We start from the raw sequence: 103,425 nt of genomic DNA, 5'->3' as shown, positions 1-103,425 counted from the left end.
GAACCCGGAAGCTAAGCCTGCCAGCGCCGATGATACTACCCACACGGGTGGAAAAGTAGGACACCGCCGAACACAAATTAGACCTGAGCCCCCCAATTCCGATTGGGGGGCTCAGGCATTTGTGCGCTCAACGCGTTTTCAGTTGAAGAGCGCCGGCCTCATGCGGCTTCTCTCCAATTCCAGTAATGCTCTTTTGCGCTCCAGGCCGCCGCCGTAACCGGTGAGACTGCCGTTCGCGCCGATGACTCGATGGCAGGGCACGATTATGCCGATCGGATTATGACCGTTGGCCAAGCCGACTGCCCGAAATGCCCCGGGCGATCCAATTTCGCGTGCGATATCGCCATAGGTACACGTCTCGCCGTAAGGAATGCTCTGCAGCGCATTCCAGACCCGGCGCTGAAATGGCGTCCCGAGCATTTCGAGCTCGAGGACGAATTTCGTCCGTTCGCCAGCGAAGTAGGCGGCTAACTGTTCGACCACCTCGGGAAAAGCGGACTTGTCGGGTGCCCAGCCGTCGCGGCTGGGTTCGTAGGTTTGATCGACCATTCGCAGGTGCATCAACCGTCCGTCCCGGCCGGCCAAGGTCAACGGTCCGACTGGGCTGTCCACCGTGCGGTACTGCATCGTTGTCATCATTCTCCTTCTACCGGTTCGCATTCGGTGGCCAGTGGTTGACCGCGTGGTCCAGCGTCGTCCACAGGTGTTGCGTGGCGTATGCGCGCCACGGCCGCCACCGGGTGCTGTGCGCGATCAATGCGCCAGGTTCGGTCGGCAGGCCAAGCTGTTCCGCGGCCAGCTTGACCCCGAGATCGGTCGCCGGGAAGGCGTCGGGGTCACCCAACCCGCGCAGGGCGATCACTTCCGCGGTCCACGGGCCCACACCCGGTAATGCCAGAAGCTGTTCGCGCGCACGATGCCAGTCGCATCCCGGATCGAGGACGAGTGCGTCCTCGGCCAGCGCGCTCACCATGGCGCGAACCGTCCGCTTCCGCGACTCCGGCATCGCCAGGTGACTCGGGTCGACCTCGGCCAGATCCGCGACGCTGGGAAATACGTGCGTCAGGCCGCCCTGTTCATCGCGGACGGCAGACCCGTAGGCGGCGGCCAGCCGCCCAGCGTGAGTGCGGGCGGCTTTGATCGATACCTGCTGACCGATCACGACCCGAAGGGCGAGCTCGGCTTCGTCGACGGTCCGCGGGATACGTTGCCCTGGCGCCTTGGCGACCACGGCGCTGAGATCGGTGTCGGCTCCGAGCGCGTCGACGACGGCTTCGGGGTCGGCATCCAGGTCGAGCAGCCGCCGGCAGCGCGCGATCGCGGCAGACAAATCGCGAAAGTCGTCGAGCACGAGCTGGCAGCGGACATGGTCGGGCTGCGGCTCCAGCCCGACGATGCCGTTGCCGTGGGGTAGGCGCAACGTGCGGCGGTAGATACCGTCGCGGACCTCCTCTACGCCGGGCACGGCGCTGGCAGCCAAATGACCGAACAGGCCTTCGTAAGCGAACGGGCTACGAACCGGCAACCGCAGCGACAGCATGCCCGGGGACGCGGCGTCGTCCATGGCGATCCGGGTTCGCGCGCGGCGACGCAGCTCTGACGGCGTCATATCGCACACAGCTCGGATGGTGTCGTTGAACTGGCGGATCGAGGCGAAGCCCGCGGCGAAAGCCACGTCGCTGAACGGCAATTCGGTGGTCTCGATCAACACGCGCGCGGTTTGGCTGCGCTGGGCCCGGGCCAGCGCGAGCGGGTTGGCACCCAGCTCGGCCTGCAAGATCCGCTGCAGCTGGCGGGTGGTGTATCCCACCCGGGCGGCCAGGCCGGTGACGCCTTCGCGGTCGACCGTGCCGTCGGCGATCAGGCGCATGCACCGGGCGACGACATCGCCGCGCATATTCCATTCGGGAGATCCAGGCGATGCGTCGGGTCGGCATCGCTTGCAGGCCCGGAAACCCGCCGCCTGCGCGGCCGCGGCCGTCGGATAGAACCGCATGTTCTTCGCGAACGGCGGCCGTACCGGGCAGCTGGGCCGGCAGTAGATGCCGGTGGTGAGCACGGCGGTCACAAACCAGCCGTCGAACCGCGCGTCCTTCGACTGGACGGCGCGGTAACAGCGGTCGAAATCCTCGTGCATGCGTCCACGTTTACACGGATGCACCGACATCACTGGCGGAAAACCGACATCGTCGTCGCAGGACCAGCCCGGGCTACACTGCAGACCGTGGCCGACCTGGTGCAGCGGTACCTGGATCAGATCTGTGCCGAGCACGTGGCCCTGCGCGAGGGTGCGCTTGCGGACTATATCCCCGAACTCGCCACCGTCGATCCGGATGGTTTCGGTGTGACGTTGTCGTCGTCAGACGGTTTCGTCTACGAATCCGGCGACACCGCAGCCGAATTCACCATCCAGTCGATATCCAAGCCGTTCACCTATGCGCTTGCGCTCGACCAGATCGGCGAGCGGGCGGTCGATGCCCGAATCGGCGTCGAACCGACGGGGGAGGCCTTCAACGAGATCAGCGTCGACAAGACCACCAAGACGCCCAAGAACCCGATGATCAACGCGGGAGCCATCGCCGCGGTGTCGCTGGTGCCCGGTGCCACGCCCGACGAACGGTTCAACCGAATCCACGAGTTCTACTCGGCATGTGCCGGGCGGCGGCTCGACGTCGACTTCGACGTGTATGCCTCCGAGAAGGCGACCGGCAACCGCAATCGGGCGATCGCGTACATGCTGACCAGCTTCGGCGCACTTCAGGGCGATCCCGACGAGGTGCTCGACGTGTACTTCCGGCAGTGCTCGATCAAGGTCACCAGTACGGACCTGGCCCGGATGGCCGCCACGCTGGCCCGTGGCGGGCTGAACCCGTTGACGGGGCGGCGAGTCACCGACGGGCAGGTGGTACGGCGCACGCTCAGCGTGATGGTCACGTGTGGCATGTACGACGCGGCAGGAGACTGGGTCAGTGCCGTCGGTATGCCCGCCAAGAGCGGGGTGGGCGGCGGTATCGCCGCGGTGCTGCCGGGGCAACTCGGAATCGGTGTCTACTCACCGCGTCTGGACGCCAAGGGCAACAGCGTGCGCGGGGTCGAGGTATGCCGCAGCCTGTCGACGAGGCTGGGGCTGCATTTCCTCACGGTCGGCCGCGAGACCTCGGCGACGCTGCGAGCGGTCTACGACGCAGGCCCACGCATCCGCGTGTACGAGATCCAAGGCGACCTGTTGTTCGCGGGCGCCGAGCAGGTGCTGCGCACGGCCGCACGCGAAAGCGCGGGCTTCGACGTCGCGATCCTGGACGGCACCAGGGTTGACGACATCAACGACACGGCCCGCGACATGCTCACCGGCATGCGGGCCGGCCTCGCCGAGGACGGCAAGGAGGGCTACCTCGTCGACCCCGACGGACGGGTGGTGCCCGCCGAACGACGCGGCGACTACGACGCCGTCGTGTTCCGGACGGTCGACGATGCCGTCGCCGCCGCGCGGCAGTTGCTCAGCGGCTAGACCGGCACCGCGATGCGGGTCGGCTCATCGAGCCCGCGGAGCGTCACCGTTTCACCGAATGTCCAATGGGTGCTTTCGGTTTCGGTGGCATGGGCAATGGTGTCCGACGAGGCGACCAGATGGCCCGGCACCGATTTGGCGAACTCGCACAGTCTGGCCGCCTCGTTGACGGGCTCGCCGATCACGGTGTATTCGAAGCGCTGCTTGGCGCCGACATTGCCGGCCACCACCTGACCGGCCGCCACCCCGATGCCCGCGTCGAGTTCAGGCACCTCGGTGCGCAGCCGCGCGGCGATCGCCCTGGCCGCCGCAAGCGCCTCGTCCTCGGCGTTCTCCAGCGAAGCCGGCGCGCCGAACACCGCCAGCACGGCGTCGCCCTCGAATTTGTTGACCAGCCCGCGGTGGCGGTCGACCTCGTCGACGATCACGGCGAAGAACCGGTTGAGCAGCGCGACCACCTCGACCGCGGGCCGGCTCGTCACCAGTTGGGTCGAACCGATGACGTCGACGAAAATGACTGCCGCATGGCGTTCTTCGCCGCCGAGCACGGGCCTTTCCTTCTCTGCCAGCGCGGCGACCTCACGGCCGACATGGCGGCCGAACAGATCGCGTACCCGCTCGCGCTCGCGCAGCCCGTGCACCATGGAGTTGAACCCACGCTGCAGCTGGCCGAGTTCGGTGCCGTCGAACACCACCAGATTGGTGTTCAGATCGCCCTGCTCGACTCGGTTGAGCGCCGCACGCACGACTCGGATCGGGGTGGCCGTCAGCCACGACAGAATCCACATCAGGATGAACCCGAACACCAGCGCGAACACCGCCAAGGTGATCACCGCGAACGCGAACTGGGTGGGGGTGAGGTTCTCCAGGGTCAACGCGAAGATGGCGGCCAACAGGATTCCGAGCACCGGCACACCAGAACCGAGCGCCCACACCATCATCGTGCGGCCCATGATTCCCGGCGCGAACCGCATCGGTGGCGGGCCCGCCTCCAGCGCCTGTGCGGCCACCGGTCGCAGGGCGAACTCGGTGAACAGGAAGCAGCTCGTTGACACGACGATTCCCGGAAAGCTGATGCCCAACAGGAACTTCGGAATGTAGTTGGTGTCGACCAGACCGTAGAGCGTGGTGAGCAGAGCCGTGCCGATCGCCCACAGCACGAGCAACACCCGGGTGAGCCGCAACGGAGCAAAGAACGTGTTGCGCTGATCCTCCTGAGTCGGCGTGCGCTCCTCGATGGCCCAGCGCACGCTGTTGATCACCCTGCTGGTGGCCCAGAAGACGCCGACGATCAGCGCCAGCACGATGTAGGCGGGCGCGACGCCGAAGGTGATCCAGAGGGCGCCCGGCGCGAACACCTCGGGCGAGGGGAAGGTCAGCGTGACCACGAGCAACGACACACCGATGCCGAGCAGATTGGCGACGATCACGAACGTCGTCAGGATCAGCTGAATGCGGATCCGCCGTCTGGGCTGGCTTTCGGAAACCCGCCCCAGCACCCATGAGCCGTATTCCGGGGTCGTGGACGGAAGCTTGCTGCTCTGCCGGGTGACGGTCTCCAGCACCCGGCCCAGCCGCCGCGCGACCGATTTATCGGCGTTCATTGTCGCCTCAGCCTAGTTCGTCGGTGGTGCCCTTAAGGTGGATCGGGTGCGCCTTGTCATAGCCCAGTGCACCGTCGACTACGTCGGGCGGTTGACCGCCCACCTTCCGTCGGCTCGCCGGCTGCTGTTGTTCAAAGCTGACGGATCGGTCAGCGTGCATGCCGATGACCGCGCCTACAAGCCGCTGAACTGGATGAGTCCGCCGTGCTGGGTCACCGAGCAGGAGACCGATGCAGGAGATCCGCTCTGGGTCGTGGAGAACAAGACGGGCGAGCAACTGCGCATCACCGTCGAGGACGTCGAACACGACTCCAGCCACGAGCTCGGTGTCGACCCCGGGCTGGTGAAGGACGGCGTCGAGGCGCACCTGCAGGCGCTGTTGGCCGAGCACGTCGAATTGCTCGGTGCCGGTTACACGTTGGTGCGTCGCGAGTATCCGACCGCGATCGGGCCCGTGGATCTGTTGTGCCGTGACGAGCTGGGCCGCTCGGTGGCCGTCGAGATCAAGCGCCGCGGCGAGATCGACGGTGTCGAACAGCTGACCCGCTACCTGGAGCTGCTCAACCGCGACACCGTGCTGGCCCCGGTCGCAGGCGTCTTCGCCGCCCAGCAGATCAAGCCGCAGGCCCGCACATTGGCCACCGATCGCGGAATCCGTTGCGTCACCTTGGATTATGACCAGATGCGCGGCATGGACAGCGACGAGTATCGGCTGTTCTGATGTCTCGTCGGCGCAGGGAACCTCGGCGGCTGCCGCCGTTACCGCCGCCGCGCCGTATCGAGATCGGGCCCGACGGCTACGAATACGAGGTGCGCATCGTCACCGCGGCGCGGGCGGTCAAGAACTATCGCTGCCCGGGCTGCGATCACGAAATCCGTTCGGGCGTCGCGCATGTGGTGGTCTTGCCGGTGGAACTCGGCGATGTCGACGACCGCAGGCACTGGCACACGTCGTGCTGGACGAATCGGGTCAACCGCAGCCCGACGCGCCGGTGGTCCTAGTGGGCCTTAGTGGTCTGAATCGGTAGCCGGCTCGACGAGCTCGACCAGCACGCCGCCGGTGTCCTTGGGGTGGATGAAGTTGATCCGCGAGTTCGCGGTGCCCTTGCGGGGGGCGTCGTAGAGCAGGCGCACACCGTCGGCGCGCAACCGCTCTGACAGGGCATCGATGTCGCTCGTGCGGTAGGCGAGCTGCTGCAGGCCCGGGCCACGCTTGTCGATGAACTTGGCGATCGTCGAGGTTTCGTCCAGCGGCGACATCAGCTGGATCTGAGCGCTGCCCTTCGGGGCGCCCCGCACGGAAAGCATGGCCTCGCGCACGCCCTGCTCCTCGTTGACCTCTTCATGCAGCACGATCATGCCGAGATGATCGTGGTACCACTTGATCGCGACGTCGAGATCGGGCACGGCGATGCCGACATGGTCGATCGCGGTCACCAGCGCGCTGGCGAGCGCTGGACGGGCATCAACGTGCTCGGTGGTCATAACGTAAAGGTAACCTGATACCGCGATTTTTATGCATGTGTGATCGGCCACACTGGCCGTTACAGAACTGTTGGAGGATGGAAATGACGACCTCGGTAATCGTTGCCGGAGCCCGCACCCCGGTCGGCAAGTTGATGGGTTCGCTCAAGGACTTCTCCGGCAGTGACCTGGGCGCGATCGCGATCAAGGGCGCTCTGGAGAAGGGCAATGTCGATCCCTCGCTCGTCGAGTACGTGATCATGGGCCAGGTGCTGACGGCGGGCGCCGGCCAGATGCCGGCCCGGCAGGCCGCGGTGGCCGCGGGTATCGGCTGGGACGTCCCGTCGCTGACCATCAACAAGATGTGCCTGTCCGGCATCGACGCCATCGCGCTGGCGGATCAGCTCATCCGCGCCGGCGAATTCGACGTTGTCGTGGCCGGTGGTCAGGAGTCGATGACCCAGGCTCCGCATCTGCTGCCGAAGAGCCGCGAGGGCTACAAGTACGGCGATGTCACGGTGCTCGACCACATGGCCTACGACGGGCTGCACGACGTCTTCACCGACCAGCCCATGGGTGCGCTCACCGAGCAGCGCAACGACGTCGACAAGTTCACCCGCGCGCAGCAGGATGAGTTCGCTGCACAGTCACACCAGAAGGCCGCCGCGGCATGGAAGGACGGCGTGTACGCCGACGAGGTCGTGCCGGTCTCCATTCCGCAGCGCAAGGGCGATCCGATCGAGTTCGCCGAGGACGAGGGCATACGCGCCAACACCACCGCTGAGTCCCTGGCCGGCCTGCGGCCCGCGTTCCGCAAGGACGGCACCATCACGGCCGGGTCGGCATCGCAGATCTCCGACGGTGCCGCCGCGGTCGTGGTGATGAACAAGGCCAAGGCCGAGGAGCTGGGCCTGACCTGGCTGTGCGAGATCGGGGCCCACGGGGTGGTGGCAGGTCCCGATTCCACGCTGCAGTCGCAGCCCGCCAACGCGATCAAGAAGGCGATCGCGCGGGAAGGCATCACGACCGATCAGCTCGACGTCATCGAGATCAACGAGGCGTTCGCCGCGGTTTCGCTGGCATCGACGCAGGAGCTCGGTGTGGATCCCGCGAAGGTCAACATCAACGGCGGTGCGATAGCGATCGGCCACCCGATCGGCATGTCGGGCGCCCGCATCACCCTGCACGCCGCGCTGGAACTCGCCCGCCGGGGCTCGGGCTACGCGGTCGCGGCACTCTGCGGTGCCGGTGGCCAGGGTGACGCACTGGTCCTGCGTCGCTGACAGCTAAGCCCCGTCATTTACGACAGCCTGTAGTAGCTGGCCGGCGGGTCGGGCACAATGGCGCCCATGACAAGCTCTTTTGACCTGCGCTCGATCCCCGGCTGGTTCCGGCTCATCGGCCTGGCCGAGGCCGTCAGCTGGGCCGGCCTGCTGGTCGGCATGTATTTCAAATACCTGGGCACACCGCGTACCGAGATCGGCGTGAAGATCTTCGGACCGATCCACGGCGGCGTCTTCATCGCATTCGTAGTGGCAGCCTTGCTCGTCGGAATCGCCCACAAGTGGGGCATCGGCACCTGGATCCTGGCGTTGCTGGCGAGCATCGTGCCATTGGGCAGTGTGATCTTCATCATATGGGCTGATCGGACGGCCCGAATGGGGTCGTCGTCGGGTTCGGCAGGTGCCGCTTCGTTGACCGCGCAACCGGGACGGGCCGCACCCGAAACGACGTGACAGACTTGACTGCGTGACGCGTCCACGACCTTCCATCGGCCCGGCGCTGGCCGGCGCGGTTGACCTCTCGGCACTCAAGCAGCGGCCCGCCGCGGGCGGCGACAGTCCGGCACCGGCCGGGCCGGGCGGAGTCGAGGTCACCGAAGCCAACTTCGAAGCCGAGGTGCTTGTTCGGTCCAGCCAAGTGCCCGTGGTGGTGCTGCTGTGGTCGCCGCGCAGCGACGCCAGCGTCCAGCTCGGCGATACGCTGGCCGGCTTCGCCGCGGCCGACGGCGGCAAGTGGTCGCTCGCCGTCGTCAACGTCGACACCACCCCGCGGGTGGCCCAGATGTTCGGCATCCAAGGCGTGCCGACCGTGGTCGCGCTCGCAGCGGGCCAGCCGATCGCGAGCTTCCAGGGCGCCCAGCCGGCCGAGCAGCTGCGGCGCTGGGTCGATTCACTGCTCGAGGCCACCGCCGGCAAGCTGACCGGATCCGGTGAGGCCGAGACCGAGGAAGTCGACCCCGCGGTCGCGCAGGCACGGGCCTACCTGGACGAGGGCAATTTCGCGGCCGCACTCGACGCGTACCAGGCGATCCTGGATGCCCAGCCCAATCACACCGAGGCACAGGGCGCGGTGCGCCAGATCGCCTTCCTGCAGCGCGCGAGCGCGCAGCGGCCCGACGCGGTCGCGGTCGCCGACGCCGCGCCGGGCGACATCGAGGCCGCGTTCGCGGCCGCCGACGTCGAGATTCTGCAGCAGCAGGTCAGTGCTGCGTTCGACCGGCTCATCGCCTTGGTCAAGCGGACGGCAGGCGACGAGCGGACCGCGGTGCGGACCCGGCTCATCGAGCTGTTCGAGCTGTTCGACCCCACCGACCCCGAGGTGGTCGCAGGCCGGCGCAATCTCGCCAACGCGCTGTACTGATTTCCCGCCGAGCAGACGCAGAGTCGCACCAAACGGCGTTCGGTAACGCGATTCTCCGCCTGCTCGGCGAGGAAACTACGCGGGCTCGAACCACAGCATCGCCAGCGGCGGCAGAACCATCACGGCCGACGCCGGGCGGCCGTGCCACGGTTCGTCGGTGGCCTCCACCGCGCCCAGGTTGCCGATCCCCGAGCCGTTGTAGAGCGTGGCATCGGTGTTGAGCACTTCGCGCCAGGTCCCGGCATGGGGGAGTCCGAGCCGGTACTGGCTGTGCTCGCTTCCGGCGAAGTTGACGACGCACGCGAGCATTGACCCGTCGCTGCCGAACCGCAGGAAGCTCAGCACGTTGTTGGCCGAATCGTTGGCGTCGATCCACGAGTACCCCTCCGGGCTCGTGTCGCGGCTCCACAACGCCGGGTGGCTGCGGTAGATCTCGTTGAGGTCGCGCACCAGCCGCTGCACGCCGCCGGAGAAGCCCTGCTCGTCGAGCTGGAACCAGTCCAGCCCACGTTCCTCGGACCACTCGGCGCGCTGTCCGAACTCCTGGCCCATGAACAGCAGCTGCTTGCCCGGATGCGCCCATTGATAGGCGAGCAGGCTGCGCAGGCCGGCCGCCTTCTCGTGATCTCCGCCGGGCATCCGGCCCCACAGCGTGCCCTTGCCGTGCACGACCTCGTCATGGCTGATCGGCAGCACGTAGTTCTCGCTGAACGCGTAGAGCATCGAGAACGTCATCTCGTGGTGGTGATAGTTGCGGTACACGGGATCGCGGCTGATGTAGTCGAGCGTGTCGTTCATCCAGCCCATGTTCCACTTCATCGAGAAGCCAAGGCCGCCAAGGTTTGTCGGGCGAGTGACGCCTGGCCACGAGGTGGATTCCTCGGCCACGGTGACGATGCCCGGTGCGACCTTGTGTACGGTCGCGTTCATCTCCTGCAGGAACTGCACGGCTTCGAGGTTCTCGCGGCCGCCGTGGATGTTGGGTGTCCACCCGCCTTCGGGGCGGGAGTAGTCGAGGTAGAGCATGGAGGCGACGGCGTCCACGCGCAGTCCGTCGACGTGGTATTCCTGCAACCAGTAGAGCGCGTTGGCGACGAGGAAATTGCGCACCTCGGGGCGGCCGAAGTCGAAAACGTAGGTGCCCCAGTCGAGTTGTTCACCGCGGCGTGGGTCGGAGTGCTCGTAGAGCGCCGTCCCCTCGAATCGGCCCAATGCCCAGGCATCCTTCGGGAAGTGGGCGGGCACCCAGTCGACGATCACCCCGATGCCGGCCTGGTGCAGCTGATCGACCAGATAGCGGAAGTCGTCGGGACTGCCCAACCGCGACGTCGGTGCGTAGTACGACGTGACCTGGTAGCCCCACGACCCGCCGAACGGGTGCTCGGCCACCGGCAGCAATTCGACGTGGGTGAAGCCTTGCTCCACAACGTATTCGGTGAGCTCGGTGGCCAGCTGCCGGTAGCTCAGCCCCGGCCGCCACGACATGAGGTGCACCTCGTAGGTGCTCATCGGCTCGAACACCGGGTTGAGCCCGGCCCGGCGGGTCATCCAGTCGTCGTCGTTCCAGGTGTAGGCACTGCTGGTGACCCGCGACGCGGTCTGCGGCGGCACCTCGGTGGCGAAGGCCATCGGGTCGGCGCGGTCGCTGACCGCCCCGTCGGCGCCGTGGACGCGGAACTTGTAGAGGCCGTCGACGGGAAAGCCCGGCCAGAACAGCTCCCAGACCCCCGACGAGCCCAGCACCCGCATCTGCGCCTCGTTGCCGTCCCAGTGGTTGAAATCACCGATCAGGCTGACGCCCTTGGCATTCGGGGCCCACACCGCGAACGACACGCCTTCGACCACGCCGTCGGGCGTCGTGAACGTACGTGGGTGCGCGCCCAGGATCTCCCAGAGCCGCTCGTGGCGGCCCTCGGCGAACAGGTGCAGATCCAGTTCGCCGAGCGTCGGCAGGAACCGGTAGGCGTCGGCCGTCGTATGGGTGTGGATCGTGTCCTCCGCACCGGGATAACCGACTTCGAGACGGTAGTCGACGAGGTTGGTGAACGGTACGGCCACCGCGAACAGTCCGGATTCGACGTGCTGCAACGGATAGCGTTCTCCGCCGATCACGGCCTCGACCTTGGCCGCATGCGGCCGGTAGGCGCGGATGACGGTGTGGTCGCCGTATTCGTGCGCGCCGAGCACCGAATGGGGATCGTGGTGCTCGCCGGCCACCAGCCGGTGGATATCCGACGGGTCGGGCCGCAGTCGTGCGTTGGTGAGCTGATTGGTTCTCGTCATCTCGCCCTCATTCCCTGCGTAGCAAGCCGAGTCGTTTCTCGTACGGTACGAGCGGCATGTTCAACACGTGCGCGACCGCTTTGGCCGGGTCGATGCGGACGTAGTTGGACTGCCCCCACTGGTATTCCTCGCCGGTGATCTCGTCACGCACCCAGAACCGGTCATATGACTCCATACCCAGTGCGGCCATGTCCAACCACAACGTCGCCTCTTCCGGGGCGAACGCGTTGAGGGTCACGACCACGAGCACGGTGTCGCCGGTGATCGGATCGAACTTGCTGTAAGCCAGCAGGGCGTCGTTGTCGAGGTGGTGGAACTTGATGGTCCGCAGTTGGCGAAGCGCGGGATGCAGCCGTCGGATCTCGTTGAGCCGGGCCAGAAACGGCTCCAGCGACTCACCGGCGGCCAGGGCGCCCTCGAAATCGCGTGGCCGCAACTCGTACTTCTCGGAGTCCAGATACTCCTCGCTGCCTTCGCGCACCGGGCGGTGCTCGAACAGCTCGTATCCCGAGTACACCCCCCATGACGAGCTCATCGTCGCCGCGAGGACCGCTCTGATCGCGAACATGCCGGGGCCGCCGTGCTGCAGGCTCTCGTGCAGGATGTCGGGCGTGTTGACCCACAGGCTCGGGCGCGCGCAGTCGGCGTACTTCGCGATCTCCTCACCGAACTCGGTGAGCTCCCACTTCGCGGTGCGCCAGGTGAAGTACGTGTAGGACTGCGTGAAGCCGAGCTTGGCCAGGCCGTAGAGCCGGGCCGGCCGGGTGAACGCCTCGGACAGGAACAGGACGTCGGGGTCCTCGTTCTTGACCTCCGCGATCAGCCAGGCCCAGAAGTTCGGCGGTTTGGTGTGCGGGTTGTCGACCCGAAACACCTTGACCCCGTGCGAGATCCAGTATCGCACCACGCGGAGCACCTCGTGATAGAGGCCGGCCGGGTCGTTGTCGAAGTTCAGCGGGTAGATGTCCTGGTACTTTTTGGGCGGGTTCTCGGCATAGGCGATGGTGCCGTCGGGCAGCACCGTGAACCACTCGCGGTGCTCTTTGGCCCATGGGTGATCCGGCGCGCACTGCAGCGCGAGGTCCAGTGCCACCTCGAGACCGGTGTCCCTGGCCGCGGCGACGAACGCGTCGAAATCGTCGATGGTGCCCAACGCGGGGTGCACCGCATCGTGCCCGCCTTCGTCGCTGCCGATCGCCCACGGCGACCCGACATCACCGGGGGCGGCGGTCACCGAGTTGTTGCGCCCCTTGCGATGTACCTTGCCGATCGGATGGATGGGCGGCAGGTAGACGATGTTGAATCCCATGCGCGCGATGCGGGGCAGCGCGGCCGCCGCGGTGGTGAATGTGCCGTGCACCGGGTGGCCGTCGTCGTCCCAGCCGCCGGTGGACCGCGGGAACATCTCGTACCACGAGCTGAACCGGGCCAGCGGCCGGTCCACCCACACGCCGTATTGGTCGCCGCGCGTTACCAATTCGCGCAACGGGTACTGCATGAGCAACTCGGACACCTCGGCCGACAGCGCCGCGCCCGCGCGCGTGAACGGGTCGCCGGGCGTGCGGAGCAAGGCCGCCGCCTCGAGCAGCGGATCCCGTAGTTTGCGCGGCATCCCGGCCGCGGCACGTTCCAGCAGGCGCGCGCCGACGAGCAGGTCGTTGGACAGCTCGCCCTCACTCTGCCCGGCTTCGAGTTTCGTCTCGACCGCGTGTCGCCAGGTGGCCAGCGGATCGCCCCAGCCGTCGACCCGATACGTCCACAAACCGACGCTGTCCGGTGTGAACTCGCCGTGGAACACATCCGGGGTGCGGCCTTTCGACATCCGCAGGGCCTGCGGTTTTATCCGCTGGCCGGGCCGGACGACCGACTCGATGGGGACCGCGGGACTCGCCGTACCCGGACCGGTCGCCAGTCGCGGAAAGTCCGTGCCGAGATAGCGCACCACCAGCGTGGCGGCGACGGCGTCGTGGCCTTCGCGCCACACCGTGGCCCGCACCGGCACCACCTCGCCCACGACGGCCTTGGCAGGGAAGCGTCCGCCGGAAACCACAGGCGCGACGTCGTCGATTCCGATACGACCGGCCACCCATCCACTCCTCACGTCAACGCGGCGCCGTCGCTGCACTGGCCGCTGTCCCGTTTCACTGTCGTTTTCACTGCCCGTGTCGCGTCTCATACCCACCGTAGTGGGCTGGCCAATCACGCGCGGGTGAAGCGCATGCGTGCCGGGTCACAGCACCATCGCCGTCTGCTGCGAGTACAGGATTTGTCAGTAAGGTTGTGTCGCGTGAAAGCCCTTCGCAGGTTCACCGTCCGCGCTCACCTCCCGGAGCGACTGGCCGCGCTCGAACGACTGTCGATCAACCTGCGCTGGTCCTGGCACAAACCCACGCAGGACCTGTTCGCGGTGATCGATCCCGATCTGTGGCGCCAGACCGATGGAGATCCGGTCGCGCTGCTCGGCGCCGTCAACCCCAAGCGGCTCGACGAACTCGCCGGCGACGACTCGTTCGTCGCGCGCCTGGGTGAGCTGGCCGCAGATCTGGACAACTATCTGACCCGTCCGCTGTGGTACCAGCAGCAAGCCGACAGCGGCGTCGAGATGCCCAAGGGCATCGCCTACTTCTCGATGGAGTTCGGCGTGGCCAAGGTGCTGCCGAACTACTCGGGCGGTCTGGGCATCCTCGCCGGGGATCACCTGAAGTCCGCGTCGGATTTGGGACTGCCGCTCATCGCGGTCGGCCTGTACTACCGCTCCGGTTACTTCCGGCAGTCGCTGACGGCCGACGGCTGGCAGCACGAGAACTATCCGTCCCTCGATCCGCAGGGTTTGCCGCTGCGCCTGCTCACCGACAAGGCAGGCGATCCGGTGTTGGTCGAGTTGGCATTGCCCGACTCGACAGATCTGCGGGCGCGTGTCTGGATCGCACAGGTCGGCCGTATTCCGTTGCTGCTGCTCGATTCCGACATACCGGAGAACGAACACGATCTGCGCAGTGTCACCGACCGGCTCTACGGCGGTGACCAGGAACACCGGATCAAGCAGGAGATCCTCGCCGGCATCGGCGGGGTGCGCGCGATCCGTGCGTTCATCGAGGCCGAGGACATCCCGGCGCCCGAGGTGTTCCACATGAACGAGGGACATGCCGGTTTCCTCGGGGTCGAGCGCATCCGCGAACTCGTCTCGGCCGGGCTGGACTTCGACACCGCATTGACGGTCGTGCGGTCCTCGACGGTGTTCACCACGCACACGCCGGTGCCGGCCGGTATCGACCGGTTCCCGGTCGAGATGGTGAAGCGATACTTCGGCAGCCCGGCCGGTGGTCCCGCGGACTCCCGGCTGCTGCCCGGTGTTCCGTTGGAACGCGTTGTCGCGTTCGGCGCCGAGGACGATCCGTCGAAGTTCAACATGGCCCACATGGGTCTGCGGCTCGCGCAGCGGGCCAACGGGGTGTCACTGCTGCACGGCCGGGTCAGCCGGTCGATGTTCAACGAATTGTGGCCCGGGTTCGATCCGAACGAGGTGCCGATCGGCTCGATCACCAATGGTGTGCACGCCCCGACCTGGGCCGCGCCGCAGTGGCTGGAACTCGGGCGTGGGCTGCTGGGCGCAGAGGTCGCCGAGACTGCGGCCGAGACGACGGTGTGGGAGAAACTGCAGCAGGTCGATCCCGGTCACCTGTGGTGGATCCGGTCCCAGCTGCGCGAGACGCTGATCGCCGATGTGCGGGACCGGCTACGCCGCTCCTGGTTGGAGCGCGGCGCCTCCGATGCCGAATTGGGATGGATCGCAACGGCTTTCGACCCTTCGGTGCTCACCATCGGATTCGCCCGCCGGGTGCCGACCTACAAGCGCCTGACCCTGATGCTGCGCGATCCGGAACGCCTGGAGAAGCTGCTGCTCGATGAGAAGCGGCCCGTGCAGTTGATCGTCGCGGGCAAGTCGCATCCGGCCGACGACGGCGGCAAGGCACTGATCCAGCAGGTGGTGCGCTTTGCCGACCGGCCGGAAGTCCGCCACCGCATCGCGTTCCTGCCGGACTACGACATGTCCATGGCCCGGCTGCTGTACTGGGGCTGCGACGTGTGGTTGAACAACCCGCTGCGGCCGCTGGAGGCGTGCGGCACGTCGGGCATGAAGAGTGCGCTCAACGGCGGGCTGAACCTGTCGATCCGCGACGGCTGGTGGGACGAGTGGTACGACGGTGAGAACGGCTGGGAGATTCCCACGGCCGACGGTCTCGCCGACGAGACGCGCCGCGACGACCTGGAGGCCGCCGCACTGTACGACCTCCTCGAGAGCACGGTGGCGCCCAAGTTCTACGAGCGCGACGAGCACGGCGTGCCGACCCGCTGGGTCGAGATGGTGCGCCACACGCTGCGGGTGCTCGGCCCGAAGGTGCTGGCCTCGCGCATGGTGCGCGACTACACCGAGAAGTACTACCTGCCCGCCGCGCAGTCGCTGCGCAGGACCGTCGAGGCGGCCTCCGGCGAACCGTTCGGCGCGGCACGCGAGCTGGCCGAATACCGCAACCGCGCCGAGGAGGCGTGGCCCAAGATCGAGATCACCGATGTGGACAGCTACGGGTTGCCGGACACGCCGCTGCTCGGCTCGGAGTTGACGCTCACCGCGACCGTTCAGCTGGCCGGGCTGCGGCCTGACGAGGTCGTGGTGCAGGCCGTCCTGGGCCGCGTCGATGCCGGGGACTCGATCGTCGACCCCGTGACGGTGCCGATGAACCACACCGGATCCGGCGACGGCGGCACCGAAGTGTTCTCGACCACTACGCCGCTTCCGGTGGCCGGGCCGGTTGGGTACACCGTGCGGGTGCTGCCGCATCACCCCCTGCTGGCCGCCGACACCGAGCTCGGTCTGGTGACGCTGGCTTGAGCAATTCACTCAAGGTCTCGATCGACGGTGGGCCGTACGCGCTGACGGCCGGGCCGGACGGCGCCATGTGGGTGACGCTCGTGCACGCGGGTGCGATCGCGCGAGTCTCGCCCGACGGTGAGGTCACGACGTATCCGGTCGGCGCCGGGGCACGGCCGTCGATCATCACCGCCGGGCCCGACGGCGCGTTGTGGTTCACCCGTGCCGGTGACGACCGGATCGGCCGGATCACCACGGCGGGGGAGTTGAGCGCCTACGAGTTGCCGGAGGACAGTGCGCCGTTCGGCATCACGGCCGGCACGGACGGCGCGTTGTGGTTCACCGCGATGACGTCCGGAGCGATCGGCCGGATCACCACCGACGGCGAGATCACGAGCGAGATCGTGGTGGGCGGAATGCCGTCGATGATCACCACCGGTCCTGACGGCGCGCTGTGGTTCACCATCAACCAGGGCAACGCCATCGGCAGGCTCGACACCGACGGCAGCCTCAGCGTACGTGAATTGCCCACTGCCGCAGCAGGTCCGGTGGGTATCGCGGCAACACACGACGATGCGGTGTGGTTCACCGAGATCCAGGCCGACAAGGTCGGCCGCATCCCGATGGACGACGCCATCCAGGAACTCGACCTGCCCGGTAAGCCGCATGCCGTCGTCGCCGACCCGGCCGACGGTGTGTGGGTGAGTCTGTGGGGCGCCGACCAGCTCGCCCGGATCAGCGGTGACGGTGAGGTCGTGACGATCGACCTACCCAGCGGCAGCGAGCCGCACGGCCTGGCCATCGGTCCCGACGGTGCCGCCTGGGTGGCGCTCGAAGCGGGGTTCGTGCTGCGAATGCCGACCTGACCTTCCGCGGAAATCGACGGTCGGGTAATCACATAGGCGATACGTTTCCGTGGGGAACTGTAACGAGAGGCCGCCTGTGTTGATTCGTCCGTTGGCACTGTTGACCGTCGTCGTCGCCTACGCGGTCTGCGCACCGCAGGCGTCGGCCGATCCGGAAGCCGACGTCGCACCCCCGCAGGCCGAACCGGCGATCGTCGTGGGGCTCGTGGAATCGACCCCGCCCGCCACCACGAAGACGCCGGACGGCTGGGAGCTCACCGTATCGGCACGCGACGAGACCCAGGCCGTCGTAGCTCCGCTGACCACCGCGGTGTCGTCGCGCGAATACGTCGTCGGCGGCACCTACACCGGGAAGATGTCCGGGCCCGACATCGGCGAAGAGTCGCGTGGCGCGTTGGAGGCCGGCTATCAGATCGGCTGCGGTATCGACATGAGCACATCCAACGGCGTCTCGCTGACGGGGACCGCAGGCATCAACCCGTCCATCGGTGTCATCGGCACCGACGTGATCTCCCCGCTGCCGGAGGGCATCCTCCCCGGCATCGGCGGCAACATCGGCGGCGGCATCACCGTCGGTCTCAAACCCGGCATCATCAACGTCGTCCCGGTCGCGGAAAAGCAGTTCGAAGGAACCGATCCGTGGGTGATGATCAGCAATTTCCGGGTGAAGATCGACGGCTGCGTCGGCCAGTCGTTCATCCGCTCCTACGCGATACTCACCCGGTCGACCGACGAGTCCGAGGCTGTCTTGGCCTGGTACGGCGTGACGAAGGTGGTCTGACACCGGTGCATCTCACGCGAAGCGTTTGAGGCAGCGCTCCTCGTCGCCGAGGATGCCGACGCGGAACGCGTCGATCCTGGAGAATCCCGACGGCACCGACTCGCCGTTGACGTCGCTGGCCACCATGCCGTTGGTGAGGATGCCCGAGACCGCCTCGTCGAGATCGCCCGCCGTCAGGACGATGGTGTTGCCGTCGGGCGTGGTGACGGGCTGGGTGATCTTGGCGGTCGCCACCCCCGCCAGGCATGCCGTGCGCAGCGCCGCCTCCGCGTTGTTGAGCACCAGGCCGCGTTCGTGCTGCAACGCGAGCATGTACCGCGATATCAGCACCGAGTAGGCGGTGTTGTCACCGGCCGCAAGGCCGCCGGCCTCCTGCTCTTCGGGACGCAGGCCGAGCACCTCGAGCTCGTCGAGGTCGACGACGATCGTGTTGGTGTCGGGGCAGTACGAGACCGGCGGACTGGGCCGCGCGCTCGGGCAGTCCTCGGCCGCGGCGGTGTCGAAGCTCAGCTCGGGCCGAACGCGCGGTTTGAACAGGACGTTGAGCGCGTCGATCATGGACCGCACCGACTGCTCGGTGATGGGCAGCTCCCCGGTCTGGTCTTCGGGAAGGAGCACCGGGAGGTCGCCGCGGCGCTGATTGATCTCCTTGACGTCGATGGTCGCGCACGCCGACGCCCCGTCGGTGAATCCGAACTGGAAAGCCGAAATCCGTTCGAACGCCGAACCGTGTTCGTCGACCCCGACTTCGACGTCGGCCTCGCTGAGCAACGGGTCGCGGAACCCGATGACCGACGCGAGCAGATTGTTGAGACCGTCGCCGGTGCTGAGCGTGAAGCGCGGCGAATTGCCCTCGGCCACCCAGCGCATGTACGTGCCGGCCAGGCAGTCGGCCTGCTGTTCGGCCACCAGCGTGGGTGTGTTGCGCCGAACCAGCTTGGCCTGCTGCTGGATCGCGTGCCCGTACTCGTGGGCCAGCACCATCACGACACCCATGTCGCCGTTGAGCTGGCGCAGCGCCGGTAACAGCACACCGCGGTCCCAGCCGATGGTCCGGTCGGGTTTGCAGAACGCGGCGTTGACCAGTCCGTAGGTCTCCAGCCCGCAGAATTCGCCGTCGAAATTCTCGGCGTCCCACGAGATCAGCTCTTCGACCGGTTCGAACTCACCCTCGAACGTCTCGCCGTACGCGGTCGACCAGAACTCCTCGACGTCGCTGACCGCGCTGACGGCCAGATTGTCGATCTTGCCGCCGTCGGTGTCGGTGGCATCCCGGGACGGCTCCGAGGCATCCGGGCGCAAACCGCTCGGACCGTCGGTCGCGGGCATCCCGGCAACCGAGAACGGGTCGTCGAACACCGAGACGGCGGTGCCTTCGACCAGCGTCGAGCAAGCGGCCAGCGGCAGTACCACACACGTTGCTATCACAGCGCCGAACAGGTGCCGTCGGCTCATGGGTGCCGCCTTCCGGTGCACTCGAGCGGCCAGGATGGCTCGCGGACGTTGCCGTCAGAATAGTGAATACCCGGACGGCGGGCCGTGTTATCAGCTCGCGCGGCGCAGCCGCAGCAGGGCCTGCCGCACTCGGTCCGGGTCGGTCGTGGCCCAGAACGGCGGCAGTGAGGCGCGCAGATAACCGCCGTAACGCGCGGTCGCGAGCCGCGAATCCAGCACCGCCACCACACCACGGTCGTCGGTGTGCCGCAGCAACCGACCGGCCCCCTGCGCCAGCAACAGCGCGGCGTGGTTGGCGGCAATGGCCATGAACCCGTTGCCGCCACGTGCGCTGATGGCCCGTTGTCGTGCGGTCAGCAGCGGATCGTCGGGGCGCGGGAAGGGAATCCGGTCGATGATGACCAGTGACAGTGATGGCCCTGGCACGTCGACGCCCTGCCACAGCGAGAGGGTGCCGAACAACGATGTCTCCGGATCGGCCGAAAAGCGTTGCACCAAAGCCGAAGTGGTGTCTTCGCCCTGACACAGCACCGGTGTGGTGAGCCGTTCGCGCATCACCTCGGCAGCCGCCTTGGCCGCGCGCATCGACGAGAACAGGCCGAGCGTGCGGCCGCCGGCCGCCGTGATCAGACCCGCGATCTCATCGAGCGCCTCGGCGCCGGTGCCGTCGCGGCCCGGTGCGGGTAAGTGCTTGGCGACGTAGAGAATCGCCGACTTCGCATGCTCGAACGGCGACCCGACGTCAAGGCCGCGCCAGCCCGGTTCGGCGTTCTCCTCGAAACCGGCCAAACCCCAATTGCGCGCCATCGCGTCGAAGTTGCCACCCAATGTCAGCGTTGCCGACGTCAGCACCGCGGTGGTGTGGGCGAACAGCCTCGTTCGCAGCAGGCCCGACACCGACATCGGCGCCACGCGGAGGATGGATCGCGTTGTCCCACGCGATTCTTCGTGGTCGACCCACACGACGTCGGTGCGGTCCGGGATCGCGGGGACGAACGACGTCAGGACACGGGTGGCGGTGTCGCTGACGTCGTTGAGGGCGGTGACCGCCTCGGTGCGCGCCGACGCGGCCTTCGGGTCGCTCGGCGACGTGTCGATCGCGGTCCTGGCGGCGTTCGCCGCATCACGCAGTGCGGTCAGATACGTCGCAAATTCCTCGTCGAGAACGTCGATGCGGCCGGCGGGAATGTCGAAGAGCATCGAGGACAGCGTTGCGGTCGCGGCTTCGAAGCGCTGGGCCAGTTCGGCATCGACGAGCCGGGCCATGCGCCGGTGCGCGACGCCCATCGACGTCGGGGACAGTTCCCCGGTGGCCACGCCGGTGACCCGGTCGGCCAGTTCGTGCGCCTCGTCGACCACGAGCAGTTCGTATTCCGGCAGGACCGCGAAGTCCGAGAGCGCGTCGATGGCCAGCAGGGCGTGATTGGTGACGACAACATCTGCCGCGCCGGCGGTTGCCCTGGCTCGCTCGGCGAAGCAGTCGGTGCCGAATGGGCAGCGCGACACCCCGATGCACTCGCGCGCCGACACGCTGACCTGACCCCATGACCGGTCGGGCACACCGGGAACCAACTCGTCGCGGTCGCCGGTCTCGGTGTCCGACGACCATTCGATGAGCCGCTGGACATCGCGCCCCAGTGCGCTGACCGCCATCGGCGAGAACAGCTCGTCCTGCGGGCGATCGTCCGGTTCGGTCGCGGCCCCGTTGTGAACCTTGTTGAGGCACAAGTAATTTCCGCGACCCTTCAGCAACGCGAACCGGGGGCGGCGAGGCAGCACGTCGGTGAGCGAATCCGCGAGCCGGGGGAGGTCACGGTCGACGAGCTGGCGCTGCAGGGCGATGGTCGCCGTCGACACCACGACCGGCTGCTCGGTCTGCAGGGACCGCGCGATCGCCGGTACCAGGTACGCCAGCGACTTGCCGGTCCCGGTGCCGGCCTGCACGGCAAGGTGCTCACCCGATTCGAAGGCGTGGGCGACGGCCTCGGCCATCTGGATCTGGCCGGTGCGGCTGGTGCCGCCAAGGCCCTCGACGGCGACGGCGAGCAGTTTGGTGACGAGATTGGTGGTGACAGAGTCGGGCGTGGTCAGCTCCTAACGGTCTGCGCCGCGGTGTTCGACGACGCTCGGCACCATGCGCGTCGGAATGGCGGCCTCACCGCGGGAGAGCTTGAGGCCGTCCCACGGCAGGCTGTGCAGGCCGGCCGCCACGCGGTCGCGGGCGGCGGCCAGCTTGTCGGCCGCGTCGGTGTCGTCGACGGGCCTGCCGCCCTTCACGAGAGGCACGCTGAGTTGCCGCGCCGTCAGGCCGGGCTGCGGCTCCGGCGGTTGCCCATGCGGATACACCACTTCTTCGACGATGGTGCCCGAGGCTTTGGCCAGCCGCAGCGCCTGCTTGCGGCCGCCATGGGATTCCTTGTGGCTGCTGCGTTTGGCCACGGGCATGCCGTCGACCTCGACGAGTTTGTAGACCATGCTCGCGGTCGGGGCGCCCGACCCGGTCACCACCGACGTGCCGACGCCGTAACTGTCGACGGGCTCGGCGCGCAGCGCGGCGATCGCGAACTCGTCGAGGTCGCCGGAGACCACGATGCGGGTCTTGGTCGCGCCGAGCTCGTCGAGCTGCTGGCGCACCTGGCGGGCCAGCACACCCAGATCGCCGGAGTCGATGCGTACCGCCCCGAGCTCGGGGCCGGCCGCGGCGATCGCGTTCTCCACGCCCCTGGTGATGTCATAGGTGTCGACGAGCAGTGTCGTGTCGACGCCGAGCGCAGCGACCTGCCCGCGGAACGCGGCCTGTTCGTCGGGCCCCGCTGCCGTGGTGTGCAGCAGCGTGTAGGCGTGCGCCGCGGTACCCATGGCCGGTACCCCGTAGCGGCGCTGGGCCTCCAGATTCGACGACCCGGCGAAGCCGGCCAGGTAGGCGGCACGCGCGGCGGCCACCGCAGCCTGCTCGTGCGTGCGCCGCGAGCCCATCTCGATCATCGGCCTGCCCTGCGCGGCGCTGGCCATGCGGGCCGCCGCCGAGGCGATCGCCGTGTCGTGGTTGAAGATTGACAGCACCAGCGTCTCCAGCACCACACACTCGGCGAATGTGCCGTGCACGCTCAGCACGGGGGAGCCGGGGAAGTAGAGCTCGCCCTCGGCGTAGCCCTCGACGTCGCCGGTGAACCGGTAGCCGGCCAGATAGTCCAGGCTCTCGGCGTCCAGGAAGTCCGCGAGCGCCGCAAGCGAGGGCTGATCGAACCTGAACTCTGCCAACGCTTCCACGAAGCGGTCGGTGCCCGCGACCACGCCGTAGCGCCGGCCCTCGGGTAACCGGCGCGCGAACACTTCGAACGTCGTCTGCCGGTGTGCGGTGCCGTCGCGCAGCGCAGCGGCAAGCATGGTCAGCTCGTATTTGTCGGTGAGCAGCGCGACCGTCACATGTGCAACCGTAGAGCAACGACGGCTGATTTAAGATCACCGGATCGCGCCGGTATTGTGGGCGCATGGTTACACCGGCGAAGGCCCGACCGGGAACCCGTGAGGAATCCGATGTCGCCACCGTTGAGTCCACCGAAAACCCGTGGGTGACCATCGTCTGGGACGATCCGGTCAATCTGATGAACTACGTCACCTACGTCTTCCAGAAGCTGTTCGGCTACAGCGAGCCGCATGCCACCAAGCTCATGCTGCAGGTGCACAACGAGGGCAAGGCCGTGGTGTCCGCGGGTAGCAGGGAGTCGATGGAAACCGACGTCTCCAAACTTCACGCGGCAGGTCTGTGGGCGACCATGCAGCAGGACCGCTGATCACCGGTGCGGAAATGGAAGCGGGTCGAGACCGCTAACGGCCCGCGGTTCCGGTCGGCGCTCGCAGCGCACGAGGCCGCGCTGCTGTCGAGCCTGGTCGGGTCATTGGTGGGCATGCTCGACGAGCGCGAATCATCCGGCCCCACAGACGAACTCGAAGCGATCACCGGGATGAAGACCGGTAATCCGCAGCCGCCGCAGGACGCCACGATGAAGCGCCTGCTGCCAGACTTCTACCGGCCGCAGACCGAGCACCCGGCCGGCTCGGGTACCGCCGAAAGCCTCAACAGCGCGCTGCGCGGCCTGCACGAGCCCGCGATCATCGACGCCAAACGCGAAGCGGCCCAACGCCTGCTCGACACCGTGCCGGACGGCGGCGGCAAGTTCGAGCTGAGTGAGGACGACGCGCAGGCCTGGGCGAGCGCGGTCAACGACGTTCGTCTCGCGCTCGGCACCATGCTCGACATCGGACCCGACGGGCCGGACCGGCTGTCGCCGGAGCATCCGATGGCCGGGCATCTCGACGTTTACCAGTGGCTCACGGTTCTGCAGGAGTACCTGGTGCTCGGCCTGATGGGGAAGTAATGAGCGCTTGCGCGAAGAACGGACAGTGCTGATGGGTTCGATCACCGACGTCGGCGGCATCCAGGTCGGCCACCATCACCGGCTCGACCCGGACGCGGCACTCGGCTCGGGATGGGCATCGGGCACGACGGTCGTGCTGGCCCCGCCCGGCACCGTCGGCGCGGTCGACGGCCGCGGCGGCGCGCCGGGGACGCGGGAAACCGATCTGCTCGACCCGATCAACACCGTCCGCCACGTGGACGCGGTGGTTCTCACCGGCGGCAGTGCCTACGGCCTTGCCGCCGCCGACGGCGTAATGACGTGGCTCGAGGAACAGGGCCGCGGTGTCGCGATGGACGGCGGCGTCGTGCCGATCGTCCCGTCCGCGGTGATCTTCGACCTTCCGGTGGGCGGCTGGGGTTGCCGGCCGACCGCGGAGTTCGGGCGGGCGGCGGCGGAGGCGGCGGGCACCGCGTTCGCCCTCGGCACCGTCGGCGCCGGTGTCGGAGCGCGGGTGGGCGTACTCAAGGGCGGGGTCGGCACCGCGTCCGTGACGCTGGAATCCGGCGTGACCGTCGGCGCGCTCGTGGTGGTCAACGCGGCAGGCGACGCGGTCGACCCGGCGACCGGCCTGCCGTGGATGAGCGAGTACGTCGAGGAGTTCGGGCTCATCGCGCCGCCGGCCGACCAACTGGCCGGATACGCCGATCTGCGCTCCGAGCTCAGTCCCCTCAACACCACCATCGCGGTGGTGGCCACCGATGCCGCGCTCAGCCCGGCCGCGTGCCGGCGCGTCGCCGTGGCCGCGCACGATGGGCTCGCGCGCACCATCCGGCCGTGTCACACCCCGCTGGATGGGGATACGGTGTTCGCGCTGGCCACGGGCGCGATCACGGTGCCGCCGGATCCGAGGACGCCGGTCGCGATGTCGCCCGAGACGGTGCTGGTCACGCAGGTCGGCGCGGCCGCGGCGGACTGTCTGGCGCGAGCGGTCGTGGTCGGGCTGCTGGCCGCCGAGTCGGTAGCCGGAATACCGACCTACCGTGACATGTTGCCCGGAGCGTTCGAATGAAAGGTGCAAAACAGGTGCTGGTGATACGCCGCGACCTCGTCGAGGCCATGGTGGCGCACGCCCGGGCCGACCACCCCGATGAAGCCTGCGGGGTCATCGCAGGCGCCGACGGCTCCGACCGGCCCGAGCGGTTCATCGCGATGGCCAACGCCGAACGATCGCCGACGTTCTACCGGTTCGATTCCGGTGAACAGCTCAAGGTGTGGCGCTCGATGGACGATGCCGACGAGGTGCCCGTCGTCATCTATCACTCACACACCGCGACCGAGGCGTACCCGAGCCGCACCGACATCTCCCTGGCGCAAGAGCCCGACGCGCATTACGTGCTGATCTCCACGCGTGACCCCGACGAGCATGAGCTGCGCAGCTACCGCATCGTCGACGGTGTCGTCACCGAAGAACCCGTCGATATCGTTGAGCAGTACCAATAAGGAGCAACCCGTGACAGTTACCGTCTCGATCCCCACGATCCTCCGCCCGCACACCGGTGGGCAGAAGCGCGTGAGCGCCTCCGGCGACACCCTGCAGGCCGTGATCACCGACCTGGAGAACAACTACTCCGGCATCTCCGACCGCCTCGTCGATAACGGCAAGCTGCACCGCTTCGTCAACATCTACGTCAACGACGAGGACGTGAGGTTCTCCGGCGGCCTCGACACCGCGATCTCCGACGGCGACTCGGTGACGATCCTGCCCGCCGTCGCCGGTGGATAGCTGATGGCGCGTTACGACTCGCTGCTGCAGGCCCTCGGCGACACCCCGCTGGTGGGGCTGCAGAACCTGTCGCCGCGGTGGGACGACGGCGACGACGGCACGCCGCACGTCCGGCTGTGGGCCAAGCTCGAGGACCGCAACCCAACCGGGTCGATCAAGGACCGGCCCGCACTGCGGATGATCGAGCAGGCCGAACGCGACGGCCTGCTGGCACCGGGCGCCACCATCCTGGAACCCACGAGCGGCAACACCGGCATCTCGCTCGCGATGGCGGCCCTGCTCAAGGGCTACAACATGATCTGCGTGATGCCCGAGAACACCTCGATCGAGCGGCGCCAGCTCCTCGAGCTCTACGGCGCCCGGATCATCTTCAGCCCGGCCGAGGGCGGATCCAACACCGCCGTCGCGACCGCGAAAGAGCTTGCCGCAGAAAACCCTTCGTGGGTGATGCTCTACCAGTACGGCAATCCCGCCAACACCGACGCGCATTACTACGGCACCGGCCCGGAACTCTTCGCCGATCTGCCCGAGATCACCCACTTCGTCGCGGGCCTCGGCACCACCGGAACCCTGATGGGCACCGGCCGGTTCTTGCGCGAGCACGTGCCCGGCGTGCAGATCGTGGCCGCCGAACCGCGCTACGGCGAGGGCGTTTACGCGCTCCGCAACATCGACGAGGGGTTCATCCCCGAGCTGTACGACGCGGACGTGCTCACCACCCGGTTCTCGGTGGGGTCGTTCGACGCGGTGCGGCGCACGCGGGAACTGGTGACACGCGAAGGCATCTTCGCCGGTATCTCCACCGGAGCCGTGCTGCACGCCGCGTTGGGGATGGCCGCCAAGGCGGTCAAGGCCGGTGAACGGGCCGACATCGCGTTCGTGGTGGCCGACGCCGGTTGGAAGTATCTGTCGACCGGCGCATACGCCGGTAGCCTGGATGACGCCGAGGACGCGTTGGAAGGGCAGCTATGGGCTTGAGTGGCTCCGCCGGATTCCCCGCCGCCCCCACGCCGAAGAACAAGAAGCCGCCGGCGTGGAAGGTGGGCGGAGCCACCATCCTGACTTTCGTCGCCCTGCTGTACGTCATCGAACTCGCCGACCAGCTGTCCGGGGGACGCCTGGACCGCAACGGGATTCGCCCTCTGGAGACCGACGGGTTGTGGGGCATCCTGTTCGCCCCGCTGCTGCACGCCAACTGGCAGCATCTCGTCGCCAACACCGTGCCCGCGCTGGTGCTCGGATTTCTCGTCACCCTCGCCGGGATGTCGCGGTTCGTCTGGGCGACGGCGATCATCTGGATTTTCGGCGGGATCGGCACCTGGCTGATCGGCGACGTCGGTGGCTGCCCGCTGCCCACCAACCACATCGGTGCCTCGGGCCTGATCTTCGGCTGGCTGACCTTCCTGCTGGTGTTCGGGTGGTTCACCCGCCACGTCTGGCAGATCGTCGTCGGCATCGTGGTGCTGTTCGTCTACGGCGGCATCCTGTGGGGTGCGGTGCCGGTACTCAACACGTGCGGCGGAGTGTCCTGGCAGGGGCATCTGTGCGGAGCCATCGCAGGCGTCGTCGCGGCCTACCTCCTGGCCGGGCCGGAACGCAAGGCGCGCGAAGCACGCAAACGGAGCCAGCCGTATCTGAACTCATGACCGACCAACTCGCGCCGATCGGCATCTTCGATTCCGGAGTCGGCGGGCTCACCGTGGCCCGCGCCATCATCGACCAACTACCCGACGAGGACATCGTCTACGTCGGCGACACCGGCAACGGGCCCTACGGCCCGCTCACCATCCCGGAAATCCGCGCCCATTCGCTCGCGATCGGCGACGATCTGGTGTCGCGTGGCGTCAAGGCCTTGGTGATCGCCTGCAACACCGCGTCGTCGGCATGCCTGCGGGACGCGCGTGAGCGCTACTCGCCCGTCCCGGTGATCGAGGTGATCCTGCCCGCGGTGCGCCGGGCCGTGGCCGCAACCCGCAATGGGCGCATCGGCGTCATCGGCACCGCCGCGACCATCGCGTCGGGCGCATACCAAGACGCGTTCACCGCGGCGCGCGACACCGAGGTGATCGGGGTGGCCTGTCCGCGGTTCGTCGACTTCGTCGAGCGCGGGGTCACGAGCGGGCGCCAGGTCCTCGGGCTCGCGGAGGGCTATCTGGAGCCGTTGCAGCGGGCCGAGGTCGACACGCTGGTGCTGGGCTGCACGCACTACCCGATGCTGTCGGGGCTCATCCAATTGGCCATGGGCGACAACGTCACTCTGGTGTCGTCAGCCGAGGAGACCGCGAAGGATCTGCTGCGGGTATTGACCGAGCTGGATCTGCTGCGGCCACACGAGACCGGGCCCGCGCGGCGCGTGTTCGAGGCGACGGGCGATCCCGAGGCTTTCACCGCGTTGGCGGCCCGGTTCCTTGGCCCGAGCCTGGACGGAGTACGCCCGGTGCGGCGTCACGCCGGCGCCCGAAGATGATCTCTGTCGCCAAACCGGGCATGTCTTGGCCAGGTGCATAGCAAGCATGGCAAGCTAGACACTGTGCGATTGACCGTACTGGGATGCTCCGGCAGCGTTGTCGGCCCAGATTCGCCAGCTTCTGGCTACCTCGTCACCGCACCGGACACGATCCCGATGGTTATCGACTTCGGCGGCGGTGTGCTCGGTGCGCTGCAGCGCTATGCCGATCCCAATTCGGTCAACGTCCTGCTGTCGCATCTGCATGCCGACCACTGCCTGGATCTGCCCGGCTTGTTCGTGTGGCGGCGGTATCACCCGATGCCGGCGACCGAGCGCGGGTTGATGTACGGGCCTGCACACACCTGGTCTCGGCTGGGCGCCGCATCCTCGCCCGAGGGCAACGAAATCGACGATTTCTCCGACATCTTCGAAGTTCGCCACTGGGAAGACGGCAAAACCGTCGAGCTCGGCACACTGAGCGTGACGCCGCGGCTGGTGTGTCACCCCACCGAGTCCTACGGCATGCGCTTCACCGATCCGTCCGGGGCCACCCTGGTCTACAGCGGTGACACCGGGTACTGCGATGCGCTCGTCGACCTGGCGCGCGGCGCCGACCTGTTCCTGTGCGAAGCGTCGTGGACGCACGACCCATCGCGACCACCCAAGCTTCACCTTTCCGGTACCGAGGCCGGCCGCGCGGCCGCCGCTGCCGGGGTAGGTGAGTTGCTGCTCACCCACATTCCGCCGTGGACCTCACGCGAGGACGTCATCAGCGAAGCCAAGGCGGAGTTCGACGGCCCGGTGCACGCGGTGGTGTGCGGCGAGGTCTTCGATGTCACTCGGGGCGGTGTCTGAGAGGGAACGTCGTACCGACCCGATAGGGTTGGCGCGTGTCCAGACGAGAAGATGGGCGGCTCGATGACGAGCTGCGTCCGGTGGTCATCACCCGCGGCTTCACCACACATCCGGCCGGGTCGGTATTGGTCGAGTTCGGCCAGACCCGGGTGATGTGCACGGCATCGGTCACCGAGGGGGTACCGCGCTGGCGCAAGGGGTCGGGGCAGGGCTGGCTCACCGCCGAATACGCCATGTTGCCCGCCGCCACCCACGACCGCTCGGACCGCGAATCGGTCAAAGGTCGCGTGGGCGGGCGCACCCAGGAGATCAGCCGGCTGATCGGGCGGTCCCTGCGCGCATGCATCGACCTTGGGGCGTTGGGGGAGAACACCATTGCCGTCGACTGTGATGTGTTGCAGGCCGACGGCGGTACCCGCACCGCGTCGATCACCGGCGCCTACGTCGCGCTCGCCGATGCGGTGACCTACCTGTCGGCGGCCGGGCGGCTGTCGGACCCGCGGCCGCTGTCGTGTGCCATCGCGGCGGTGTCCGTCGGCGTGGTCGACGGGCGCGTACGCGTCGACCTGCCCTACACCGAGGACTCCCGCGCCGAGGTGGACATGAACGTCGTCGCCACCGACACCGGCACGCTCGTGGAGATCCAGGGCACCGGCGAGGGTGCGACGTTCCCGCGCTCGACGCTCGACAAGCTGCTGGATGCCGCGCTCGGTGCCTGCGAGCAGCTCTTCGTGCTTCAGCGCGAGGCGCTCGAGCAGCCGTATCCGGGCGTGCTGCCTGAAGGCCCGGCGCCGAAGAAGGCCTTCGGAAGCTGATATCGCGGTGACTCAGCTACTGGTCGCCAGCCGCAATCCCAAGAAGCTGGCCGAGCTGCGACGCGTGCTCGACGCCGCCGGGGTGTCCGGGCTTGAGCTCCTGTCGTTGGCCGACGTGGCGGCGTTCGACGAGGCGCCCGAAACCGGCGCCACGTTCGAGCAGAACGCGGAGGCAAAGGCGCGCGACGGGTATGCCGCAACCGGAATAGCCTGTGTCGCAGACGATTCCGGCATTTCGGTCGACGCGTTGAACGGTATGCCCGGCGTGCTGTCGGCACGGTGGTCCGGCGTACACGGGGATGATGCGGCGAACACTCGGCTACTGCTCGCGCAGCTGTCCGATGTGCCTTCCGAGCGGCGGGGCGCGGCATTTGTGTCGGCATGCGCGCTGGTGTCCGCGGCCGGCTCCACGGTGGTGCGGGGGGAGTGGCCCGGGACGGTCACCCGCGAGCCCCGCGGTGACGGCGGCTTCGGCTACGACCCAGTGTTCCTGCCGGAAGGGTCGACACGTACCGCGGCCGAGCTCACGCCCGCCGAGAAGGACGCGGCCTCACATCGTGGACGTGCGCTCGCCTTGCTGGTGCCCGCGCTGCGGGAGTTGGCTGCCCGTCGAGTGTGAGGTTGTGATCGACTTTTCGGCCGAATCTTGAACACAAGCCAACCTTCGGCGGGTTACAGACCGAAGCGCTGCTTGATGTCTCGGGTGTTGAAATGCTCGACGATGATGCCGAGGAACGGGATCGTGCCCGACAACAGGACGCCGATCGTCTTACCGATGGGCCAGCGGATCTTGACTGCGAGGTTGGCCGTGAACATCAGGTAGATGAAGTACACCCAGCCGTGCACCACGCCGATCCAGCCCGGCGGATTGTCGACCTGCACGATGTATTTGAGCACCATCTCGTAGCAGAGCGCGATGAGCCACAGGCCAGTCGCCCAGGCGAACACGCGGTAGCCGAGCAGCGCCTTGCGGATGGTCTCCTTGGGGGTCGAGACCTCGCCTTCGGCTTCGGCGGGGGATTCGGGTGACGTCATCTATCGGTCCCTGTCTTTCTTCTCGGGCATGGCATCCGACTTCGCCAGCTCGGCAAGGTATGCGTTGTACTCGGAGAGAGTCCGGTCGCTCTCGTCGCGGGTCGCGGGCTTGGGCCGTTCGGGCAGCAGGCCGGCGGGAATCTCGGTGACCTCGTTCTTGGGCCGCTCAGGCGGAGCCTCTTCATACCGGACGAACTTGTAATACGCATAGAAGCAGAAGCCCGCGAACATCGGCCACTGCAGGGCATAGCCGAGATTCTGGAACGTGCCCGACGCCGACTCATAACGGGTCCACTGCCACCACGCCAACCCCAGGCAGCCGGCGGCGCCAAGGATCACCAGCAGGATGAGCGCTGGTCTCCTACGGCGTGTAGTGGACATTCGTCCATGGTACGGCGAGGTGCTTGGGTTGCTCCCGTGCGCTCAGACTTTGGGACCGATGAACTCGTCGAGGCGAGCGGTCGCTGCCTTGCGATACACGGCGACGTCGTACCTGCTGGGGCGGGTCCACGGAATTCCAAGCTCATCGAGTGCCTCGCAATACAGGCCGCGGATGTCGTCGGATCGATTGGAGAAGTGATAGCGAATGCTCTTGACGCCCCGATCGTCGGCGACCACACGGCAACCGTCACTGTGGATCAATCCGCGGACAAACTCCTCGGTGGCTTCTTTGACAAGGGCTTTCTGCCAAGGTTCAAGCCGTATTGGTCTCGTGTGCTTTTTGCCTGGACCGTGCTGCGGAAGCAAGCACGGCCAGTGCTTGCTATAAAGCGAGACTACGACGCATGCGGTCGGTTGCCGCTCAACTGACGCACGTTGACCGGGCATCAGGGTCTCGATGGCCGCGCGGCAGCTATCGATGATTCCTGGGTACTTCTGGTCGAGTGTGACCCTGAGTCGATATGCCCGTGGATGTTGCGAGACACACCCGTCGCCCAAATACAGGCCAAGCAGGTAGGCATATTCACGCCGCGGGAGCACAGCTGGATCATGGTCGACGCCGCAGGGAGACGCCGCACTCGGTAGTCGTAGTCGGTTCGGCGGGCGTCGGCGCCAATACTGCACAGTTGGACGCGGTATTCCAGTACGTCGAGCAATCGCAGAGTCGTTCATTCCGGCTTCGATCAGTCGCTGGACTTCCTGGAACTCGCCGGCAGACCGCATAACGCCTCCTTTCGGCGGATGCTGGTGTGCTGACGTTAACCAGAGACACCGACAGGTCAGGCAGCGCGGTGGGACGCTAAGCTTGACGGGCTTGCGCGCGAGTGTCGGAACTGGCAGACGAGATGGATTTAGGTTCCATTGCCCTAGGGCGTGGGGGTTCGAGTCCCCCCTCGCGCACTCAAGTCGCATGTGCCTCGCAAACGCGATATCGCATGCGATATCAGGTTTTCAAGACCGGTACTGGTGTCCGGAGCCGTCGATGACCGGCGCGCCCCGCAATTCCTCCCGCAGTGACGCGATCTCGGCTCGGAGCTGATTGATGTGGGCGGCTGTGGCCGCGGCGGTGGCGGTTTCGTCGACCGTGACACTCTGCACGATCCACGACGCGATCGTCGCGGTGATCGAGCCGACCAGGCTGATCCCACCGATCATCAACAGCGCCGCGATGACTCGACCCGTCGTCGTGACCGGATACATGTCGCCGTAGCCGACCGTCGTGATCGTCGTGATCGCCCACCAGACCGCGTCACCGAAGTCGGTGATGTGGGCGTCGGGTGCCCCGCGCTCGGCCTGCAGGACGGCCAGCGATGCAACGTACACAAGTAGGACCGCGCCCGAGATCGTGTACAGGACGACCTTGCCGCGGATGGCGTTGCCGACGGCTTTCTGCAGCACGCTGATGAGCACGATGAGACGCAACAGCCGCAGCGGCCGCAGCAACGGCAACAGGACGATCATGAGGTCGAACAGGTGCGTCACGAACCATTGCTTGCGGTCGGGCGCCAGGTAGAGCCTGGCGACGTAGTCGGCGGTGAACACCGCCCACGTGAGGAGAGTCGCCATGTTGATGGCACGAGCGGCCAGCCCGTGGGGCTGAACGAGGACCTCGATCGTGTACGCCGCCAAGAACACCGCGGCCACCGCCGCAAGCGGCCACTCGGCGCGGTGTTCCCAATTGTCGAGGCGCCGTTGCTGCATCGTCACGTCAAGGAGTGTGCGGCACGAATGCGGCATCGGTCGCGGCAACCCGGTGTTTTCCCGATCGGCCGAGTCGGGATGGCCGTCGACCCGGCCCAAAAACCTACCGGTCGAACTCGCCGGCCAGATACTCGTTCCGGCACGCGTTGCGCGCGAGTTTCCCGCTCGTGGTGCGCGGGATGACACCGGCCGCGACCATCCGCACGTCGGCGACCCGTACCTGGTGTTGACGCGACACCGCGGACCGGATCGCGTCGACGATCGGCCCGGGCTCGGCGCGGCCCGCGCCCGCCGCGCGCTCGGCGACGACCACTAGTTGCTCACCGCGCTCGCCGGGTACCGAGAAGGCCGCGACGTATCCCGAGCGCACCGCACGCGATGACAGGCTGACCGTGGTCTCGATGTCGGTGGGGTAGTGGTTGCGGCCGTCGATGATGATCATGTCTTTGATCCGGCCGGTCACGTACAGGTCGCCGTCGACGTAGACACCCAGATCGCCGGTGGCCAACCACAATCCGTCGTCGCCGACGCCTTCGGCGTGGCTGCCCGTCTCGAGGCGGGTCTGCAGCTTGTTACCGAACACTCGCTGTGACTCATCGGGGCGGCCGAAGTAGCCGCGGCCGACGTTGTTGCCGTGCAGCCAGATCTCTCCGACCGTGCCGTCGGCCATCTCGTCGCCATCGGGCCCGGCGATCACGACCCATTGGTTGGGGATCGCGCGGCCGCACGACACGTGCGCGACCGCACCCTCGGCGCTCGCGTCGACGATGATGGCCTGCCCGGCGTTGAGCTGCTCGCGATCCAGGTAGATGACGCTGGCGGTCTCGTGCGGGGCGATGCTGGCCACCGACAGCGTGGCCTCGGCCATGCCGTAGGACGGTTTGACGGTCGTCGCGGGCAGCCCGTATGGGGCGAACGCGGTCGTGAACTCCTCGATCGAGGACATGGTCACCGGTTCGGACCCGTTGAGCAGCGTGACGACATTGCTCAAGTCGATCGACTCGCCCTTCGGGGGCAGCCCGCGTTGTGCGCACAGTTCGAATGCGAAGTTCGGCGCCGCGGCCAGGGTCGGCCCGGTCGCGGCCTCCTCGGCGAGGCGTTTGATCCAGCGGTAGGGCCTGCGCACGAACGCCATGGGGTCCATCAGGGTGATGTGGTTGCCGCACAGTGCCGGGAACATGATCATGATCAAGCCCATGTCGTGATACAGCGGCAGCCAGCTCACGCCGCGGATGCCCATCTCGAGGTCGCCGGCGAGAATCATCTGGATCACGTTGGTGCACACATTGCGGTGGGTGATCTCCACGCCGGCCGGGGTACGGGTCGAACCCGATGTGTACTGCAGATAGGCGATGTCGTCGGTGTCGCGGGCGACCTCGGTGAACATCGGTGCGAGTGAATCCGGAACCGCGTCCACCGCGATCATGCGTGGCCGCTCCGCAGCGGGCAGGGTGCGCAGGAAATTGCGGACCGACTCCGACGCGGCGGTCGTCGTCAACACCACGGTCGGCTTGGCGTCGGCGAGCACGGCGGCCAGCCGTTCGGCATGGCCGGCAAGGCTCGGCGCGAACAGCGGGACGGCGACGTTTCCGGCGTGCACGGCGGCGAAGAACGCCGACACGTAATCGACGCCCTGCGGCGCGAGAATCGCCACCCGGTCGCCGGGAGAGGTGACCTGCTGCAGGCGTGCACCCACCGAGCACACCTGCGACCACAGTCCGTTCCAGCTGAGCTCGATCACGCGCCCGTCGGGATCGGTCGAGTAATCCACGAAGCGGTACGACGGTGCATCGCCGAACCTCGCGCGATTCCGATCCAGGAACGACGTCAGCGTCACGCCGTCGGGCACCACGATGGTGCCGTCGGCATTGACATAGTCCTCAATGCTGGACTCAACGGCAGTGTTACCCAAGGCATCCCGACCCATAGCACAGACACTAGTAGTGGTGCTAAGTATCCAAGGAACCGGAGCGGCATGACAGTTGTCACTGCCTCGGCGTATTTGTGATCTTGATTACAGATTGAGGCGCTATCGCGGCCCGTCAACGGCATAGGTGCCGCTGTCGTCGGTGAATTCGACGGTCACCTGCCGCACGGTGGCGTTGATGTCCACCGCGCACGTGAAGGTGGCGCCGACCTTCACTTCCGGGTTGCGGCCGTTGTTGCACGCGACGGCTGCCACGTCGTTGGCCCCGTACCCGTGGATCGGGTTCGACAGGATCTCGGCGACGCCGGCTTCCGCTTGTCGGACGTCGAGGCGCGTACCGCTCGACTCGCCCAACTGCCAGACCGCCAGCCCGACGGCGACGAGCACGACTGCGCCTACCGCGGCCCCGGCGATGAGCCAGCGACGCGAACGGCCGCGCGGCGGCGTGCGAACCGGGTGCTGCGGTGGGGGAGGGACCGGCGCAGGCGGCCGAGGGGCGGGCCGCGGTGCGGCGTGCTGCGGTCGGTGGCCGGCTGGTCGCGGCGGTTGCCACGCCGGCGGGCGATCCGCCGGGGCGCCTGGCGGCGGTGCGCCGCCCGGCCTGACCCACCAGGGCTGCTCGGGACCGCTCATCGTTTCTCCTCCGCCGCGCTCACGGGAACCGCTGGTAGCACTGGGCGTCGTCACCTTGCAGGCCGGACCGATACGCGAGGATCCGGCTGAACCCGGCACCCAGGAGCGCGCCGTTGACATCACTGGCGGCCAGCCCATTGGTGAGCAGGCCGCTGATCGCCTCGTCGGTGTCGCCGGCGGACAGCCGGATCGCCTGGTCGGGTTCGGCCATCCTGGCCTGCGCCACGCCCGTCAGACATCCGGTGCGCATGGCCGACACCGGCGTATCGATCGCGAGCCCTTTCTGGTGCTGTACGGCGAGCGCATAGCGCGACGTCAGCACCGATATCGCGGTGTTGTCACCCTGCAGCAGTTCCTGTTCGTCGTTTTCGTTCTTGGCCTCGCCGAGGGCTTTCAGGCCAGGCGGATCCACCGTGATGGTGTTGGTCGACGGGCAGTACGACGCCGGCGGCGAGGGTTTGGCGTCGGGGCATTCGGCGGGTTCGGTGCTCAGCTTCGGCGGAGTGGCCGGAGCATAGATCTGCCCGAGCACCTCCATCAGATCGGTGAGCAGGTCGGTGGTGATCGTGGTGTTGCCGGACTGCGTCTGGCCGAAGAACTCCGAGTCGAGGAACTTCGGGAGGTCTCCGCGCCGCTTCTTGATCTCGGTCATGTCGATCGCCGCGCATTGGTCGACGTTGCCGCTGAACCCGATCTGGAACGCGCTGACGCGGTCGAGTGCCGACCCGTGTTCGTTGCCGGTCATGACCGCGTTGAGTTGCGTCATCAACGGGTCGCGGATGTAGATCAGGCCCGCGAGCACGTGGTTGAGTCCGTCGCCGGTGCTCAACTCGAAGCGCGGTGAGTTCCCCGCCGCGACCCAGCGCAGATACACCCCCGCGAAGCAGTCGGCCTGCTGCTCGGACACCAGCACGGGCGTCGAGGGGTCGACGAGTCTGGCCTGGTGCTGAACGGCGTGGCCGTACTCGTGGGCCATCACGCCGACGACGCCCATCTGGCCGAAATACTGTGCCGCGACCGGGATGGCCACACCGCGGTCCCACGCCATCACGTCGGCGTTCGTGCAATAGAACGCATTCGTCAGCCCCAACGTGTTCTGGCCGCAGATCTCCAGCCCCGGCTCTTGATCGGAGTTGAACGACACCAGGCGCTCGACGGGCGTGAACTCGCCGAACAGCGAGCCGCCTCCGTAGTTCTGCGACCAGAAGTCTTCGATGTCGTCGATCGCGAGCAGAGCCAGATTGTCGATCTGGCCCCCGTCGGTGTTCTCGGCGCTACGGGCCGGCGCCGGCGCAGCGGGACGGACCCCGCTGTGGCCCTCGGTCACCGGCAATCCGCCGACACGGTTGGGATCGAACAACATCGAGGTCGCTTTACCCTGAACCACTGTGCCGCTGCCGCACCCCGCCAGCAGGACCGCACAACACGCCAGGCTGACCCACCAGCAAAGCCGCCCCAACTGATCCGCCTTCCCTGCGTTCACCCATGCCAGTTCTACCCGCTCGCGCCGGTGTCCGGCATTCGACAGCGGCGACAATGACACCGGTATGAACATTTTCGACGAGCTTGTGTCCCGGCTCGCTCCCTGATCTCGTCGTCTCCGGCGACATCACGGTTCGCGTCGTGACGCCGAGCGCACGCTGATCGGTTTGTGCGGACAATCACGGCTCTATTCGGTTGCCACAACCGCCCTTCACCAGCCAGAATCAAGATCGTAAATTCTGGAATGATTCCAGAAAATCGAGACGATGGGATATGTTGCGATGGCAATTTTGTCGATTGGTGCTCAGTTTCCGGAATATGACCTGACCGCCGTCATCGGTGGGGATCTCTCCGAGGTCGACGCCAAGCAGCCCGACGACTACTTCACCCGCGTGACCGACAAGGACCACGACGGCAAGTGGCGCATCATCTTCTTCTGGCCCAAGGACTTCACGTTCGTGTGCCCGACGGAGATCGCCGCGTTCGGCAAGCTGAACGACGACTTCGAGGACCGCGACGCCAAGGTCATCGGTGTGTCGATCGACAACGAGTTCGTGCATTTCCAGTGGCGCGCTCAGCATGGGGACCTCAAGAAGCTGCCCTTCCCGATGGCTTCGGATCTCAAGCGTGAACTCGCGCTTGCGACCGGCGTTCTCAATGCCGACGGCGTCGCCGACCGGGCGACCTTCATCGTCGACCCCAACAACGAGGTGCAGTTCGTGTCCGTGACGGCCGGTTCGGTGGGCCGCAACGTCGACGAGGTGCTGCGTGTACTCGACGCTCTGCAGTCCGACGAGCTGTGCGCGTGCAACTGGAAGAAGGGCGATCCGACGATCAAGGCCGGCGAGCTTCTGGCCGAGGCGGTCTGACGATGAGCATCGACAACATCAAAGAAGCGCTCCCGGAGTACGCGAAGGATCTCAAGCTCAACTTCGGCAGCATCGTCAAGTCGACCGAGCTGACCGAACAGCAGCTGTGGGGTGCGTTGGTGGCGACGGCCGCCGCGACCAAGTCCCAGCAGTTGCTGCGCGAGATCTCCGAGGACGCACTCGACGTGCTCAGCGCGGAGGCCTACCACGCCGCACTCGGCGCGGCCTCGATCATGGGGATGAACAACGTCTTCTACCGCACCAAGGGCCAGTTGGACGGTCGCTACGACGATCTGCGGGCCGGTCTGCGGATGAACATCATCGCCAATCCCGGCGTCGAGAAGGCCGATTTCGAGCTGTGGTCGCTCGCGGTGTCGGCGATCAACGGCTGCGGGCATTGCCTGGCCGCACACGAGACCGTGCTGCGCGACGCCGAGGTGTCCCGATCGACGATCTTCGAGGCCATTCGCCTGGCGTCGATCGTCTCGGGTGTCGCCCAGGCGCTCCTCACCGCGGAGACGCTCGCGGCGGTCTGACCGGCGCCCGCGCCCAGGATTGCCCACGTTTGTCACGCTGGAGTGGCTGTCGAAGCCGAATGCCACTCCAGCGTGACAGTGGCGCCACAAGTCAACCGCCCGAAGCCGCTTACGCGCATAACCAAACCGGTAAACTCCCTTCTCGCATCACGAGAGGCGGGTTTCTGTGACAGCCACCGGGAACGAGGCCGCGGTCCGCAAGGCCATCACGGGCGCATCCATCGGCAACGCCGTGGAATGGTTCGACTTCGCCATCTACGGCTTTCTGGCGACGTACATCGCCGCCAACTTCTTCCCGACCGGCAACGAGACGGCCGCTCTGCTGAACACGTTCGCGATCTTCGCCGCGGCGTTCTTCATGCGCCCGCTCGGCGGATTCGTGTTCGGCCCGCTCGGCGATCGCCTGGGCCGCCAGCGCGTGCTGGCCGTGGTCATCCTGCTGATGTCGGCGGCCACGCTCGGCATCGGCCTGCTGCCCAGCTACGCCACGATCGGTGTCGCCGCGCCACTGCTGCTGTTGCTGCTGCGCTGCCTGCAGGGATTCTCGGCCGGCGGTGAATATGGCGGTGGCGCAGTCTATCTCGCCGAGTACGCCACGGAACGCCGACGCGGCCTCACGGTCACGTTCATCGCATGGTCGGGTGTGCTCGGTTTCCTGCTCGGCTCGATCACCGTCACGCTGCTGGCGGCGTCACTGTCACCCGAGGCCATGGACAGCTACGGATGGCGAATCCCGTTCCTGATCGCCGCACCGCTCGGATTGGTCGGCCTCTACATCCGGCTGCGACTCGACGACACCCCGGAGTTCACCAAACTCGACAAATCGGACCGGGTCGCCAAATCCCCACTGCGCGAAGCGGTCCGGACTGCACGCAAGCCGATACTCCAAGTCATCGGCATGTTCATCGTCTTCAACGTCGGCTACTACGTCGTGTTCACGTTCGTGCCGACCCACTTCATCAAGACCCTGCAGTTCAGCAAGACCGAGTCGTTCGTCTCGATCACGCTCGCCAGCCTGACCGCGCTCATTCTGATCTTGCCGCTCGCGGCGCTGTCGGACCGCATCGGGCGCAAGCCGCTGCTGATCGCCGGTTCGGTCGGCTTCACGGTGTTCGCGTATCCGCTGTTCCTGCTGATGAATTCGGGCTCGGTCGTGGCGGCGATCGTCGGGCACTGCCTGCTGGCCGCGATCGAATCCGTGTACGTGGCGACGGCGGTGACGGCCGGGGTTGAACTGTTCGCGACCCGGGTCCGCTACAGCGGCTTCTCGATCGGCTACAACATCGCCGTCGCGGCGTTCGGCGGCACCACACCGTACGTCGTCACCTGGCTGACGGCCGCGACCGGCAATCATCTTGCGCCCGCGCTCTATCTGATCGCCGCCGCGATCGTCTCGGTCGCCACCGTACTCACGCTGCGCGAAAGTGCGGCGCGCCCGTTGCCCGGTGTGGAACCCGCGACCGACGAGCGACGTGCCACGATGGCACCGTGAGCACCACCAAAGGTCGACCGACGAAGGCCGACGTCGCCAGACTTGCCAACGTGTCGACCGCGACCGTCAGCTATGTGCTCAACAACGTTGAAGGGCAACGTATCTCAGAGCAGACCCAGGCCGCGGTACGCAACGCCGCGGCCCAGCTCGGTTATCGGCCCAACCTCGCCGCCCGCAACCTCGCGGTCGGCGGCAGCGGCGTGGTGCTCTACATCGTCGGCCGGCTCTCATTGGGCAACCTGCCGATCGAAGTCGGTAGCCGTCTCACCACCGCGCTCGCCCGGCACGGCATCGTGTTGTCCCTTCAGTTCGAGACCGACGATGACCGCAACGTCGTCGACGCCATCGCCGACCTCAACCCGGTGGCCATCACCAGCACGTTCCCGTTGACCGGCAACGCACTGGCGGCGGCCACCGCGTCGGGGATACCGCAGATTCACCTCGGCAGCTCGCAGTTGCACGCGATCGGCGCGTTGGATCGCAGCATCGGTGAGATGCGCGTCGAACACCTGGCGTCACGGGGACACACCCGGCTCGCGTTCGCCTACACGACCGACGAGGAACTGCGGCCCCTCGGCGACTACTGGCTGGTGGGTTTGCGCGCAGCCGCGCAGCGCCGAGGGCTGCCGGAGATCGGTGTGGCCAGCTTCGCCGCCGACGGTTCCAATGCCGCCGAGATCGTTTCGGGCTGGGCCGCCGACGGCGTGACCGCGATCTGCGCGCAAAGTGACGAGACGGCCTTCGTCGTGCTGCACGGGCTCCGTCGTGCCGGGTTGCGGTGTCCACAAGATATGGCGGTGATGGGCGTGAACGCCATCGAACTGGGCGCGGTCAGTGCGCCACCGCTCACGTCGGTGTCGTTCGACGCCAAGGCAATCGTCGACGTCGCGGTCGCGGCGATGATGTCGGAGCTGGGCTACCCCACTGATCAGGAACCCAGCAGCGCCGGCGTGGCAACGCTCATCGTGCGCGATTCCACTTAGATTCCGGCCTCGCCAACATTGATCCGCCGAGTCACTTACGCGCATAACCATCCGTGTGTAAACTCCGCTCTCGGACACAGAGAGGCGGATTTTCGTGACAGTCAGCGCCACGCAGAACGTGTACTTCGACCCCTACGACGTCGAAATCAACGCCAACCCGTACCCGACGTTCGCGCGACTGCGCGAAGAAGCGCCGCTGTACTACAACGAGCAGCACGACTTCTATGCGCTGAGCCGCTTCGCCGACGTCAACAAAGCGCTCATCGACCATGAGACCTTCAGCTCGGCACGCGGCGCGATCATCGAGTTGATCAAGGCCAACATCGACATCCCGTCGGGGGCGCTGATATTCGAGGATCCACCGATCCACACGACCCACCGGAAGTTGTTGTCGCGGATGTTCACGCCCCGCAAGATCAACGCGCTCGAACCCAAGATCCGGGAGTTCTGCGCACAGTCGCTCGATCCGCTCGTGGGGGCCGGAAAGTTCGACTTCATCACCGACTTCGGCGCCGTCATGCCGATGCGGGTTATCAGCGCGCTGCTGGGCATTCCGGAAGATGACCAGGAGATGATCCGCGACCATGCCAACGAACAGTTGCGCACCGAGGCGGGCAAGCCCATGAAGGCGGCCAAGGAGGGGCTGGTCGACGGGTCCATCTTCGAGACGTACATCGACTGGCGCAAGAACAACCCGTCCGACGACATCATGACCGAGCTCCTCAATGTCGAGTTCACCGACGAGCACGGCGTGACGCGTCACCTCACCCGCGAGGAATTGCTCATCTACATCAATGTCGTGGCGGGTGCGGGCAACGAAACCACCACCCGGCTGATCGGCTGGGCCGCAAAGGTTCTGGCCGAGCATCCCGACCAGCGGCGCCAACTCGTCGAGAGCCCGGCCCTCATCCCGCAGGCCATCGAGGAGCTGTTGCGCTACGAGCCGCCCGCACCGCACGTCGCCCGCTACGTCACCCGCGACGTCGAGTACTACGGCCAGACGGTGCCGGAGGGGAGTGTCATGATGATGCTCATCGGCGCGGCGGTCCGCGACAGTCGCCAATTCCCGCCGGACGGCGAGGTTTTCGACATCCACCGCGAACCACGCCAGCATTTGGCGTTCAGTGTGGGCACCCATTTCTGCCTCGGCTCGGCGCTCGCGCGCCTTGAGGGACGGATTGCGCTGGAGGAGATCCTGAAGCGCTTCCCGGAATGGGAGGTCGACTTGGACAACGCGGCCTTGTCACCGACTTCCACGGTCCGTGGCTGGGACTCGATGCCGGCGTTCGTGAGGTGACCGCCAGTCTGACCGTCCCGAAGGACTGGGACGAGATCACCCCTGGCTGGATGACCGCGGCGTTGTCCGGGCACCATCCGGACGCCGTCGTCGATGCGGTGAGGATCGACATGCGCGACGACGGGACCAACCGCCGTGCCCGCCTCGCGGTGACGTACTCCTCGGGCATCGGCCCGACCACCGTGTTCGCGAAAGCTGTTGACCCCGACCACAAGATCCTCATCAAGATGACGAGTGGTCTGCTGCACGAGCCGCGGCTGTTCAACTGCGGCGTGGATCTGCCGCTTGAGCACCCGACGGTGTACGCCGCGCCGATCGACGAGGCCGACGAGGATTTCCTGCTGGTCATGGAGGACCTCACCGCGCGCGGGGCAGATCCGCGCGATGCGACCCGGCCGCTGACCGTCGACGAGGCGGCCAGCGGAGTGTGCGGACTGGCGCGCATGCACGGAAAGTACTGGGATAAACGGCTTTCGGACAATCCGGCGCTCGGCTGGCTGGAACCGTTCCTGCCGTGGGACGGCATGGAGATCGCACCGTTGCCTGCCGCGCTCGAGCGGTTGGGCGACGATGCCCCCGACGAGGTCATGGCGCTGACCATCGAGGGTCTCATCGACGAGATCTGGAAGCCCTACATCCGTAGCCTCACCCGTTCACCGCAGACGCTGCTGCACGGTGACCCGCACATCGGCAACACCTATCTGTTGCCGAGCGGGGAGGTCGGCTTCCTGGACTGGCAGGTGGCCCGCCGCGGCAACTGGTCGCTCGATCTCGGCTATTTCCTGCAGGGCGCGTTGACGATTGCCGACCGGCGCAGCAGCGAACAAGCGCTGCTCGTCGAGTATCGCGATGCGCTCGGGCTGCCTGCCGACGAGCTGCCCTCGATGGACGAGATCTGGCTGCGGTACCGCGCCTCGGTCGCGCACGGCCTGACGCTGTGGCTGTGCACCGCGAGCGCGGGGGAGTTGTGGCAACGGCCCGACATCGCGCTCGCACTGGCGCAGCGTTATTCGGCGGCCTACGCCGACCTGCAGACCGCTGCCGCGATCGCCGACATCGCGTAGTCGTACCGGCAAGACAGGCGTCATTCGGGACCGACCACGGCGGCGATGACGCGGTCGACACCGGTCTGCGGCGGGTAGGTGCGGCCGGACGCCGGCTCGTCCGCGACCACCAGATCCAATAGGCCGTCGGCGAGTTCGAGCAGGTCCTCGGTCGAGCCGCCCATGGCGAAGCTGTGCTGTACCGAGACCATGCCGTGCAGGCCGGTCCACAGCGTGTGTGCGGCCTGGTGCAGGGGGAGTGCCAGCGGGTAGCCCGCGTCGGCCGATGCGGTGAGGCCCGCCCGCAGCAACCCCGACACCTGACGCGCGGGGTGATTGCCGAGCCGGCCCGGATCCACGGTGGGCTGGCGTACCTGGTACATCAGCCGGTAATGACCCGGATTGTCCACGGCGAAGCGGCAATACGCGTGGACCTGGGCGCGCAGCTTCTCCCGCGGACCGCCCGCCGCGGCGGTCAGACCGGCAGCCGACATCTGCTGGGCCAGTTGACGGTACTTGTCGGCGAGCGCCGCCCACACCAATTCGGCCTTGTCGGAGAAATGCAGGTAGATGCTGGGTGCCGCGACGCCCACTTCGTGCGCCACCGCGCGGATGGTCAGCTTCTCGTCGCCGCCCCAGCGGTCGAGCAGCCGGTTGACCGCGGCGAGGATGTCGGCGCGCAGCTGCTCGCCTTCGCCGCGGCGGTTGCGGCGCCGTGGCTTGGCGCCCACATTGTCGTTAGATGTGCTAGGAATCACCCGGGCGAGCCCTCCTGTCCAGCGCGTATCGGCGATAGGCTGCGTTTAACTGAACTTAGTTAGGTTAGCGGTAGGGGTCGAGATGAGTGTTGAGATCACCACGGATACGCAGGTCACGCGGCGTGCGCCGCGCGCCGGTGTCATCGGGCTTGGCATGATCGGCGGCGGTGTCGCGGTGAGCCTGGCCCGAAGTGGGCGCACCCCACTCGTCTACGACATCCGGCCCGAAGCCGCAGCCGACCTCGACGGGGTGCCCGCGACCGAGGCGTCGCCCGCGGAGGTCGCGCGCGAAAGCGACGTGGTCCTGATCGCCGTGGTCGACGCCGATCAGGTCCGCGCGGTGTTGAACGGTTCTGACGGCCTGCTCGCCGGGGCGCACCCCGGTCTCATCGTGGTGTTGCTGTCGACGGTCGCGGTGCCCGAGGTGCACGCCCTGGCCGAGCAATGTGCGGCTGCCGGGGTCGCGTTGCTGGATTGCGGTGTGACACCGGGCAATCTCGCCGCGCACAACGGTCTGGTCGCGATGGTCGGCGGCGATGATCACACCGTGCGCCGCGCCATGCCGGTGCTCGACGATTTCGCCAAGAAGGTCGTGCACTGCGGGCCGCTGGGTGCCGGGATGGCGACCAAGATCGCCCGAAATGTCGTGACCTACGGAACGTGGCGCGTCATGCACGAGGCGGCCGAGCTCGCGTCGTCGGCGGGTGTGGACCCCGAGACGCTGAAGACCGTGATCGAAGAAGCCGATCCGGACGGCACCACGATGTTCACCTTGCTTGGGCGCACGGAGGGCACGAAAGCCTTTGCGCCGCAGATACTGCGGTTGATGGACAAGGATCTCGCAGCCGCCCAGGAGCTGGCCGCCGAGGGTCGCGTCGCCGTTCCCGTGGTCGACGCGGTTCGCGAGCAGGGGACGGACACCCTGGGCATCGATGCTGAAAAGCCCAGCGACAAAACCGAACTCGGCCTCGCGGTGATGGGTGCCGTGTACGGCCAAGAGGTCGCCGACGCCATCCCGGCGCAGCGGACCCCGGCACTGGAGAAGACCGTCGACCATCTGTTCGCCGAGATCTGGAGCCGGCCGGGCCTTTCCATCCGCGATCGGCGACTGCTCGTGATGGGCGCGACGGCGATGTTGGGCCGGTCCGACCTCATCGAGGTTCAGGTCCGCGGCGCCCTGGCCAACCGTGAGCTCAGCGCCGAGGAACTCCGCGAGGCGGTGCTGCAGCTGTACTACTACGTGGGCTGGGGCAACGGAACTGCCCTGGAACGGGGTGTGGAGGCGGCGCTGGCGGCCTTCTCGGAACCTGCGAGCGCCTAGCTACCCGGCCGCGCGTACGTCCGGTTCGTCCGCGTCGGCAGGCTCGTCGGTGATGTGGCGCCACTGTTCGAAGTGCGCCGCCATCGTCGCGGCCGCGAGGTCCGGATCACGCAACCGAAGCGCGCCGACGATCTGTTGATGGATGAGATCGGTCCGGTAATGCCCGTGCTCGTCGGGCTCCTCGGAATTGATGGCGCGAACCCGTCGCTGGGTGAGCAGTTCGCGCAACACGTCCACCAGCCCGTCGGCGATCAGGTTCAACACCGGGTTGTCGACGATGCGGTAGAGGCAGCGATGAAAGTTGTAATCGGCGGCATCGGCTTTCTGGTGGTCGCCTGATGAAGAACCGTCGACCATCTGCTCGACGTAACTTTCGAGTTCGGCCAGATCCGCTGGCGTCGCCCTGACCGCGGCCGCACGAACGACGGTCTCCTCCAACATCTCCCGGCCGCGCTCGAGCTGATCGGTCGTGATGAGGCCGAGCCGCACGCTCAGATCGAAGTACAACCGCACCGGCGTCGGGCTGGTCGGGGCGAGGTGAATTCCGCTGCCCTGCGTGCGCGTCACCAGACCGAGAGACTCCAGGGCGGCGAGTTGCTCGCGGAGTGCTCCGCGGCTGATGCCAAGAGTCTCGGCGAGCTGACGTTCGGTGGGCAGCCGCGCGATCGAGCCGTCCGAGGTGCGCGTCGCAGAACTCATGATCTGCTCGACCACGCGTTCCAGGGCGTCCATCGTTCACCTTCCACGATTGGCCGACCAATGTGACCGGCGTCTCCACTGTAGCGGAGTGACCGGCCGCGCGGTTGTCAGCCGCAGCGGCAATCTCGCACTTCAGCGCCGTCCTTCCGTGTGCTCGGCAACCGGGTTGACATGAAGTGACCCACGCCATACCGTATTGGTTCAACCAATTTGGTTCGACCAATGTGGAGGCAGTGTTGAGTTCCGTCACGTTCGTCGGCCTGGGCGCGATCGGCCTTCCCATGGCCGCAGTGCTCGCGAAGGCCGGCCATCAGGTCGTCGGTGTCGACCCGTTCGAGCCGGCGCGGCAACGGGCCGCCGAAGCCGGGATCGACGCTGTCGCCGCCATCGGCCTCGCCTCGAAAACGCCGATCGTCGTGGTCATGGTGGCCACGCCAGAGCAGTTGGACACCCTGGTGTCGGAGGCGGGGCAGGAACTGGGCGGCCAGACCTGGATCGTGATGTCGACGATCGGTCCCGACGCGCTGACTGCTGCCGCTGCGCGGTTGACGGCCGCCGGAGCACGTGTCGTCGACGCCCCGGTTACCGGCGGAGTCGCCCGGGCCCAGACCGGCGAACTCGTCATCTTCGCGGCAGGCGCCCGAGACGACGTCGACGCGGTGCGCGATGTGCTCGACACACTCGGCACGGTCCGGTTCATCGGCTCCGATCTCGGCGGCGGGCAGGCGATCAAGGTGGTCAACCAACACCTGTGCTCGGTCCACATCGTGGCCGCGGCCGAGGCGTTGCACCTCGCCGATGCGCTGGGCCTGGACAAAGCCGCCGTACTCGACCTGGTTCAGCACGGTGCGGCCGGTTCGTGGATGCTCTCGGACCGCGGCCCGCGCATGCTCCTGGGCACCGACGCGCCGGTCACCAGCACCATCAACATCTTCGTCAAAGACAGCGGCCTGGTCGCCGATGCGGCCGCCCGCGCGGGCGCTCCGGTTCCGCTGCTCGACGTCGCTCGCTCCCGCTATCAGCAGGCCGGCGAGCTCGGCCTCGGACTCCGCGATGACAGCCGCGTCATCGAGACCTACGAATAACCGCCTGCCACGTCCCTTCGACCCAGGAATACGATGACCGCACCACCGAACGACGCCGCCGAATCCCCTGCGCCGGTGAACAATCCACGCCGTGTGTCGATCGCCTCGATGATCGGCTCCGCGGTGGAGAGCTACGACTTCTTCATCTACGGCACTGCCGCGGCCGCCTACTTCGGCAGTGTGTTCTTCCACGCCGACGAGCCGATCGTCGGCGTGCTGGCATCCTTCGCCACCCTGGCCGTCGGGTTCGTCATGCGGCCGGTCGGCGGCTACCTGGCCGGCCACTTCGGTGACCGGTTCGGCCGCAAGGCCGTGCTGTTCTGGTCGCTGGTGGTCATGGGCATCGGCACCGTGCTCATCGGTGTGCTGCCCACCTATGACCAGATCGGCGTTCTGGCACCGATTCTCCTGATCGTGCTGCGCATGGTCCAGGGCGTGGGATTCGGTGCCGAGTGGGGCGGCGCGGTGCTGATGGCGGTCGAACATGCCCCGGCACATCGCCGCGGGTTCTTCGGCGCCATCCCACAGATCGGCATCCCGCTCGGGCTCGTGCTGGCGAACGGTGCATTCCTGTTGTCGAGCGCGTTGTTCGACGGCGACTGGGTCTGGCGGGCGCCCTTTCTGGCCTCGGCCGTGATGGTGGCCGTCGGCATCTACGTCCGGCTCGGCGTCAGCGAGTCACCGGCGTTTGAAGAGATCAAGGACGCCAACGAGATTCACCGCCAGCCCGCTCTCGAAGTCATCCGGTCGGACTGGCGGATGATCCTGCGGATCATCGGCCTGCGGCTCGCCGAGACCGGCGGCTACTACGTCGCCACCAGCTTCGTGTTGTCCTACGTGGGCCTCGCCTCGATCTCGTCGAAGACCGACGTTCTCACCGGCACGCTGGTCGGCTCCGCACTCGGTGTCGCGAGCCTGCCGCTGTTCGGTGCTCTGAGCGACCGCATCGGCCGCAAGCCGGTCTTCCTCATCGGCTCGGTCTTCACCATCGCCTTCGGCATCCCGATGTTCCTGCTGATCAACACCGGCGCCTTCATCATGATCGTCGTCGCGGTGGCGCTCGCACTGCTGCTCAGCCACGATCCGATCTTCGCGGTCGAATCGAGCTGGTTCTCCGAGCAGTTCCCGGCCAACGTCCGGTCCTCGGGAATCTCATTGGGCTACAACGGCGCATCGGTGATCGTCGGCTTCGTGCCCTTCGTCGCCACGCTCGTCTACGGCGCGATGGGCTGGCTCGGCCCGGCACTGCTGTTCGTCGCGATGGGCATCATCTCCACCGCGCTGGCCGTGCGTACCCGCGAGACCGCACCGGCAAAGGCAACGTCCGAAACCCCCACCCCTCAAGAACAGGTTGCGTGACCGACATGACCACACTCACTGATCACCCCACCGTGGCGCCCGAGCGGGTGCACCGCATCCGCGAAGCCGCTCTGCGCATCCGCCATTACGCATTGACCCAGGCCGAGGTCCAGGGCCAGGGCTACATCGGCCAGGCTCTCGACATCGCCGACGTGTTGGCGGTGCTCTACACCGACCAGCTGAATCTGCGTCCGGCGGAACCGGATTGGGAGGGGCGCGACCGGTGCCTGCTCTCGATCGGCCACTACGCGATCGCGCTGTACGCGGCGCTGGCCGAGGCGAAGTTCATCCCCGTGGAGGAACTCGACACCTACGCCACCGACGACTCCCGGCTGCCGATGTCCGGCATGGCCGGATACACGCCCGGTATGGAGATCTCCGGCGGCTCGCTCGGCCACGGGCTCGGCATCGCGGTAGGAAAGGCATTGGGATTGCGCCGCAAGGACAATCCCGCGTTCGTCTACAACATCCTGTCGGACGGTGAACTCGACGAGGGCTCCACCTGGGAGGCCGTCCAGACCGCGGCGCATTTCCAGCTCGACAACCTCATTGCCGTGGTCGACATGAACAACCAGCAAGCCGACGGTCCGGCCCAGTCGATGCTGGGCACCGAACCAGTGCACGACAAGTTCACGATCAACGGGTGGGACGTGCGCCGCGTCGACGGCCACGACATCCCGGCGATCGTCGAGGCTATCGAGGATCTGCGCGCACGCCGCGGCAAGCCCAAGGCGCTGATCTGCGACACGATCCTCGGCAAGGGCGTCGCGATGTTGCAGAGCCGCGACAAATTGCACTTCATGCAGGTCGCCCCGCAGGAATGGGCGCTTGCTCACCAACAGCTCGATGAGGGGTTCCGATCATGACCACCGCCACACCGAAGAAGCGGCTCACCTCCGACGCGATGATCGCCTCGATTGCCGAGGGCGACAAGGTCGTTCGCGCGCCGTTCGGGCATGCGCTGCTCGCCGCCGCGAAGGACAACCCGCTCATCGTCGGGTTGAGCGCCGATCTCGCGAAATACACCGACATGCACATCTTCCGCGATGCGATGCCGGACCGGTTCTATCAGGTCGGCATGGCCGAGCAGGTGCTGATGGGCGCGGCCGCCGGGCTCGCCGAGGAAGGGTTCATCCCGTTCGCGTCGACGTACTCGGTGTTCGCGACCCGGCGGGCCTACGACTTCATCTGCCTCGACATCGCCGAACGCATGCTCAACGTCAACATCGTCGCCGCGCTGCCCGGTCTGACGACCGGTTACGGTCCCAGCCACCAGGCCACCGAGGACATCGCGATCCTGCGCGGCATGCCGAATCTGACGATCGTCGACCCGTGCGACTCCGTCGACATCGAACAGGCGGTGCCGCAGCTCGCGGCGAGCCCCGGACCCACCTACCTGCGGTTGCTGCGCGGCGCCGTGCCGACCGTGCTCGACGAGTACGACTACACGTTCGAGCTCGGTAAGGCCGCCAAACTCCGCGACGGCAACGAGGTGCTGTTCATCTCGTCGGGTCTGATGACCGAACGTGCGCTGCAGGCCGCGGCACAGTTGGAGGCCGACAACATCGGTGTCGCGGTCGTGCACGCACCGACGATCAAACCGCTCGACGAGGCCACGATTCTCGCCGAGATCGCCAAGGACCGCCTGGTGTTCACGCTCGAGAACCACTCGGTCGTCGGCGGATTGTTCGAATCGGTCGCGTCGGCCCTGGTACGCAACGGCGTATCGCGTCAGGTGTCGCCGATCGCGTTGCCCGACGAATTCCTCGTCGCCGGAGCGCTGCCCACGCTCTACGACCGCTACGGCGTCTCGACCTCCCGAATCGTGGAACGGGTGAAATCCGCCCTCTGAACCGCCCCCGTCCTCCGGGGCGGGTAGGCAAGATCGAGCCGTATCTACTCGATCGGTGAAGCGAGGTCTGCATGGCGGGTGTGGTGGTGACGGGTGCGGCGTCCGGGATAGGCCGGGCCAGCGCAGCGGCATTGATCGCCGATGGCCGTCGGGTTGCGTTGTGGGACATCGCACCCGACGTTCGTTCGGTGGCCGAGGAATTCGGGATGCCCTGGGCCGTGGTCGACGTCTGTGATACCGAAGCGCTGTCCGCCGCGGTCGACGAGGCCGCCGGTGCGCTCGACGGGATCGATGGTCTGGTGCATGCCGCCGGGCGCGTGATCCCCGAACCGGTGGGCGCCTACACGCAGGAATCCTGGGACGCGGTGCTCGATGTGAACCTGCGTGCGCAGGCGTTGCTCATGCAATTGCTGCTGCCGCATCTGCAGAAGTCCGCGAGCGACGGTGCAGCGCCCGCGGTCGTCGGTATCTCCAGCATCGAGGGACTTTCGGCCAACCCGTTCATACCGGCCTACTGCGCGTCCAAGGCCGGGTTGCTCGGCATGACGCGGTCCATGGCTGCGCAGTTGGGGCCCTTGGGTATTCGCGTCAACGCGGTATGCCCGGGCTTCATCCAGACGCCGATGCTCCAGATCGCCCTTGACGTCGAGGAGGTCCGCGTCGGCTTCGAGCAGGCCGCACCGCTGGGCCGGCTCGGCCAGCCCGACGAGGTCGCCGCCGCGGTGGCCTTCTTGATGTCGCCGAAGGCGTCGTTCGTCACCGGAACGTATCTCGTGGTCGACGGGGGAGTGACCAGCCGTCACGCGTAGGTCTACGGCTCCGGTCGGCCGTCCGCCAGGGCGGTGACCTCCGCACGGCGTGCGCGCTGGGCGAGGACGAGCGTCCACGCGCTGAGGCAGCACAGCGCCGCGGCCGTCACGAAAACCGATTGGAAGCCACCGAATCCGGTGCCTGCGACACCGGCAAGCAGCGGGCCTGCCGCGCGTGCGGCGACGACGAATGCGCCGAGCACGCCATTGATACTCGGATAGTTCGCGGGGCCGTAGTATTCGGCCACCAGCGTGCCGCGCACCAGCGCTTCCAGTCCGAATCCGAGACCGAACAACACCACGAACACCACGACGGTGACGGTGGCCGTCGAGTCCGTACCCGTCACGAACAGCAGCAGGGCGATCGCCACGCCTTGGCCGAAGAACAGCAGTGCGGTGATCAGATGCTGTGACATCCGGCCACGTAAGGCGATGACGATCAGCCGGCCTGCCACCTGGAACAACCCGACACTGCCTGCGGCCAGCGCGGCGGTGGACAACGAGTAGCCACGGTCGGTCAGAAAGGCGACAAGCACCACACTGACCGCGAACTTCGCGGCGGTGCTCATTACCAGGCACAGTGTCATCCACCGGAATGACTTGCTGCGCAACGCCACCCGTGAGCTTCCGGCGACGTGGTGCGGTTGGGGTGGCCGTGGCACGCGGGCGCCGTCAGGGTGGAGGCCGAGATCGGCCGGTCTGCGGCGAAGCAGCATGCCGTGCACCGGAAATCCGATGAGTGCGGCGATGCCGGCCAACACCACAAGGGACTGTCGCCAACCGAACGTGTCGACCAGAACGGCGGTCAGCGGTACGAACATGACGCTGGCCAATCCGCCGAACACCGTGAGGATGAGGACGGCGCGCGGGCGCAGTCGGTCGAACCAGGCCGCGGTCACCGCGAATGCCGGTTCGTACAACGTCGTGGCCATCGCGAAACCGCCGATGAGGAAGACGGCGTAGAACACCGGCACCGAATCGACCGCGGACCACAACAGCAACATGACCACGGTGGCGACGGTGCCCGCCGTCATCACGCCGCGCGCTCCGTGTACCTGCAGAACGCGCCCTACGGGGATTGCGAGCAGTCCGGAGATGAACACGCCCGTTGCGTACGCGGCGTTGAGTTCGGCCAGCGACCACCCGAGTTCGGCGCGCATCGGCACGATCAGAACCGAGAACGCATAGATCAGCACACCCCACGACACGAGTTCGGTGGCGCTGAGCCCGCCGAGCATCAACCAGCCGTAGAAGGGACGAAAGGGCCGCTGTCTCATCGTGTTCAGGTCTTCTGTTCGCTATAGCGAATTAATTGCGTACTATAGTATACGTGAATCTTGCGGTGCTGGGTGAGCGGATTCAGTCATTGCGTGCCGACCGCGGGCTGACGTTGCGCGAACTCGCCGATCGCTGCGACGTCAGTGTCAGCATGTTGTCGTCGGTGGAGCGCGGCGACAAGGCTCCGACCGTCGTGGTGCTGGACCGAATCGCCGGCGGTCTCGGTATCCCGCTCGCGGATCTGGTCGCCGAGCCCGACGCCACGCGAATCGTGGTGCGCCGCGCCGCCGATCAGGATCGCATCGACGAGCCGGGCGGGTGGCAACGCACCATCCTCAGCCCGGTCGTGCCGGGCGTGAACTTCGAGTGGATTCGCAGCACGCTGCCGCCCGGCTGCGATGCCGGCACATTCCCCGCGTACGCGTCAGGTTCGCACGAGTTCGTCGCGGTGCAGAGCGGAACGCTGACCATGACGGTGGGACCCCACGAGGTCACCCTGTCGGCGGGTGATTCGATCTACTTCGCCGCGGATTGCCCGCACGGTTACGCCAATCACGGCCAAACGCGGTGCGTCTATCACGTCGCCGCGCTCATCATGCGGCCACGTGGGCCGGGTACCGGCCGGGCGGTCACCCGACCTTCTGCGCAGTAGCCTCGGCGCGCACGCGGTCGGACGGTAGCAGGCTGACGCTGACGACCGAGATCACCGAGACCGCAACGAGATACCACGCGATCGCGTCGCTGGAACGGGTCGATGCGTACAGCGCCGCGGCGATCGTCGGTGCGAACGCCGAGCCGACCACCTGTGACAGGGTGTAGCCGATCGACACCCCGCTGTAGCGCACGTCGGTGTCGAACACGAGGCTGAACAACGCTCCGGTGACTCCGGCGGCCGGAGCCATCGCAAGGCCGAACACCAGCACCAGCGCGACGCCGAAGAGCACCGGACTGCCGGTGTCGATCATCGCGAACACCGGGAACACCGAGAGCGCCATGAGGACGACGCCGATCAGGAACAGCCGTTTTCGGCCGACGGAATCCGACCACGCGCCGAACACCGGATAGGTCACGACGGCAACCAACGCCGCGACGAACACGCCGAAAAGTGCTGCTGTCCGGTCGATTCCGGCCGCCACGGTCGCATACGACACCAGGTACGCGACACAGATGTAGGCGAACACGCCCTGCGACAGATAGGCGCCGGCGACCAGGACGATCTGGCGCCAGTGCCGGCGGAACGCCGCCACGATGGGCATCCGGGTGACCGCTGAATCCGCGACAACCGCGACGAATTCGGGGCTTTCGGTGAGTTTGAGCCGGATCACCAGGCCGATCACGATGAGTACCGCGCTGAACAGGAAGGGTACCCGCCAGCCCCAGGCCAGGAACTGGTCGTCGGGCAGCTGCGACACCAGGAAGAACGCGAGCGTGGCCGATGCGGTCCCGGCGGGCGCGCCCATCTGCGGGAACGCGCCGTAGAAGCCGCGCCGTCCGGCCGATGCGTGCTCGACGGCCATCAGTGTCGCACCGCCCCATTCACCGCCGACGGCAAACCCCTGGCACAGCCGCAGCAGCGTGAGTAGAAGCGGAGCGGCCAGCCCGATCTGGGCGTAGGTGGGCAGGATGCCGATCAGCACGGTCGAAACACCCATGCCGACAAGGGAGTACACCAGCATGCGTTTGCGGCCGATGCGGTCGCCGAAATGCCCGAACACGATGCCGCCCAGTGGCCGGGCGATGAACCCGACGCCGAACGTGGCGAACGACAGCAGAACTCCGGCGGCAGGCGAGGCCTGCGGGAAGAACAGCTTGGGAAAGACGAGCGCCGCCGCCGTGCCGTAGATCAGGAAGTCGTAGAACTCGACGGTGGTGCCGATGAAGCTGGCCACCGCGACCCGCAGCGGCGACACCCGCGAGGCCATGTCGCCGTGTTAGTCGCTGGCCGGCAGTGGCTTGGCCTCTTTGAGGCTCAGTGCGGTGGTCCCGATCGACAGTGTGCCTGCGCCGGCCTTGGTGACGAGCACCTCGGCGCCGTTGTCGTCGACATAGCGCTTGCCCATCAGATTGCCGTCGGAGAACGCGGGGTCGAGTGTTGCGCCAGAATCTTTTTCGGCGTCCAGCGGGACCATCGCGACGCCACCGGCGCGCAGGTCGTCGAGACTGTCGGCGCTGCGCACGACGATCACCTGGGTATCGCACACCTGGCTCTGCAGGCGGGTGCCGTTCTTGATCACGATGCTGACTCCTTTGCGATGGGCTGAAGTTCGTCGACGAGTTGACGGCGCAACACTTTGCCGGTGGCGTTGGTGGGCAGTTCGTCGCGGAACACCACCCGGTCGGGTGTCCGCGATCCGCGGAGCTGCTTGCGCACGTGCTCCCGCAGCTCATCCGTATCTGGCGCGGCTCCCTCGGCCGGCACCACGACGGCCACGATGATCTGACCCCACTGCGGGTCCTCCGGCCCGACGACGGCCACGTCGCGCACGTCGGGGTGTTCGACCAGGACGTCTTCGATCTCGGCGGGCGCGATGTTCTCGCCGCCGCGGATGATCGTGTCGTCGGAGCGGCCGCCGATGAACAGGTAGCCGTCTTCGTCGAGCATCGCAACGTCTTTGGTGGGGAACCAGCCGTCGGCGTCGAGCACCGAACCGATCTCGGTGTACCGGCCCGACACCTGCTCGCCACGCACGAACAGCTCTCCGGTCTCGCCGGGACCCAGCACGGTGCCGTCGTCGGCGCGGATCTGCACCTCGATACCGGGCACGATCTGACCGACCGATCCGAGTCGGCGCGCGACGGCGGCGTCGTCCGCCGCCAGCGCGGCCCGGTGATCGTCGGGGCCGAGAACCGCGATGGTGGAACTGGTTTCGGTCAACCCGTAGGCGTTGACGAAGCCGACCCCCGGCAGCAGCTGCAGAGCCTTGCGGACCAAAGGCAGCGCCACCTTCGAGCCGCCGTATGCCAAGCTGCGCAGCGAGGGTAGCTCGGTCCCCGCCGTTGCGAGCGCGGTCACGATGCGGTCCAGCATGGTCGGCACGACGGTCGCCGACGTGACGCCTTCGGCCCGAACCAGTTCGACCCACCGGCCTGCGTCGAAGTTGCGGAGGTACACCATCTTGCGCCCGGCGTAGAGATTCGACATGGCCGCGCTCACGCCCGCGATGTGATACGGCGGAACGCAGATCAGGGCGGCGTCTTCGGGTGCGGCGGAATCGAATTCGACGGTCCCGGTGATGTAGCTGGTGAGGTTGTTGTGGGTGAGCTCGACGGCCTTGGGTCGCGATGTCGTGCCCGACGTGAAAAGCACGACTGCGACGGCGTCGGGGTCGGCGAACTCCGCTGCCGGCTCGGACGAACGCGCGGCGGCCAGGAACTCCTCGGAGGTGATCACCTGCTTACCCGCCCCGGCGACCACGTCGGCGTATTCGGCGTCGGCCACCACCAAGGGTTCGGGCAGGCGGTCGATCAGCTCGCGCAGGCCCTCGGCGCTGAGGCGGTAGTTGAGTGGCGTGAACGGCACACCGGCACGGGCCGAGGCGAACAGCAGCAGCGGCAGCATCACGCCGCCGGTGCCCACATAGGCGACGTGTGCGGCGCCCGATGCGGCGATCGTGCCTGCGCCGCCGTCGGCCAGTTCGCTCAAATCGCCGACGGACACGCGGATGTCGTCGGACACCACCGCGGTGCGGTCCGGGTTGCCCGACGACGCCATCTCGAGCAGCAGCGAGATACTCATAGGCCTTGTCCAGGTGCGTCGATGAAGATGTCGATGATCGGGTCGTCCCCGCCACCGTAGCGAGAGAGGTCGGTCGCGCCTGCCGCGGTCAGCACCTCGGAGTCGATGAAGGTCTGGCCGGTGACCTCGGCGGCCGGCCGCGACAGGATCTCGACGGCCGCGTCGGCCATGATCTCGGGGTCACGGGAACGTGACGCCATCTTGTCGCCCTCGGCCAGATTGGTGACGGCCGCGGTGGCGATGTAGGTCTCGGGCCACAGGCAACTGAATCCGATGCCCGGGTATTCGGCCGCCCAGCCCAGCGACAGCAGCGTCATCCCGTACTTCGACAGCGTGTACGACGGGTGGGCGCCCAGCCAGTAGGGGTTCATGTTCAGCGGCGGGGCGAGCGTCAGCACGTGCGCGTTCGTGGACTTCTTGAGATGGGGCAATGCCGCTTTGGTCAACAGGAACGTGCCGCGCACGTTGATGTCCATCATCAGGTCGAACTTCTTGACCGACAACGTCTCGGTCGGTTCGGTGGCGATCGCGCTCGCGTTGTTGACGACGATGTCGACCCCGCCGAAGTGGTCGACCGCGGTGTCGACCGCGCGCGCGACGTCCTCTTCCTTGCGCACATCGCCGACCACGGCGACGGCCTTGCCGCCCGCGGCCTCGACGTCGGCCACCGCGGTATGGACGGTGCCGGGCAGCTTGGGATGAGGCTCGGCGGTCTTGGCCAGCAGTACGACGTTCGCGCCGCGGCGGGCCGCGCCGAGCGCGATGGCCTTCCCGATGCCGCGGCTGCCGCCCGATACGACCAGCGTGCGGTCGGTGAATGACTCCTGCTGGCTGGACATTGGCCTCCTTGTTGCCACGCTACCCAAAGGGTATTGCCATTCTCATTCTTGGCAAGTGTCGTAATCATAAGCTGCGTGGTTCCGGGAATCGGTGCCGACCTGATCTTTCGGGCGACGGTCCGCGCCTCGTCGGTCCGGCGGGTCAAAGCCTTCCGGCCTGTATACGGCGCACATTTCCACCGCGCGGTATTGGCATTCTCATTTTTGGCAAGTACGTTATCGAGTGATGAGCGAGCAAGACGACCCTCGGGTAGAGACCCCATCGGGCATCCCGCTGGAGCCTGTCTACGGACCGGATGACCGGGCCGGCGATCCGCCGGCGCCCGGCACCTATCCCTTCACGCGTGGCAACTTCGCGTCCGGCTACCGCGGTAAGACGTGGACGTTCCGGCAGTACTCGGGCTTCGGCACCGCAGAGGAATCCAACCGCCGCTATCGCTACCTGCTCGACCAGGGCGGCACCGGATTGTCGGTCGCGCTGGACCTGCCCACGCAATGCGGGTACGACTCCGACGACGAGGAGTACGGGGAAGAGGTCGGCCGGGTCGGCGTCGCTGTGGACACGCTGGCCGACGCCGAGATCCTGTTCGACGGCATCCCGCTCGACAAGATCAGCACGAGCTTCACGATCAACGGCACCGCGGCGATCTTGCTGGCGTTCTATGTCGCTGCCGCGGAGAAGAAGGGCGTGCCGCGCGAGAAGCTCACCGGCACGATCCAGAACGACATCCTCAAGGAATACGCGTCGCGCGGAACCTGGATCTGGCCGCCGGAACCGTCGCTGCGGCTGATCGCCGACACCATCGAGTTCTGTGCCGCGGAAGTACCGCGGTTCAACGCGATCTCGGTGGCGGGCGCGCATTTCCGCGATGCCGGGGCCAACGCCGTGCAGGAGATGGCGTTCACGTTGGCCGACGGGGTCACCTACTGCGACACCGTGGTCGAGCGCGGGCGGATGAGCATCGACAAGTTCGCGCCTCAGATCTCGTTCTTCTTCTACACCCATGGCGACTTCTTCGAGGAGATCGCGAAATACCGTGCCGGCCGGCGGCGCTGGGCCACGATCGTGCGCGAACGCTACGGCGCGACGACCGACAAGGCGTCGATGTTCCGGTTCGGCTGCGTGTCCGGCGGCGCGTCGCTCTACGCCCCGCAGGCGCAGAACAATCTCGTGCGGGTGGCCTACGAGGCGATGGCCTCGGTGCTCGGCGGCGTGCAGTCGATGTTCACCGCCGCCTGGGACGAGCCGTTCGCGTTGCCGAGCGAGGAGTCCGCGACGCTCGCGCTGCGCACACAGCAGATCCTGGCCTACGAGACCGGCGTGACGAAGGTGGCCGACCCGCTGGGCGGGTCGTACTTCGTCGAGGCACTCACCGATGCCACCGAGGCCAAGATCATCGAGATCATGGACGATCTCGACAAGCACGGCGGCATGGTGCGCTGCATCGAGGACGGTTATCTGCAGGGTCTGATCGCCGACGAGGCGTTCAAGATCCACCAGGAGATCGAATCGGGGGAGCGGGCCGTTATCGGCGTCAACCGATTCGTCGCCGATGAACCACCGCCCGAGATCGCGACCTACGAACTCGACGCCGAAGGCCGCGACCTGCAACTCAAGCGGCTGACCAAGGTGAAGGCCGAGCGTGATTCGGCGCTCGTGAAACAGACGCTGGCAAGTCTTTCCGCAGCGGCCGAGGGAGACGACAATCTGATGCACAAGCTGATCGACTGCGCCAACGCCTACTGCACGGTGGGGGAGATGGTGTCGGCGCTCAAGGCAGTTTGGGGCGAGTTCCAGCAACCGGTGGTGTTCTAGCGATGCCGACACGAGTATTGGTCGCGAAGCCCGGTCTCGACGGGCACGACCGGGGTGCCAAGATCGTCGCCCGCACCTTGCGCGACGCCGGATTCGAGGTCATCTACACCGGCATCCGCCAGCGCATCGAGGACATCGTTTCGATCGCGCTGCAGGAAGACGTTGCCCTGGTAGGCCTTTCGATCCTGTCGGGCGCGCACGTGGCGCTGACGACCCGCACGGTCGAGGCGTTGCGCGCCGCCGATGCCGGTGACATCGCCGTCGTGGTGGGCGGCACGATCCCGCAGGGCGATGTGCAGAAGCTGCTCGACGCCGGAGCCGCCGCGGTGTTTCCGACCGGTACCGGCCTGGACACGTTGGTGACCGAGGTCCGTGCCCTGACCGAGAAGGTGAGCTGACATGCGATTGGGCGTGATGATCGGGGCCGAGCGCGGCGACATGGCCCGCAAGGTCAACAAGCTCGCGGCCGACATTCAGTGGGCCGAGGCCGCGGGCCTGGACAGCGCATGGATGCCGCAGGTGCCCGACGACTTCGACGCGCTCACGATGGTGACGCTCATGGCCGCGCACACGTCGACGATCGAACTGGGCACCGCGGTGGTACCGCTGCAGGCCCAGCATCCGATTGCCCTGGCGCGCCAGGCATTGTCCGTCCACGCTGTGACGGAGGGACGGCTGGCGCTCGGCGTCGGGCCGTCACACCACTGGATCATCCGCGACATGCTGGGCCTGCCGTATGAGAAGCCGGCCGCCTACACGCGTGACTATCTCGAAGTGCTCAACGCCGCGCTGGCCGGGCCCGGACCCGTCGACGTCGAGAACGGCACGTTCACCGTCCACAATCCGACCGCGCTCGCGGCGCAGCCGCCCATGCCGGTGCTCGTCGCGGCACTCGGTCCGGTGATGCTGCAGATCGCCGGCGAACTCGCCGACGGCACCGTGCTGTGGATGGCCGACGAAAAGGCCATCGGCGAGCACATCGCACCCAAGATCACCAAGGCCGCCGCCGACGCGGGTCGGCGGGCACCGCGGATCGTGGCGGGAATCCCGGTGTGCCTGTGTGCCACTTCGGAGATCGACGCCGCGAAGGAGCGCGCCAACCGGATCCTTGCCGAGGCCGAGACCTCGCCCAACTACCAGCGCCTGCTGGATCGCGGCGACGCCCGCAATGTCGGCGACCTGTGTGCGGCCGGTGACGCTGAAACGATCCTGCGGCAATTCCGCCGCTTTGCCGACGCCGGTGTGACGGACCTTTCGGTTCGGCTGCTGCCGATCGGGGACAACCGCGACGAGCTGATCGCGTCGAAGTACCGGACGCGTGAGGTGATCGCCGAGCTCGCCAAGCAGGTGCGATGAGCGCTTGCGCGAAGAGCCGAGGGCACAGATGACCGCGCCGCTTGCCGGCATTCGCGTGATCGAGGTCGGCGTCATGCTGGCCGGACCCTACGCCACGATGATGCTGGCCGATCTCGGCGCCGAGGTCATCAAGATCGAGCCGCCAGGCGGTGAGATCTCCCGCCAGGTCAGTGACAGTTACTTCGGGAGCCTCAACCGGGGCAAGCGCAGTCTGTGCCTCGACTTGGCTTCGGACGCCGGGCAGGCCAAACTCGCTGAGCTCGTGAGAGATTCGCACGCGCTGCTGGTGAACATGAAGCCATCGGTGATCCGCCGGCTCGGGCTCACCTATGACGCGCTGCGTCGCCACAACGAGAAGATCGTGTGTGTGGCCATGACGGGTTTCGGCCTGGACGGCGGCGACGACCCGGCGTTCGACTACGTGATCCAGGCTGCGACCGGGGTGGCGGCCATGACGGGTGATCCCGACGGCCCGCCGACGCTGCCCGGATATTCTTCGGCCGACAACTCGACGGGCCTGACGGCCGCGCTGGGCCTGTTGGCGATGATCGTGTCCGGGCAGGGCGGCCAGGTCGACGTCTCACTGCGTGACGTCATGCTGTCGCAACTGAACTACCGGGCGTCGGCCTATCTCAACGACGGGGCGGAGCCGCGTCGGTACCCGTACGGCGCGCATTCCTATTACGTTCCGGCGCAGCTCTTTCCGACGGCCGGCGGCTACCTGGCATTGTTCATCACTCACGACGGCTTCTGGAGGTCGTTCGCGGCCGAGGCCGGCGTGGCGGGCTTCGCGACGATGGCCGAGCGGGCTGCCCGGCGCGACGAGGTGCTCGACGTCGTGACCGCGGCACTGGCGGCCGACACCGCAGCGGGCTGGGAGGCGCGGCTCAAGCCGCTCAGAATTCCGGCCGCGGCGGTGCGCAGCCTGCCCGAGGCGCTGACGGCCACACCGGAGGTGCTCGTCACCGCTGGCGATTTCCGGTTGGTGGGCAACCCCATTCACGTCACCGGATACACGCCGGATTACCGGCCGGCGCCGGTGTTCGACGAGTACGCCGAACAGGCTGCGGTTCAATCCTCGTCGTAGGACACCGTGATGCTGTCGCAATCCGGCACGGCCTGGCAGGTCAGCACGTATCCGTCGGCGACTTCGTCGTCGTCAAGTGCATCGTTGACCCGCATCGTCGCGGTGCCCTCGAGAAGCTTGGCCATGCACGTGCCGCAGTTACCGGCCTCGCACGAGAACGGCGGGGTCATGCCGGCTCGGCGGGCGCTCTCCAGGAGCGTTTCCCCCTGCCGCCGCGGCACCGATGCCTGCTCGCGGTCGAACACGATCGTGACCTTCCCGCCGGTTTCGCCGGCGGGCGTCGCTTCTGCGGTCATCTGACTCCCCTGCGCACTATCATTCTGACCCAGCGAGAATATCATTCTCCATAAATGATAGTATCTTCTCGGTCGGGTTTCCAGGTCGCTGCCGTCGTGGTGCGCAGTTCGGAGAGGGGTTGCGGCTCTTGACTGAAGACGCAATTGCTCCTGGCGTCAGCACCGATGTCGCGCTCGCCTTCGAGGACCGTGAGTTCACCCTCGCCGAACTGGACGCCCTCACCAGTGGCATGGCCACCACGCTGGAGCACCGCGGTGTGAAGCCCGGCGACCGGGTCGCGATCATGTCGTCGAACCGGCCGGAGTTCGTGGTGGCGTTACGCGCGATCTGGCAACTCGGCGCCGCTGCGGTTCTCGTCAGCCCGGCCTGGAAGGCCACCGAGGTGGGCCACGCCCTGACGCTCACCGGCGCCACACACGCCGTCGGTGACAACGCGGTGCTCGCCGAGCAGATGCCGATGTTGCATCTGGACGAGCCGATCACACCGGGCCTGCGGCAATTCGAGCCACCCGACCCCGCTGCCGACGCACTGTTCGTGTTCAGTTCTGGAACCACCGGGATGCCGAAAGCGGTGCGGCACACGCACGCCGGGTTCTCGGCCGCGATCCGGCATTGGCGGGACGCGCTCGGCCTCACCGCCGCCGATCGCATGCAGATCATGACGCCGCCGTCGCACATCCTGGGCCTGCTCAACATCGCCATGGTGCTCGACACCGGTGCCTGGATGCGGCTGCACCGCCGCTTCGACGTCGAACAGATGCTGCGCCACATCGAATCCGACCGCATCACCATCGAGATGGCCGTCGCACCAATCGCTTTGGCGCTCGCTGCGCATCCGGAGCTGGAGCGCTTCGACCTGTCCTCGCTGCGGTACGTCATGTGGTGCGCGACGCCGGTGACCCGAAGTGTCGCCGAGGCCGTCACCGAGCGGGCCGGCGTGCGGTGGCTCACGGCGTACGGCACCACCGAACTTCCCGTCATCGCGTGCAACCCGCTCACCGGAACCCGTATCGAAACGGTCGGCATCCCGGTGCGGGGAGTCGAGGTCCGGATCGCCGACGACGGCGAGATCCAGGTGCGTTCGGATTCGGTGATGGCGGGCTACCTGCCCGAGTCCGCGACCGCAGATGCGTTCGCCGACAACTGGTATCGCACCGGCGACATCGGCCATCTCGACGACGACGGCTATCTGCACATCACCGACCGCTCGAAGGAGATGGTCAAGGTGCGCGGTTTTCAGGTGGCCCCGGCCGAGGTCGAAGCCGTCTTGCACGGCCATCCCACGGTCGCCGACTGTGCGGTGTTCGGCGAGCCGCACCCGGTCGACGGGGAGGCCATCGTCGCGGCTGTCGCGACGAGTGCGCCGGTGTCAGCCGACGAATTGATCGGTCTGGTCGGTGCCCGCTTGGCGTCATACAAGCGGCCCAGCCGCGTTGAGTTCGTAACCGAAATACCGCGGTTACCTTCGGGAAAGGTATTGCGACGAGTGCTGAAGGAGCGGCATGGACGTCCGTCTGACGGCTGAACAGCAGCAGCTGCGAGAGGCCGCAGCGAAACTGGCCGACGATCTGGGACCGGGTTCGGTCCAGGAACTGTCGGATGAAAGCCGGATCGCCCGGTTGGAGAGCACCGTCGCCGCCACCGAGTGGCGCACGCTGCGGGCCGACGGAGCCTCCGGGGTTGAGGTGGCGATCGTCGCCGAGGAATTTGCGCGCGGTCTCGTCGACGTGCCGTTCCTCGGTCCGGTGCTCGCCGACGATCTGGGCCGCCGGCTGGGCCGGGAGATCGAGGTCGGGACGGCTGAAGCCGCTGCCCCTGGCGTCGACCTGACGCGCAGCACCGTCGGCGTCGACGAGTCGCCCGCCGCGTTGACCGAGCTGTCGGCCGACGACGCGCTGCGCTGGCACGCGCTGGCCCTGGCGACCACGAGTGCCGACCTCGTCGGCGCGGCTCGCGGCGCGCACGCACTGGCGGTCGATTACGCGAAGGTGCGCGAACAATACGGCTCGACCATCGGCTCGTATCAGGCGATCGCGCATCTGCTGGCCGAGTCGCTCGCGTTGATCGAAGGTTCGGTGAGCGTGCTGCGCCACGCCGCCTGGGCCGTCGACGAACTGCCCGCCGCGGAGACTGTGCGGGCCGGGCGGATCGCCAAGATCTACTGCGCGCGGGCGGCTCGGACGGTGTGCGAGACCGCGATCCAGGTGCACGGCGGCATCGGGAACACCTGGGAATGCCTGGCGCACGTCTATCTGCGGCGCGTGCTGACTTCGACCGAGCTGTGGCCTGTCGTACTGGAGGAGATCGATCTTGGATTTTCGTGATTCACCCGAGGAAGCGGCATTCCGGGACCGGTTGCGGGCCTGGCTCGCCGACAACGCGGCGTCGTTCAAGGCGTCGGGTGACGACTACTGGTCCCGTCAGGGGGAGTGGCATCAAGCCCTTTATGCCGCAGGGTTTTTCGGTACGTCATGGCCGAAGGAGTTCGGCGGTCAGGAATTACCGCCCGTCTACGACGTGATCGTCGACGAGGAACTCGCGCGTGCCGGTGCGCCGCCGCGGCCCAGCCTCGGCTACCTCGTCGTCGGTTTGGGACATCACGGCAGCAAGGAACTGCAGCAGCGGTTCCTGCCCGGCATGATCAACGGGACCGAGCGCTGGTGCCAAGGCTTCTCGGAGCCCGGGGCCGGCTCGGATCTGGCGTCACTGACCACCACGGCCACGCGTGACGGCGACAACTACATCATCAACGGTCACAAGATCTGGACGAGTTACTCCGATGTCGCCGACTGGTGTCTGGTGCTCGCCCGCACCGACAGGGGTGTGCCGCGGCACAAGGGCATCTCGGCGTTCATCGTCTCGATGCATCAGGACAGCATCGAGCAGCGGCCACTGCAGATGATCAACGGCGTCACCACCGAGTTCGGCCAGGTGGCCTTCGACGGCGCGGTCGTGCCTGCGTCGCAGATGGTCGGTGAGCCCGGTGACGGCTGGCGGCTGGCCATGACCGTCGTCAGCCATGAGCGCGAACCGTCAACCCTCGGCTACTCGGCACGCTACGGAAAACTGGTGCGCGAGATGGCCTCTCGGGTTGACGGCAGGGCGCCGGAAGAGTTGGCCTGGGCCGCCGTTCAGGCCGAGATGCTCCGACTGCACGTGCGCCGTCGGCTGTCCGAACAGCTCGACGGCATCAGGCACGGCCCGCAGGGCTCGCTCGACAAGCTGCTGATGACCTGGGTCGAGCAGTCGGTCGGGCACGCCGCGCTCGCGGTGACCGGAACGAAGGACCCCGAGCTGCTCAGCGCCTACCTCTACAGCCGCGCGCAGAGCGTCATGGGCGGCACGTCGCAGATCCAGAAGAACATCATCGCTTCGCGAATCCTGGGATTGGGGGTCTGAAATGTACGGAATGCCAGACGAGATCGACGTCCGGGCCGATGGCGGCCTGCGCATCATCACGCTGAACCGGCCCGATGCGCTCAACGCCGTCAACGACAACTTGCACGTCGGCCTCGCGCATCTGTGGGAGGCGCTCAACGAGGATGCCGACGCGCATGCGGCCGTGATCACCGGTGCGGGCCGCGCGTTCTCGGCCGGCGGCGATTTCAACTACCTCGACGAGTTGCGGCGCGACGAGGCCCTGCGCCAGAAGACGATCAAGCACGGGCGCGATCTCGTGATCGGCATGCTGCGGTGCCGCATCCCGGTTATCGCCGCGGTCAACGGTCCGGCGGTCGGGCTCGGCTGCAGCCTCGCCGCGCTCTCCGACATCGTCTACATGGCCGAGACGGCGCACTTCGCCGATCCGCATGTGCAGATCGGGTTGGTGGCCGCCGACGGTGGCCCGCTCGTGTGGGGTTCGCAGATCAGCCTGTTGCAGGCCAAGGAGTTCGCGCTCACCGGGGTGCGGATCAAGGCCGAGCGCGCGGTCGAGCTCGGGCTGGCCAACCACGTCGTCGCCGACCCGCTGGCCGAGGCGATCGCATGCGCCAGGAAGCTCATGGACCTGCCGAAGCAGGCGGTCGAGGCGACCAAGCGGTTGATGAACATCCAGCTCGAGCAGCGGGTGATGGCCTCGCTCGATTACGCCAACCTCGCGGAGTACGTGTCCTTCGGCACAGCCGACTTCAACAAGATCGTCGACGGCCTCATCGCCCCCAAGTCCTGACTGTTTTTTGGGTGGTCTTTTTGCACCGCGAGCGACCGTGTTTGTACGCCGACACACCGAGGCGGCGTGGCATTTGGCGGTCGCTCGTGGCGGGTGAGCGACCGCGTGTCGGTGCATCTGGCGGCGTGTCGGTGTACAAACACGGTCGCTCGCGGTGCAAGGCAACCCGCAAAGAAATCAGAGGGTGAGGGACTCGGAACGCTGCACGGTTCCGGTCACGCCGGCGGCGTTCTGGCGGGCCAGCAGTACCGCGGCGTGCGCCATGGCTTCGGGCGGTTCGACCATCTCGGGTGGGATCTGAAGCCCGCCGCCACCGGCTTGCCAGCCTTCGGTGAGGACGACGCGGGACGGGCTGAGACAGTTGACGGCGATGTTGTCGGCGCGCAGGTCCGCCGCGAGCCCGAGGTAGAGCCGCTCGGCGGCGGCCTTCGACACCCAGTAGGCGTTGGCACCGTGTTCGATCATGTCGACGCCGGTGGTGGTGATCGCGATGAGCGACCCGCCACCGCGGGCCCGCACGTGCGGGATCACGGCCTTGGTCACCAGGAACACCCCGGTGAGGTTGACGTCGAGGCACAGCTGCCAGCGTTTGAGCGGCGTGGTCACGATCGGTCCGAGCCACAGCACCCCGGCGTTGGCCACCAGGATGTCATGCCGCCGAACGCCGAAACAGCGGCGGCGACAGCCTTGTTCACCGAATCCTCGTCGGTGACATCGCATGCCACCGGTAGCGCGCGCCCGCCGGCGTCGTTGATCGCCGACGCCACCGAGCCGATCGTGCCGGGCAGCTTGCCTCGCTCCTCGGAGCGTGCGGCCACCGCGACAGCGGCGCCCTCGGCCGCGAGCGCGGCCGCGACCGTCGCCCCGATGCCACGGCTGGCGCCCGCGACGAATGCGACCTTGCCGGCGAGCGACGTCACGCCCGGATCACTTCGGCGGGAACCGGAGCGCCCCGTCGAGGCGGATGACTTCGCCGTTGAGGTAGTCGTTTTCGACGATGCTCTGCGCCAGTTGTGCGTACTCGACCGAGCGGCCCATGCGCTTCGGGAAGGGCACCTGCGGACCCCAGTACTGCTCCAACTGGTCGGCCGCCTTGCCGTATGCGGGGGTGTTGATGGTGCCCGGCGCGATCGTCACGACCCGGATGCCCAGCGGTGAAAGATCGCGCGCGGCAACGAGAGTCATACCCAACACACCGCCCTTGGCCGCCGAATACGGCAGCTGGCCGACCTGCCCCTCGTACCCGGCGATCGACGCGGTGTTGATGATCACGCCGCGCCCGCCCTCGTCGAGCGGCTCGGTCTTGGCGATCGCGGCCGCCGACAACCGCATCACGTTGAACACCGCGGTGAGGTAGAACTCGATGGTCTTCTTGAAGCCCTCGAGGTCGAGTGGGGACCCGTCCTTGCCGACCAGCCGGCCGCCGCTGGCCGGGCCGCCGTGTGTGTCGACCGAAATGCGCAGTGGGCCGAGCGATTCGGCCTCGGCGATCGCGGCGAGCACCGACTCTTCCGAGGTGGCGTCGGTGCGGACATAACGGATGCCGAGCTCTTTTTCGAGTTCGGCGCCCTTCTCGTCGGCGACATCGGCGACGACCACCTTCGCGCCCGCACCGTGCAAACGGCGGACGGTCGCCTCGCCAAGGCCACCTGCACCACCGACGACGAGCGCGGAGCTACCGGTGATCTGCATATGGTTCCCCTTCTTGCAACGCGGACTCTCGGACTGAGAGAATAGCATTCTCATACCGGGTGAACCAGGGAGTGATCAATGCCTGAAGCCGTCATCGTGTCCGCGCTGCGCACGCCCATCGGCACCGCCAAGAAGGGCACGCTGCGCGATACGGACGCCTACGCCCTGGCCGATCACGTGGTGCGCGCCGCGGCTGCCGACATCACCGCGCCGATCGACGACGTGATCCTGGGCGAAGGTCTCTACGGCGGCGGGGTGATCGCCCGGCACGCCGCGATCACCGCGGGCTTGACGTCGGTGCCGGGCCTGTCGAACAACCGGCACTGCGCGGCCGGCCAAGCTGCCGTGCAGAGCGCGGCCGCGAGCATCCGGGCCGGGATGGACCAGTTGATCCTGGCCGGCGGCGTGAATTCGGCGTCGACCTCGCCGCGGTTCATACGGGCGACGAGCAGCGCCAAAGACGCCGAATGGGCGGGGTGGTTCCCGCCGACCCATCCCGACCGGCCGGACGCGCCGAACATGGACATGTCGATCACGGTCGGCTGGAACGCAGCGGTCAAGGCCGGTGTCAGCCGCGAGGATATGGACGAGTGGGCGCTGGGCTCTCACCAGAAGGCCATCGCGGCGATCGACGAGGGCCGGTTCAAGGAGGAGATCGTCGCGATCGAAACCCCGCACGGGCTCTTCGACACCGACGAACATCCGCGCCGCGACACCACGCTGGAGAAGCTTGCCGCCCTCAAACCCCTGCATCCCGAGATCGAGGGCTTCTCCATCACCGCGGGCAACGCGTGCGGCGCCAACGACGGGGCAGCGCTGTTGACCGTCGCGAGCGACAAGCTCGGCCTGCCGGCACTGGCCACGATCAAGGCGTGGGCGTCCGTGGGCGTCGACCCGGCTTCGACCGGCCTCGCCCCGGTCGAGGCCATCACCAAAGCGCTTGGCCGAGCGCGGCTTTCACTGTCGGACGTGACCCTGTTCGAGATCAACGAGGCGTTCGCGTCGATGTGTGTGGCCACCATCAAGCTGCTCGACATCGATCCCGCGATCGTCAATGTCAGCGGCAGCGGTTGCTCGCTCGGCCATCCGGTCGCCGCGACCGGGGCGCGCATGCTGGTGACCCTCGTGCACGAGTTGCGTCGCCGCGGCGGTGGCATCGGCGTTGCCGCGATGTGTGCGGGCGGGGGGATGGGATCGGCGACGGTCATCGAGGTGGACGGAGCGGCGGCGACATGGGGCACTGCTCCGTAGAGTCGGGCCGCATGACCATCGAAGAGCTCATCAGCGCGGCACGGGACGGATCGATGCGCGCCGTCGGTCGATTGCTCAGCCTGGTCGAAAGTGACCGTCGCGCTGAGGTTCTCGCCCACCTCGAGCCGGCGGCGCCACGTGTCATCGGCGTGACCGGCCCGCCCGGTGCCGGAAAGTCGACCACGGTCGGGGCGATGGTCGGGGCGTATCGCGCGCGCGGGCTGCGGGTGGCGGTGCTGGCGGTCGACCCGTCATCGCCGTACAGCGGTGGCGCGCTGCTCGGTGATCGCATTCGGATGGCCGCGCACATCAACGATCCCGACGTCCTGATCCGCTCGGTGGCCACGCGCGGGCACCTCGGCGGGCTGGCCGCCGCGGTGCCTGCCGCGATCCGGCTGTTGGCCGCGTTGTCCTACGACGTCATCGTGTTGGAGACGGTGGGTGTGGGGCAGTCGGAAATCGAGATCGCCGCGATCGCCGACCCGACCGTCGTGATCCTCAACCCCGGCGCCGGTGACGCGGTGCAGGCCGCCAAGGCCGGTCTGCTCGAGGTCGCCGATCTGGTGGTGGTCAACAAAGCCGATCGGGACGGTGCCGACCAGACTGTTCGCGATCTGCGCGCCGAGACCAGTGCCCCGGTCCTCAAACTCGTTGCGGCACAGGGGGAGGGGCTCACCGAGCTGGTCGAGGCGATCGATGCCCACCACCGAGCCGACACCGCGCAGCGGCGTCAGGCCCGGGCCCGCAGCCAGATCCTGTCACTCGCACAGACATTGCTGAGCAACCACACCGAACTGGACCGGCTTGCGGCGGCCGTCGCCGATGGTTCCAGCGACGCCTATACCGCCGCAGAGCAGTTGTTTGCCGGCTCAGTCGGATGATTCCGGAAGCGCGAGGATGCGCCGCATCGTCTGCACCAGTTCGGTGCGCAGGGTGTCGTCGTCGATATCGGCCACCAACGGGTGCATGACGGCGACGCTGATGACACCCGACAACATCGCGGCGTGGACGCGCGCTGTGCTGCCCGCCTGATCGCCGAGCATCGCTGCGTACAGCCGGTCGATGAACTGCTGGAACGGTTCGTGTTCGGCCAGCAGGCGCACCACGACGGGGTCGAACTGCAGCGTGCTCGCCGCGCGGCGCCGCTGCACGGCCATGTCGATCACGCGGGTCAGCAACACCTCACGGGCGCGGGTCGGCGAACCTTCGGCCTCGGCGGCTTCGAGTGCTTCCTCCAGCTGCCCGAGTTCGCGCTCGGTCAGCGCGATGACGATCGCTTCCTTGGTTTTGAACTGGTGGTAGACAGCGGCTTTCGTGACCCCGATCGCATCGGCGATCATCTGCAGCGAAGTACCGCCCACCCCGTGCTCGGCGATGAGCTCGAGCGCCGCATCGAGAATGCGGGTCTGCGCGGGGCTGCGCGGCGTCCAGATCACGACACGACAGTAACCGTTCAGCTCACCGATTTGCCGGTGGCCGCGGCGAAGCCGCTGCGATAGCCGAACACCATGGCCGGCCCGAGCGTGCCACCCGCACCGCCGTAAGCCTTGCCGGTCACCCCGGCCATGGCGTTGCCCGCGGCGAACAGCCCGGGAATCGGGGCGCCGCTGACGTGCAGGACACGGCCGTCACGGTCGGTGCGCGGGCCGCCCTTGGTACCCATCGCACCCACCTTGACCGGCACCGCGTAGTACGGCGCGGTGTCGATCGGCCCGAGCGTCTGACCGGCCGGGGTGGCCGCCGTCGTGTCACCCCAGTACCCGTCGTACGCGCTCGAACCGCGCCCGAAGGCGGAATCCGTCTCGGCGGCGACGTCGGCGTTCCACTGCCGCAGCGTGGCGGCGAGCCCGTCGGCGTCGATACCCGTCTTGGCCTCGAGCTCGGTGAGATCGGCCGAGGCGCAGAACCACTCCGGTGCCGGGTCACCCGGTTCGACGCCGAGGAACCCGTAGCGCTGCAGGTGCACGGAGTCGAACACGATCCAGGCCGGATCGTTGGCGTAACCGGCCTTCGGGTCGAGGTACTGGAACGGGCCTGCCATCGAGTTGTATTCACCGGCCTCGTTGACGAACCGCCTGCCGGCCCGGTTGACGATGATGCTGCGGGGGCGGGTGCGCTCCAGTCGCACACTGCGGCTGCGCGGATGGCCGTCGACGGTGTCGCCGGGAATCTGCACGACCGGAACCCACCACGCCTCACCCATGTTCGCGAGGTCGGCCCCGTGCGCCATCGCCATGCGCAGCCCGTCGCCGGTGTTGTTCGGCGGCGAGACCGGCCCGTGCATGGGTCCGCGCAGGTACGCCTCGACGAGCTTGGGATCCCATTCGAAGCCACCGGTCGCCAACACGACGCCACTGCGAGCCCGCACACGAATATCGGTGCCGTCAACGCTGATTCGCACGCCGGTGATTCCGGTCGAGTCGGCGAGCAGTTCGATCGCCCGCGCCCCGGTGACCGGCTTGACCCCACGATCGAGCAGCCCGCGCAACAGCCCGGCGATCAGCGCGGTGCCCGCGACACAGAGGTCGGCGTTCGGGTCGTCGAACGCCGCATGGATGCGGGCCCTGGTCTCCGCGTCGATGCCGACATTGCTGAAATCCGCTGGGAACGAGGTGATCCGGTCTCGCCATTCCTCCAGCCGGGCCAGATCGACCGGGCCAGCGCTCAACGAACGACCGCCACCGGGCCGTCCGCCGGGAAGCTCGGGCTTGTAATCGGGGAACCCTTCGGCGACGGCGAACCGCAGCTCGCTGTGTGCCTCGACGAAGTCGAGCATGGCCGGACCCGTGCGGACGAAGGTCTCGACCAGTTCGGCATCCATGTAGCCGAGTGATTGGGCGCGTAGGTAGGCGAGCGCATCGTCGACCGGCAGCGGTTCGTCGGCGCGGTCGTGTGCCGGGATCCAGACGATTCCGCCCGACACGGCGGTCGTCCCGCCGACGGTCGGCGCTTTTTCGTACACCGCGACCGACGCGCCGCTGACTGCGGCGGTCAGCGCGGCGGTGAGCCCGGCTCCGCCGCTGCCGAGTACTACGACGTCGACTTCGTCATCGAACGAGACGTCCCGATCGGTCATGTGCGCATAGCCTTTCAGTGCAGTATTGCCGAGAGTTCGTGTGCCGCAAGGACCACCGCGTCCTTGCCGTCGAGTACAACGTCTTCGCGGTGCGAGATGAGATTGATGCATGTGGGCGGTGACGGCGGGCGTCGTCGTACCGGGACCGCCAGACCGTAGGTGTTCGGCTCGATCTCGCCGTGGGTGATCACCCAACCCTGTTCGCGGGTCTGACGGACGAGGTCGCGCTCGCCGGGCCGCGGCGGCATGCTCGCCAGCAACGCCACCCCCGCCGCGCCGCGGTCGAGCGGATGGCGGCTGCCCTCGTGGAACGACAGTTGGTAGAACACCTGGGTCGGCACGATGACTGCGATCGCCACCTGTTGATCGCCCTCGGCGACCAACAGCGAGACCGTCGTACCGAGTTCATCGGCGAGGGCCCGCAGTCTCGGCACGCTGAGTTGGCGCAGATTGTTGTCATAGGACGAGCCCAGCACGGCCAAGGCCGCCGCCGGCCGGTACCGGCCGTCCTCACCCTTTGCCACGTAACGGAATTGGCTCAACGTGGCGAGCAGCCGATACGCGATCGTCCGGTGTGCCCCGAGGTGGTCGGCGACCTGTTGGACGGTCAAACCGGTTGGTGCGCTGGCAATGGCCGAAAGTGCGCTCAACCCACGCGCCAGGGTCTGGGAACCCGGAGCGCCGTTGGGTGCGCCGTCAGTGCTCGACTGGCTGGCCTTGGCCGGCATCGCGCCCCTCCTTGACAGATAGATCTACGAGAGTGATGCTCTGATAATAATGCACGCAGTTGTGCGATAAATGAGCAAAGTGCTTACAAAATTGGAGAATGAAATTCTCTTGTCGACCTCCAGAGAGGGGACCATGACAAGCACTGCCGTCGAGTTCGAGAGCGTGTGGAGTGATCTGCAAGGCGTCGCGTTCTCGCAGGGCTACCTGGACGTTGGCGGGGTGCGCACGCGGTACCTCCATGCCGGTGATCTGAATCTTCCCGCGCTGGTGTTGTTGCACGGATCCGGCGGTCACGCCGAGGCGTACGTGCGCAATCTCGAATCCCATGCCGAGCACTTCTCGACGTGGTCGATCGACATGCTCGGACACGGCTACACCGACAAGCCGGGGCATCCATTGGAAGTGGCGCACTACGTCGAGCATCTGGTGGGCTTTCTCGACGCGATCGGCGCACCGCGCGCTCATATTTCGGGTGAATCGCTCGGTGGTTGGGTGGCCGCCCGCGCGGCGGCCGACCATCCCGACCGTGTCGACCGGCTCGTGCTCAATACCGCGGGCGGGTCGCAGGCCGACCCCGAGGTGATGAAACGCATCATCACCCTGTCGATGGCCGCGGCCGAGAACCCGACCTGGGAGACCGTGCAGGCGCGCATCAAATGGCTGATGGCCGACAAGAGCAAGGACTATGACGACATCGTCGCGAGCCGTCAGCGCGTCTACCGCCAGCCCGGGTTCGTCTCGGCGATGAGCGACATCATGGCCTTGCAGGATCCCGAGATCAGGGCGCGAAACCTACTGGGGGAGAAGGAGTACGGGTCCATCACCGCACCGACCCTGGTGGTGTGGACGAGTGACGACCCGACCGCCGACGTCGCGGAAGGACGCCGGATCGCGTCGATGATCCCCGGTGCCAGGTTCGAGGTGATGCCCGGATGCGGGCACTGGCCCCAGTACGAGGACCCCGCGACGTTCAACCGGCTGCACCTCGACTTCCTGCTGGGGCGCGCGTGACCGCAACGCAAGTCGATGTCGTGATCGTCGGCGCCGGCCCGGTCGGCCTGACGCTCGCGAACATTCTTGGCCTGCAGGGTGTCTCGACACTCGTGGTCGAGGAGCGCGACAGCCTCATCGACTATCCGCGCGGCGTGGGTCTCGACGACGAATCCCTGCGCACGTTCCAGTCGATCGGTCTGGTGGATGCGATCCTGCCCCACACCGTGCCGAATCAGATTCTGCGTTTCTATGACCGCAATCGGCGTCTGCTCGCCGAAATGGCGCCTCCCGACGCACGGTTCGGCTGGCCCAAACGCAATGGGTTCGTCCAGCCGATGGTCGACGCCGAACTCCTGGCCGGGCTCGACCGGTTCGACCATGTCGAGGTGGCCTGGAGTCGGCGAATGGAGTCCGCGCAGGAAAGCGAGGACGGGGTCACGGTGGAATTCGCCGGCGACGTCCCCGCCGTCCGCGCGCGGTACGTGGTCGGCTGCGACGGTGGCCGCAGTGCGACCCGCCGCTTGATGGGGGTGTCGTTCGACGGCACCACCTCGGCCACCCGCTGGGTGGTCATCGACCTCGCCAACGACCCGCTCGGCCATCCGAACAGCGAGGTGGGCGCCGATCCGGAACGGCCGTACGCCTCGATCTCCATCGCGCACGGTATCCGGCGTTTCGAGTTCATGATTCACGCCGACGAGACCGACGAGCAGGCCGAGGATCCCGAGTTCGTCGCACGGCTTCTGGCCCCGTTCGTCCCGCACCCCGACAAGGTGGACGTGATCCGCCGCCGCGTCTACACACACCATTCCCGGATCGCGGGCGCATTCCGCAAGGGCCGGATGATGCTGGCCGGCGATGCCGCGCACCTCATGCCGGTATGGCAGGGCCAGGGTTACAACAGCGGTATCCGGGACGCGGCCAACCTCGGCTGGAAGCTCGCCGCGGTGGTCAACGGGCACGCCGGAGATGCGCTGCTCGACAGCTACGACACCGAGCGCCGCAAGCACGCGCGCGCGATGATCGACCTATCTACGATGGTCGGCCGGGTGATCTCGCCGACCAACCGCCGCGTCGCGGCTCTGCGGGACAAGGTCATTCGGGGCGCATCAATCGTGCCGTCGCTCAAGCGCTACGTGCTGGAGATGCGGTTCAAGCCGATGCCCCGCTACGACCAGGGCGCGGTCTACCATGCGAAACCGCCGAACCCGACCGCACCGGCAGGCACGCTGTTCATCCAGCCGCGCGTGGACACCCGAACGCAATCCAATGTGCTGCTCGACGACGTGATCGGCCCCGGGTTCGCGGTGCTGTGTTGGAACAACAATCCACGCACGCTGCTCGGTGCCGAGGCCTTCGACCGCTGGAAAGCGCTGGGGGCGAGCTTCATCGCCGCGCGGCCGTCGACGCAGCTGCACTGGCCCGGGCACGACGACCCGGAGGTCGTCATCGTCGGTGACCGCACCGGCGCGCTGAAAGGCTGGTTCGACGCCCACACCGAATCCGTTCTGGTGCTTCGTCCCGACCGGTGTATCGCGGGGGCCGACATCGCCCAGCGGGCACCGGAACTGAGCACCGCGCTGTTCGACGTTCTGCATCTGACCAAGGGAGGAGATAACGGTGCCAGTAGCCCTGTGCTGTATGTCCCACAGCCCACTGCTGAATCTTCCGGGACCGTCGGCCGAACTCCTTGACGAGATCACGACGGCACTGGACGGCGCGCGAAAGTTCGTGGCGGACTTCGATCCCGAACTCGTCGTCACGTTCTCACCCGACCACTACAACGGCTTCTTCTACCGGCTCATGCCGCCGTTCTGCATCGGCACCGCGGCATCGGGAGTCGGTGACTACGGGACCCACGCCGGGCCGCTCAACGTCGACGCCGACATCGCACAGGCATGTGCCGAGGTGCTCTGGGAGTCCGGTGTCGACATCGCGATCTCGTCCAGCATGGACGTCGACCACGGCACCGTGCAGCCGCTGCAGGAGCTTTTCGGCGATGCGACCGCGCGCCCCATCGTGCCGATCTTCATCAACTCCGTCGCCACGCCGCTCGGGCCGCTCGCCCGGTCGCGCGCGCTGGGCGCCGCGGTCGGGTCCTACCTGGCCACGCTGAACAAGCGGGTGCTTGTGCTGGGATCGGGTGGACTCTCCCACGACCCGCCGGTTCCGACCCTGGCCACTGCGCCGCCCGCGGCACTCGACCGGATCGTGCACGGGGCGCCGATGACGCCCGAACAGCGCACGGCCCGGCAGGCGGCGGTCAGCCAGGCCGCCCATGACTTCGCGCACGGCGACAGCCCGCTGCGCCCGCTCAACCCGGACTGGGACCACAGCCTGCTCGAGATCCTCGACGAGGGCAGGCTCACCGAGCTCGACGGGTGGTCCAACGAGTTCATCGCCGGGGAAGGCGGAAACTCGGCGCACGAGATCCGAACCTGGGTCGCGGCATTCGCGGCACTCACCGCCCAGGGCCGCTATCGGACCGCCAACCACTTCTACCGCGCAGCACCGGAATTGATCGCAGGCTTCGCAATCAGAACGGCGGTATCCAACGCATGACCGACACGTACGACCAGACCGTGGACCTGCTCGTGGTCGGCTCGGGCGGTGGTGGCATGACCGCCGCGTTGACCGCCGACGCTTCCGGGCTCGACACCCTCGTCGTCGAGAAGTCACCACAGTTCGGCGGTTCCACCGCCCTGTCCGGCGGCGGCATCTGGGTACCGGGGGCGCCCGCGCAGCGCCGTGCCGGATACGTGCCGTCACCCGACGGCGTGTTCACCTACCTCAAGTCGATCACCGAAGGCACGGTCAGTGACGCGCGGCTGCGCGCCTACGTCGACACGGCCCCGGAGATGATGGACTTCCTGGAGCGCACCAGCGACTGGTTCGAGTTCGTCTGGAAGCCCGGGTACGCCGACTACTACCCGGAGCTGCCCGGCGGGTCAGCGCAGGGCAGCACCATCAACGTTCCGGCGATCGACCTGCGCAAGCTCGGCGACGAAGAACGCAACCTGTTGACGCCGCTGGCCCTGGCGCCGAGGGGAATCTGGTTCGCGCCCAAAGACCTTCGGTTGTTCTACCAGATCAGGCAGAACTGGCGCGGCAAGGCCGTGCTGTTCAAACTGATCTGGCGGATGGTCAAGGCCCGCGTGTTCGGCGAACGCATGGCCGCCATCGGGCAGTCACTGGCCGCGCGTATGCGGCTGGCGCTCAAGCAACACGGAATTCCACTGTGGCTCAACGCGCCCATGACCGAGTTGATCACCGGCGACGACGGCGCCGTGCTCGGCGCTGTCGTCGAGCGCGACGGTAGGCCGCTGCGGATCCGCGCCCGGCACGGCGTCATCCTGGCCTCCGGCGGCTTCGACCACGACATGGCGTGGCGCAAGGAACATCTGCCGGTGCTGGAAAAAGATTGGAGTTTCGGCAACCCGGCGGCCACCGGCGACGGCATCCGGGCCGGTGAGAGAGTTGGCGGGACGACCGATCTGCTCGACGAGGCATGGTGGTTCCCGGCCATCTGCTGGCCCGACGGCCGCCTGCAGTTCATGCTCAACGAGCGGATGATGCCGTCGCAGTTCGTGGTCAACGGTGCGGGCAGGCGGTTCATCAACGAGGCCGCCCCGTACATGGATTTCGCGCACGCGATGATCGAGGGCCAGCAGTCCGGGGTGACCCACATTCCGTGTTGGCTGATCACCGACATCGACTCGTTCCACCGGTACGTGGTGGCTGGTCACCTGCCCATCCCCAAGATCCCGTTCGCCCCCGTTCCGACCGGGCGCAAGGTGCCCAAGGCATGGCTGGAATCCGGTGTCGTCAAAGAGGCCCACAGCTGGGAGGAGCTGGCTCGCCAGATCGGCGTGCCAGCCGAGAACCTGCGGGCCACCGCCGAACGGTTCAACCAGTTGGCGCACGCGGGGCACGACGACGATTTCAACCGCGGTGACAGCGCGTACGACAACTATTACGGCGATCCGACGCTGCCGAACCCGAACCTGCGCCCGCTCGGCAAGCCGCCGTACTACGCATTCCAGATCATCCTCGGCGATCTCGGCACGTCGGGCGGTTTACGCACCGACGAACACGCCAGGGTCCTGCGTGCCGACGAGACCGCGATCGATGGCCTCTACGCCGTCGGAAACGTGTCGGCGGCGGTCATGGGCCGCAGCTACGCGGGAGCGGGGGCGACCATCGGCCCGGCCATGACGTTCGGCTACATCGCTGCCAAACACGCTGCGGCGCAAGCCGTGAGCCGCAAGTCGCACGAGACCGACTCACTTCAGCACCGGATTTCCTAGGAGGGTTAACGCATGAAGATTTCGCTGTTCTACGAGTTCCCGCTGCCTCGGCCGTGGTCGGAAGACGACGAACATCAGCTGTTCCAGCACGGGCTCACCGAGGTGGAGGCCGCCGACAAGGCCGGCTTCTCGACGGTTTGGCTGACCGAGCATCACTTCCTCGAGGAGTACTGCCACTCGACCGCACCGGAGATGTTCCTGGCGGCGGCGAGCCAGCGCACCAAGGACATCCGCCTCGGCTTCGGTGTCATGCACCTGCCGCCGCCGATCAACCACCCGGCGCGCATCGCCGAACGCATCGCGACACTCGACCACCTGTCCAACGGCCGCGTGGAATTCGGTACCGGTGAAGGGTCTTCGGTTGCCGAGCTGGGTGGCTTCAATATCGATCCGGCCGACAAGCGTGCGCAGTGGGAGGAGGCCCTTGAGGTCGCGATCCGCTGCATGGTCGAGGAGCCGTTCAGCGGTTTCAAAGGCGAGCACGTCGAGATGCCGGCCCGCAACGTCATCCCCAAGCCGCTGCAGAAGCCGCATCCGCCCGTGTGGGTGGCCTGCACCCGCCCGTCATCGGTGCAGATGGCCGCCCAGAAAGCCATCGGCGCACTGAGTTTCGCCTACACCGGGCCTGAGGCGCTCAAGGACCGCGTCGACGGTTACTACAAGGAATTCGAGGAGCAGGGCACGCCGGTCACCCCCGTCATCAACCCCAACATCCTGGCCATCGGTGGTGACCTGTCGATGATGGTGGCGAAGTCCGACGAGGAGGCGCTCAAGCGGCTCGGCATCGGCGGCGGGTTCTTCTCGTTCGGCATCATGCACTACTACCTGACCGGTATGCACACCCCCGGCCGCACCAAGGTGTGGGAGCGCTACGAGCAGGCGGTCGCCGACGATCCGACGCTGGCCTACGGCCCCGGACGCGGCGCCATCGGGTCACCCGACACCGTCCGCGAGTTCCTGCGCGGCTATGAGGCCAGCGGTGTCGACGAGATCATCCTGCTGCTCAACCCGCGCAGCCACGAAGGCACCATGGAATCCATCGAGATCATGGGCAAGGAGATCCTGCCGGAGTTCATCGAGCGCGACGCGAAAGCGGTTGCGGACAAAGCGAAGCGGCTCGAACCGGTGATCGAGAAGGTCGAGGCGCGCAGGCAGCGGTCGGACGCCCCGCTGTTCGACGAGACCTACGCGTTCGGCGGCCTGCCGACCGGACGCGGCGGCAAGTTCACCGCGGGCGAGATCCCCGAGGCCATGGCCGAGATCAACGAGGGACGTGTCAAGGCCGCCCAGCAAGAGAAGGCCGCGCGCGAGCAGGCCGGCTGAGCGTGACCCCACTCAGCGAGCTCGTGCGCTACGACGGCAAACACGTCGTGGTCACCGGGTGCGCGTCGGGTATCGGAGCCGAGGTCACGCGGCAGCTGCGTGGCCTCGGGGCGCGGGTGACGGGCCTGGATGTCCGTGCGCCCGAACACATGCCCGACACGTTCATCGAGCTGGACCTCGCCGATCCGGCGGCTGTCGACCACGCGGCGGGCGCGGTCGACGGACCGGTGGACGCGCTGTTCAACGTGGCGGGCGTGTCGTCGGGCATCGGTGACCCGCTGCTGGTGGTGCGGATCAACTTCCTCGGCACGCGACAGTTCACCGAGGCGATGGTCGACCGCGTTGCCCACGGCGGGTCGATCACCATGGTGTCCTCGCTCGCGGCGTCGGCATACCGCGAAAACCGCTCGACCACAGCGGGGTTGTTGCACACCGCCTCGGTGGAGGCGGGTCTGCGCTGGTGTGGCGAGCATCCCGAGGCGCTGGCCGACGGCGGCTATCGACTCTCCAAGGAGGCGACGATTCTCTACGTGATGTCCAAGGCCGTCGAACTCGGTGCCCGGGGTGTCCGGATCAACTGCACCGCACCGGGCGTGACGGAGACGCCCATCCTCGACCAATTGCGGTCGGCATACGGGCAGCAGTATCTCGACTCGTTCACCACTCCGCTGGGCCGCAACTCCGAGGCCGGTGAGCAGGCCGCGGTGCTGCTGTTCCTGGGCAGCGCGGCCGCCAGTTACGTCACCGGCCAAGTGATCTGGGCCGACGGCGGAATCCTCGCCAAGCGCGAGGCCGACGTGATCGCCGCCGACGCTACGCTGAGGAGCTGAGGGTGCCCGCAAGCATGAGCGAGTTCCGCCGCGTCGCCGACGATGTGCGCAATTGGGGCCGCTGGGGTGACGACGACGAGCTCGGAACGCTGAACTTCATCACCGCCGACAAGGTCGCCGGGGCCGCCGCACTGGTAAAGCAGGGCAAGGTGTTTGCGCTCGGCGGCGATTTCAGCTCGGGCGGGCCGCAGGGCGCCTTCCAGTTCCGGCAGAACCCGACCCACGTGATGACCGTCGACGGCGGTGACGCCAACACGCTGGCCGAATATGGCCCGCAGTGGCTGCGCAACTCGGTGGCCAACCAGGTCAGCGCGTACTTCGCCGACAATCCGTTCCGGTTCAACGACGACATGATCGTGATGCCGCTGCAGGCCGCCACCCAGTGGGACGCGTTGTCGCACGTGTACTACGAGGACAAGCTCTACAACGGATTTCCCGCCGACTCGGTGACGAGTTTCGGTGCCTACCGCTGCGGCATCGACAAGGTGGACGGCAAGGGCATCACCAGCCGGGGTGTGCTGCTCGACGTCGTGCGTCACCGGGGAGCCGACGTGTACCTGGAACCCGGAAAGCCCGTCACGCCGGGCGAACTCGACGAGGTGGCCGCCGCGCAAGGCGTCACGATCGGCCGCGGCGACATCGTCGTGGTGCACACCGGGTGGTGGACGCGCTTCCTGTCGACCGGCGACGGCACCGAACCCGGCTCTGGCCTGGACTGGACATGCGCCTCGTGGCTGCACGACCACGAGGTCGCGGCCGTCGCCGCCGACAACCTCATGGTCGAGGATCCCGATCCGGCCAACGGTGTGGAGGGAACGTTCCTGCCCATGCACATGCTGTGCCTGCGGGACATGGGGCTGATGTTCGGCGAATACTGGGACCTGAGCGCGTTGGCGGCCGATTGCGCCACCGACGGCGTGTACGAATTCCAGCTCATCGCACCGCCCCTGCGCGTGATCGGCGCGGTCGGTTCACCGGTGAATCCCATTGCGATCAAATGAGGAGACCATGACGTCAATTGAGAAGGTTCCGTTCGTCGTCGGCCTCGGCGGCACACTGCGCGCCGATTCGTCTACCGAGCGTGCGGTCCGGTACTGCCTGTCGTCGGTCGAGCGTCAGGGTGGCACGACCCGCATGTTCGCCGGCCCCGATCTCGATCTGCCGATGTACGCGCCACATTCACTGGACCGCACCCCGGCGGCCCTCGAGTTGGTCAAGGCGCTGCGAGACGCCGACGCGGTGGTCGTGGGTTCGCCGGGCTACCACGGCGCGATCTCCGGGCTTGTGAAGAACGCGCTCGACTACATCGAGGATCTGCGTGAGGACCCGCGCGTCTATCTCGACAACACACCGTGGGGCTGCATCAGTTGTGCGTACGGGTGGCAGGCCGCGGTGGGCACCCTGGGCCAGCTGCGCTCGATCGGACATGCGTTGCGGGCGTGGCCGACCCCCCTCGGGGTGGCGATCAACTCGGCGGACAAGATCTGGTCCGACACCGGTGAATTGGCGGACGGGCCGGTGCGCGACCAGCTCGACATGCTGGCCAACCAGGTGCTCACGTTCGCGCGGTCGAGCGGGGCGACCACGTGACGTACCGGCGTCACATCGTCGACATCGACGGCCTGGCGACCAGTTACCTGGAAGCCGGTGCCGGCGACACCGTGATCCTGTTGCACGGCGGTGAGTTCGGGGTGAACGCCGAACTCGGCTGGGAGCGCACCATCGACGCCCTGGCCGAGGACTACCGGGTGCTGGCGCCGGACATGCTGGGCTTCGGTGGCAGCGCCAAGGTCGTCGACTTCAACGACGGCCGGGGGCTGCGGATTCGCCACATCGCCCGGTTCTGCGCCGAATTGGGTGTGGACGCAGCACATTTCGTCGGCAACTCGATGGGCGCGATCAACCTGCTCGTCGACGCGACCTCGGACGCTCCCCGGCTTCCGGTGCGATCGCTCGTCGCGATCTGCGGTGGCGGCGAGATCCAGCGCAACGAGCACATGGCCGCCCTCTACGACTACGACGCGACGTTCGACGGGATGCGGCGCATCGTCGCGGCGTTGTTCGCCGACCCGGCGTATCCCGCCGACGACGCGTACGTGCGCAGGCGATACGAGTCGAGCATCGCACCCGGTGCGTGGGAAGCGTTGGCAGCAGCCCGCTTCCGCCGTCCCGGTCTGGATCCGCCGCCGGCCCCGTCGTCGGCCCGTGCCTACGAACGCATCGGTGTGCCGACGTTGATCGTCGAGGGCGCGTCCGACAAGCTGCTGCCCGCCGGCTGGGCCGCCGAGATCGCGGCGCAGATCACCGGTGCGCGATCAGCGGTCATCGAGAACGCGGGCCACTGCCCGCAGATCGAGCAACCTGATGCCGTCAACGGCCTGCTGTCGGAATTCCTGGCAGGTCAACGCGCCCGCATCGCGCGATAGGCGGCCGGGCCGACGATCGCGGCCAAGCGCTCGGGTGTCCAATGGTCGGGGTCATTGAGCAGCATGCGGATTGCCGACTCGCAGATCGCGAGAAACACCTCGGACAGCGGCGGTAGCACGACGTCGATGTCTTCGACCTGCCAGCGTTGCATCAGTGGGCGCATCACCGCGGCCACCTGTTCGCCGATCTGGGCCCGGCCACGCACGATCGCGGCGTCGAGCACCGGATCGAGGTCAACGGTGAACATGATCTGCCACGCACTGGGACGCTCGCGGACGGTGGTGAGCAGCGCGCAGAACCCGTCGACGAACATCTGCTCAACCGAACCCGTCCGTTCCGGCGGGAGCATGGCGAGCAGATTCGCCAGCGTGACCTCGGTTTCGCGCTCCAGCAGCGCGGCGAGCAGTTCGCCACGCCCGCCGTAGCACGCGTATACGACCGGCCGCGTGACACCCAGCCGTGCCGCCACCGCACCCATGGTCACGTTGGCGACGCCCTCGCTCGCGGCGATCTCGAGCGCGGCGTCGAGTACTTGCGGGCGGCGACGATCCGGCCCGAGGTGCTCGGCGCGGGTGCGTTTGGCGGTCTCGGTGGTCAGGGCGATCCTCAGGTCAGGTGGACATCGGCTATGACCAGAACCGGCCAGGCCACTATCTCTCCGAGGATAGAGAAGAACCGGTCCAGGCCGGTGAGCCTTTCCAGATGCTCGTGCCGGCCGAACGCCCAGAACACCCCGACCGCCAGGTACGGCACTGCCAGCGTCGTGGCCACATAGGTGAGCTGGCGGACACTGAGCTGGTGGTCGAGAACCCTGCGCAGCAACGACATCACCCGATCGCACCCAGGATGGGCTCGGATTCGACGAGGCCCTGATCGCTCGGCGCAAGCCCCTCGCCGAACACCCGGGCCAGCTGCCGCTCCCGGAATTCGAGGTGGGCCTGGGCGGGGACCTTGTAGCCGTACTGCTGCTGGGCTTCGCGTGGCGTCAGGGTGACACGGCAGTGCGGTGGGATCTCGCGCAGCACCCGCGTGCCGATGGGCAGCGTTGCCGGGGAGATCAGCCGCAACAGGATCAGCTGAAGCCGCGTGCTCATCGAGATGACCGTGAACGCCGCACTCATCGGCGGTACGATCGCGGCGTCCAGCAGCCGGGAAGTGCTCAGCCCACCCATCTTTCGCATCCAGCGAGGCATCGTCGACAACGTCGCGCGGCGCAGCATCGCCGTGATCACCAGGGTGGCCGGCCGGAGCAGGAGGGGCATCTGCGGCAACATCACGTCCGCGCGCAGCAGATGGCGCATGGCCTTCTGGGCGATGTCGGAGCCGATGAGCTGCGGGCGCATCTGCTCGAAGTACTCCCGGACACCCTCGCGAGTGCGGGGCACGTCGGCCGGGTCGAAAGTCTGTAGCTCGGCGGCACGTGCGCACTCGGCCCAGTACCGCTCTTCTTCCTCAGGCGAAAGCCTTCCGGGACCGAACTTCTCGTACGCGCACAGGATCGAGTGCCATGCCGTCAGGTGGATCCACAGCTGCGAGGCCGGATTGTTGGCGTCGTAGGCCTGTCCGGTCACCGGATCGGTGCCGACGGCCTTCGAATGGATCTTCACCAGCACGTCGGCGGCCTGCGTCGTCGAGACGCTGTCGTCGAAGGCGACCATGGCGAAGTAGCGCAACGTGCGGTCATATCGAGTTCGGGGTCGTTGGTAGATGCCCTGGGTCCGGTCGACCGCGGCGACGAGCGCGGGGTCGAGTTCCTCGATGACGACGGCGCGCTGGAACCCGATCGACAGTGACGTCGGGTAGCTCCAGACCTTCCAGGTCACCGAGCCCGGCCCGAAGAACCCGTAGTCCTCGGCGGGTTCTGCGGTGGGTAGTGACAGCCAGTCGAACCTGCCGGCAAACGCGCTCAATGCCCTATCGCGGAACTTTCTCATGTTTCCCCCATTTCCTACACGGTGTAGGAATTCTGACCCCCGCTGGCGCCCGGCGTCAAGAGGCAAGAGAGTCAGTGTTTCTCGGTTAAATCAGTCGCTTGACTGAACTCCTTCGAGCGGGTTGAGTCGAAGCGTCGCCCCCGGTGCGGCCGATGAGAAAGGGCTTGCGGCCTACATGAGCAATGAACTGGCAGGAAAAGTCGCGGTGATCACCGGCGGTTCGGCCGGCCTGGGTGAGGGCCTCGTGCGGAGGTTCGTCGCCGAGGGGGCCGCGGTGTTGATCGGTGACGTCGAAAAGGACCGGGGCGCGGCCCTCGTCGAGGAGCTGGGCGGTGACACGGCGTTCCTGCCGACCGACGTATCGGATCCCGAACAGGTCACCGCGCTCGTAGACGCCGCGGTCGAAAGATTCGGCGGCCTGCACGTCATGGTGAACAATGCCGGTATCTCCGGCACGATGCATCGTCGCTTCCTCGATGACGACCTCGCCGATTTTCATCGGGTCATGGGAGTCAACGTGCTCGGTGTGATGGCGGGTACCCGCGATGCCGCACGGCACATGGCCGAACACGGCGGGGGCTCAATCCTCAACCTCACCTCGATCGGCGGAATCCAGGCAGGCGGGGGAGTGATGACGTATCGCGCGTCCAAGGCCGCCGTCATACAGTTCACCAAGTCTGCGGCGATCGAACTGGCGCACTACGAGATCCGGGTCAACGCGATCGCCCCCGGCAACATCCGGACCGCGATCGTCGCCAAATCGGCCTCTGCGGAAGACCGGCAACGCCTCGAGGAGTTCGAGGAAGGGATTCGCGCCCAGATGCGCAATGATCGCCCGCTCAAACGCGAAGGGACGGTCGAGGATGTGGCGGAGGCGGCGCTGTATTTCGCCACCGACCGCTCGCGCTACGTCACCGGCACAGTGCTGCCGATCGACGGGGGCACCGTTGCGGGCAAGGTTCTCGTCCGGAAAGAGAAGCCCGCGCGCTGACGGCTGAGACTGCGTCCACGGTCGTGATCCGCGCATCGGAGCGACCCTCGACGCAGTCTCGACGAGAAACCGGCCAAGCGCGTCTAACTTAAATCAGTCGCTTGACTTAAAGGCTGTGACGCGGTTCACTGGAACGGTGACGACAGCCAGCCGGATGGCTCGGGCCGACCGGGCCAGCAGTACCCAGGAGGCGATCCTCAAGGCGGCGGAACGGCTCTACGCCGAGCACGGCGTATTCGCGGTGTCCAACCGCCAGGTCAGCGAGGCGGCCGGGCAGGGCAACAACGCCGCGGTGGGCTACCACTTCGGCACCAAGACCGATCTGGTGCGAGCGATCGAACACAAACATCGCGGACCCATAGAGTTTCTGCGCGAACGGATGGTCGACACCATCGATGACTCGGCCGACTTGCGGGATTGGGTCAGCTGCCTGGTCCAGCCACTGACCGACCACCTTGCCGCACTGGGGAATCCGACGTGGTACGCGCGGTTCGCCGCGCAGGTGATGACCGACCCGGCGTATCACAACATCGTGGTCCGCGACGCGCTCAGCTCGCCGTCGCTGGTGCAGGTCATCGACGGGATGAACAACTGCCTGCCGGATCTGCCCGCCGAGATCCGCGCCGAACGCAACATCATGGCCCGGAATTTGTTGATGCACAGCTGCGCCGACCGGGAACGTGCGTTGGCCCAAGGCGCGAGCGTGCCGAGGGCATCGTGGCAGGGCGCGGCATCCGGCCTGATCGACGCGATCGTCGGTCTCTGGTTGGCGCCCGTCACCGAACAAGGCGATCTGCCATGAAAGTCACCGTCGACCAGGAAAAGTGCGTCTCGTCCGGTCAATGCGTGCTCAATGCCGGCGAGCTGTTCGACCAGCGTGACGAGGACGGCGTCGTGTTGCTGCTCGACGACAGCCCCGGGCCTGACCAAGCCGACAACGCCCGTCGCGCCGCGGCGGCCTGCCCAGCCCTGGCCATAGACATCGAGGAATGAACGACACGATGACCGAAACGCTGACACACACCGAGATCCCCGACTACCCGATGGAGCGCGACGCGCGGTGCCCGTTCGCGCCGCCGCCGCCGATGCTCGGTAACCCCAAAGGCCTGTTCCGCGTGCGCATCTGGAACGGCGACACCCCGTGGCTCATCACCGGACACGAAGAGGCCCGCACGCTGTTCTCCGACTCCAGGGTCAGTGTCGACGACCGTCGCTCGGGATTCCCGCACTGGAACGAACACATGCTCGCCACGGTCGACAAACGGCCGCGTTCGGTGTTCACCTCAGATGCCGAGGAGCACACCCGGTTCCGCCGGATGCTGTCCAAGCCGTTCACCTTCCGCCGTGTCGAAGGATTGCGGCCGGCCATCCAGAAGATCACCGACGACTGCATCGACGAGATTCTGGCCGGACCGCAACCGGCCGACATCGTCGCGAAGCTGGCACTCCCGGTGCCGACGGTGGTGATCAGCGAAATGCTCGGCGTGCCTTACGCGGACCACGAGTTCTTCCAGGAGCACGCCAACGCCGGCCTGGCCCGCTATGCGGCGGCCGACGCCATGCAAAAAGGCGCGATGAGCCTGCATCAATATCTGATCGATCTCGTCGAGGAAAAGCAGGCCAATCCCGCCGAGGACGCGGTCTCCGATCTGGCCGAGCGCGTCACCGCCGGGGAGATCAGCGTCAAGGAAGCCGCACAGCTCGGCACCGGACTGTTGATCGCCGGGCACGAGACGACGGCGAACATGATCGGTATCGGCGTGCTGGCACTGCTGGAGAATCCCGAGCAGGCCGACTTCTTGCGCAACGCCGAGGATCCCAAGGTGATCGCCAACGCGGTCGAGGAGCTGATGCGTTACCTGTCGATCATCCAGACCGGGCAGCGTCGCGTCGCGATCGAGGACATCGAGATCGGCGGTGAGACCATCCGTGCCGGTGAGGGCATCATCATCGACCTGGCGCCGGCCAACTGGGACGCCAAGGCCTACCCCGAGCCCGACAAGCTCGACCTGAGCCGCGACGCCGGCCAGCAACTGGGCTTCGGCTACGGGCGCCACCAGTGTGTCGGGCAGCAACTGGCCCGGGCCGAACTGCAGATCGTCTTTCACACGCTGCTGCGCCGCATCCCGACCCTGCGGCTGGCCATTCCACTCGAAGACGTGCCGTTCAAGCATGACCGGCTCGCCTACGGCGTATACGAACTTCCCGTGACCTGGTGATCCACAACGACTTTCAGCCCTGACCGCCGAATGGAGATTTGACATGTCCACCGCGACACAGACCCTCTACCCACCCGAAGGCTTCGGCGCCCCGAAGAACCGCCGCGGCCATGCGACCGGTGACCTCGGGCTACCGGAAGGCACCGAGATCTTCTCTGCCGACAACCACATCTCGGTGGCCGACGACATCTTCTACGACCGCTTCCCCGAGGAACTCAAGGGCGCCGCGCCACGGATCTGGTACGAGGACGGCGCCTACATGGTCGGCATGAAGGGCAAGGCCTGGACCGGAGGCGATTTCGGCCGGGTGCTGATGCAGTACGACGACCTGGCAGGCGCCGCGTCGAACAACATCGAGGCCCGCATCCGCGAACTCAAAGAGGATGGCATAGACAAGGAACTGGCGTTCCCCAACGCGGTGCTGGCCCTGTTCCACTACCCCGACAAGGGGCTGCGGGAGCGGGTGTTCCGCATCTACAACGAGCACATCGCCGCCCTGCAGGAACAGTCCGGCGGGCATTTCTACGGTGTCGGGCTGATCAACTGGTGGGACCCCAAGGGCGCGCGCAGCACGCTCGACGAACTGAAATCGCTGGGCCTCAAGACGTTCCTGCTCCCGCTCAACCCGGGTAAGGACGACGACGGCAACATCTACGACTACGGCAGCACCGCGATGGACGCCGTCTGGGACGAGATCGAGGCATCGGGCATCCCGGTCAGCCACCACATCGGCGAGACGCCGCCCAAGACCCCGTGCGAGAACAACAGCGTCGTGGTCGGCATGATGGTCAATGTCGACTCGTTCCGCGAGCAGTTCGCCAAGTATGTCTTCTCCGGCATCCTCGATCGTCATCCCAAGCTCAAGATCGGCTGGTTCGAGGGCGGAATCGCCTGGGTGCCAACGGCATTGCAGGACGCCGAACACATGCTCGCGTCCTACCGGCACATGTTCAACCACGAACTCCAGCACGACGTCCGGCACTACTGGGACAGGCACATGGCGGCCTCGTTCATGGTCGACCCGCTCGGGCTACGGCTGATCGACGACATCGGCGTCGACAACGTGATGTGGTCCAGCGACTACCCCCACAACGAGAGCACGTTCGGGTATTCGGAGAAGTCCCTGGCCACCGTGGTGGACGCGGTCGGTGCGGAGAACGCCGTCAAGATCGTCAGCACGAATGTGCAGAAGTTCCTGGGGGTTCTGTGAGCGACGCTTGCGAGCGAACCATGTGTCCGAAATGCGGGAGCCGAGCCTGCGAGGCAATCGCATGACGACGTCGACTCAGTCTGGCGTCACCCAGATCGCCCGGACCGGGTTCACCTGGCTCGACATCCCCGACGAGCCCGACTTCGCCCGGATGCGCCGGGAGGTCGGTGCGCGCCTGCGCGCCGCAATGGCCGATCAGGGCGTTGACGCGCTGGTGCTGCTCGGCAACGGCAGCGTCATGTACGCGACGGGTATCAGCTGGCCGCTGGCGGACGCGGGGCTGTCACACGTCGAGCGGCCGGTCGCGGTCGTGCTTGCCGACGATGAGCACCCGCACCTGTTCCTGCCGTTCCGGGAGGGTGCGGCAATGGAATCGGGCCTGCCCGACGATCACCTGCACGGGCCGGTCTATCTCGAATTCGACGAGGGTGTGGCCGAATTCGCGAAGATCTTCGCCGGGCTCATTTCGGCCGGTGCGACGATCGCGACCGACGAGTTGACCGGCGCGATGCGCCGCGCAGGCAGCGCACTGTTTCCCAGCGCGCCGGTGGACGCGGCACCGGTGGTCGGTGCGGCGAAGCTCGTCAAGACGATCGACCAGATCGCCTGCGTGCGGCGGGCGTGTCAGATCACCGAACACGCCGTCGCCGAGATCCAGAAATCTCTGGCACCCGGCGTGCGCCAGATCGACCTGTCCGCCGAATTCGTCCGGCACGCGTTCGAACTCGGCGCCACGACCAACATGTTCGACTCGATCTGGCAGGTCATGCCGGCGTCGCGAGCCGAGGGCGCCTGGACCACCACCGGTGACCTCGCGCTGCCGCTGCTGACGACCGAGCGTGAACTGCAGCAGGGCGACGTGCTGTGGACCGATGTGTCCATCGCGTACCACGGCTACTGCTCCGATCACGGGCGCACATGGATCGTCGGCCAGGACCCGACGGCAGCTCAACAGGAGCAGTTCGAGAAGTGGAGCCGGATCGTCGACGCGGTGCTATCGGTGACCCGGGCCGGCGCCACGTGCGGTGACCTCGGGCGGGCGGCTACCGCGGGCGCGGGCGGACAGAAGCCGTGGCTGCCCCATTTCTACCTCGGCCACGGTATCGGCACGAGCGCGGCCGAAATGCCGATGATCGGAACGGACCTCGGCCAGGAGTGGGATGACAACTTCGTCTTTCCGGCAGGCATGTTGTTGGTGTTCGAGCCCGTGGTGTGGGAGGACGGCACCGGCGGCTATCGCGGCGAGGAGATCGTGGTCGTCACCGACAACGGCTGGATGCCGCTGACCGCGTATCCGTACGACCCCTACGAGGTGTCCAGTGGGAATTGATATCGAGGCCGACGGCCGGGCCTTGCGGGTGAGCCGCCGGGAGCGCGCCATCGCGCAGATGGAGGCGTACGACCTCGACGTGCTGGTACTGGGCCGGCAGGCCAACGTGCGTTACATCTCCGGTGCGCCGCAGTTGTGGGTCGTGGGCACCCGGCCGTTCGGGCCGATCTGCACGTTCGTGCGCGCCACCGGTGAGATCCACCTGAACAGCACGTGGGACGAGGGCATACCCGAGGAGATTCCGCACGAGAATCTCTATGGACTGGCCTGGAATCCGATGACGCTGATCGGTGTACTGCAGAACATCAAGGGCACCGACACCGCGCGCCGGGTCGGGACCGACGCGCTGACACCGACTTTCGCGAAGCTGCTGCCGATGGCCTTCCCGCAGGCCGAACTCGTCGACGGCGAACAGGCCATGCGCGACGCCCGTCGGATCAAGACACCGGAGGAGATCGAGGCCCTGCGCCGCGCACTGCGCGTTGCCGAGGAGGGCCTGGCCAAGGCGTCGGCCGAACTGACCGACGGCACCACCGAGCAGTCGTTGGCCGGCGCCCTGCTGGAGGCCGAGGCCGCCGGTGGCGTGAGTACCCCGGCGACCCAGGATGCGGCGTGGGTGACCTCGAAGGAGCATCCATGGCGTCGCGCGGACGGCGACGGCACGGTACGTGACGGTGATTTGGTGGCGTTGTCGGCGGGTGTGCTGGCCGACGGGTATGTCGGCGAGGTCGCCCGCACGCACTACGTCGGTGAGCCGACGGACGCGGTGCGTGCGCTGTACCGGCGCCGAGATGAGCTGTGGGACAGGCTGCTCGACGTCTGCCGGCCCGGCACTACGACGAGTGCGCTGCTGGATGCCTACCAGCAGGCCGGTGAGAGACTGCCGGCCATGCCGGTCGCCCACGGTCTCGGCCTCGGCTTCGACCCGCCGGTGGTGTCGCCAGATCTGCGGGCCACCGCCGAGCGCGATGCACTCGAAGACGGCATGGTGCTCGCGCTGACCGCGTACGTGTGGGAGCCGGGCGTCGGTGCGGTGTTCACCCGCGACGCCGTGGTGATCGGCAGCGACGGTCCCCACGTCCTGACGCACACACCCTCGGTCAGCGGCGCCGCCGCCCTCGGCTGACCGCGCCGGTCCGTCCACGAATTCGTCACTGCTGCAAAGGAGCCCGTTGATGGCGGATCGCCCGAAGCCGGAGGAGATCATCCTCTACGACAAAGACCCCAAGACCAAGATCGCCACCATCACGTTCAACCGGCCGGAATTCCTGAACGCGCCGACGTCGATGGCACGGCTGCGGTATGCGGACGTGCTGCGCGCGGCCAACGCCGACAACGACGTCAAGGTGGTGATCATCCGCGGTGTCGGCGACAACCTGGGCAGCGGTGCCGACCTGCCGGAATTCATGGAGGGCAACGACAATCCGGCGGTGCGGTTGGCGGAGCTGCGGCTGGAGGACGATGGCGTCGGGGAGGTGACCTACCCACCGAAGGGCACGTTCCGCAACGGAGCCACCATCAGCGCCTGGTACGCCAACTCGCAGGCCGGTAACCGGGCGCTGCAGGACTTCAAGAAGATCAGCATCGTCGAGGCCAAGGGATACTGCTACGGCTGGCACTTCTATCAGTGTGCCGACGCAGATCTGGTGATCTCGTCCGACGATGCCCTGTTCGGGCATCCGTCGTTCCGGTATCACGGCTGGGGCCCGCGCATGTGGACGTGGGTTCAGATGATGGGGCTGCGCAAGTTCCAGGAGATGGTGTTCACCGGCCGGCCGTTCACCGCCGCGGAGATGTACGACTGCAACTTCCTGAACAAGGTGGTACCTCGGGATCAGCTGGAAGCCGAGACGGAGAAGTATGCCCGGGCGTGTGCACGAAACCGTCCGGTTGACACCGTCTTTCAGCAGAAGCTGTTCTTCGAGGTGTTCAAGCAGCACCAGGGCGAGTACATGGGCAGCCTGCTGAGCGCCTTCTTCGAGTCGATGGGCAACGGGGTGGCCAATGACGGTGACGACGACCTCGACATGTTCGAGGCGATCGACAGCGGGTTGTCCGGCGCGGTCAACGACAACGACAGCAAGTTCCCGCCGGATTTCCGCTTGAGCAAGAAGAACCGCAACAAACCCGAATAGGCACATGAGCTCACCACTGACCGGCTACGCCGTCATCGACCTGACGAGCGGGATCGCCGGGGCGTACGCCATCAGGATCCTCACCGACGGCGGCGCCGACGTCGTCAAAGTCGAATCACCGGAGGGCGATCCGCTACGCCGGTGGTCGGCATCGGGCGCGGCGTTCGACGGCGACAGCGCGCTGTTCGGCTTCCTGGCCGGTGGCACCCGCAGTGTGGTGGTCGAGCCCGACGATTTCGCATTCCTAGACCGTCTCGTCGCGTCGGCCGATGCCGTCCTGTGGTCCCCGGAATCCACGGTCGCACAGCGGGTGGCACCGGAGGATCTCCACCGTCGCCACCCGCACCTGATCGTCACGACCATTACGCCGTTCGGGCTGGACGGGCCGTGGAGCGACAAACCGGCGACCGAGTTCACCCTGCAGGCCTGGTCCGGTGGCGCGATCGGGATCGGCCGCGGCAGCCAGGACCGGGCGCCGGTGTCGATCGGCGGTCAGGTGGGGGACTGGCTCGCGGGTGCTTACGCGGCCGCGATGACGCTGGCCTTCCGCGCGCGGGCCCAGCGCGACGGGCACGGCGAGCTCATCGACCTGTCGAAGCTGGAAGCCCAGATCCTCGGCTTGACCTACTATCCGGTCACCTATTTCGAAATGCTGGGCCGGCCCTGGCGCACCGAACGGCGGCCCACCGTGCCCGGCGTCGCGCAGGCCGCCGACGGTCTGGTCGCGCTCGGTTGCGGGACGGCACAGCAGTGGTGGGATCTGTGCGCGATGTCGGGCCACGACGAGTGGATCGACGAGACCACCGAGCTCACCATCACCGAACAGGCGAACCTGCACGCCGAGGAGTTGTACGAGTGGCTGCGCGACCAGAAGGTCGACGACGTCCGGGACCTCGCGTCGGCGTTTCGGATCCCGAATTCGCCCGTCGGCAATGGCGAGAACGTCACGGCGATGGATCATTTCGTCGAACGCGGTGCGTTCGTGCGTCATCCGGACGGGTTTCTGCAACCCGCTCACCCGTATCGGCTGAGCGGGGTCGCGCTGACCCCGCCCATGGCGGCCCCTCGCCTGGGTGAGCACACCGCCGAAATACGTGCACAGGGGTTGTCGCCGCGGGCCGTGCCCGGCCGGGCCCCGGACCGTGACCGTCTGCCGTTCAGCGGCCTGCGGGTGCTCGACATGACGACGTTCTGGGCAGGCCCATCCTGCACACACCTGTTGGGCATGCTCGGCGCCGAAGTGATCCACCTGGAATCGACGGCCCGGCCCGACGGCACGCGGCTGATCGCCGGAATCCCGGCCAGTGAGGAACAGTGGTGGGAGCGTTCGCCCATTTTCAGTGCGCTCAACACCAACAAGAAGGGCCTCACCCTCGACTTCCAGACCGAGCAGGGGCGAGACGTGTTGCGGCGCCTGATCGCCCGGTCAGACGTGGTGGTGGAGAATTTCACGCCGCGGGTCATCGACCAGATCGGGCTGGACTTCGAATCCGTGCGCGCATTGCGTGACGACATCGTCATGCTGCGCATGCCCGGTTTCGGGCTGGACGGGCCGTGGCGCGACAATCCGGCATTCGCCTACATCATCGAGGATGCGTCCGGCCTGAGCTGGCTCACCGGCTTTCCCGACCGGACACCGTTCGAACCCTATTCGGTCGGCGACCCGAACGCGGGCATCCACGCGTTCAACGCGCTGATGCTCGCGCTTGAGCATCGGCGGCGCACGGGCGAGGGGGTCCTCATCGAAGCGGCGATGGTGGACGCCGCCCTCAATATCGCCGCCGAGCAGGTCATCGAGTACACGGCGTACGGCTCGCTGCTGCAGCGCGATGGCAATCGCGGGCCCGCGGCCGCACCGCAGAACCTCTACCAGACAGCCGATATCGACGAGTTCGACCGCGCCGACAGCTGGGTCGCGATCGCGGCGAGCACCGATGCGCAGTGGGAGGCTCTACGCGAGGCACTCGGGCGCCCGGACTGGGCGGCCGATCCCCGACTGGCCACCGCCGCGGGCCGCCGCGCCCGTCACGATCTGATCGACGAGAAGCTGGCTGCCTGGTGTCTGCCGCGGCGCGGCGACGACATCGTCGACACGCTGTGGGCCGCCGGTGTTCCGGTCGCCAAAGTGATGCAACCACATCGACAACTGGAGTTGGCGCAGTTGCGACATCGTCGATTCTTCGAACACGTCGGGCACCCGGTGAACCTCGCCGCTCCGCACAGCACCGTGCCCGTGCGACTCGGGAACGGACCGCGGGATTTCCACCGGGCCCCGGCGCCGCTGCTGGGCGAGCACAACCACGAGATCCTCACGGCGCTGGGCATGACGGGCGATCAGATCGCCGCGCTGATCGACGACGGGGTCATCGGAACCGAGCCGGGTGTGCGTGGACGCCGTAAAGCCGCCCGCTGACACGAATTACCGCTAGCCTCAAACATTGTGGCCATCAATCCTGCTGACATCCTGCTCACCGGACAGGTCGCCGTCGTCACCGGTGGTGGGGCCGGGATCGGACGCGGTATCGCGGCAGGGCTGGCGGCCTTCGGTGCGACGGTGGCGGTCTGGGAACGCGACCCCGAAACCTGCGCATCGGCAGCAGAAGCCGTCGACGGACTGGGGATCGTCACCGATGTCCGTGACTCCGAACAGGTCGACGCCGCACTGGCCCGCACCGAAACCGAACTGGGCCCGGTCAGCATCCTGGTGAACAATGCCGGCGGTGTGTTCGCGTCCCCGCTGCTCGAAACCAGCGAGAACGGGTGGGATGCGCTGTACAAGAGCAACCTGCGCCACGTGCTCCTGTGCACGCAGCGGGTCGCCAGGAAGCTGGTCGCTGCCGAAAAGCCGGGCAGCGTCATCAATCTCACGTCGATCGAGGGCGTGCGGGCCGCGCCGGGCTATGCCTCGTATGCCGCCGCCAAGGCCGGCGTCATCAATTACACGCAGACCGCTGCATTCGAGCTGGCGCCGCACAACATCCGCGTCAACGCGTTGGCGCCGGACCTCACGGTCACCGAGGGTCTGCTGCGGTTGTCGCCTGCTGGCTTGCCGCCCGGCATCGCCGACGGCATCCCGATGGGACGCCCCGGACATGTCGATGAAATCGCCGGCGCGGCAGTCTTTCTGGCCTCGGGGATGTCGAGCTACATCACCGGACAGACCATTCACGTCGACGGCGGCACGCGGGCTGCGGGCGGCTGGTATCACCACCCGCAGACCGGTGCCTCCACGTTAGGTCCGGGCTAGGGATCCGGGCCTATTTGAGGCAGCTACCCGCATCTACCGGCAGCGTCACACCGGTGATGTAGCGCGCTTCGTCGGAGGCCAGGAACAGCACCGCGTTGCTGATGTCGACAGCCTCGACCCACGGGATGGGCAGGGTGTGGAACATCTGGCAGATCGGCGCCATGTCGTCCGGACCCGGATTCTCCAGATCGGGCCGGAACATCTTGAAGGTGCCTTCGTTGTGCAACATCGGCGTGGCCACGTGCGTGGGGTGCACGGTGTTGACGCGGATGTTGTGCTGACCGAGCTCGACTGCGAAGCCGCGCATCAGGCCGACGACACCATGCTTGGCCGCCACGTAGTTGCCGCAGTGCGGGTAGGCCTTGAGACCGCCGACCGAACTCGTCAGCACGATCGAGCCGCCACGGCCGCCGGCGATCAGATGGGGCACACCGGCTTTCACCGACTTCCAGACACCTGACAGGTTGATGTCGATCATCTCGTCCCAGTCCAGCTGGCTGGTCTCGTGCAGGACATCGCCGCCGTTACCGATACCCGCGTTGGCCACGATGATGTCGAGGCGGCCGAGTTGTTCGACACCGCTGTCGACGGCGGCCTTGACGGCGTCGGCGTCGCGCACGTCGACCTCGGCGGTGACGACGCGGCGGTTGAGCCCCTTGATCAGGTTCGCGGTCTCGGCCAGATCATCGGAGGTCGACGCCGGGATGGCGGTCTCCACCCCGGGCCGCACCGGGCCGCAGATGTCGAGCGCGATGATGTCGGCGCCCTCCTGGGCCAGCCGCACCGCGTGGCTGCGGCCCTGCCCGCGGGCCGCGCCAGTGACGAAAGCGACCTTGCCTTCCACCCGTCCAGACATTGGTTACCTCAGTTCTGTGCTCGTGAATGGATGCGTCATCGGCGATAATCTGTGCACCTGCTCAGCACTCTGTCACCGGCTTACCCATTGTGTCAACGACAGACTCGTTTCGGGCAATTTTCACTCTCTGCATAGAAGAATGAGATTCTCGTGAGGTTGCGCCCAGGCGATCGTCACCAGGCCAAGCGTCGAATGAGTGAAGGATGCCGCGGCGCGGGCATCCGGCACGGCGGCGAAGGGCCCAGATTCGCCGGCGCCCACACCGATTTTGTCGGCACCGTAAACAGGAACATCGGCCGACGCCGGCGCGGCCGGACCGGAGATCAGCCAACGGGCTGAGAGTTAGGAGAGCTCTACGTGGCGGAGAACGAAATTCTCAGCTAGCTGGCAGCGAATCCGTGCGCGCAGAAGTCCCAGACTTCGTCGGCGGTGATCGGATGCTGCGAGTTCTCGTCCGCGCCCCCGCTCGACTGTGCGACGAACATCACCGTCTGCATGGTCATCGCCGCCATGCGTCGGGGATTGATGCCGTCGCGGAGCAGGCCGGCCTCGGAGGCCTCCTCCATCAGCTCGGTGAGCAGTGCCAGCAGCGGCGCGTGAGCGACCTTCACCTCGGACGGATGCGACACCAGCAACCGCGGCGCGAAGTCGGTGAACAACGGCCGCTTGGCGGCGGGATCGGGCCGCGACGACTCGAACAGCAGCTGAATCGCCACTTTGAGACGTTCCAACGGATCGGTATGGCTTGCGGTCGCGGCCCGGATCTGGTCGGCCGAGCGGCTCAACGCATCTTCGAACAATGCCAGCAGCAGCTCGTGCTTGCCGTCGAACTGCAGGTAGAAGCTCCGCAGAGACTGACGCGAGCGGTCGACGACCTCTTGCACCGTGAAGTCCGTGCTGCCCTTTTCGATGATGATCGCCTGGGCGGCGTCAAGGAAGCGCTGCACGCGCTGAGCGGCGCGCAACTTGGCGGTTTTGATCGACCGCTCGACAGCCCGCTGCTTCCAGGCGGGTTCTTCGCCAGCGCTGGTCACAGGCAGCTCAGATGCGTGCCGAGTCGGGAGAACATGAACTGACTGTACCGGAGAACGCCTTGCCATTGTGGTGCCAGACCCCCTCGCGGCCAACGTGTCGGAGATTGTAACTTTCGAACAGTGAGAATAGTATTCTCACGAAGGGAATTATAGAAGTCCTTCGAGAAGAAGGGCATCTCGTCTTCTCCGCGCCGTCGGGCCCAGCGCGTCGGCCTCATGAAGGACAGGAACCCACGTGTACATCGACTACGACGTCGCCGATGCGATCGCGACGATCACGCTCAACCGGCCCGAGGCCGCCAACGCGCAGAACCCAGAATTGCTCGACGAACTCGACGCCGCCTGGAGCAGGGCCGCCGAAGATGCCGCGGTGAAGGTTATCGTGTTGCGCGCCAACGGCAAACATTTCTCGGCGGGCCACGACCTGCGCGGGGGCGGGCCGGTGCCGGACAAGGTCACGCTCGAGTTCATCATCGAACACGAGTCGCGCCGGTATCTCGAGTACACCCTGCGCTGGCGCAACGTGCCGAAGCCGTCGATCGCCGCGGTGCAGGGGCGGTGCATCTCCGGGGGATTGCTGTTGTGCTGGCCGTGCGATCTCATCCTCGCCGCCGACGACGCGCTGTTCTCCGACCCGGTCGCGCTCATGGGGATCGGCGGAGTCGAATACCACGGGCACACCTGGGAACTGGGTGCGCGCAAGGCCAAGGAGATCCTGTTCACCGGTCGCGCGCTGACCGCCGAGGAGGCCGAACGCACCGGCATGGTCAACCGCGTCGTGCCGCGTGACGACTTGGACACCCAGACCATGGAGTTGGCCGGCCAGATCGCGAAGATGCCGGCGTTCGCACTGCGCCAGGCCAAGCGTGCGGTCAACCAGACACTCGATGTGCAGGGCTTCTACGCCGCGATCCAGTCCGTGTTCGACATCCACCAGACCGGGCACGGCAACGCTTTGAGCGTCAGTGGCTGGCCGGTACTGATGGACATCAACGAGATGAAGGCCAACATCAAGTAACTCGGGCCGATGGGCGCCATTCGGCTCAGCGTGCGGTACGCCGCGGGGCTGATCTACGCACAGATCACGGCGGCGGCGGCCGTGACGCTCGTGGTCGTGGCGTTGAGCCGCAACACGATCGGCGACGTTCGACAACTGCTGACCGAGGCGAATCTGATCGCGCTCGTCGCGCTGATGACGGCGGCGGCGATCGTCGATACCGTCGTCGGTTACGTCAACATCTACCCGACCTTCAAATGGTTTGCCGCGGGCCGGCATCCGACACCGCGGCAACAACGGGCGGCGATGCGCATCGGGCCGCGCCAGACCATCATCCAGTTCAGCACCTGGGCGGTCAGCGCAGTGGTCTATACGGTTGTCAATCTCGATCTCGGCGGGGGAGTGGCCTACGTGATGGGCGGGGCCATCTTGTTCGGCGGGGTGGCGGCGGCGTGTATGGGATTTCTGGTGACGCAACGGATGTTGCGGCCCATCGTCGCCGCGTCACTCACGACAGCTTCGGCGGCCCAGGTGACCATGCCCGGAATCCTGGGCCGGCTGATCACGATCTGGGTGCTGTTCAGCGGCTTGCCCACGGTCGGCATCGCGATGATCGTGCTGGCCCGGTCCAACGGCTGGTTCGTGCAGAAGACGGCTCCGGTCGAGGCCGCGGTGCTGGTGCTGGCTGTCATGTCGCTGCTGTTCGGGCTGCGGTCGATGGTGCTTGTGGCGCGGTCGATCTCAGACCCCGTCCGCGAGGTGGTGCTTGGGATGAAAGCGGTCGAGAAAGGTTGGTCGGCGGTCTCGGTGAAGGTGTACGAGCCGTCCGAGATCGGCCGCCTGCAGTACGGGTTCAACCGGATGGTCAGCGGGCTTGCCGAACGAAACCGACTGCGCGACCTGTTCGGTCGCTACGTCGGTGCCGATGTCGCCCGGCACGCGTTGGAGCAGGGCGGCGCGGCGAGCGGCGACGTACGCGAGGTCGCCGTTCTGTACGTCGACCTGGTGGGGTCGACGGCGCTGGGCGCATCCCGCCCGCCGCAGGAGGTCGCCGAACTCCTCAACGGCTTCTTCCGTATCGTGGTCGACACCGTCGAACGCCATCACGGCCTCATCAACAAGTTCGAGGGCGACGCGATCCTGGCGGTGTTCGGTGCGCCGCTGAGACTGGACAACGCGGCGTCGTCAGCGCTCGAGACCGGACGTGCTCTCGTACCCAGGCTTCGCGAACTCCCTGATGTCGAGTTCGGGGTCGGCATCTCGTGTGGTTCGGTGTTCGCGGGCAACATCGGCGCCGAGAACCGCTACGAGTACACCGTGATCGGGGACGCGGTCAATGAGGCCGCGCGGTTGGCCGACCACGCCAAGGACCGGGAATCGGCAGTGCTGTGCTCCGGCAGTGCCCTCGCGAGCGCCGACGCCGACGAAGGGCAGCACTGGACGGTGCGGGGCTCGACGGTGTTGCGTGGCCGTTCGACGGCAACGGTGTTCGCCGAACCACTACCGCAGTCGCCCTGATCACCGGTTTCGCGGTGCCAGGCGAGGAGTGCGTCAGAGGTGAGCGAGGCGGGGCACCGAGCCGCGGGCCCGTAGCCCCGCACCGGCGCGGCGAGTGAGTTCCCTTGAGCTGCCCAACAATCCATCGAGAACGAGGGCGCGCTTCACGTGGCGGTGCAGATCGTGCTCCTCGGTGAAGCCGATGCCCGCAAGCACCTGCTGGCAGTGTTTGGCCGCGGTCAGCGCCGCCTTGCCCGCGGCTGCTTTGGCCAGCAATGCGGTGAGGTCGGGGTTGTCCGCGCCGGGCAGGGTGAGCGTCGCCTCGGCGCCTTCGATGGCGACGAGGGTCTCGGCAAGCCGGTGCCGGACGGCCTGGAACGACGCGATCGGCCGGCCGAACTGGACGCGGTCGAGGGCGTGCTGACGGGCCAGGGCCAGCATCGCCCTGGCCGATCCGACCAGCCACCAGCCGACGGCCAGGCGGGCCTCGGCCACCCGAATGGGGTAACCCTCATCCTCGCGGCGCAGCGGCAACCCGCCGAGCGTTGCGTCGGTGCTTTGCGCGGTCGTCCGGTCCCACACCACCCACGTGTTGCCGGCGTACGGCAGCGGCAACTCCAGGGTCCCGCCGATCTCGTTGCCGGTCGCGTTCAGTACGACGTCGACGAGAACCGAAGCATGCGAGCCCGTTTCACCGAGCAGCCGGAACACCAGCGGCACCGCCACGTCGGACATGTCGGACAGCATCTCGGCCCAGCCGAGTTCCACCAGGGCCGCATCGAGTTCGGGGCCGGAGGCCGTGAGCATGGTCTTGCGCAGACCGTCTTCGAGCAGTTCGAGCGACTGTCGATCCATGGTCACTCCTTCCCGAGATCGAGCAGGCGACGGGCGATGATGTTGCGCTGCACTTCGGCGGTGCCGCCGTAGATCGTGGCCGCCCGCGAGTACAGATACTCGGTGCGCCATTCGGTGTCGTCGAGTTCGATGACACCAGGCAGCAGATCGCGCGCGGTGTCGTAGAGGCGTTGTTCGGCACCGGCAAGCAGCACCTTGTCGATCGAGGTGTCCGGACCCAGTTTGTGGCCGTCGGCCAGCCGGTGCTGAGTGGCCCGCGAGCGGCAGCGCAGCGTGTGCAAGGCCAGGTACGCCTCACCCATGTCGGAGTCCACGACCTGCCCGAGGTTCTTGACCTCACCGACCAACGCGTCGAACCGCGAATACAGGTAGGCGATGCGCTGCCAGAAGCACGTCGACCGTTCGTACGGCAGCAGATCCATCGCAAGCCGCCAGCCGTCGCCGGGCTTGCCGAGCATCCGGCCGGCGTCGACCGCGACGTCGTCGAAGTACACCTCACAGAATTCGTCGACATCGTGCATGGTGCGCAACGGTCGCACCGAGATGCCCGGGGTGTCGAGGTCGACGAAGAACGCGGTGATCGCCTCGTGGTTGGGGGTGTCCGCGTCACCGGTGCGGGTGAGCAGGATGCAGCGGTGCGAGTACTGGGCGAAACTCGTCCAGACCTTCTGCCCATTGATGATCCATCGGTCGCCCTGTTGTACGGCGCGCGTGGTCAGCGACGCGAGATCGCTGCCCGAGCCCGGCTCGGAGAAGCCTTGGCACCATTGCTCTTCGCCGGACAGCAGTTTCGGCACCATCTCGGCCGCCAATTCGGCGGGCGCGTAGTCGATCATCGTCGGCGCCAGGACTTCGAGCATCGAATACGGGCCGGGCTCGGCGAGCCGGCGCCCCACGACCTCTTCGCCGACGATCGCGCGCAGGATCTCCGGGCCGCCCAGGCCCCCGGCATGCTCGGGCCAGCCGTAGCGGCTCCAGCCGGCGTCGTAGAGCGCCCGCTGTACCCGGGCGAACTGGCGCATGTGCCCTTCGAGCGTGTGATCGCCGGGTGGGGTCAGGTCATTCTCGGCAAGCCAGGCCTGCAGTGCGGTGCGGAATTCAGCGGGGTCGTGGAGGTCGGTCATGCGGACGGCCGGCCGATCGCGTGTGGCTTGCCATGGTCGTGCGCGCCACTGCGGCGGATGAACGTCATGGCCCTGGTCTTCAGCCGCCAGCCGTCGGCGGTACGCACGTAGGTGTCGTTGTAGTACCCGATGCGCATGTCGTGCGCCGAGTGCTCGATGAAGCACAGCGGCTGCGTGCCGCTAGCGGCGTCGGGGTTGTCGGGGTCGAACGTCACCAGTGCCGTCCCGGTCATGAACAGACCTTTGGGTGCGGCATCCACCAGCACCGGAAAACGTTCCAGCGCATAGGTTTCCCCGAACGCGCTGTATGTGCCGTCGGGCGTGAACACCGACACCAGCCCGTCGATGTCGCCCTGGGTGATGGTCACCGCGTACTTCGCCAGCACCTGCTGGATCTCGACGAGGTCGTCAGTTCTCGCTTGCGTACTCATTGCGAAAGACCCTACCCCCCTTCATTACAAATTTCACATCTCTTGTAACGCTGATGTCCTGCAGTGGATCGCCGGGCACCGCGATGATGTCGGCGAGGTAGCCCTCGGCGATGCGGCCGAGGTCGGTCCGGTTGATCAGGTCCGCTCCCACCACGGTCGCCGCCCTCAGCACCGCGGCCGGGGGCATACCCCACTCCACCAGGGTCACGAGCTCGTCGGCGTTGCGGCCGTGGGGGATGGCCGGCGCGTCGGTGCCGACGGCGATCTTCACGCCGGCCTCGTACGCGGCCTTGATCGACGTCTCGGCCTTCGGGAACATCTCGGCAGCCTTGTCCTGCAGGACCTTCGGCGCGTTGGAGACATCCATGGCCTGCGCGAGCCTGCGCGTGGTCACGAGGAACCGGTCGTTGTCGACGAGCATCTGGATGGCTTCGTCGTCCATCAGGAAACCGTGCTCGATGCAGTCGATCCCACAGGCCACCGCATGCTTGACGGCTTCGGCGCCGTGCGTGTGCGCCGCGACCCGCAATCCGCGCCGATGCGCCTCGTCGACGATGACCCGCAGTTCCTCGTCCGAATAGTGTTGGGCTCCAGCCTCTCCCGTGAGTGACATGACGCCGCCCGAGCAACACACCTTGATCAGCTGGGCGCCGTGCTTGATCTGGTAGCGCACCGCCTTACGGATCTCGTCGACGCCGTTGGCGATGCCTTCCTCGATCGTGAGCTCCAGCACGCCGGGCATGAAGGCCGCGAACATCGTGGGGTCGAGATGCCCGCCGGTCGGCGTGATGGCATGGCCCGCAGGCACGATGCGCGGCCCTTCGATCCAGCCCGCGTCGATGGCCTTGCCGAGTGCGACGTCGAGCAGGTAGCCGCCCGTCTTGACGAACAACCCGAGGTTGCGCACCGTGGTGAACCCGGCGCGCAACGTGCGACGGGCATTGCCCACCGCGCGCAGCACCCTCGTCGGCGGATCGTCCTGCACCTGGGACAGTCCCGGGTTCTCGCCCCGGCCGCCCATCAGCAGGTTGACCTCCATGTCCATGAGGCCGGGCAGCAGTATTGCGTCGCCCAAATCGACGATCTCTCGCGCGGGCTCTCCGCCGAGCCCGACGATGCGGTCGCCGTCGACCTTGACGATGCCGGGGCGAATGATCTCCCCGGCGTCGACATCGACCAGACCCGCGGCTTTGAGGGTCAGCATGGCTGCGCCGACACTACGGTTGCTGACGGATTTCGGGTGATTTTCATCAGAACCCGTAGTCTCGGCGATGCGTTGGGCACGTTCAGACCACCGGCTC

At 67.0% G+C, this 103,425-nt stretch carries 103 protein-coding genes, 1 tRNA gene and 2 pseudogenes (1 of these 106 only partly in view); 66 read left to right on the top strand and 40 right to left on the bottom strand.

Annotation, left to right across the window (positions count from 1 at the left end; genetic code table 11):
* Positions 1–138 precede the first annotated feature (138 nt).
* Together AWC31_RS08725 and AWC31_RS08720 are read right to left on the bottom strand one after the other, a co-directional pair.
* Positions 139–636, bottom strand: a complete 498-nt coding sequence (locus AWC31_RS08725; RefSeq protein ID WP_207626324.1) for a methylated-DNA--[protein]-cysteine S-methyltransferase — start codon at positions 634–636, stop codon at positions 139–141.
* Positions 637–646: 10 nt separating this feature from the next.
* Positions 647–2,137 carry a DNA-3-methyladenine glycosylase 2 family protein gene (locus AWC31_RS08720; RefSeq protein WP_085143841.1) on the bottom strand — a complete coding sequence of 497 codons (1,491 nt, stop codon included), beginning with the start codon at positions 2,135–2,137 and terminating at the stop codon, positions 647–649.
* A gap of 87 nt (positions 2,138–2,224) precedes the next feature.
* Between AWC31_RS08720 and glsA the strand changes: the two genes are divergently transcribed.
* Positions 2,225–3,508 (top strand): glutaminase A, encoded by a 1,284-nt coding sequence (glsA, locus tag AWC31_RS08715; protein WP_085143882.1) that lies wholly within the window; start codon positions 2,225–2,227, stop codon positions 3,506–3,508.
* Here the strand turns inward: glsA and AWC31_RS08710 are convergent.
* On the bottom strand, positions 3,505–5,112 hold the full coding sequence (locus AWC31_RS08710; RefSeq protein ID WP_085143840.1) for an adenylate/guanylate cyclase domain-containing protein: 1,608 nt from the start codon (positions 5,110–5,112) through the stop codon (positions 3,505–3,507). The genes glsA and AWC31_RS08710 overlap by 4 nt on opposite strands.
* Positions 5,113–5,158: 46 nt before the next feature.
* Between AWC31_RS08710 and nucS the strand changes: the two genes are divergently transcribed.
* Together nucS and AWC31_RS08700 are read left to right on the top strand one after the other, a co-directional pair.
* Positions 5,159–5,833, top strand: coding sequence for an endonuclease NucS (gene nucS, locus AWC31_RS08705; RefSeq protein WP_067858243.1), 675 nt, complete (start codon positions 5,159–5,161; stop codon positions 5,831–5,833).
* On the top strand, positions 5,833–6,114 hold the full coding sequence (locus AWC31_RS08700; protein WP_085143839.1) for an Rv1322 family protein: 282 nt from the start codon (positions 5,833–5,835) through the stop codon (positions 6,112–6,114). The genes nucS and AWC31_RS08700 overlap by 1 nt, the downstream gene beginning before the upstream one ends.
* A gap of 6 nt (positions 6,115–6,120) precedes the next feature.
* Here AWC31_RS08700 and mce read toward each other — a convergent pair whose 3' ends face one another.
* The gene (gene mce, locus AWC31_RS08695) at positions 6,121–6,597 is read right to left on the bottom strand and encodes a methylmalonyl-CoA epimerase (protein WP_085143838.1); all 477 of its coding nucleotides are present in this window, start codon (positions 6,595–6,597) and stop codon (positions 6,121–6,123) included.
* A gap of 83 nt (positions 6,598–6,680) precedes the next feature.
* Between mce and AWC31_RS08690 the strand changes: the two genes are divergently transcribed.
* The 3 genes from AWC31_RS08690 to AWC31_RS08680 are packed head-to-tail and all read left to right on the top strand — an operon-like array spanning position 6,681 to position 9,219.
* A complete protein-coding gene (locus AWC31_RS08690; protein WP_067858240.1) occupies positions 6,681–7,859 on the top strand; it encodes an acetyl-CoA C-acetyltransferase in 1,179 nt (392 codons plus the stop codon).
* Between the two features lie 57 nt (positions 7,860–7,916).
* Entirely contained in the window at positions 7,917–8,312 is a 396-nt protein-coding gene (locus AWC31_RS08685) for a DUF3817 domain-containing protein (RefSeq protein WP_110774975.1), read from the top strand.
* Positions 8,313–8,325: 13 nt separating this feature from the next.
* Entirely contained in the window at positions 8,326–9,219 is an 894-nt protein-coding gene (locus AWC31_RS08680; protein WP_085143837.1) for a tetratricopeptide repeat protein, read from the top strand.
* 75 nt (positions 9,220–9,294) lie between these two features.
* Here the strand turns inward: AWC31_RS08680 and glgB are convergent, their stop codons facing one another.
* Both glgB and AWC31_RS08670 read right to left on the bottom strand, forming a co-directional pair.
* Positions 9,295–11,502 (bottom strand): 1,4-alpha-glucan branching protein GlgB, encoded by a 2,208-nt coding sequence (glgB, locus tag AWC31_RS08675; protein ID WP_085143836.1) that lies wholly within the window; start codon positions 11,500–11,502, stop codon positions 9,295–9,297.
* A gap of 7 nt (positions 11,503–11,509) precedes the next feature.
* Positions 11,510–13,588 carry an alpha-1,4-glucan--maltose-1-phosphate maltosyltransferase gene (locus tag AWC31_RS08670; RefSeq protein ID WP_085143835.1) on the bottom strand — a complete coding sequence of 693 codons (2,079 nt, stop codon included), beginning with the start codon at positions 13,586–13,588 and terminating at the stop codon, positions 11,510–11,512.
* Between the two features lie 201 nt (positions 13,589–13,789).
* Here AWC31_RS08670 and AWC31_RS08665 point away from each other — a divergent pair, with 201 nt between their 5' ends.
* From AWC31_RS08665 to AWC31_RS08655, 3 genes are all read left to right on the top strand, one after another.
* A complete protein-coding gene (locus AWC31_RS08665; RefSeq protein WP_085143834.1) occupies positions 13,790–16,393 on the top strand; it encodes a glycosyltransferase family 1 protein in 2,604 nt (867 codons plus the stop codon).
* A complete protein-coding gene (locus AWC31_RS08660) occupies positions 16,390–17,238 on the top strand; it encodes a Vgb family protein (RefSeq protein WP_067858170.1) in 849 nt (282 codons plus the stop codon). Before AWC31_RS08665 ends, AWC31_RS08660 begins: the two co-directional genes overlap by 4 nt.
* 76 nt (positions 17,239–17,314) lie before the next feature.
* Positions 17,315–18,019 carry an MspA family porin gene (locus AWC31_RS08655; RefSeq protein ID WP_085143833.1) on the top strand — a complete coding sequence of 235 codons (705 nt, stop codon included), beginning with the start codon at positions 17,315–17,317 and terminating at the stop codon, positions 18,017–18,019.
* 12 nt (positions 18,020–18,031) lie between these two features.
* On the opposite strand, the gene AWC31_RS08650 is transcribed toward AWC31_RS08655, so the two are convergent.
* From AWC31_RS08650 to AWC31_RS08640, 3 genes are all read right to left on the bottom strand, one after another.
* Positions 18,032–19,474, bottom strand: a complete 1,443-nt coding sequence (locus AWC31_RS08650; RefSeq protein ID WP_085143881.1) for a neutral zinc metallopeptidase — start codon at positions 19,472–19,474, stop codon at positions 18,032–18,034.
* 90 nt (positions 19,475–19,564) lie between these two features.
* Positions 19,565–21,466 carry an ATP-dependent DNA helicase gene (locus tag AWC31_RS08645; RefSeq protein WP_272937908.1) on the bottom strand — a complete coding sequence of 634 codons (1,902 nt, stop codon included), beginning with the start codon at positions 21,464–21,466 and terminating at the stop codon, positions 19,565–19,567.
* Positions 21,467–21,568: 102 nt separating this feature from the next.
* Positions 21,569–22,930 (bottom strand): nicotinate phosphoribosyltransferase, encoded by a 1,362-nt coding sequence (locus AWC31_RS08640; protein ID WP_264052023.1) that lies wholly within the window; start codon positions 22,928–22,930, stop codon positions 21,569–21,571.
* Positions 22,931–22,965: 35 nt separating this feature from the next.
* Here AWC31_RS08640 and clpS point away from each other — a divergent pair, with 35 nt between their 5' ends.
* The 11 genes from clpS to rdgB all read left to right on the top strand — a co-directional run bounded on the left by clpS (position 22,966) and on the right by rdgB (position 30,356).
* Positions 22,966–23,268, top strand: coding sequence for an ATP-dependent Clp protease adapter ClpS (clpS, locus tag AWC31_RS08635; protein WP_067858158.1), 303 nt, complete (start codon positions 22,966–22,968; stop codon positions 23,266–23,268).
* A gap of 6 nt (positions 23,269–23,274) precedes the next feature.
* The gene (gene aosR / locus AWC31_RS08630; RefSeq protein WP_067858155.1) at positions 23,275–23,853 is read left to right on the top strand and encodes an oxidative stress transcriptional regulator AosR; all 579 of its coding nucleotides are present in this window, start codon (positions 23,275–23,277) and stop codon (positions 23,851–23,853) included.
* A gap of 31 nt (positions 23,854–23,884) precedes the next feature.
* Positions 23,885–24,904 (top strand): P1 family peptidase, encoded by a 1,020-nt coding sequence (locus AWC31_RS08625; protein ID WP_085143879.1) that lies wholly within the window; start codon positions 23,885–23,887, stop codon positions 24,902–24,904.
* A 14-nt stretch (positions 24,905–24,918) separates the two neighbouring features.
* Complete coding sequence (locus AWC31_RS08620; RefSeq protein WP_067858152.1) at positions 24,919–25,335, top strand: M67 family metallopeptidase; 417 nt, start codon at positions 24,919–24,921, stop codon at positions 25,333–25,335.
* Positions 25,336–25,345: 10 nt separating this feature from the next.
* Complete coding sequence (locus tag AWC31_RS08615; protein ID WP_067858149.1) at positions 25,346–25,618, top strand: MoaD/ThiS family protein; 273 nt, start codon at positions 25,346–25,348, stop codon at positions 25,616–25,618.
* 3 nt (positions 25,619–25,621) lie between these two features.
* On the top strand, positions 25,622–26,596 hold the full coding sequence (locus tag AWC31_RS08610; RefSeq protein WP_085143830.1) for a cysteine synthase: 975 nt from the start codon (positions 25,622–25,624) through the stop codon (positions 26,594–26,596).
* Complete coding sequence (locus AWC31_RS08605) at positions 26,587–27,264, top strand: rhomboid family intramembrane serine protease (RefSeq protein ID WP_085143829.1); 678 nt, start codon at positions 26,587–26,589, stop codon at positions 27,262–27,264. Before AWC31_RS08610 ends, AWC31_RS08605 begins: the two co-directional genes overlap by 10 nt.
* On the top strand, positions 27,261–28,085 hold the full coding sequence (gene murI / locus AWC31_RS08600) for a glutamate racemase (RefSeq protein ID WP_085143828.1): 825 nt from the start codon (positions 27,261–27,263) through the stop codon (positions 28,083–28,085). The genes AWC31_RS08605 and murI overlap by 4 nt, the downstream gene beginning before the upstream one ends.
* 63 nt (positions 28,086–28,148) lie before the next feature.
* Complete coding sequence (locus AWC31_RS08595; RefSeq protein ID WP_067858138.1) at positions 28,149–28,922, top strand: cyclic nucleotide-degrading phosphodiesterase; 774 nt, start codon at positions 28,149–28,151, stop codon at positions 28,920–28,922.
* Between the two features lie 35 nt (positions 28,923–28,957).
* On the top strand, positions 28,958–29,737 hold the full coding sequence (gene rph, locus AWC31_RS08590) for a ribonuclease PH (RefSeq protein WP_085143827.1): 780 nt from the start codon (positions 28,958–28,960) through the stop codon (positions 29,735–29,737).
* Positions 29,738–29,744: 7 nt separating this feature from the next.
* Complete coding sequence (gene rdgB / locus AWC31_RS08585; RefSeq protein ID WP_085143826.1) at positions 29,745–30,356, top strand: RdgB/HAM1 family non-canonical purine NTP pyrophosphatase; 612 nt, start codon at positions 29,745–29,747, stop codon at positions 30,354–30,356.
* A gap of 53 nt (positions 30,357–30,409) precedes the next feature.
* Here rdgB and AWC31_RS08580 read toward each other — a convergent pair whose 3' ends face one another.
* From AWC31_RS08580 to AWC31_RS38205, 4 genes and pseudogenes are all read right to left on the bottom strand, one after another.
* Positions 30,410–30,772: a DUF3817 domain-containing protein gene (locus AWC31_RS08580; protein ID WP_067858130.1), complete on the bottom strand. Its 363-nt coding sequence runs from the start codon at positions 30,770–30,772 to the stop codon at positions 30,410–30,412.
* Positions 30,773–31,153 (bottom strand): hypothetical protein, encoded by a 381-nt coding sequence (locus AWC31_RS08575; protein ID WP_067858127.1) that lies wholly within the window; start codon positions 31,151–31,153, stop codon positions 30,773–30,775. It lies immediately after the preceding gene.
* Between the two features lie 42 nt (positions 31,154–31,195).
* A complete protein-coding gene (locus AWC31_RS37805) occupies positions 31,196–31,390 on the bottom strand; it encodes a hypothetical protein (protein WP_234816771.1) in 195 nt (64 codons plus the stop codon).
* Positions 31,391–31,828: 438 nt separating this feature from the next.
* Positions 31,829–31,936, bottom strand: a pseudogene (locus AWC31_RS38205) (hypothetical protein); the annotation flags it as partial.
* Between the two features lie 95 nt (positions 31,937–32,031).
* Here AWC31_RS38205 and AWC31_RS08565 point away from each other — a divergent pair.
* A tRNA-Leu gene (locus AWC31_RS08565) sits at positions 32,032–32,113 on the top strand.
* Positions 32,114–32,164: 51 nt separating this feature from the next.
* On the opposite strand, the gene AWC31_RS08560 is transcribed toward AWC31_RS08565, so the two are convergent.
* The 3 genes from AWC31_RS08560 to AWC31_RS37800 all read right to left on the bottom strand — a co-directional run bounded on the left by AWC31_RS08560 (position 32,165) and on the right by AWC31_RS37800 (position 35,228).
* Entirely contained in the window at positions 32,165–32,914 is a 750-nt protein-coding gene (locus AWC31_RS08560; protein WP_067858229.1) for a potassium channel family protein, read from the bottom strand.
* Positions 32,915–33,017: 103 nt separating this feature from the next.
* Positions 33,018–34,841, bottom strand: coding sequence for a fatty acyl-AMP ligase (locus AWC31_RS08555; protein WP_085143824.1), 1,824 nt, complete (start codon positions 34,839–34,841; stop codon positions 33,018–33,020).
* Between the two features lie 102 nt (positions 34,842–34,943).
* Positions 34,944–35,228 carry a DUF4333 domain-containing protein gene (locus AWC31_RS37800; RefSeq protein ID WP_234791032.1) on the bottom strand — a complete coding sequence of 95 codons (285 nt, stop codon included), beginning with the start codon at positions 35,226–35,228 and terminating at the stop codon, positions 34,944–34,946.
* Positions 35,229–35,305: 77 nt separating this feature from the next.
* On the opposite strand from AWC31_RS37800, the gene AWC31_RS37795 reads away from it, so the two are divergent.
* Complete coding sequence (locus AWC31_RS37795) at positions 35,306–35,446, top strand: hypothetical protein (protein WP_234816770.1); 141 nt, start codon at positions 35,306–35,308, stop codon at positions 35,444–35,446.
* A 47-nt stretch (positions 35,447–35,493) separates the two neighbouring features.
* On the opposite strand, the gene AWC31_RS08545 is transcribed toward AWC31_RS37795, so the two are convergent.
* A complete protein-coding gene (locus tag AWC31_RS08545; RefSeq protein ID WP_234816769.1) occupies positions 35,494–36,837 on the bottom strand; it encodes a neutral zinc metallopeptidase in 1,344 nt (447 codons plus the stop codon).
* A 400-nt stretch (positions 36,838–37,237) separates the two neighbouring features.
* Between AWC31_RS08545 and AWC31_RS08540 the strand changes: the two genes are divergently transcribed.
* The 6 genes from AWC31_RS08540 to AWC31_RS08515 all read left to right on the top strand — a co-directional run bounded on the left by AWC31_RS08540 (position 37,238) and on the right by AWC31_RS08515 (position 43,197).
* Positions 37,238–37,825, top strand: a complete 588-nt coding sequence (locus AWC31_RS08540; RefSeq protein ID WP_085143874.1) for a peroxiredoxin — start codon at positions 37,238–37,240, stop codon at positions 37,823–37,825.
* Between the two features lie 2 nt (positions 37,826–37,827).
* On the top strand, positions 37,828–38,361 hold the full coding sequence (gene ahpD, locus AWC31_RS08535) for an alkyl hydroperoxide reductase AhpD (RefSeq protein WP_067858115.1): 534 nt from the start codon (positions 37,828–37,830) through the stop codon (positions 38,359–38,361).
* A gap of 166 nt (positions 38,362–38,527) precedes the next feature.
* Positions 38,528–39,853 (top strand): MFS transporter, encoded by a 1,326-nt coding sequence (locus tag AWC31_RS08530; protein WP_085143822.1) that lies wholly within the window; start codon positions 38,528–38,530, stop codon positions 39,851–39,853.
* Positions 39,850–40,836, top strand: coding sequence for a LacI family DNA-binding transcriptional regulator (locus AWC31_RS08525; protein ID WP_085143821.1), 987 nt, complete (start codon positions 39,850–39,852; stop codon positions 40,834–40,836). The genes AWC31_RS08530 and AWC31_RS08525 overlap by 4 nt, the downstream gene beginning before the upstream one ends.
* A 94-nt stretch (positions 40,837–40,930) precedes the next feature.
* Positions 40,931–42,133, top strand: coding sequence for a cytochrome P450 (locus AWC31_RS08520; protein ID WP_085143820.1), 1,203 nt, complete (start codon positions 40,931–40,933; stop codon positions 42,131–42,133).
* Between the two features lie 50 nt (positions 42,134–42,183).
* Complete coding sequence (locus AWC31_RS08515; protein WP_234816777.1) at positions 42,184–43,197, top strand: phosphotransferase; 1,014 nt, start codon at positions 42,184–42,186, stop codon at positions 43,195–43,197.
* 20 nt (positions 43,198–43,217) lie between these two features.
* On the opposite strand, the gene AWC31_RS08510 is transcribed toward AWC31_RS08515, so the two are convergent.
* Positions 43,218–43,907, bottom strand: a complete 690-nt coding sequence (locus AWC31_RS08510) for a TetR/AcrR family transcriptional regulator (protein ID WP_165765931.1) — start codon at positions 43,905–43,907, stop codon at positions 43,218–43,220.
* Between the two features lie 109 nt (positions 43,908–44,016).
* Here AWC31_RS08510 and AWC31_RS08505 point away from each other — a divergent pair, with 109 nt between their 5' ends.
* Positions 44,017–45,255 carry an NAD(P)-binding domain-containing protein gene (locus AWC31_RS08505; RefSeq protein WP_085143818.1) on the top strand — a complete coding sequence of 413 codons (1,239 nt, stop codon included), beginning with the start codon at positions 44,017–44,019 and terminating at the stop codon, positions 45,253–45,255.
* On the opposite strand, the gene AWC31_RS38135 is transcribed toward AWC31_RS08505, so the two are convergent.
* Positions 45,256–45,987, bottom strand: a complete 732-nt coding sequence (locus AWC31_RS38135) for a FadR/GntR family transcriptional regulator (protein WP_085143817.1) — start codon at positions 45,985–45,987, stop codon at positions 45,256–45,258. It lies immediately after the preceding gene.
* Between the two features lie 200 nt (positions 45,988–46,187).
* Here AWC31_RS38135 and AWC31_RS08495 point away from each other — a divergent pair, with 200 nt between their 5' ends.
* The 5 genes from AWC31_RS08495 (at position 46,188) to AWC31_RS08475 (ending at position 51,059) form a co-directional block, all read left to right on the top strand.
* Positions 46,188–47,039 (top strand): NAD(P)-dependent oxidoreductase, encoded by an 852-nt coding sequence (locus tag AWC31_RS08495; RefSeq protein ID WP_110774987.1) that lies wholly within the window; start codon positions 46,188–46,190, stop codon positions 47,037–47,039.
* Positions 47,040–47,072: 33 nt separating this feature from the next.
* A complete protein-coding gene (locus tag AWC31_RS08490; protein WP_085143816.1) occupies positions 47,073–48,398 on the top strand; it encodes an MFS transporter in 1,326 nt (441 codons plus the stop codon).
* Positions 48,399–48,403: 5 nt separating this feature from the next.
* Positions 48,404–49,264, top strand: coding sequence for a transketolase (locus AWC31_RS08485; protein ID WP_085143871.1), 861 nt, complete (start codon positions 48,404–48,406; stop codon positions 49,262–49,264).
* Positions 49,261–50,250 carry a transketolase family protein gene (locus AWC31_RS08480; RefSeq protein ID WP_085143815.1) on the top strand — a complete coding sequence of 330 codons (990 nt, stop codon included), beginning with the start codon at positions 49,261–49,263 and terminating at the stop codon, positions 50,248–50,250. The genes AWC31_RS08485 and AWC31_RS08480 overlap by 4 nt, the downstream gene beginning before the upstream one ends.
* 71 nt (positions 50,251–50,321) lie before the next feature.
* On the top strand, positions 50,322–51,059 hold the full coding sequence (locus AWC31_RS08475) for an SDR family NAD(P)-dependent oxidoreductase (protein WP_067858095.1): 738 nt from the start codon (positions 50,322–50,324) through the stop codon (positions 51,057–51,059).
* A gap of 2 nt (positions 51,060–51,061) precedes the next feature.
* On the opposite strand, the gene AWC31_RS08470 is transcribed toward AWC31_RS08475, so the two are convergent.
* On the bottom strand, positions 51,062–52,336 hold the full coding sequence (locus AWC31_RS08470; RefSeq protein WP_085143814.1) for an MFS transporter: 1,275 nt from the start codon (positions 52,334–52,336) through the stop codon (positions 51,062–51,064).
* A gap of 53 nt (positions 52,337–52,389) precedes the next feature.
* Here AWC31_RS08470 and AWC31_RS08465 point away from each other — a divergent pair, with 53 nt between their 5' ends.
* Entirely contained in the window at positions 52,390–52,989 is a 600-nt protein-coding gene (locus AWC31_RS08465; RefSeq protein ID WP_085143813.1) for a helix-turn-helix domain-containing protein, read from the top strand.
* Here AWC31_RS08465 and AWC31_RS08460 read toward each other — a convergent pair.
* From AWC31_RS08460 to AWC31_RS08445, 4 genes are read right to left on the bottom strand one after another with little or no spacing between them, the layout of a single operon-like run.
* On the bottom strand, positions 52,967–54,259 hold the full coding sequence (locus AWC31_RS08460; protein WP_085143812.1) for an MFS transporter: 1,293 nt from the start codon (positions 54,257–54,259) through the stop codon (positions 52,967–52,969). The genes AWC31_RS08465 and AWC31_RS08460 overlap by 23 nt on opposite strands.
* A gap of 9 nt (positions 54,260–54,268) precedes the next feature.
* Positions 54,269–54,571, bottom strand: coding sequence for a hypothetical protein (locus AWC31_RS08455; RefSeq protein ID WP_067858082.1), 303 nt, complete (start codon positions 54,569–54,571; stop codon positions 54,269–54,271).
* The gene (locus tag AWC31_RS08450) at positions 54,568–56,073 is read right to left on the bottom strand and encodes a class I adenylate-forming enzyme family protein (RefSeq protein ID WP_085143811.1); all 1,506 of its coding nucleotides are present in this window, start codon (positions 56,071–56,073) and stop codon (positions 54,568–54,570) included. Before AWC31_RS08450 ends, AWC31_RS08455 begins: the two co-directional genes overlap by 4 nt.
* A complete protein-coding gene (locus AWC31_RS08445; protein WP_085143810.1) occupies positions 56,070–56,912 on the bottom strand; it encodes an SDR family oxidoreductase in 843 nt (280 codons plus the stop codon). Before AWC31_RS08445 ends, AWC31_RS08450 begins: the two co-directional genes overlap by 4 nt.
* Positions 56,913–57,138: 226 nt before the next feature.
* Here AWC31_RS08445 and AWC31_RS08440 point away from each other — a divergent pair, with 226 nt between their 5' ends.
* The 4 genes from AWC31_RS08440 to AWC31_RS08425 are packed head-to-tail and all read left to right on the top strand — an operon-like array spanning position 57,139 to position 61,171.
* Positions 57,139–58,728 carry a methylmalonyl-CoA mutase family protein gene (locus tag AWC31_RS08440; protein WP_085143809.1) on the top strand — a complete coding sequence of 530 codons (1,590 nt, stop codon included), beginning with the start codon at positions 57,139–57,141 and terminating at the stop codon, positions 58,726–58,728.
* Positions 58,729–58,730: 2 nt separating this feature from the next.
* Positions 58,731–59,126: a cobalamin B12-binding domain-containing protein gene (locus AWC31_RS08435; protein WP_067858070.1), complete on the top strand. Its 396-nt coding sequence runs from the start codon at positions 58,731–58,733 to the stop codon at positions 59,124–59,126.
* A 1-nt stretch (position 59,127) separates the two neighbouring features.
* Positions 59,128–60,084 carry an LLM class F420-dependent oxidoreductase gene (locus AWC31_RS08430; RefSeq protein ID WP_085143808.1) on the top strand — a complete coding sequence of 319 codons (957 nt, stop codon included), beginning with the start codon at positions 59,128–59,130 and terminating at the stop codon, positions 60,082–60,084.
* Positions 60,085–60,112: 28 nt separating this feature from the next.
* Entirely contained in the window at positions 60,113–61,171 is a 1,059-nt protein-coding gene (locus AWC31_RS08425; protein ID WP_085143807.1) for a CaiB/BaiF CoA transferase family protein, read from the top strand.
* Here the strand turns inward: AWC31_RS08425 and AWC31_RS08420 are convergent.
* A complete protein-coding gene (locus AWC31_RS08420; RefSeq protein WP_067858061.1) occupies positions 61,156–61,467 on the bottom strand; it encodes a 2Fe-2S iron-sulfur cluster-binding protein in 312 nt (103 codons plus the stop codon). The two genes, AWC31_RS08425 and AWC31_RS08420, sit on opposite strands and share 16 nt — an antisense overlap.
* 128 nt (positions 61,468–61,595) lie before the next feature.
* Between AWC31_RS08420 and AWC31_RS08415 the strand changes: the two genes are divergently transcribed.
* The 4 genes from AWC31_RS08415 to AWC31_RS08400 are packed head-to-tail and all read left to right on the top strand — an operon-like array spanning position 61,596 to position 65,636.
* Positions 61,596–62,993: a class I adenylate-forming enzyme family protein gene (locus AWC31_RS08415; protein WP_234816768.1), complete on the top strand. Its 1,398-nt coding sequence runs from the start codon at positions 61,596–61,598 to the stop codon at positions 62,991–62,993.
* Complete coding sequence (locus AWC31_RS08410; protein ID WP_085143806.1) at positions 62,971–63,792, top strand: acyl-CoA dehydrogenase family protein; 822 nt, start codon at positions 62,971–62,973, stop codon at positions 63,790–63,792. Before AWC31_RS08415 ends, AWC31_RS08410 begins: the two co-directional genes overlap by 23 nt.
* Positions 63,779–64,867, top strand: a complete 1,089-nt coding sequence (locus tag AWC31_RS08405; protein ID WP_085143805.1) for an acyl-CoA dehydrogenase family protein — start codon at positions 63,779–63,781, stop codon at positions 64,865–64,867. Before AWC31_RS08410 ends, AWC31_RS08405 begins: the two co-directional genes overlap by 14 nt.
* A gap of 1 nt (position 64,868) precedes the next feature.
* Entirely contained in the window at positions 64,869–65,636 is a 768-nt protein-coding gene (locus tag AWC31_RS08400) for an enoyl-CoA hydratase/isomerase family protein (RefSeq protein ID WP_085143804.1), read from the top strand.
* A 177-nt stretch (positions 65,637–65,813) separates the two neighbouring features.
* Here AWC31_RS08400 and AWC31_RS08395 read toward each other — a convergent pair.
* Positions 65,814–66,556, bottom strand: a pseudogene (locus AWC31_RS08395) (SDR family NAD(P)-dependent oxidoreductase).
* Between the two features lie 7 nt (positions 66,557–66,563).
* Positions 66,564–67,328 carry an SDR family NAD(P)-dependent oxidoreductase gene (locus AWC31_RS08390; protein ID WP_085143803.1) on the bottom strand — a complete coding sequence of 255 codons (765 nt, stop codon included), beginning with the start codon at positions 67,326–67,328 and terminating at the stop codon, positions 66,564–66,566.
* 78 nt (positions 67,329–67,406) lie between these two features.
* Between AWC31_RS08390 and AWC31_RS08385 the strand changes: the two genes are divergently transcribed.
* Both AWC31_RS08385 and meaB read left to right on the top strand, forming a co-directional pair.
* Entirely contained in the window at positions 67,407–68,579 is a 1,173-nt protein-coding gene (locus tag AWC31_RS08385) for a thiolase family protein (RefSeq protein ID WP_085143802.1), read from the top strand.
* Between the two features lie 11 nt (positions 68,580–68,590).
* Positions 68,591–69,460, top strand: coding sequence for a methylmalonyl Co-A mutase-associated GTPase MeaB (gene meaB, locus AWC31_RS08380; RefSeq protein WP_085143801.1), 870 nt, complete (start codon positions 68,591–68,593; stop codon positions 69,458–69,460).
* Here meaB and AWC31_RS08375 read toward each other — a convergent pair.
* From AWC31_RS08375 to AWC31_RS08365, 3 genes are read right to left on the bottom strand one after another with little or no spacing between them, the layout of a single operon-like run.
* Complete coding sequence (locus tag AWC31_RS08375) at positions 69,449–70,015, bottom strand: TetR/AcrR family transcriptional regulator (protein WP_085143800.1); 567 nt, start codon at positions 70,013–70,015, stop codon at positions 69,449–69,451. The two genes, meaB and AWC31_RS08375, sit on opposite strands and share 12 nt — an antisense overlap.
* A gap of 17 nt (positions 70,016–70,032) precedes the next feature.
* Complete coding sequence (locus tag AWC31_RS08370) at positions 70,033–71,655, bottom strand: FAD-dependent oxidoreductase (RefSeq protein WP_085143799.1); 1,623 nt, start codon at positions 71,653–71,655, stop codon at positions 70,033–70,035.
* A gap of 14 nt (positions 71,656–71,669) precedes the next feature.
* Complete coding sequence (locus tag AWC31_RS08365; protein ID WP_085143798.1) at positions 71,670–72,383, bottom strand: IclR family transcriptional regulator; 714 nt, start codon at positions 72,381–72,383, stop codon at positions 71,670–71,672.
* A 133-nt stretch (positions 72,384–72,516) separates the two neighbouring features.
* On the opposite strand from AWC31_RS08365, the gene AWC31_RS08360 reads away from it, so the two are divergent.
* The 9 genes from AWC31_RS08360 to AWC31_RS08320 are packed head-to-tail and all read left to right on the top strand — an operon-like array spanning position 72,517 to position 82,263.
* Positions 72,517–73,395, top strand: a complete 879-nt coding sequence (locus AWC31_RS08360) for an alpha/beta fold hydrolase (protein ID WP_085143797.1) — start codon at positions 72,517–72,519, stop codon at positions 73,393–73,395.
* A complete protein-coding gene (locus AWC31_RS08355) occupies positions 73,392–75,071 on the top strand; it encodes a bifunctional 3-(3-hydroxy-phenyl)propionate/3-hydroxycinnamic acid hydroxylase (RefSeq protein WP_234816767.1) in 1,680 nt (559 codons plus the stop codon). The genes AWC31_RS08360 and AWC31_RS08355 overlap by 4 nt, the downstream gene beginning before the upstream one ends.
* A complete protein-coding gene (locus AWC31_RS08350; RefSeq protein WP_234816766.1) occupies positions 75,019–75,939 on the top strand; it encodes a 3-carboxyethylcatechol 2,3-dioxygenase in 921 nt (306 codons plus the stop codon). Before AWC31_RS08355 ends, AWC31_RS08350 begins: the two co-directional genes overlap by 53 nt.
* Complete coding sequence (locus tag AWC31_RS08345) at positions 75,936–77,684, top strand: FAD-binding protein (RefSeq protein WP_085143794.1); 1,749 nt, start codon at positions 75,936–75,938, stop codon at positions 77,682–77,684. Before AWC31_RS08350 ends, AWC31_RS08345 begins: the two co-directional genes overlap by 4 nt.
* 12 nt (positions 77,685–77,696) lie before the next feature.
* Entirely contained in the window at positions 77,697–79,007 is a 1,311-nt protein-coding gene (locus AWC31_RS08340; RefSeq protein WP_085143793.1) for an LLM class flavin-dependent oxidoreductase, read from the top strand.
* A gap of 2 nt (positions 79,008–79,009) precedes the next feature.
* Positions 79,010–79,837 (top strand): coniferyl-alcohol dehydrogenase, encoded by an 828-nt coding sequence (locus AWC31_RS08335; RefSeq protein ID WP_085143792.1) that lies wholly within the window; start codon positions 79,010–79,012, stop codon positions 79,835–79,837.
* A 14-nt stretch (positions 79,838–79,851) separates the two neighbouring features.
* Positions 79,852–80,838, top strand: coding sequence for a cyclase family protein (locus AWC31_RS08330; protein WP_085143791.1), 987 nt, complete (start codon positions 79,852–79,854; stop codon positions 80,836–80,838).
* Positions 80,839–80,845: 7 nt separating this feature from the next.
* A complete protein-coding gene (locus AWC31_RS08325; protein WP_067847854.1) occupies positions 80,846–81,427 on the top strand; it encodes an NADPH-dependent FMN reductase in 582 nt (193 codons plus the stop codon).
* On the top strand, positions 81,424–82,263 hold the full coding sequence (locus AWC31_RS08320) for an alpha/beta fold hydrolase (protein ID WP_085143790.1): 840 nt from the start codon (positions 81,424–81,426) through the stop codon (positions 82,261–82,263). Before AWC31_RS08325 ends, AWC31_RS08320 begins: the two co-directional genes overlap by 4 nt.
* On the opposite strand, the gene AWC31_RS08315 is transcribed toward AWC31_RS08320, so the two are convergent.
* Genes AWC31_RS08315 through AWC31_RS08305 form a run of 3 tightly spaced genes read right to left on the bottom strand, consistent with a single transcriptional unit; the run spans position 82,239 to position 84,198 of the window.
* Positions 82,239–82,862, bottom strand: coding sequence for a TetR/AcrR family transcriptional regulator (locus tag AWC31_RS08315; RefSeq protein ID WP_085143869.1), 624 nt, complete (start codon positions 82,860–82,862; stop codon positions 82,239–82,241). The two genes, AWC31_RS08320 and AWC31_RS08315, sit on opposite strands and share 25 nt — an antisense overlap.
* An 8-nt stretch (positions 82,863–82,870) precedes the next feature.
* The gene (locus tag AWC31_RS08310) at positions 82,871–83,092 is read right to left on the bottom strand and encodes a hypothetical protein (protein ID WP_085143868.1); all 222 of its coding nucleotides are present in this window, start codon (positions 83,090–83,092) and stop codon (positions 82,871–82,873) included.
* Positions 83,092–84,198: an oxygenase MpaB family protein gene (locus tag AWC31_RS08305; protein WP_085143789.1), complete on the bottom strand. Its 1,107-nt coding sequence runs from the start codon at positions 84,196–84,198 to the stop codon at positions 83,092–83,094. Before AWC31_RS08305 ends, AWC31_RS08310 begins: the two co-directional genes overlap by 1 nt.
* A 175-nt stretch (positions 84,199–84,373) precedes the next feature.
* Here AWC31_RS08305 and AWC31_RS08300 point away from each other — a divergent pair, with 175 nt between their 5' ends.
* The 10 genes from AWC31_RS08300 to AWC31_RS08255 all read left to right on the top strand — a co-directional run bounded on the left by AWC31_RS08300 (position 84,374) and on the right by AWC31_RS08255 (position 95,330).
* Positions 84,374–85,189, top strand: a complete 816-nt coding sequence (locus AWC31_RS08300) for an SDR family NAD(P)-dependent oxidoreductase (RefSeq protein WP_085143788.1) — start codon at positions 84,374–84,376, stop codon at positions 85,187–85,189.
* A 154-nt stretch (positions 85,190–85,343) separates the two neighbouring features.
* The gene (locus tag AWC31_RS08295) at positions 85,344–85,991 is read left to right on the top strand and encodes a TetR/AcrR family transcriptional regulator (RefSeq protein ID WP_234816774.1); all 648 of its coding nucleotides are present in this window, start codon (positions 85,344–85,346) and stop codon (positions 85,989–85,991) included.
* Entirely contained in the window at positions 85,988–86,182 is a 195-nt protein-coding gene (locus AWC31_RS08290) for a ferredoxin (RefSeq protein ID WP_085143786.1), read from the top strand. The genes AWC31_RS08295 and AWC31_RS08290 overlap by 4 nt, the downstream gene beginning before the upstream one ends.
* A gap of 8 nt (positions 86,183–86,190) precedes the next feature.
* Positions 86,191–87,408 carry a cytochrome P450 gene (locus tag AWC31_RS08285; protein WP_085143867.1) on the top strand — a complete coding sequence of 406 codons (1,218 nt, stop codon included), beginning with the start codon at positions 86,191–86,193 and terminating at the stop codon, positions 87,406–87,408.
* A 43-nt stretch (positions 87,409–87,451) separates the two neighbouring features.
* Positions 87,452–88,618 (top strand): amidohydrolase family protein, encoded by a 1,167-nt coding sequence (locus AWC31_RS08280; RefSeq protein WP_085143785.1) that lies wholly within the window; start codon positions 87,452–87,454, stop codon positions 88,616–88,618.
* A 61-nt stretch (positions 88,619–88,679) separates the two neighbouring features.
* On the top strand, positions 88,680–89,948 hold the full coding sequence (locus tag AWC31_RS08275; RefSeq protein WP_085143784.1) for a M24 family metallopeptidase: 1,269 nt from the start codon (positions 88,680–88,682) through the stop codon (positions 89,946–89,948).
* Positions 89,938–91,074, top strand: a complete 1,137-nt coding sequence (locus AWC31_RS08270; RefSeq protein WP_085143783.1) for a M24 family metallopeptidase — start codon at positions 89,938–89,940, stop codon at positions 91,072–91,074. Before AWC31_RS08275 ends, AWC31_RS08270 begins: the two co-directional genes overlap by 11 nt.
* 49 nt (positions 91,075–91,123) lie before the next feature.
* The gene (locus tag AWC31_RS08265) at positions 91,124–92,083 is read left to right on the top strand and encodes an enoyl-CoA hydratase/isomerase family protein (protein ID WP_085143782.1); all 960 of its coding nucleotides are present in this window, start codon (positions 91,124–91,126) and stop codon (positions 92,081–92,083) included.
* A 4-nt stretch (positions 92,084–92,087) separates the two neighbouring features.
* Positions 92,088–94,496, top strand: a complete 2,409-nt coding sequence (locus AWC31_RS08260; RefSeq protein ID WP_085143781.1) for a CaiB/BaiF CoA transferase family protein — start codon at positions 92,088–92,090, stop codon at positions 94,494–94,496.
* 27 nt (positions 94,497–94,523) lie between these two features.
* On the top strand, positions 94,524–95,330 hold the full coding sequence (locus AWC31_RS08255) for an SDR family NAD(P)-dependent oxidoreductase (protein ID WP_085143780.1): 807 nt from the start codon (positions 94,524–94,526) through the stop codon (positions 95,328–95,330).
* 10 nt (positions 95,331–95,340) lie between these two features.
* Here AWC31_RS08255 and AWC31_RS08250 read toward each other — a convergent pair whose 3' ends face one another.
* Positions 95,341–96,186 carry a mycofactocin-coupled SDR family oxidoreductase gene (locus AWC31_RS08250; protein ID WP_085143779.1) on the bottom strand — a complete coding sequence of 282 codons (846 nt, stop codon included), beginning with the start codon at positions 96,184–96,186 and terminating at the stop codon, positions 95,341–95,343.
* 380 nt (positions 96,187–96,566) lie between these two features.
* Positions 96,567–97,286 (bottom strand): TetR/AcrR family transcriptional regulator, encoded by a 720-nt coding sequence (locus tag AWC31_RS08245; protein WP_085143778.1) that lies wholly within the window; start codon positions 97,284–97,286, stop codon positions 96,567–96,569.
* Positions 97,287–97,455: 169 nt separating this feature from the next.
* On the opposite strand from AWC31_RS08245, the gene AWC31_RS08240 reads away from it, so the two are divergent.
* Positions 97,456–98,238, top strand: a complete 783-nt coding sequence (locus AWC31_RS08240; protein WP_085143777.1) for an enoyl-CoA hydratase — start codon at positions 97,456–97,458, stop codon at positions 98,236–98,238.
* A gap of 9 nt (positions 98,239–98,247) precedes the next feature.
* Entirely contained in the window at positions 98,248–99,735 is a 1,488-nt protein-coding gene (locus AWC31_RS08235) for an adenylate/guanylate cyclase domain-containing protein (RefSeq protein WP_085143776.1), read from the top strand.
* 33 nt (positions 99,736–99,768) lie between these two features.
* On the opposite strand, the gene AWC31_RS08230 is transcribed toward AWC31_RS08235, so the two are convergent.
* From AWC31_RS08230 to AWC31_RS08210, 5 genes are all read right to left on the bottom strand, one after another.
* Positions 99,769–100,569 (bottom strand): acyl-CoA dehydrogenase family protein, encoded by an 801-nt coding sequence (locus tag AWC31_RS08230; RefSeq protein ID WP_207626322.1) that lies wholly within the window; start codon positions 100,567–100,569, stop codon positions 99,769–99,771.
* Between the two features lie 2 nt (positions 100,570–100,571).
* A complete protein-coding gene (locus AWC31_RS08225; RefSeq protein WP_085143774.1) occupies positions 100,572–101,693 on the bottom strand; it encodes an acyl-CoA dehydrogenase family protein in 1,122 nt (373 codons plus the stop codon).
* Positions 101,690–102,124 carry a nuclear transport factor 2 family protein gene (locus AWC31_RS08220; protein WP_085143773.1) on the bottom strand — a complete coding sequence of 145 codons (435 nt, stop codon included), beginning with the start codon at positions 102,122–102,124 and terminating at the stop codon, positions 101,690–101,692. Before AWC31_RS08220 ends, AWC31_RS08225 begins: the two co-directional genes overlap by 4 nt.
* Positions 102,102–103,328 carry a metal-dependent hydrolase family protein gene (locus AWC31_RS08215; protein ID WP_085143772.1) on the bottom strand — a complete coding sequence of 409 codons (1,227 nt, stop codon included), beginning with the start codon at positions 103,326–103,328 and terminating at the stop codon, positions 102,102–102,104. Before AWC31_RS08215 ends, AWC31_RS08220 begins: the two co-directional genes overlap by 23 nt.
* An 82-nt stretch (positions 103,329–103,410) precedes the next feature.
* On the bottom strand, positions 103,411–103,425 hold the end of the coding sequence (locus AWC31_RS08210; RefSeq protein WP_085143771.1) for a hypothetical protein. 315 nt of this gene lie beyond the right edge of the window; 15 of the gene's 330 nt are visible here — the last part of the coding sequence; the start codon falls outside the window, past its right edge; its stop codon occupies positions 103,411–103,413.

The organism is Mycolicibacterium wolinskyi, from assembly GCF_002101965.1.
Taxonomy (GTDB): Bacteria; Actinomycetota; Actinomycetes; order Mycobacteriales; family Mycobacteriaceae; genus Mycobacterium; species Mycobacterium wolinskyi.
This window is presented reverse-complemented; position numbering and strand designations above follow the sequence as displayed.

Excerpts from the sequence above, each read along its gene's own strand:
- AWC31_RS08540 (WP_085143874.1), top strand. The coding sequence starts at position 37,238 with ATGGCAATTTTGTCGATTGGTGCTCAGTTTCCGGAATATGACCTGACC.
- AWC31_RS08430 (WP_085143808.1), top strand. The coding sequence starts at position 59,128 with ATGCGATTGGGCGTGATGATCGGGGCCGAGCGCGGCGACATGGCCCGC.
- AWC31_RS08410 (WP_085143806.1), top strand. The coding sequence starts at position 62,971 with ATGGACGTCCGTCTGACGGCTGAACAGCAGCAGCTGCGAGAGGCCGCA.
- AWC31_RS08490 (WP_085143816.1), top strand. The coding sequence starts at position 47,073 with ATGACCGCACCACCGAACGACGCCGCCGAATCCCCTGCGCCGGTGAAC.
- AWC31_RS08330 (WP_085143791.1), top strand. The coding sequence starts at position 79,852 with ATGAGCGAGTTCCGCCGCGTCGCCGACGATGTGCGCAATTGGGGCCGC.
- AWC31_RS08420 (WP_067858061.1), bottom strand. The coding sequence starts at position 61,467 with ATGACCGCAGAAGCGACGCCCGCCGGCGAAACCGGCGGGAAGGTCACG.
- ahpD (WP_067858115.1), top strand. The coding sequence starts at position 37,828 with ATGAGCATCGACAACATCAAAGAAGCGCTCCCGGAGTACGCGAAGGAT.
- AWC31_RS08720 (WP_085143841.1), bottom strand. The coding sequence starts at position 2,137 with ATGCACGAGGATTTCGACCGCTGTTACCGCGCCGTCCAGTCGAAGGAC.
- AWC31_RS08370 (WP_085143799.1), bottom strand. The coding sequence starts at position 71,655 with ATGACCGATCGGGACGTCTCGTTCGATGACGAAGTCGACGTCGTAGTA.
- AWC31_RS08545 (WP_234816769.1), bottom strand. The coding sequence starts at position 36,837 with ATGTTGTTCGATCCCAACCGTGTCGGCGGATTGCCGGTGACCGAGGGC.
- AWC31_RS08560 (WP_067858229.1), bottom strand. The coding sequence starts at position 32,914 with ATGCAGCAACGGCGCCTCGACAATTGGGAACACCGCGCCGAGTGGCCG.
- clpS (WP_067858158.1), top strand. The coding sequence starts at position 22,966 with ATGGTTACACCGGCGAAGGCCCGACCGGGAACCCGTGAGGAATCCGAT.
- AWC31_RS08215 (WP_085143772.1), bottom strand. The coding sequence starts at position 103,328 with ATGCTGACCCTCAAAGCCGCGGGTCTGGTCGATGTCGACGCCGGGGAG.
- AWC31_RS08440 (WP_085143809.1), top strand. The coding sequence starts at position 57,139 with ATGAGCGAGCAAGACGACCCTCGGGTAGAGACCCCATCGGGCATCCCG.
- AWC31_RS08425 (WP_085143807.1), top strand. The coding sequence starts at position 60,113 with ATGACCGCGCCGCTTGCCGGCATTCGCGTGATCGAGGTCGGCGTCATG.
- AWC31_RS08300 (WP_085143788.1), top strand. The coding sequence starts at position 84,374 with ATGAGCAATGAACTGGCAGGAAAAGTCGCGGTGATCACCGGCGGTTCG.
- AWC31_RS08460 (WP_085143812.1), bottom strand. The coding sequence starts at position 54,259 with ATGGCCTCGCGGGTGTCGCCGCTGCGGGTCGCGGTGGCCAGCTTCATC.
- AWC31_RS08645 (WP_272937908.1), bottom strand. The coding sequence starts at position 21,466 with ATGGCCGAGGCCGTCGCCCACGCCTTCGAATCGGGTGAGCACCTTGCC.
- AWC31_RS08340 (WP_085143793.1), top strand. The coding sequence starts at position 77,697 with ATGAAGATTTCGCTGTTCTACGAGTTCCCGCTGCCTCGGCCGTGGTCG.
- AWC31_RS08555 (WP_085143824.1), bottom strand. The coding sequence starts at position 34,841 with ATGGGTCGGGATGCCTTGGGTAACACTGCCGTTGAGTCCAGCATTGAG.
- AWC31_RS08485 (WP_085143871.1), top strand. The coding sequence starts at position 48,404 with ATGACCACACTCACTGATCACCCCACCGTGGCGCCCGAGCGGGTGCAC.
- AWC31_RS08325 (WP_067847854.1), top strand. The coding sequence starts at position 80,846 with ATGACGTCAATTGAGAAGGTTCCGTTCGTCGTCGGCCTCGGCGGCACA.
- AWC31_RS08700 (WP_085143839.1), top strand. The coding sequence starts at position 5,833 with ATGTCTCGTCGGCGCAGGGAACCTCGGCGGCTGCCGCCGTTACCGCCG.
- AWC31_RS08575 (WP_067858127.1), bottom strand. The coding sequence starts at position 31,153 with ATGTCCACTACACGCCGTAGGAGACCAGCGCTCATCCTGCTGGTGATC.
- glgB (WP_085143836.1), bottom strand. The coding sequence starts at position 11,502 with ATGACGAGAACCAATCAGCTCACCAACGCACGACTGCGGCCCGACCCG.
- AWC31_RS38135 (WP_085143817.1), bottom strand. The coding sequence starts at position 45,987 with ATGGACGCCCTGGAACGCGTGGTCGAGCAGATCATGAGTTCTGCGACG.
- AWC31_RS08450 (WP_085143811.1), bottom strand. The coding sequence starts at position 56,073 with ATGAGTATCTCGCTGCTGCTCGAGATGGCGTCGTCGGGCAACCCGGAC.
- AWC31_RS08220 (WP_085143773.1), bottom strand. The coding sequence starts at position 102,124 with ATGAGTACGCAAGCGAGAACTGACGACCTCGTCGAGATCCAGCAGGTG.
- AWC31_RS08365 (WP_085143798.1), bottom strand. The coding sequence starts at position 72,383 with ATGCCGGCCAAGGCCAGCCAGTCGAGCACTGACGGCGCACCCAACGGC.
- mce (WP_085143838.1), bottom strand. The coding sequence starts at position 6,597 with ATGACCACCGAGCACGTTGATGCCCGTCCAGCGCTCGCCAGCGCGCTG.
- AWC31_RS08310 (WP_085143868.1), bottom strand. The coding sequence starts at position 83,092 with ATGTCGTTGCTGCGCAGGGTTCTCGACCACCAGCTCAGTGTCCGCCAG.
- AWC31_RS08225 (WP_085143774.1), bottom strand. The coding sequence starts at position 101,693 with ATGACCGACCTCCACGACCCCGCTGAATTCCGCACCGCACTGCAGGCC.
- AWC31_RS08290 (WP_085143786.1), top strand. The coding sequence starts at position 85,988 with ATGAAAGTCACCGTCGACCAGGAAAAGTGCGTCTCGTCCGGTCAATGC.
- AWC31_RS08250 (WP_085143779.1), bottom strand. The coding sequence starts at position 96,186 with ATGTCTGGACGGGTGGAAGGCAAGGTCGCTTTCGTCACTGGCGCGGCC.
- AWC31_RS08235 (WP_085143776.1), top strand. The coding sequence starts at position 98,248 with ATGGGCGCCATTCGGCTCAGCGTGCGGTACGCCGCGGGGCTGATCTAC.
- murI (WP_085143828.1), top strand. The coding sequence starts at position 27,261 with ATGACCGACCAACTCGCGCCGATCGGCATCTTCGATTCCGGAGTCGGC.
- AWC31_RS08280 (WP_085143785.1), top strand. The coding sequence starts at position 87,452 with ATGTCCACCGCGACACAGACCCTCTACCCACCCGAAGGCTTCGGCGCC.
- AWC31_RS08605 (WP_085143829.1), top strand. The coding sequence starts at position 26,587 with ATGGGCTTGAGTGGCTCCGCCGGATTCCCCGCCGCCCCCACGCCGAAG.
- AWC31_RS08515 (WP_234816777.1), top strand. The coding sequence starts at position 42,184 with ATGACCGCGGCGTTGTCCGGGCACCATCCGGACGCCGTCGTCGATGCG.
- AWC31_RS08305 (WP_085143789.1), bottom strand. The coding sequence starts at position 84,198 with ATGAGAAAGTTCCGCGATAGGGCATTGAGCGCGTTTGCCGGCAGGTTC.
- AWC31_RS08360 (WP_085143797.1), top strand. The coding sequence starts at position 72,517 with ATGACAAGCACTGCCGTCGAGTTCGAGAGCGTGTGGAGTGATCTGCAA.
- AWC31_RS08725 (WP_207626324.1), bottom strand. The coding sequence starts at position 636 with ATGACAACGATGCAGTACCGCACGGTGGACAGCCCAGTCGGACCGTTG.
- AWC31_RS08710 (WP_085143840.1), bottom strand. The coding sequence starts at position 5,112 with ATGAACGCCGATAAATCGGTCGCGCGGCGGCTGGGCCGGGTGCTGGAG.
- AWC31_RS08285 (WP_085143867.1), top strand. The coding sequence starts at position 86,191 with ATGACCGAAACGCTGACACACACCGAGATCCCCGACTACCCGATGGAG.
- AWC31_RS08625 (WP_085143879.1), top strand. The coding sequence starts at position 23,885 with ATGGGTTCGATCACCGACGTCGGCGGCATCCAGGTCGGCCACCATCAC.
- AWC31_RS08265 (WP_085143782.1), top strand. The coding sequence starts at position 91,124 with ATGGCGGATCGCCCGAAGCCGGAGGAGATCATCCTCTACGACAAAGAC.
- AWC31_RS08245 (WP_085143778.1), bottom strand. The coding sequence starts at position 97,286 with ATGGCAAGGCGTTCTCCGGTACAGTCAGTTCATGTTCTCCCGACTCGG.
- AWC31_RS08390 (WP_085143803.1), bottom strand. The coding sequence starts at position 67,328 with ATGCAGATCACCGGTAGCTCCGCGCTCGTCGTCGGTGGTGCAGGTGGC.
- AWC31_RS08275 (WP_085143784.1), top strand. The coding sequence starts at position 88,680 with ATGACGACGTCGACTCAGTCTGGCGTCACCCAGATCGCCCGGACCGGG.
- AWC31_RS08400 (WP_085143804.1), top strand. The coding sequence starts at position 64,869 with ATGTACGGAATGCCAGACGAGATCGACGTCCGGGCCGATGGCGGCCTG.
- AWC31_RS08435 (WP_067858070.1), top strand. The coding sequence starts at position 58,731 with ATGCCGACACGAGTATTGGTCGCGAAGCCCGGTCTCGACGGGCACGAC.
- AWC31_RS08295 (WP_234816774.1), top strand. The coding sequence starts at position 85,344 with ATGGCTCGGGCCGACCGGGCCAGCAGTACCCAGGAGGCGATCCTCAAG.
- AWC31_RS08350 (WP_234816766.1), top strand. The coding sequence starts at position 75,019 with ATGTCCCACAGCCCACTGCTGAATCTTCCGGGACCGTCGGCCGAACTC.
- AWC31_RS08480 (WP_085143815.1), top strand. The coding sequence starts at position 49,261 with ATGACCACCGCCACACCGAAGAAGCGGCTCACCTCCGACGCGATGATC.
- AWC31_RS08610 (WP_085143830.1), top strand. The coding sequence starts at position 25,622 with ATGGCGCGTTACGACTCGCTGCTGCAGGCCCTCGGCGACACCCCGCTG.
- AWC31_RS08385 (WP_085143802.1), top strand. The coding sequence starts at position 67,407 with ATGCCTGAAGCCGTCATCGTGTCCGCGCTGCGCACGCCCATCGGCACC.
- AWC31_RS08445 (WP_085143810.1), bottom strand. The coding sequence starts at position 56,912 with ATGTCCAGCCAGCAGGAGTCATTCACCGACCGCACGCTGGTCGTATCG.
- AWC31_RS08470 (WP_085143814.1), bottom strand. The coding sequence starts at position 52,336 with ATGAGACAGCGGCCCTTTCGTCCCTTCTACGGCTGGTTGATGCTCGGC.
- AWC31_RS08690 (WP_067858240.1), top strand. The coding sequence starts at position 6,681 with ATGACGACCTCGGTAATCGTTGCCGGAGCCCGCACCCCGGTCGGCAAG.
- AWC31_RS08345 (WP_085143794.1), top strand. The coding sequence starts at position 75,936 with ATGACCGACACGTACGACCAGACCGTGGACCTGCTCGTGGTCGGCTCG.
- AWC31_RS08260 (WP_085143781.1), top strand. The coding sequence starts at position 92,088 with ATGAGCTCACCACTGACCGGCTACGCCGTCATCGACCTGACGAGCGGG.
- AWC31_RS08650 (WP_085143881.1), bottom strand. The coding sequence starts at position 19,474 with ATGAGCCGACGGCACCTGTTCGGCGCTGTGATAGCAACGTGTGTGGTA.
- AWC31_RS08230 (WP_207626322.1), bottom strand. The coding sequence starts at position 100,569 with ATGGATCGACAGTCGCTCGAACTGCTCGAAGACGGTCTGCGCAAGACC.
- AWC31_RS08580 (WP_067858130.1), bottom strand. The coding sequence starts at position 30,772 with ATGACGTCACCCGAATCCCCCGCCGAAGCCGAAGGCGAGGTCTCGACC.
- meaB (WP_085143801.1), top strand. The coding sequence starts at position 68,591 with ATGACCATCGAAGAGCTCATCAGCGCGGCACGGGACGGATCGATGCGC.
- AWC31_RS08475 (WP_067858095.1), top strand. The coding sequence starts at position 50,322 with ATGGCGGGTGTGGTGGTGACGGGTGCGGCGTCCGGGATAGGCCGGGCC.
- AWC31_RS08505 (WP_085143818.1), top strand. The coding sequence starts at position 44,017 with ATGAGTGTTGAGATCACCACGGATACGCAGGTCACGCGGCGTGCGCCG.
- AWC31_RS08685 (WP_110774975.1), top strand. The coding sequence starts at position 7,917 with ATGGCGCCCATGACAAGCTCTTTTGACCTGCGCTCGATCCCCGGCTGG.